Source organism: Cryptosporangium minutisporangium, assembly GCF_039536245.1.
Lineage (GTDB): Bacteria > Actinomycetota > Actinomycetes > Mycobacteriales > Cryptosporangiaceae > Cryptosporangium > Cryptosporangium minutisporangium.
On record NZ_BAAAYN010000017.1, the window covers coordinates 567,302 to 649,854 of the forward strand.

An 82,553-nucleotide genomic window follows, 5' to 3' on the forward strand; every position below is an offset into this window, starting at 1 on the left:
GGCGCCCGCCGCGACCGCGGCCCGGTAGGCGGTCAGCGCGGTCGCGTCGTTCACGAGGCTCTCACCCTGCAGCACCTGCAGATACCGCCGCGGCATGCCGAGCTCGCGCCCGACCGCGGTGGCCGCCACCGCGTCGGGTGGCGCGACGATGGCCCCGAGCGCGAAAGCCGCGGCCAGCGGCATCCCGGGAATCAGCGCCCAGGCGGCCACGGCCACCAGCACGGTGCTGAACAGCGTGTAGCCGATCGACATCAGCAGGATCGGCCGCTTGTTGAGCCGGAATCCGCGCGACGAGCTCCGCCAGGCCGCCGAGTAGAGCAGCGGCGGCAGGAACAGCGCGAGGACGATCTCCGGATTCAGCGTGTAGTCCGGGACCCCCGGCAGATACGACACACCCAGCCCGACGAGGACGAGCAGAATAGGCGGCGAAATGCGCAGTTTTCGGGCGAGTCCGGCGACGAACGCCGCCCCGATGATCAACCCGAACACCGCCACCAGATCCGCGGTCTCGAAATGCACCCGGCCTCCTTGTTCTCCGGCCTGCCGGCCGCCGCCTTTATCGTGCCAGCCGATCAACTTTCACCAGGAACAATGGGAGGCGATCAAGGAGGCAAGTTGGCAATCTGCACACATATCGCCGAGTCGAACGACACCCAGCCACGATCCACCGGCTGCGAGGAATGCCTGGAAATCGGTTGGCGTTGGGTGCATCTCCGCACCTGCCTGGAGTGCGGGCACGTGGGCTGTTGTGACTCGTCTCGCGGCAAGCACGCGACCGCGCACTTCCACGACGTGAAGCACCCCGTGGTGCAGTCCGCGGAGCCGGGCGAGAGCTGGAAATGGTGCTTCGTGGACGAAGCGCTAGCACCGTGAAAAACCTCCGTTAACGGATGCTTCGGGGGCGTTGTCGCAGGTCATGGCAGCGCCCCCCACAGCACCGGACAACAGGGCACACTAACCCGCATGCGTAGTCTTCTGCTTACTTTCCGTAGAAGAAGCAACAGCCGCCCCCCGGAACCTCAGAAACCACCGCCGCGCTCGTTACGGGTTCTGCTGCTGGTGTCGTCGTTCAACGGGCTGACCCAGCGGGTGTGGTGCGCGCTCCGCGAGCAAGGTCATACCGTGGCGGTCGAGTTCGCCCGCGACGAGGAATCGATCGCGGACGCGGCTCGGCGCGCCGACCCCCAACTGATCCTGTGCCCGTTCCTGAAAGAGCGGGTTCCGACCGAGGTCTGGCAGAAGTGGACCACGCTGATCATCCACCCGGGTCCGGTGGGTGACCGTGGCCCGTCGAGCCTCGACTGGGCGATCAGCGAGGGGAAGACCGAGTGGGGCGTGACCGCGCTCCAGGCCGTCGAAGAGATGGACGCCGGCCCGGTCTGGGCGACCCGCACCTTCCCCCTCCCGGCCGACCCGCCGACGAAGTCGAGCCTGTACAACGGACCGATCGCCGACGCCGCGATGAGCTGCGTCGAGGAAGTGCTCGCCAAGCTGGACGATCCGGACTTCCGACCCACGCCGCCCGAAGAGCTGGCGAAGATCCAGGTCCGACCCCAGATGCGCCAGGCCGATCGGGCCTTCTCCTGGTCCGAACCGGCCGAGGCGATCGTCCGCAAGATCCGCGCCGCCGACGGCACGCCGGGCGTCCGGACCGAGATCGCCGGGGTGCGCGTCTGGGCCTTCGACGCGTACGTCGGTCCGCGTCAGGCGGATCCTCCGGGCACCGTCGTCGCGTGCCGCGACGGAGCGGTGCTCGTCGCTGCCGGTACGGGCAGCGTGTGGCTCGGCCACCTCAAGAAAATTCCGGACGAAACACCGCGCGCCAAAAATGGAGTCAAGCTACCGGCGGCGCTGGTACTCGCCGACCACCTCCCCGACGGGCTGACCTCGCCCACCGCCGCCGCGCCGACCGTCGAACAGTGCGGTCCGGGCCGGGTCCACTACGTGCGCCGGGGTGAGATCGGGTACGTCGTCCTGGACTGTTACAACGGCGCGCTCGCCACCGACGGCTGCAACCAGGCCCTGCACGCGCTGCGGCACGCCATCCGGCAGGACACGCTGGCGATCGTGCTGCGCGGTGGCTCCGGGCCGTTCTGCAACGGCATCGATCTCAATCGCATCGAAGCCGCGAGCAACCCGGCCGCCGAGGCGTGGGCGAACATCACCGCGATCAACGACGTCTGCCGCGAGCTGATCACCTGCCGCAACCAGGTGACGATCGCCGCGTTCAGCGGCAGCGCCGGCGCCGGCGGTGTGATGCTCCCGTTCGGCGCCGACCTGGTCGTCGCCCGCGACGGGGTGGTGCTCAACCCGTTCTACGAGATGGGTCTCACCGGCTCCGAGCTGCACACCTACACGCTCCCCCGGCGCGTAGGCCCGGACGTGGCGAGGCGGCTCCTCACCGACGCGCTGCCGGTCAACGTGACCACCGCGCAGCGACTGGGGTTGGTGGACGAGATCGGACCACGCGACCCCGGCCCGTTCGGCAACTGGCTGCACGAGGTGGCACTGCGCTACCTCGACCGCGGCCTGCGGGAGCGGACGCTGCGGCGGAAGGCGGAGGTCCTCGACCGGGACCTCAGCGTCCGGCCACTCGACGCCTACGAGGCCCGTGAGCTGGGCGAGATGGCCCAGGACATGTTCGACGACCGGCAGGGGTTCGACGCCGCCCGCCGAGCGTTCGTGCACAAGCACGCCCCCGAGCGCACGCCCGCGCGTCTAGCCCTCCATCGAGCGCCAGGTTTCGTCCGCGGATGACGGTCCGCGGATGACGGTCCGCGGATGACGGTCCGCGGATGACGGTCCGCGGATGACGGTCCGCGGATGACGGTCCGCGGATGACGGTCCGCGGATGACGGTCCGCGGATGACGGTCCGCGGATGACGGTCCGCGGATGACGGTCCGCGGATGACGGTCCGCGGATGACGGTCCGCGGATGACGGTCCGCGGATGACGGTCCGCGGATGACGGTCCGCGGATGACGGTCCGCGGATGACGGTCCGCGGATGACGGTCCGCGGATGACGGTCCGCGGATGACGGTCCGCGGATGACGGTCCGCGGATGACGGTCCGCGGATGACGGTCCGCGGATGACGGTCCGCGGATGACGGTCCGCGGATGACGGTCCGCGGATGACGGTCCGCGGATGACGGTCCGCGGATGACGGTCCGCGGATGACGGTCCGCGGATGACGGTCCGCGGATGACGGTCCGCGGATGACGGTCCGCGGATGACGGTCCGCGGATGACGGCAAATGGACGTTATCGCAGGCAGCGATAACGTCCATTTGCCGTTGTGGCGAGGGGAACCTCTCGGGCTACAGAGTGCCGATCACGCGGGACGCTGCACCGCGGCGAGCGTTGCTTCCCAGTCGATCGCGACGGCGTTGGCGTCGGTGGGTAGCACCCGGACCGCGAGATGCGCGCCCGGGAACGCGAGCGGCACCGCGGCTGGCGGTACCGGGTTGCCGATCCGGACCTCGTAGTCTTCGGCGTCCGGCCGGGTCACGGTCAACACGAACTCGTACAGGCTTACGCCGTAAGGGCTGCGCATGCCGAGCGGGCCGCTCGCCACGATCGTTGCCTCCGCCGGTGTTCCGGTCTCCAGCAGGTCGGCCGTGCTGGGCCCAGTGGCGTGATCGGATGGCAGGTCGTCGGTGTCGTTCACGTTCTGTTCAGCGAAAGGTCCCATGGCTCGCGACCGTACAAACGTTGCCGGGGGATGTCGCCGGAACTGACGCGCACCCGTCAGTGCTTTCTGTCCCCGGAACGTCTTACTCGGGCGACTCGCGGGGAAGAACGACGATCTGCGGCGGGTCGAACCGCACCGAGACCGTGTCCCCCGGCGCCGGTGCAGTGGCCGGCGGGCAGTGCGCCTCCAGCGGCGGCGCGCCCGGGATCGTCAGCAGTACCTCGACACGATCGCCCGCGAACGTCGCCACGTCCACCGTCGCCATGACGTCGCCTGCCGCCGGTGACAGCAGCACCCCGGCGGGCCGGATCAGAAGTGAGTGCCCGGCGAACCCAGCCGGTACCGGCCCCCAGGGGGTAGCCGCCTGGCCGTCCGCGACGGCCACGTTCGCGAAGCCGAGGAATCGAGCGACGAACTCGGACGCGGGCTGCTCCCAGACCTCGCGCGGCGTACCGATCTGGGCGATCCGCCCGGCGGCCATGACCACCACCCGGTCGGCCAGCGCGAATGCCTCTCGCTGGTCGTGGGTGACCGCCAGGACGGTGGTACCGAGACGGACGAACAGGCGCCGGAGCTCCACCACCAACCGCTCCCGCAGCGCCCGGTCGAGTTGCCCCAGCGGCTCGTCGAGCATCAGGAGCCGCGGCGACGGCGCCAGCGCCCTGGCCAGTGCCACCCGCTGCTGCTCGCCGCCGGAGAGCGTGTCGATCCGGCGTGACCCCGCGTCCGGAAGACCGACGAGTTCCAGCAGCGATGCGACGTCGACCCGGGAATTACCGAAGCGGATGTTGCCGGCCACATCGTGGTGCGGGAACAGCGCGTGATCCTGGAACATCAGCCCGACGCCACGGCGGTGCGGTGGTACCCGCGTGACGTCGGCGCCGTCCAGCACCACCCGTCCGGCAGACGGTTCCTGCAGCCCGGCAACCACACGTAGCAGCGTGCTCTTGCCGCTTCCGCTCGGGCCGAGGACGGCGACGACCTCGGAATCGGCAACGTCGAGGTCGACGTCGAGCAATGCGTTCTTCGACCCGAAGCGGACCGAGACGCCGGCGACCGACAGGCTCACAGCTCTCCTCCGGCGTTGCTCGGCCGCAGCCGGTCGAGCGTGATCAGCGTCGCCGCACAGACGACCATCAAGATCGTGGCCAGCGCCATCGCCTGGCCGCTGTTGATCGCGCCGGGCCGCCCGAGCAGCTGTGAGATCGCCACCGGGATCGTGGGGCTATCGCCGCGAGCGATGAACACGGTCGCGCCGAACTCGCCGAGCGAGATCGCGAACGCGAACCCGGCGGCCGCGGCCAGCGGACGCCAGATCAGCGGCGCGTCGACGCGCCACCAGACTTGCAGCGGGGGCGCTCCGAGCACCGCGGCGGCCTCGCGCAGCCGGTCGTCGATCGCCCGCAGCACCGGCAGCACCGCACGGACGACGAACGGCACCGCCACCAGGGCTTGCGCGCAGGGCACCAGGAGAGCCGAGTCCCGCAGGTCGAGCGGGGGTTCGTCGAGCGCGATCAGGAACCCAAAACCGACGGTCACCGCCGAGGTGCCCAGCGGCAGCATCAGCAGCAGCCCGAACGGTCCGGTCAACCGCCCCGGCCGGGCGAGCACGACCGCGGCGCAGACGCCGACCACCACCGCGATGACGGTCGCCGCGACCGCGTACCGGAGCGACGTCAGCACGGTCTCCCAGGCCGGAACCGGCAGCGCGCTGGACGCGTCGGCGTGGCCCAGCGCCCGCCAGTACGTGAGGCCGTAACCGTCCGCGGTCGCGAACGACCGCTCGACCAGCACGGCCAGCGGGATCAACAGGAGCCCGACCAGTACGACGAGGTTGATGCCGACGAACGTCCACTCGCCCCAGCCGCGCGGGGGCCGGGGCGTCGGTTCCGCCAGCCGCGCCGCCCGCCGCCGTCCCGTCAACAGACCGTCGACGGCGAGCAGCACGGCGACAGCGGCGAACTGCACCAGCGAGAGCACCGCCGCGCCGGAGAGGTCGAGTTGGTAGACGGTCCGGCGGTAGATCTCGACCTCGAGCGTGGCGTACTCCGGGCCGCCGAGGATCTGCACGATGCCGAACGAGGTGAACGTGAACAGGAACACCACCGACGCGGCGGCGGCGATCGCGGGCCGGAGCGCCGGGAGCGTCACCCGCCGGAACGCAGCGAGTCGTGAGGCACCGAGGACCCGGGCGGCCTCCTCCTGACGCCGGTCGAGCTGCGCCCAGACGCCACCGACGAGCCGCACCACGACCGCGTAGTTGAAGAACACGTGCGCGGCGAGGATCGCCCAGACCGTCCGGTCCAGCTCGACGCCGAGCAGGCCGTCCGGGCCGATCAACGCCAGGAACGCCGCCCCGACCACCACGGTCGGCAGCACGAAGGGCACGATGACCAGCGCCTTGAGCAGTGCCCGGCCGGGGAGCCGGTACCGGGCCAGCATCGCGGCGCCGGGCAGCGCGATCAGCACGGTGAGAACCGTCGAGGCCACCGCCTGCCACACCGTGAACCAGAGCACGTGCCGGACACCGGGGCTCGCGAGGAGCTTCCCGGGTGAGCCCTCCCCGAAGCCGATCCCGAGCAGGGACGCGACCGGGTACGCGAAGAAGAGCGCGAGGAAGCTCAGCGGAACGAACGCCAGCACGCCTCGGCCCCACCGGACCGATGCCGGGCGCCGAAGACGCCCGGCACTCGGCACGGTCAGCGCAGGACCGCGTTCGTCCACTCGTCGATCCACGCCTCACGGTTCTTCGTGATCTGGTCGGCAGGCAGCGTCAGCGGCTTCGCCGGGAGCGCCGCGTACTTCGTGAACTCCGGCGGCAACGGCGTGTCGGTGACCGCGGGCCACACGAACATCTGCAACGGGACGTCCTTCTGGAACGTGGGCGAGAGCAGGAAGTCCAGCAGCTTCTTCCCGCCCCCCGGGTTCTCCGCACCGTCGAGCAGGCCGGCGTACTCGACCTGCCGGAAGCAGGTGTCGGTGACGACCCCGGACGGGGCGTCGGCCGGCTTCTTCTCCGCGTAGACCACCTCGGCCGGCGGGCTGGACGCGTACGAGACGACCAGCGGCCGGTCGCCCTTGCCCTGCGAGCCGACCGTGAAGCGCTGCTGGTACGCCTCCTCCCAGCCGTCGACGACGAGGGCGCCGTTCGCCTTCAGCTTCGCCCAGTAGTCCTTCCAGCCGTCCTCCCCGTAGGTGGCGACGCTGCCGAGCAGGAACGCCAGGCCGGGCGAGGACGTCGCCGGGTTCTCGACCACGAGCAGGTTCTTGTACTCGGGCTTCAGCAGGTCGGCGTAGCTCGTCGGAGGCGCCACCTTCTTGCCGGCGAACCAGGCCTTGTCGTAGTTGACGCAGACGTCGCCGAAGTCGACCGGGGTGGCCTTACCGTCCGTGCCCTGGGTGAGGGCCGAGGGCAGCGCGTCGCCGCCCTTCGCCGTGTAGGAGGTGAACACGCCTGCGTCCACGGCCCGGGACAGGAACGTGCTGTCGACGCCGAACAGGACGTCACCCTGCGGGTTGCCCTTGCTCAGCACCGCCTTGTTGACCAGCGCACCGGCGTCGCCGCTGCGTAGGACCTTGACCGTGAGGCCGCTCTGCTTCTGGAAGTCCTTCAGGACGTTCTCGCTGACCGCGAACGACTCGTGCGTGACGAGCGTGACGGTCTTCGAGTCGGATTTGCCGTCCTCCGACGACGAGCAGGCACCGAGTGCCGCTAGCAAAACTCCGACCGCCAGTAAACGTGGGGTGCGCATCCGGTTCCCTCCGGAGTCGAGCACCGGGATGAGCCGTGGGGCGTGAAGTGTCCGGCGAGCGCCGGTTCTCCCTCCGCTGGCATTACCCAGAGCAGGTTCCACGGGTCGGCGATGAACGCTTGTCGCCCTCTCAGCCCGGCTGTCCCGAGCTCCCCGGCGGGTGGCTGACCACCCGCGACGACGATCCTAACCGCGAGTGGTTGAGACGACCCCATTGCGGTCACTACCTCGGTCATGGATGGTCCACGGCTCGCCGGTGCGCTGGAGGCGTTGCGCGGCACCGTCGCGCGCGTGCACCTCGGTCTGGCGGTGGCGGACGCGGAGAGCGCGCGCCGGTCGCAGTCCGAACTCGTCGGGCAGGTGGACGATTACCTGCTTCCCCGGCTGCGCCAACTGGACGCACCGATGCTGGTCGCGGTCGGTGGCTCCACAGGAGCAGGCAAGTCGACGCTGGTGAACACGTTGGTCGGCGCCGAGGTGACGAAGGCCGGCTGGCTGCGGCCGACGACCCGCGCTCCGGTGCTCGTCTGCCACCCCGACGACGTCGGATGGTTCGAGACCGACCGCATCCTGCCCGGGCTGTCCAGAACGACCGGGCAGGCGACGCCGGAGACGTCCCGCGACAGCCACGGCGGCGAGCAGGGCATCCGGACGCTGCGGCTGGTGCCGCACCACAGCATCCCGCCGGGCCTGGCGCTGCTGGACCCGCCGGACATCGACTCGGTGGTCGCCGAGAACCGGGACCTCGCGGGTCAGTTGCTGGCCGCCGCGGACCTCTGGATCTTCGTCACCACCGCGGCCCGCTACGCCGACGCCGTGCCCTGGGATCTTCTGCACACCGCAGCCCGACGCACCACCGCACTGGCCGTGGTGCTCAACCGCGTGCCGCCCGAGGGCGTCGGGGAGATCGGCGACCACCTCCGCTCGATGCTCGCCGCCGAGAAGCTCGGCGAGGCCGAGGTGTTCGCGATCCCCGAGGTGGAGCTGGACGCCGAACGCATTCCGGATCCGCAGATCGCCCCGCTTCGCGCCTGGCTGGACGGGCTGGCCGCGGACGCCGAGGCACGCGACACCGTCATCCGCACGACGCTGACCGGCGCGCTGACCAGTCTTCACGACCGGGTCACCGTCCTGGCCGAGCACCTGGACGAGCAACTCGGGAGCGCCGACACGCTGCGTGGACAGGCCGTCGAGCGGTACAGCTCCGCGGTCGACGACGTCGACGAGGGCGTGCGAAGCGGCACCGTGTTGCGCGGCGAGGTGCTGGCCCGGTGGCAGGAGTTCGTCGGCACCGGCCAGTTCACCCGGAATCTCGAAGCCCGGATGGGGCAGCTACGCGATCGGGTCACCTCGTTCTTCACCGGACGGCCGCCGGCTGCCGAGGCCGTCGGGCAGGCGGTCGAGGGCAACCTGCACGCGCTGGTGCGGGCCGCGTCCGACCGGGCGGCCGAGCAGACCACCGAGCTCTGGCGGTCCCACCCGGCCGGCCGAACGCTGATCCGGGACGACCTCCGCCGCTCGTCGGCCGAGTTCGGCCAGCGGTTGGAGGCGGAGATCCGCGCCTGGCAGCAGCGGGTGCTCGATCTCGTCCGGGACGAGGGTGGCCACCGCCGGAGCATCGCGCGGCTGACGTCGTTCGGCGTCAACGGTGCCGGGCTGGTGCTGATGCTCGCGGTGTTCGCCCAGACCGCGGGCCTCTCCGGCCTCGAGGTCGTCGTCGCAGGTGGGACGTCCGCGGTCAGCCAGAAAGTACTCGAGGCGATCTTCGGCGACGCGGCGGTCCGGACGCTCGCGGCCCGCGCCCGGGACGACCTGCTGAGCACCGTCGAGACACTGCTCGAAGACGAATTGCAACGGTTCGACGCGCTGGTCGACGACGCCGCGCCCACCGCCGACCAGGCGGCAGCGCTGCGCGAGACGCTCGCCGAGTTCGAGGGCGCGCTGGGCTCGTACCTGCGACAGCCAGGACTGGTCCGATGACGCTGCTCACCCGATCGGCTCCGGAACCGGCGCTCGGACGCCGTCTCGCAGCGCTCGACCAGATCGTCGCGCTGGGCCCCGACCGGCTCGACCCGGAAGCGCTGCGGATCGCCGAGCGGCTGTCCGGCAAGGCGGCGCAGCGGCTCCGCCTCGGTGCCGAACACACCGTCGTGGCGCTCGCGGGCACCACGGGTAGCGGGAAGTCCTCGCTGTTCAACGCGCTCGTCGGCACCGAAATCGCGACGACGGGCATGCGCCGCCCGGTGACGTCCACGGCGCAGGCGGCGGTCTGGAGCCCGGACGGCGCGGCGCCGATGCTCGATTGGCTGGGTGTACAGCGTCGGCACCACCTGGGCGAAGAAGGTGCGGATGAACTCTCCGGCCTGGTGCTGCTCGACCTGCCGGACGTCGACTCGGTGAAGGTCGACCACCGGCTCGAGGTGGACCGGCTGGTGGAGCTCGTCGACCTCGTCGTCTGGGTGGTCGACCCGCAGAAGTACGCCGACGCCGCCCTGCACGACCACTACCTCCGCCCGCTGCAGACGCACGCCGACGTCACGGTCGTGGCGTTCAACCAGTTCGACCGGGTGCCGGCCGGTGCCCGGGACGGTGTGCTGGCGGACCTCCGCGGGCTGCTGAAGCGCGAAGGGCTGGGCAGCGTCCCGGTGCTGCCGGTCTCCGCACGAACCGGGGAAGGGCTACCGGCGCTGCGTGCGCGGCTGGTCGACGCGGTGGCCGCCCACGAGGCGTCGGTCCGCCGGTTGAGCGCCGACCTGGGTGCGCTCGCCGAGGAGCTCGCGCCGGTGTGCGGTCCGTCCGGGGCGACCGACGTCGATCGTGCCGACCGGACCGCGGTGGTCGGCGCGCTGACCGAGGCCTCCGGGGCAGACGCCGTCGCGGTCGCCGTCGCCCGTACCCACCGCAGCCGGACCCGTGCCGCCACCGGATGGCCGGTGACACGGTGGCTCGCCCGGATGCGTCCGAGCGCCGCGACGCGTCTCGGGCTGCCGGGTGCCCGACTATCCGGCACCGACGACCCGAGCGAGCTCGTCCGCACCGCACTCCCGGGCCCCTCAGCCGTGCAGCAAGCCCGAGTGGACACCGCACTCCGCAACCTCGTCGACCGCTCCGCCGCCGGCCTCCCCGACCCCTGGCCGACGGTGCTGACCCGCGCCGCCACCGGACGCCGAGACCAACTCCCCGACCTCCTCGACCGCGCGGTCGCCGGAGCCGACCTCGGCCTGGGACGCCGTCCCCGCTGGTGGGCCCTGATCCGAGTCGTCCAGAACGTGCTGGCGCTGGTCGCGCTCGCCGGGGCGCTGTGGCTGCTCGGCCTGTTCGTCCTGGACTGGTTCCGGCTGCCGGAACCGCCGATGCCGGACGTCGACGCGGGTGGCTGGGAGTTCCCGGTGCCCACCCTGATGCTGCTCGGCGGTGTCGTCGTCGGGTTGGTCCTGGGCTTTCTCAGTGCACGCCTGGGAGCCCTCGGCGCCAGGAGGCGGGCAGCGCTCGCCCGGCGTCGGATCCGGAGCCGGGTCGAGCAGGTGGCCGCCGAAGCCGTGCTCGAGCCGGTCGGAGCCGAACTCGCGGCCCGCGGTGAGCTGTGTGCGGCGATCAGTCGCCTGCGAGCGCGCCGCTGACGCCGTCGTTGCGACCGCTGACAAGCGTCGTCGCCTCCCCGGTGCCACCGTCGGACCAGCGGATCCGCGCGAGCCACCGCCCGGGCGCAGTGGTCGCCGGACCGCTCAGCCGCAGCGGGGTGCCTGCGTTCACCGAGCGCTCCGCGGCGGGTGCACCGTCCGGCACCAGGTAGGAGTCCATCCGCACCGGCAGTGGTCCGGAGCCGGGGGCCGCGATCAACCGGACGTACACGTCGTACGTACCGGCTTCTGGTGTCGACAAATCGACGTGCTCGTCCGCGGCCGGTCCACTGCTGCGGCCCACTCGCTCGCCGCGCCGGTACACCGAGAGGTCGACGTCCGTGCCGAGCGGGTGGTCCTCGGAGGAGGTGGCGAAGCGGGCCAGCGCAGCGCCCTTCGGCACGGTCACCCGGAAGTGGGCGACACGGTCGGACGCCTCGGGATCGGACGCGTCGAACCGCGACGGCTTCCCGGTCACGCGCAGGCGCGCGGTGTGGCCCACACCGGGCACCGGTCCGGCGATCCGCGCGCTGAGCCGACCGGTGAAGCCCGGGACCACGGTCACCGTCTCACCGAGCGGAACCGCCGACGGTGCCGCGACGACGACCGGTGTGACCGCGATCGGCATCCGCACCTGGTGCGCGCCGTCCGACCAGATCACGGATCCGGCCGCGAGCTGGTCGTACGGTGCCGAGACCCGATGCGCGGTCAGCGTGAACGCCGCGGTCTCGCCCGGCCGGAGCGTCAGTCGGCTGGGCCGGACCGCGACGTCCACGCCGACCGGCTCGTCCACGCGCGCGGTGTACACCGCCGTGGTCTGCCCGACGTTCGTCACGGTCCGCCGCACGGTCCGGACGCCGGCCAGCGCGCCGATCACGACCGCCGGAGTGTTCTGCGCGCTGTACGGCGCGGTGGCGGCTGCCGCCGAGTCGAAGATCAGCCCCGGCTCCAGTGCCCCCTGGACCGAGAGCGCACCCGCGCCGTACTCGGCCGGCCCGGCGATCTCGCCGCCCTGGGTACTGATCGGCGCTCCGGCCGCGTCCCGGGTCGTCGCGGACGTCAGCAGCGCGGACTTCACCGCAGCGGGTGACCACCGCGGATAGCGGCTGCGCAGCAGCGCCGCCGCGCCTGCGACCTGCGGTGTGGCCACCGACGTGCCCGACCGGAGCCCGAACGGCGAACCGGAGCGGGCCGGCGGTACCGCCGCGACGACGTCGGTGCCCGGCGCCATCAGATCGGGGGCGAGCGAATCACCGTCCGGACCGCGCGCGGAGTACTCCGCCACTTCTGGACGGGCGGCACCGACGCGGCGCATCCGCGCGGGCTCCAGCGCGGCAGTGGGGCGCTCCGACCGGAGGTAGTCCCGCAGCCGTTCGTAGGCGCGCTTGTCGACGTGCACGGTCGGGACCGGGTGCGTATCGGCGGTGAGCTCGTCGACGTTCGAGTTGGCGAGCACCATGCCGACGCCCCCGGCCCGCGCGACCTCGGCGCTCTTCTCCACCCGGCCGTTCCCACCCCGGACGCAGAGCACGATCCGTCCGCGGACCTTCGCCGGGTCGAGGGACTGCCGCCGGCACCGCTCTGCGGACGTGTCTCGAACGCCGGGTGCGGCGGCGTCGGCGGCGTCGACCAGGCCGCGGTCCGGGACGCCGGAGCCCAGGCCGGCTCCGGTCAGCCGGGTACCGTCCCCGAGTCGCACCCCGGCCACCGGACGCCGATCCCAGGTACCGGCCCCGACCGTGGTGAGCCACGGCTTGCCGTGCGCCGTGTCGGCGGCCGGTCCGCCGTTGCCTGCCGAAGCGGCGACGAACACCCCTGCTTGGGCCGCCCGGTACAGGGAAGCGGCGAGCGGGTCGTCGGCCGGCGAGCCACCGGACGCACCGTCGACCGCCACGCTCAGCACGTCGACGCCGTCGGCGACCGCCTGGTCCACCGCGGCGACCGTGTCGGACTCGGCACACGTCGCTTCGCCGTCGAGGCGCCAGCAGGCCTTGTAAGCGGCGATCCGGGCCGCGGGTGCGACCCCGGAGACGGGGCCCAGCGGCGTCGGAACGTCGTCGGCGCCTGCGGCCACCGCCGCCGTGTGCGTGCCGTGTCCGTCGGAATCGGCGGGCGAACGCGCCTCGGACGCGTCCGGCGTCTTGCCGCCGAGCCCGTTCAGGTACCAGCGGGCACCGGCGAGCGCGCCTCGGCAGCGAAAGGACCCGACGATGCGGCCGGCGTCGCACGTCCCCCGGAATCGAGGCGCCGGTGGACGCTTCCCGGTGAAACTGGGGTGGTCCGCCAAGATGCCGGAGTCCACGAACCCGATCACCGTGCCGGCACCCGCTCGGTCGGGGCCGCCCAGCGACTTCCAGGCACCGCTCGGCCCGGGCAGACCCAGGAACTCGGTGGTGCCGACCGGCTCGACGGCGTCCAGCGTGTGGACGGAGTCCCGGGTGACCGACCGGACGCCGGGGAGCCGGCGCGCGGCCGCCACCTGGTCCGGTGTGAGCGCGGCCGCGAACCCGTTGAGTGCCCAGCGGTAGGCGTAGACCGGCCGGACGCCCGGCAGCTCGGCCAGCACCGCCCGGCGCTGTCGATCCAGGTGGTCGCGGTATCGCCGGACGGCGTCGGAGTCCAGCGCGAGCCGCTGTCCGCGCCGCGGACGCGTGCCGACGAGTTCCGTTGCCCCGGTGGACCGACCGCCCGGGTACGCGGCGATCGGCTCACCCCGGAGCTGGACGACGTGCATCACCGCGAGAACGTCGGGCGCGGGCACCGGAGTGGCGACGGCGCCCGACGTCCAGGCAAGACCGAGCGCCAATCCGGCAGAGGCCGCCCCGACCGGCCGTCGCACGCCGGCCCAGGTCGCGGTGAACGCGGAGCGGTGCAGGTCCGTCGACGTCACCCCCAGGTTTGCTCAGACAATCACGAGCATACCCAAATGGGGCAAACCGACCAGTGTTAGCGAACCTCAGGCCGGTTGGTCGACCGGGACCGGAGGTGCCACGTGCACCCGCAGACCGCGGGCGACCAGCGCGTCCAGCACGTCCTTCGTCGCGTCGGAGTCGGTGATCACCGCGGTGATCGAGCTGAGGTCCGTGACCCGGTACTGCGAGACCCGGCCGAGCTTGGACGAGTCGGCCAGTACGTACCGCTCGAAGCTGCGCGCGATCATGTGACGCCGGACCGCGGCCTCCCCCTCGTGACAGCCGGTCAGACCGGCCTGCGGGTGGACACCCCCCGCACAGATCAGCGCGACGTCCGAGAATCCCCCGGCGAACACCCGCTCGGCCTCCGGGCCGGAGACCGACAAGTCGCCCTCGCGGACGTCGCCCGGCACCAGCTGCACCCGGGCGCCCGGGTGACCAGCGAGGTGCTGGGCGACGTGCCCCGAGGTGGTCAGGATCGAGCCCGCCCAGTCGGCGGGTAACGCCTTGGCCGCCTCGAGGACGGTGGTGCCCATGTCGAAGACGACCGTCTGTTGTGGCCGGAGCAGACGGACCGCATATCGGGCGATTGCACGTTTGGCCGACACCCGGGAGCCGACCCGCCGGTCCCAGTGCTCGGACCGCTTCGGCGCCCTGGTGGCTCCCCCGTACACCCGGGTGAGCTCACCACGTCGTTCCAACTCGTTCAGGTCGCGCCGAATGGTCTCGAGCGAGACGCCGAGTTGGGTTGCCAGGTCGTCCGCCCGCACCATGCCCCGCGTGCCCAGGGCGGTCACGATCTGCTGGCGGCGCTGTTCAGGGACCATCGCTCCTCGTCGGGGGAAGACGTCGGGAAACAGTGTGGACGCTGCACCAACCTCAATATTGCACAGCAGTCACACCCAAACAGCCGATCGACGATGTGCCCGAGGCTCCGGCTGCACCCAGGAGTGCACCGTGACCGGCGATGTCAGAGGGCCGTCGTGCCGCAACAGTCCTCTCTGGACAATCCTATGCCCAGAGGGAAGCAGATATGCCAGGGGGCCGGGCACCGAGTGCCCGGCCCCCTGGAAGCCACGTCAGTGCTGGTAGGTCGGTACCAGCAGGGCACGCGCCAGGGTGTGGAACGCCAGGTTGAACGAGACCACGGCGGGGGTCGCGTCCGGCGTGACGTCGAGCGCCTCGACACCCACCGCGTGCACCACGAAGTAGTAGCGGTGAACCTGGTCACCGGGCGGCGGAGCAGCGCCGCCGTAGTTCCGGGTCCCGTAGTCGTTCCGGACGTGGAACGCCCCACCCGGCAGGCTGTTGTCGTCGGCACCCGCGCCGGTCGGCAGTTCGGTGACCGAGGCGGGCAGGTTCACGGCGAGCCAGTGCCAGAACCCGGACGGCGTCGGCGCGTCCGGGTCGAAGCAGGTCACCGTGAAACTCTTCGTCTCGGCCGGGAAACCCGACCACGACAGCTGCGGTGAAACGTCCTGCCCACCGGCGTCCTTGGCCACCTGCGCCAGGTCCAGTTGGGCGTCCGCGCTCACGTCGGTGCTGGCCACCGTGAACGACGGAACCGCGGGCAGCAGCGCGTAGGGGTCGGGCGCCTGCGGACGGTCTAGCGGCATGGCTTCCTCCTCATCGATCGCTCCGGCAACCCTGCCACGCGACCGCACCACGACCCAGTCACTATGGGGTTTGTCGTCACCTAACGCGGGTACTGCCAAATCGCGTTCCCGCCGACATTTCGGAGGAGATCCCGTGCTGACCGACGTCGTCCGCCGCGTGGCGGACCCGGCGGAGAAGTTGCTCACCCAGTCCTTCCGCTTCGCGGGCTGGGTAGTCGGGCGAACGGCTGTGCCGGCGTTCAGGTTGGCCCGCTCGGCCGGTCGGCCGGTGGTCCACACGCTGGCCAAGGTCAGCCCGTCCGCCGCCGAAACGCTCTGGTCGCTGCTGCCGGGCGGCCGCCCTACGCGCGAGCCAGTGACCCCGACGCCGCCGATCCAGCCACCGAAGGCGACCAGGCCGCCGCACGTCGCCACCGTGCCGTCCGCGGCCGGTGCGCCGACTCCGGCCGCCGCCCACGCGGAAGCCGCCGCTCTCCTCTCGGAGGTGAGCCCGGACGCCGCGAAGTCCCTCACCGCGGCCGACGACCTGCCGGTGAAGAACTGGGACGGGTTGACGATCGCCGCGATCCGTCAGCGCACCCGCTCGCTCAGCGACCAGGACGTGCTCACGCTCCTGGCGTACGAGCGCGCGCACGCTGCTCGACCGGCCGTCATCCTCAACCTGGAGAACCGGCTCGCGAAGCTGCACCGCGTCAACGGAGCGACCGTCACTCAGCACTGACAAATCGCCACTTATACCGCTAGCCGCCTATAATGGCGGTTAGCGGTATTTTTGTGCTTCCCGGAGGGCGGTAGATGGGGTTGGGCCGGATCGACCGGGATGCGCTGATCGCACCGTACGACGTCATCGGTCATCCTCCGGCTCCGGACCTGAGCGCGCTCGCCGAACTGGCCGCCGAGATCGCCGTGGCGCCGACCGCCGTGATCAACCTGATGGGCGAGACCACCCAGCACTCGGTCGCCGGCTACGGACGCGACCCGGGTGTCTGCGATCGCGCCGACTCGATGTGCAACGTGGTCCTCGACGAGCCCGGTCAGGTCGTCGTCGAGGACACCCGCAGCGATCCCCGGTTCGCCGACAACCCGTTCGTCACCGGGGAGCGCGCGGCGTTCCGCTTCTACGCGGCGACCCACCTGCGTAATCCGCAGGGCTTGGTGCTCGGCACGCTGTGCGTCTTCGACGAGGAGACCCGCAGCCTCGACCACCGTCGGATCCGCGGTCTCGGCCTGCTCGCCCGCCAGGTGGACGACGCCCTCGAACTGCGTCGCCGAACATCCAAGCTGGTGGACGCCGTGGCGGAACTGGCCGAAGTCCGGGCGGAGCTGGCCCGCTCGAACGAAGCGTTGCACGCGTTCGCCGGCCAGGTCAGCCACGACCTGCGCAACCCACTGACCGCGATCAACGGGTTCCTCGAGGAGCTGCAGTACGAGGTTCCCCACGACACCCCGTCGTCCGAGTACGTGGCCAGGGCGCTGACGTCGACCCACCGGATGAGCGAGCTGATCACCGACCTGCTCGGCTTCTCCAAGCTCGGTGGCCAGCTCCGCCGCGAGCCGGTCGCGCTGCGCAACCTCGTCGAAGAGGTCCGGCACGATCTCGCTCCGGCGCTGTCCGCGGTCGGCGCCCGGATGGACGTCGGCCCGCTGCCGACCGTCCGGGTGGACCCGGCCCAGTTGCGGGCCGTGCTGCAGAACCTGATCTCCAACGCAGCGAAGTACCGGCACCCGGAGCGATCGCCGCTGATCGCGCTGCACAGCTGCCGACAGGACCACGCCTGGCGCATCGAGGTCGTGGACAACGGCATCGGCGTTCCGCGCGACCGCCGCGAGGAGGCATTCAGCCCGCTCGCCCGGGTGCACGACCCGCACGATTCCAGCGCCGAGGGCGCCGGCATCGGGCTCGCCACCGCCCGTCGGATCATCACCGCGCACGGCGGCCAGATCGGTCTGGAGGCCAGTCCGACCGGGGGCACGGTCGCCTGGTTCACACTGCCCGACCCGCTCGAGGGTGGTTCCCACGGCGCCGGTCACCGGCCCCGATCGGCTCGCGTTTCCTAGATCTACGCCGCTCGGCGCACCACCGCAGCCCGTGCCCGCTCCTGCAGCGGTGGTGACCGACGTGCGCCTCGCCTCCCCCGGCCGGTCCTACTCCGGCTCCGCCCCGCCCTCGTCGTCGTCCGGAGCCGCCCGCAGGACGACCGTGACGACGAGCCCTCCGCCGTCCCGGGCGACCGCGGTGACACGGCCGCCGTGGGTGGTCGCTATCGCGCGAACGATCGACAGACCGAGCCCTGCGCCGTTGGCGGTGACGCCTCGCTGCTCGGGCAGGCGGTGGAACGCCTCGAACAACGCGGGCAACTCGTGCGGCGGCACTGCCGGCCCCGTGTTGGCGACCTCGACTTCCACGGCGTCGTCCGCGCGCGTGCGGGTGACGAGCCGCACCCAGCCACCGTCGGTGTTGTAGCGGATGCCGTTCTCGACGAGGTTGTGCACGACGCGCTCCAGCAACTGGGCGTCCCCGACCGTGACCGCCTCGTCCAGTTCGTCCTGCAGCGTGACACCAGCGGTTCCGGCGTCCACCCCGGCCTGCGCCACCACGTGCGCGGCGACGTCGGCCAGGTCGACCCGGCGACGTTCAGTGAGCTCGTTCTCCGACGTGGCCAGCAGCAGCAGCCCGGTGATCAACCGCTCGTGCCTGGCGTTGATCTGGAGCAGGTCCTCGCCGAGACGCCGGGTGTCGGCGGACGCGGTCTTGCGTTTCATCGCCAGCTCGACCAGCGCGCGCCCCACCGTCAGCGGCGTGCGCAGTTCATGGCTGGCGTTCGCGACGAACCGCCGCTGCCCGTCGAACGATCGGTCCAGGCGTTCGAGCATCGTGTTGAACGTGCCGGCGAGCTCCCGCACCTCGTCGTCCGGGCCACGTAGCGGTATTCGCTCGTGCAGTCCGCTGCCCGCCGCGGGCGCCGACGCGATCCGCCGCGCGGTGTCGGTGACCTGGTGGAGCGGCGCCAGTACCCGGCCCGCGATGAGCCAGCCCAACGCTCCGGCGACCATGCCCACCAAGCCGAGCGCGATAGCGCCCTGGGTGAGCATCGAGGTCGTCGCCGCCTCGCGGAGCCGTCGCCGTTCCTCCTCCACCGAGCGGAGAACGTCCTCCCTGGCCACCCTCGTATCAGCGTCCGGAGGCGCGGACGGTGTCGCCGCTGTCGAGGGCGCGGCGGCCGACGTCGAGACCACCGGACTCGGGCCGGGGCCGGTGATCAGCACCTGCGTCCGCCAACTCGCCAACTGCTGGTTGAACAACGCGTAGGTGGTAGCCAGGAGCACCAGGCCGGCAACGAGGAACAGCCCGCCGTAGAGGAGCGTCAGCCGTGCCCGCAGGGTGACCCGCCGTCGAGCCGAGCCGGTCACGGGATCCGATATCCGACCGCGGTCACGGTCTCGATGATCGGCGGATCACCGAGCTTGCGACGCAACTTGAGGATCGTCAGCCGAACCGCGGGGCTGAACGGGTCGGCGTGCTCGTCCCAGACCTTCTCCAGCAGGAACTCCGCCGAGACCGGCGCACCGTTCGCCCGCAGCAACTCGGCGAGGACGCCGAACTCCTTCTTCGCCAGCGGAACGTAACTGCCGTCCCGGAACACTTTGTGCAGTGCCTGGTCCAACGTGACGCCGGCGCGGCTCAGGACCGGCGGTGCGGCCGGGCGGCTCCGTCTGCCCAGCGACTGCACGCGCGCCGCGAGTTCCGCGAACGCGAACGGCTTGACCAGGTAGTCGTCCGCGCCCAGGGTCAGCCCGGCGACCCGATCGGTGACGTCGGCGGCGGCGGTGAGCATCAGCACCCGCGCCGACGAGCCGGATTCGACGATCTGGCGGCAGACCTCGTCACCGTGGACCACGGGGAGGTTCCGGTCGAGCACGACGACGTCGTAGTCGTGCACGGCCACCCGCTCCAACGCCGCGTCGCCGTCGTTGGCGACGTCGACCGCATGGGCTTCTTCGCGGAGCCACTCCGCGATGGTGTCCGCGAGTTTGGGCTCGTCCTCGACCACCAGTACGCGCATCCGGGCCCACTCTCCGACAGCCTCGTCCAGCACCGCCACCATCGTCGCCGATCAGCGTGTTTCCTCCGCGTTGCGGCAGCACGAACGCGCCTCACCTGGGGAAACGCACAGTACACGGAGGAAACGGGACGCCGCGTTGGATCCATCACCGACCGGCCGGAATCAGAGCGGCCGGCCCGATCGAAGGAGACGACGACATGCGGCGAACTCGGCCACTGGCCCTCGTGCCGTTTCTGCTGGCGCTCGTTCTGGCCGGATGCGGATCGGCCGACGCCGACGACCAAGTGGCGTCCGCGACCAACGGCGCGACCGCCGACACCAGCGCATCGGCCACCCTCTCCCCGGACGAGATGGGCGTCAAGTTCGCGCAGTGCCTGCGGGAGAACGGCATCAACGTTGCCGACCCCGAGCCGGGCAAGGGCATCCGACTCCGGTTCGGCAAGGACACCCCCAAGGAGAAGGTCGACGCGGCGATGGAGGCCTGCCGCGAGTACAACCCGCAGGCCAACTCCACCGGAAGCCCGGAAATGGACGCCAAGAACCGGGAGTTCGCGCAGTGCATGCGGGAGCACGGCGTGGAGAAGTTCGCCGATCCCGAGCCGGGTCAGATGGGTATTCGGATCAACCCGGACATCGCCAATGATCCCGACTTCCCCGCCGCGCAGCAGGCCTGCGAGCCCGTCCTCACCGGTGGCCAGGGATGACGGTCACGGAGGTCGCGGAGCCCGCTACCGACAGCCGCCCACCACGGCGGCGCCGACGGCGGGGCGTCACCGCGCTGTTGGTCGCCGTCGGCGTGGCCTGCGCGGCGGTGGCCGTGTTGATCGTCCGGGAGACCAGCAGTTCAGCTGCCGAGTCGGCGGCGAGCGATCTACCTCCGAACACGGCGCAGGTGGCCCGGCGGACGCTTCGGGACGCCCAGACCGTGGACGGGCAGCTCGGCTACGGAACGGCCCGGACCGCGACCAGCCGCCTGGCCGGAACGCTCACCCGACTCCCGGACAGCGGGGCACAGATCAGCCGCGGGAAGGCGGTCTACATGATCGACAACGAGCCGGTCGTCCTGATGTACGGCAGCGTTCCGGCATACCGGAGCCTCACGGTCGGCGCCGAAGGACCGGACGTCGCACAGCTCGAGCGGAATCTGCGGGCACTGGGCTACTCCGGGTTCACGGTCGACGACACCTACACGTCGTCCACCGCGGAGGCGGTGACCGAGTGGCAGGACGACCTGGGGCTGGACGAGACCGGCACGGTAGAGCTCGGGCGCGTCCTGTTCGCTCCGGCGGCCGTGCGGGTGGACGGCCTGCAGGCGTCGGTCGGCGACCCGACCGGACCGGGCCGCCCGGTGCTGACCTACACCGGGACGGCGAAGGAGGTGACGGTCGAGCTGGACACCGCCGACCAGCGCCTGGCGAAGAAGGGTGCCGCGGTCACCGTCGCGCTACCCGACGGGCAGACGATCGACGGCCGCGTCGCGTCCTCGACGACCGTGATCGAACCGGGCAGCCAGCAGGGGGAGGACCCGACGACCACGGTCGAGGTCGTCGTCGCGCTGACCGACCAGCAGGCGGCGAAGGACTACGTGCTCGCTTCGGTCGACGTCACGTTCACCGCGTCCGAGCGGGCGAACGTGCTCACGGTGCCGGTCGGCGCGCTCGTGGCCCTCGCCGAGGGCGGGTTCGGTGTCGAGGTCGTCGACGGTGGGACGACGCGCTACGTCCCGGTGCGGACCGGCCTGTTCTCCGGCGGACAGGTGGAGATCTCGGGCAGCGGCATCCGTGAGGGCACCGTCGTCGGGGTGCCGAAATGATCGCGCTGACCGACGTGTCGAAGGTCTACGCCGGTGACGTGATCGCGCTGCGCGACGTGTCGCTGCGGGTCCAGCAGGGTGAGCTCGTCGGCATCGTCGGCCCGTCCGGGTCCGGCAAATCCACGATGCTCAACGTGCTCGGCACGCTCGACCGTCCGACCTCGGGAGACGTGCAGATCGACGGTCACGACGTGGCCCGGCTCCGGGACGCCGAACTGTCCGCCCTCCGAGCGCACCGGATCGGGTTCGTGTTCCAGCAGTTCCACCTCGCCGCGGGCGTCACCGCGCTGGACAACGTCGCCGATGGGCAGCTCTACGCCGGGTTGTCACCCCGGGAGCGACGCCGCCGGGCGCTGGCCGCACTCGAGCGAGTCGGTCTGGCGCACCGGCTGAGTCATCGTCCGCACGAACTGTCCGGCGGTGAGCGGCAACGGGTGGCGATCGCGCGCGCCGTGGCCGGGGATCCGCCACTGCTGCTGGCCGACGAACCGACCGGAGCCCTGGATTCCGCGTCCGGTGACGGGGTGATGCGGTTGCTGCGCGAACTCTGCGCGAGCGGCACCACCGTGGTGGTCATCACCCACGACCGGGAGATCGCCGACAGCCTGCCGCGCCAGGTGCGCATGCGGGACGGGCAGATCGTCGCCGACTCGGGCACGGAGGCACGGCAGTGACGCGGCGCCCGCAGCCGGCGCGGTTACGCCCGGGCGACGTGGTCAGGGTCGGTCTGATCGGCTTGCGCACCCGGCCGCTCAGGGCGTTCCTGTCCGCGCTGGGCATCGCGATCGGTATCGCGTCGATGGTCGCTGTCGTCGGTATCTCGTCGTCGTCGCGGGCCGAGCTCGACCGGACGCTCGACACGCTCGGCACCAACCTGCTCACCGCTTCGGCAGGCACCACGCTCGTCGGCGAGCAAGCCCAGCTGCCGGACACCGCGGAGGCGATGGTCGGCCGGATCCGGCCGGTGGACAGCGTGTCCGCGGTCGGCCGGGTCGGCGATACCAACGTGTACCGCACCGACAAGATCCCCGAGGTGCAGACGAACGGCATCGGCGTGTACGCGGCCCGCCTCGATCTGCTCGACGCCCTGGCCGCCCGGGTACGCAGCGGCACCTGGCTGAACCGGGCGACCAGCGGTTATCCCGCGACCGTGCTGGGCGCGGCGGCGGCCGAGCGGCTCGGGATCGGGCGGGCCGGGACGGACACCCGGGTGCTGCTCGGCGGGGAGTGGTTCACGGTGGTCGGGATCCTCGAGCCCGCGGCGCTCGCTCCCGAGCTCGACACCGCGGCGCTCGTCGGCTGGCAGGTCGCCGAAGCAGAACTCGGGTTCGACGGTCACCCGACCACGATCTACACCCGCTCGCAGGACAGCCAGGTGCAGGTGGTCAGCGAGGTCCTGGGCGCGACGGCCAACCCGGCAGCGCCGAACGAGGTCGAGGTGTCGCGCCCGTCCGACGCCCTGACCGCGAAGCAGGCGGCCGGCGAAGCCTTCACCCGGCTGCTGCTCGGTCTGGGGGCGGTGGCGCTGCTGGTCGGCGGGATCGGTGTCGCGAACACCATGGTCATCTCCGTCCTGGAACGCCGCGGCGAGATCGGCCTGCGGCGCTCACTCGGAGCGACCAGGGGACACATCCGGACCCAGTTCCTGACCGAGTCCCTGCTGCTCGCGGCGCTCGGCGGCGTCGGCGGCGCAGCGCTGGGAGCGATCGGGACGACCGGGTACGCGCTGTTCCAAGACTGGACCCCGGTGATTCCGGCCTGGGCGGTGCTCGGCGGTGCTGCGGCGACCCTGGTGATCGGCGGTCTCGCCGGTCTCTACCCGGCCGTACGAGCGTCCCGGCTCTCGCCCACCGAGGCACTCGCCACCCCCTGAGCCAGGTACGGCGTCGCGTCGGGCCGCCGACGCGACGCCGGCCGCGCTCACACGAGCCCGGCGTGCCGTTCGAGGAATGCTTCGACGTCGTCGGCGTCCTCGATCGGCAGCGGGTACACGACCAGCCGGTCGACGCCCAGCTCGGCGTAGCGGCGCGCGTCGTCCCTGCTCACCGGCTGGAGCGGCTGAAAGCTGATCTCCAGCCGACCCAGCCGGGCCGGCCGCTCGACCTCCGCCGCCGCATTCTCCAGACCGACGAGGTGCCGCGCCAGGTCGTCCGGGCTGTCGCCGACCCCGAGCCACCCGTGTGCGCGGGTCACCGCTCGCCGGAACGCACCCGGGCTGTGTCCGCCGACCACGATCCGAGGGCCGTCCGGCTGCGTCGGCCGCGGATGAGCGTCGATGTTCGCGAACGACACGTGACGGCCCTGGTGGGCGGGCTGCTCCTGCGTCCACAGCGCCCGCATCGCGTCCAGGTAGTCGTCGGTTCGCGACCCACGCTCGGACATCGGGACGCCGAGCGCCGCCAGCTCCGGCTCCAGGTACCCGGCGCCCACTCCGAGCAGCAGGCGTCCTCCGGACAACACGTCCAGGCTCGCGACCTGCTTCGCCAGCACCAGCGGGTTGCGCTGGGGAAGGATCACGATCGCGGTGCCGAGCTCCATCCGTTCGGTCACCGCGGCGACGTAGGACAGGTGCACCAGCGGGTCCAGCACCGGATCGGCCGGATCCATCGGTGTCATCGCCGTCCGCGGACTGGGCAGCACGACGTGCTCCCCCGCCCACCACGAGGTGTATCCGAGTTCCTCGGCGCGCCGGGCCAGCCGGACGGTCACCGCCGGACCTATCGTCGCCTTCGCGTTCAGACCGGCAACCCCGAGTTCCATGGTTTCATCCTGTGGTGGCGCTCCGCTCCGCGTCCAAGACCGGTTCTTATAGCCTCTGGTTATGGATGTCCGCGTCCAAGACCTGAGATACTTCGTCGCGGTGGCCGAGGAGCTGAGCTTCACCCGCGCCGCCACCGAGCGGCTGTTCATCTCCCAGCCGGCGTTGAGCAAACAGATCCGTCAGCTGGAGCGCACCCTGCAGACCGCGCTCTTCGAGCGCACCCGGCGGTCGGTCGCACTGACCGCGGCGGGCGCGGCACTGCTGCCGCACGCCCGCCGCATCCTCCAGCAGTGGGACGACGCTCGGCGTGCCGTCGCCGGCGCGAACGACGCGGTCCTCACCGTGGGGTTCCAGACCCGGATCAGCCGTGGCCTGCTCCCTGCCGTCACCGTCGCGATGGAGCGGTTGCTGCCCGGCCGGCAGCTCCGGTTCCGGCAGATCTCCTGGGCGGATCCGACCACCGGGCTCGGTAGCGGCGAGGTCGACGTCGCGATCGCCTGGCTACCGGCGCCGGCGGGCTACGCGTCGAAGGTCGTGACCACCGAGGAACGCTGGGTGGCGCTGCCGACCGGGCATCCGCTCGCCGACCGGACGACGATCGGATTCGACGAACTCGTCGACGAGCCGTTCGTCGCGCTGCCGACGACCGCCGGTGCGCTCCGCGACTACTGGCTGGCCAGCGAGCACCGCGCGTCGCCCGCGCGGATCGCGGCGGTCGCGGAGACACCGGACGAATCGCTGGAGGCGGTCGCATCCGGGGTCGGCGTCGTCCTGCTCTCGGCCGGGAACGCCACGATCTACCAGCGGGACGACGTGGTGTGCCGGCCGGTGACCGGTCTGCCGCCCAGTGAGCTGGCGGTCGTCTGGCGCCCGGACGACGACCGGGAGATGGTCCGGGTGTTCGTCGACGCCTGCTGTCTGTGCGGTGCCGGCCCCGCGAGGCCGGTACGTTCAGCCGGAGGGTCGACGGGGAGGACACCGACGTGACGAGAGTCCGTATCGTTACCGCAGCTCACGAGGTGGAGGTCGAGGCCACGGACGCCGACCCCGACGAGTTGGCCAGCCTCGCGCTCTGGCTGCACGAGCAGACCCGGGACCCCAAGCTGAACCGCGCGTTCGGCGTCACCCACGCCGACACCCCGCTCCAGTACTGAGCCGGTTAGCGCACCGCGGGAGACCGCAGCGCGTCACTGCCGAGTGCGGGGTATGCGCGGAGGTATGACCGGAGCGTCTCCCGGTGAGCGACGCTCGTGGTGGCGCGATCCTGTCGCTACCCGGTCGGCAGGATCGCGTCCTCTTCCCAAGATCGCCGGCTCCGTCGTTCCCGCTCCGTCCTCTCGGATCACGGGGCGACGGAGCCGGTGGGGTGCTGATCGGTTGTCTCCGCCGCTCGGTTGCGTCGTTCCCCGGCTGCCGGTGCGGTCTCGGGGCGCGCGCCGGTTAGCGCTCGACGTGACGGGCTCGGGCCCGATCAGCGGGGCATGAGCTCCAACTTCACGATCCACGGTCTGCACGGCTACGACTCCACCGACAGCGCCACGCGCCTCGGCTGGCAGGTCGCGCAGCGAGTCCAGTACATCGTCAGCCAGGTGGCGCGCCAGAAAGCCGGTGAGTCGCCGGACGACATCGCCCGGGAACTGCACACCCGGCTGCGCCGCTTGGGCGTCGTCCCCAACAAGCGGGAAGTCGATGCCTACGCGGACCAGATCTCCGCCCTACCGGGCCGCAACGCGCCGCCGACCTGACGGACCGCCGCCGACGCCCTCACCGTCCACGTCCCGGCAGCTACGCTGCCGGGCCTCGGACGCTTGGTCGAGGTTCAGCGGTCGCCGTCGGGAGACTGCGTGCGGCCCTCCTTGGCGAGCGCGCTCACCGCGTCGCCGAGCACCTGGTTGACCGCGCTCTCCATCGCCATCGCCAGCATCGCGTCCACGCTCTTGCGCGCCAGCGGGCGCAGCCGCTGCACGAGCGCGGCGGCCGCGGCCGGATCGTCGATCTCGGTCTGCTCGTCCCCGCCGCCGACGGACTCTTCCCCGACCTCACCCGGCGACAGGCTCGGCGTGATCGTGCCCTTGACCAGCGAGACGTACCGTTCGGCCACCCGCTCGATGTCGTGCATGCTGTCCTCGGCGACCTTGAGGACGACCGAGAGCGGATAACCCGCTTGGACCAGCTGCACGGCGATGTCGAGCAACTGCGGACTGGCGACGCGGAAGCGCGTGCCGTCGGGGCTCAACATCCCGGACGCGATCGCCCGGTCGAGCGTGCCGCGCTCCTCCTGCCTGCCGAAGAGCCGCTGCAACTCGCCGGCGGAGATCACGGTCTGCGGCTCTTCGCTCCACGGGCTGGTGAGCGCCGCTTCCAAGCCGAGCACGTCCGCCAGGTCACGGCCGCGCTCCCAGGCCGAGATCAGCTCACCGATGTGGGCGAGCGAGTAACCGCGGTCGAGGAGCCGGGCGATCAGGCGGAGCCGGGCCAGGTGCGCCTCGCTGTACCACCCGACGCGTCCACGCCGCACCGGCGGCGGAAGGATGCGGCGCTCTTGGTAGAGCCGGATGTTGCGCACCGGGATGCCTGACTCGCGGGCCAGGTCGTTGATCCGGTACTCGCCTGCCTGCTCGCCGTCTGGTCGGCTGGCCATGCCCGGAACTCCCCTTTCGTCCAGCGCCCGTTTGCCGTGTCACGTGCGGTACGAGAGGCGACGCCCAGCGAACTCCGCAAGAGACAGTGCGTCTGCACCGTCCGTGTCGTCTAGGAAGTATTCCACCTTCGCTTGGTGGCCAGACCGCCGCCGTGGCGGCCGAAGCCTCGGTTGAGGTCCGTTGTCCGGTTCAGACGGCTGCAGCCGACCGATCGGCCTGCGCGTACTCGGTCGACCGGTTTGCCGCCGGGTGTCCGAGCCGACCGGTGGAGCCGCCTTTAGGCGACCGCGGCCGGGGTGCCGGTGGAGCGGGCCGCGCCGTCACCGGACGGCGGACGCCGGTCGGCGAGCCAACTGGTCAGCGGACCGGGACGACCCAGGCCGTAACCCTGCCCGTAGTCGACGCCGATCTCCCGGAGGATGGCGAGCGTCTCCTCGTCCTCGACGAACTCGGCCACGGTCCGAAGGCCCATCTCGTGGCCGATCTGATTGACCGCCGCGACCATCGTTCGGTCGACGGGATCGTGCGAGATCGTACGGACGAAGCGCCCGTCGATCTTCAGGAAGTCGACCGGCAGGTTCTTCAGATAGGCGAAGGACGAGAGGCCGCTGCCGAAGTCGTCCAGCGCGAACCGGCAGCCGGTGCTGCGCAGCTCGGTGATGAACCGGCGCGCGATCCCCAGGTTCGTGATCGCGACGGTCTCGGTGATCTCGAAACAGATCAGGCTGGGCGGCACCTGGTGCTCGGCAAGCTGGGCGTGGACGAACGCCAAGAACGTCTCGTCCCCGATCGACGGCCCCGCGAGGTTGATCGTGTAGAGATCGCCGTTCGTGGGCTCGTCGGGGCGGTAGTGCGCGGCCAGCAGCGCCAGGGCCTTCGCGACGACCCGACGGTCGAGCGCCGGCAGCAGGTCGTACCGCTCGGCGGCGGGGAAGAAGATCCCCGGCGAGATCAGCGCTCCGTCCGGTTCGCTGAGCCGGACCAGGATCTCACCGATCCGGGCGATCTCGTCCGGGGCCGGTGCGGTGGGCACGATCGGCTGGTAGACCAGCACGAGCCGGTCCTCGTGCAGCGCGTCCAGCAGCGCGCCGGCCCAGATCGAGTCGCTCTGCCTGCGGTTGAGTTCGGCGTCGCCCTGGTGGTGGACGTGCACCCGGCCGCGACCGGCTTCCTTCGCCGCGTAGAGCGCGGCGTCGGCGAGTTGCAGGGCCTCCTCGACGTACTGCACCTGGCCGAACAGCGGCAGCACTCCGATGCTCGCGCCGGCCGCGAACGTCCGCTCCTCGGCCCGGAACCGGTAGTCGGCGAGCGTCGCGCAGGCCGCCTCGGCCATCGCCACCGCCTCCTCGACGGTCGGACGCTCGATGAGCAGGCCGAACTCGTCGCCGCCGAGCCGGGCCAGCGTGTCGTCGGGATCCAGCACCTCGCTGAGCATCCAGCAGACCTCGACCAGCAAGCGGTCGCCCGCCGGGTGCCCGCAGGTGTCGTTCACGATCTTGAACCGGTCCAGGTCGAGGACGCAGACGACGGTTGCGCCGGTCTCCTCCACGCGGGTGAGCGCGTCGGTGATCCGGGTCTCGAACTCGCGCCGATTCAGCGCTCCGGTCAGCGGATCGTGGCTGACCTCGTACTCCAACTGTTCGGTCAGCTGGCGCGTGGCGGACTCGGCCCGGTCGGTCAGCCGCCAGTTGGCGACGGCAGCGATGGCCGCACCGGTGACGTACGCGGCGTGGATCAGCGCGTACTTCACCGGGTCGTGCGCGGCAGCCGAGTGCCCGTAGACGTCGCTGGGCGCGAACACGCCGACGATCGCGTGTTCGAACGCCACGAACGCGATGGCCAGCAGGAACGTCAGCCAGTCCTGGTAGAGCGTGATGACGAACAGCATCACGAAGAAGTGGAAGTGGGCCTCGGTCATCCCGTTCGCGAACGAGACCACCACCGCGGAGGACGCCATGACGCCGAGCGTCGCGGCCCCCGCCCGCACCCGCTGGCCGAGGTGATCCGAGGAAGCGATGGCCGCTTGAAGGGCCAGCGGCGCCACCGACAGCAGGCACCGTCCCGGGCTGATCCCCTGGGCCAGCCCGTAGATCGGCAGCACGATGACGTGGCCGACCAGCACCAGGAGGATCGTCCGGTGACGGGACGCCCAGGTGGGGTCGCCTGGCGGACGACCCCGTGGGAGCTTCTGCCAGAAGCTGCGGCCTAGCCAGGTCAGCACAATCCTGACATCGGCGCACATCAAGGGTGTTTGAGTCGTTGTCGCTCGGGATCGGGTTCGGAGTGAGATCAGCCGCGGAACGCTGCGTGCCCGGTGAGTGCCTGACCGAGCACGAGCGTGTGCATCTCCACGGTGCCCTCGTACGTCAGCACCGACTCGAGGTTCGCCGAGTGCCGGATCACCGGGTACTCCAGCGAGATGCCGTTCGCGCCGAGGATCGTCCGTGCGGTCCGGCAGATCTCCAGCGCCTCGCGGACGTTGTTGAGCTTGCCGACGCTGACCTGCTCCGGCCGGAGGCTACCGGCGTCCTTCCGGCGGCCGAGGTGCAGCGCGAGCAACTGGCCCTTGGCCAGCTCGACGGCCATGTCGGCGAGCTTCTGCTGGGTCAGCTGGAACGCCGCGATCGGCTTGCCGAACTGCTCCCGTTCACCGGCGTACGCGAGCGCCGCCTCGAACGCCGACCGGCCGGCGCCCATCGCGCCCCAGACTATGCCGTAGCGCGCCTCGTTCAGGCAGGACAGCGGCCCTTTCAGCCCACGCACCCCGGGCAGCACGGCGTCCTCGGGCAGGCGGACGCCGTCGAGCACCAGCTCGCTGGTGACCGACGCGCGGAGCGACAGCTTGCGGGTGATCTCCGGCGCGTCGAAGCCGGGAGCGTCGGTCGGCACGACGAACCCCCGGACGCCGTCCTCGGTCTGCGCCCAGACCACCGCGACGTCGGCCACCGAGCCGTTGGTGATCCACATCTTGCGGCCGTCGAGCACCCAGTCGCTGCCGTCTTTCCGCGCCCGGGTGCGCATGCCGGCCGGGTCGGAGCCGTGGTCGGGCTCGGTCAGGCCGAAGCAGCCGATGGACTCGCCGGCAGCCATCGACGGGAGCCAACGCTCCTTCTGCTCCTCGCTGCCGTGCTTCCAGATGGCGTACATCGCCAGCGAGCCCTGCACCGACACCAACGAGCGCAGCCCCGAGTCGGCGGCTTCGAGCTCCAGGCAGGCGAGCCCGTACTCGACCGCGCTCATGCCGGCGCAGCCGTAGCCGGTCAGGTGCATGCCGAGCACGCCGAGCTCGCCGAACTCCTTGGCCAGTTCGCGGACCGGCAGGCGCCCGGTCTCGAACCACTCGGCGATGTTCGGAGCGATCACCGCCTCGCAGCGCGTCCGGACCGCGTCCCTGATCGCCTTCTCGTCCTCGGTCAGCAGGTCGTCGATGCCGATCGGATCGGACGGCTCGAATGGTGGCAACGGGCTGGTCATCACGGCTCCCGGGTGTGCGGTGCGGGGATACATGCGTACCGCAGAACACCCCGCGCTGTGCATGGAGTTGTGCCTTCTGTGGCATTCGCCGCGTCCGGTGGGACCGGTGAGAATAGTGATGTCCACAGCGAAGACTGAGTTCGAACGGCGGGTGTCCCCGCTGCGGCCAGCCGACGCCCGGCCGTCACCGGTCCGTCATCCACAGCTGTGCACAGGGGTTGTCCACAGCTGGGGATGAACTTATCCACAGCCTGTGGATTGTGTGGATAACTCAGACGTCTACAACCGTGCGGGTGGATGCGCTGCGGCGAGCGGCGTCCAGAACCGCCAACGCACGGATCGCATCCCGCGGATCGACCGGCATCGGCGCACCGGTCGTGAGCGCGGTGACCACGCCCTCGTAGAACCGCGTCCACTCGCCGGTCAACGTCCGGTAGGGGCGCACAGCGTCGCCTGCGCCGACCTTGCCCCACTCCGCCGCAGGGCGTTCGCCGAAGTTCGGTGAGCCCGGCTTCCGACCGGCTCGCAGCGCCGCTTCCTGCGGGTCCATCCCCCAGGTGACGTACGCCCCGGCGTCGCCGAGCAGGCGGAAGCGGGGTGCGAGCTGACCCGCCAGCGCGGAGGCCCACAGATGGCTGCGCGCCCCGGACGCGTGGTGCAGCGCGAGGAAGACGTCGTCCTCCACCGCTGCGCCGGAGCGCCGGGTGTCGATCTCCGCGTAGACCGAGCGCACCGGTCCGAGCAGTACCAGCGCCTGGTCGACGAGGTGAGTGCCGAGGTCGAGCAGGATGCCGCCGGCGTCGGCCGCGCTCTCCTTCCAGGCACCGGCGGCCACCGTCGGGCGCCACCGGTCGAACCGGCTCTCCAGCCGCAGCGGGTGTCCGACCGCCCCTGACGTCAGCAGCCGGCGCATCGTCCGGAAGTCACCGTCCCAGCGGCGGTTCTGGAAGACCGTGAGCGGTACCCGGGCCGCCTCCGCCTGCCTGAGCAGCCCTTTCGCCTCGGAGGCACTGCTCGCGAGCGGCTTGTCGACCACCACCGGGAGCCGGGCTTCGATCGCCGCCTTGGCGAGCGGCACGTGGGTGCCGTTCGGGGTCGCGACGACCACCATGTCGTACGACTGCCGATCGGCCCAGACGTCGCCCGGTTCGGCGAGCACGTGGGCGTCCGGAAAGTCTCGGTGCACCTGGTCGCGGCGGGTCGGGTTGGACGTGACGACCGCGGTCAACGTCAGACCGTCGACGGCCGCGATCAACGGCGCGTGGAAGTGGGCGCCGGCGGTGCCGTAACCCAGCAACGCGACCCGCAGCGCCTGGGCCCTCCGTGGCGGCTGGCCCATCAGTACTCCCGCGGCTCGCCGTCGTCGATGATCTCGACGGCGGTGCTCTGCGGGGCCAGCTTCGTCATGTTCTGGTAGTACATCGCCGGGAAGGCGGCGGCCTTCTCGTGGATCGGGATCGCGATCCGGGGTGCGACCGCGCGCAGATAGTCCACCGCCTCCCAGAGCTTCAGCCAGGGCGCCGCGGTGGGCGCCCCCAGGATCTCGACCGGCCGGTCCGGCACGGTGAGCGCGTCACCTGGGTGGAAGAAACGACCGCCGAGCAGGTAACCGACGTTGGGGATGCCCGGAAGATCCGGGTGGATCACCGCGTGGTCGGCCCCGATCGCCTCGATGCTCAGGCCCCGGTTGGTGACCTCCGCGCCGGCGGCGATCCCTTCCGCTCGGATGCCCTTCTCGGCCAGCACGGCGGCGCTGCCCTGATCGGTGTGGACGACGACGTCCGGGTTGGCGTCGAGCAGGGCGGGTAGCCGATCGAGGTCGAGGTGGTCGGGGTGCTGGTGGGTGACGAGAACGGCGGTCAGGTCACGCAGCTTCTCCCACTCCGGGGAGAAAACACCCGGGTCGATGAGGACGCGCGCGTCCGCGTCCTCGACGAGTACGCAGGCATGGCCGAACTTCTGGAACCGCATCGACACGTCCTCTCCCGGTGGGTTCCTCTACTCCTATCCCATCCGGGTCGAGCTACGCCGCGCGCTCGCGGCCAGGCGTACCGCGCGAAGTTACGCCGAATCGGCCTCCACGATCTGCGTGGAGGCCGATTCGGCGTCAACCAGCGCTGCGGCGGGGCTCAGAACGGCCAGGTGGCGTTCCGTCCGGCCTCGAGGAGCGGGATCATCCGGAACGCCGCGTCGGAGAGGCCACCGAACGTGTGCCGGTTGTCCGCGCCGGACGGGCCGTGTCCGTACCGGTAACCGGCGAGGTTCCAGGTGTAGACCGGCACGTCCGCCGGCACCGCGCTGGTCGGATCCGCACCGCGATACCCGCCCCACACCTGCTCGTCGGTCACGATCACGACCCGATCGTGCATCCGGTAGTGCTTCCGCACGGCGTCCGCCGTGTTCGTGCCGCCCAACCCGCCGAACCGCTCGAGCATCCGGAGTACCGACGTGCCGCGCGGCAGCCGCAGCTCCCGCGAGTTGGTGCCGAACTCCACCAGCGTCGCCTGCTCCGCCCGGACCGCGAGCGCGGTTCCGAACAGCGCCGCCGCGTCCGCACGGGTCAGCTCGGACCGGGCCGACAGCGGGCCGAACATCGACCCGGACCGGTCGACTAGGACCAACGTCCGGCCGGACAGCGCCGGCACGTTCGCGAGGCTGGACGCCAGCGCGCTCTCCAGGGCGTGGCCCCACCGCAGCGACGGCGCGGCCCGGTACGCGGAGAGGAATCGCATCGGCAGCTGCCGGGACTTCGCGACCTGCGCCGGATCCGCCAGCCGTGCCGCCACCGTGGCGGCGACGTCGTCCGGCACCCCGGCCTCGTCGAAGTTCCGCAGGTTACGCAGCAGCGCCATGTATCCCATCGTCGGAATCAGCGACGTCCAGGCCGCGGCGTCCAGCGGACCCTGCAGCCAGCCGGCGACCGACTCCCACGTCATGCCGGCCGCACGCAGCCGCTCCGGGTCGAGCGCCGCGCGCCGCTCGTCCAGCGGCAGTGCAGTCAGCGCCGCCCGTGCCCGCAGCACGGTCAGCTCCTCCGGGAGCGGGTTCGGCCGGTCGTGACGACGATCGATCGCGTGCCGGAACAGCGCAGCCTGCCACGCTGAATTCTTTTCGACCGGCTCCCGCCGCGGTCGCGGAACCTGCGTCGATGCCGGAGGCTGAAAAGAGTTCAGTGCGCGGGGCGACGGGTGGGTCAGCTCCAGGACGTCGCCGAACCGGAAGCCGCGGCTGTCCGCGTCGTACTTGAGCAGCGACCGCTCGTCGTACAGACGGGAAGCAGCATCGGCGATGCCGCGCTTCACCGGCTTCGGGATCGACCGGCCGTACCGGGAGGTCCAGTAGGCCAGCAGCTCGCCCGGCTCGTCGGCACGCTGGAGCACCGACGCGACGACCTGGCGGGTCATCCCCGCCTCCCGCCGCTGGATCCGCTCGGCCGCGAAGGCCGCCGCGCCCACGAGCGACGCCGAGCGCATCGCAGCCGGGCCACGGAGCCAACCGAGGAACCGGGCGGTCCAGTCCGGGTCGGCGGTGGTCGCGGCGCGAACGAGCCGCTCGTACCGGTCGTCGCGCTTCGCTCCGGTCTCGTAGAAGGTGTCCTCACCGACCATGTTCGCGACGGCCAGCAGGAAGAGCTCGGACTTGAGGTCCCGCGCGTAGCCGGGGCCACCCTCGTGGGTGAGCCCGGACGCGGTCGCCGCGCTGGTGATCGGCGAACCGGTGGCCGGCCGCACGGCACCGCGGTTGAACTTGGACATGGGTCGACCTCCGATTCGGGGGCGGAGGGAGGCGAACCACACAGCGGAGCCCGACCGAGATCAAATCGCACAAGGTACGAAGATGCTCTACCGAATTGAGCTACAACACCCGAAGGTGCAGACCGGATTCGAACCGATAACCATCCCATTATCAGTGGAAGTAACCCTGCACTGCGCACCGGACGGGCACCGCTGTGTAGTTCGCGCCTCCCGAGATCACAGTTGACCGCGGCATTGCGAGAATTGAACTCGCAGGCCCGATGTGGACCTCTTACCAGGAGAAGTAGCCGTGGTCTTCGCACCGGGAGGTGCGTGAATGAGAGTGCCTCGTCCGGACTCGGTGAGCAACTGATATTCGCCGTCAATCGACGCCGAACATCCGGCCGACGTCGACGTCCTGAGTGGTCATCGCATCGAGGACGGCCACGAGTTGACGCTCTTCGTAGCCGAAGTGCGAATCCATGATCGCCTCGACCCCGTCGAGGTGCCGGGTCAGCTCGTCGGCCGTCGCGGTTCTCGCGACGCTCTCCAGGTCAGCGAGGAGCATCGACAGCAGCTCGTGATCCTGGCGCAGGTGTTCGACGACCGGCACGAGGTCGGGATGTTCGGCCAGAATGCGCGGGAACAGCTCACCGTCCTCCGCGCGATGATGGCCGTTCAAAGCAACGCAGAACCCGATGCAGAACAGCCCGAGTTCGAGCGCGAATTCATCGCGCGGTGCATCCGCATCGATCTTCCCGCGGAGTAGGTCCATTCGCTGCCGGAGGGTGTGGTGCACATGCTGGAGTTCACGACCCCAGGCTCGTGCACGTTCGCGGTTCACCGCGCGGTCGGAGCGGTCTCCATCGTCCGAGCGTCCTTTATTTTCGGCGCCTCCATGCCTAACGCAGACCGTTACCGACACGCGACGCTGGAAAGAAGATACAACAGGCGCTCCGAGTCCGGTATGGAGATCTCGTATTGACCGGGATTCGTCAGGCTCCGCGCTGTCCGACGAGCCATTCGTCGAACGTCGTCGGCGCGATCCGCGCCTGGTCGCCGGGCAGCATCACGTTGCCGGCCATCTCGACGCCGAAGCCTGCCGACCAACTCGGCACCAGCCGCACCGAGCGGCCACGCGCCTCGTTCGTCCGCCGCGCCATGTCCACGAGATCCTGCGGCTCGGGTCCGGCGAGGTCCGGGTACCGCCCCTGCGGCGCACCCAGCGCGATCTCGACCAGCACGTCGGCGACGTCCTCGGGCGCGACCGGCTGCACGAGCAGCGGCGGGAGCGCCGCCACCCCGTCGCTCTCGGTCCAGCTCGCCACCATCGCCGCGAAGTCGTGGAACTGCGTCGCCGGCACGATCGTCCACGGCACCGGCCCGGCGCTCACCAGTCGTTCCTGTTCCCGCTTGCCGGCGTAGTGCGGGTTGCCCTCGACCCGATCGAGTCCCGCGATCGAGAGCAGCACGTGGTGCCGGACACCGGCGCGCTGCTCCGCGGCGAGCAAGTTCCGGGTGGTGGTGCCGAAGTACGCGACGGCCTCGTCCCGGTCGGTCGCCGGACCGTTCGTGACGTCGATGACTGCGTCGACGCCGACCAGCACGTCGCCCAGGCCGTCGCCGCTCAACAGGTCGACGCCGCTCGAACGACTGATCCGCACCACGTCGTGCCCCTGACGTACGAGCCCGGCGACGGTGAGGGTTCCGATGTTGCCGGTGGCACCGGCGACTGCGATCCGCATGGCGGCCTACCTCTCTCGTCCTCTCTGGTTCCGCGCCGACGTTATCTCGGATAAAACAGGTCCGCAATATCCGCGATACACTGACACCCGTGAAGCTTCCGGTGAGCACCGAGTGGGTCCTGCACTGCGCGACGACGTTGGCGCAGCTCGAGCCCGGAGCGACCGCCTCCGCAGCGCAGCTCGTCGCGTACTACGACCTCCCGGCAGCCTCACTCGCAAAGCACCTGCAGGCGCTCGTCCGGGCCGGCATCCTCTCCGCGACCCCCGGGCCGCGTGGTGGCTTCCGGCTGGCCCGTCCGGCCGCCGACATCACGCTGCTCGACATCGTGGAAGCGGTGGACGGCCCGTCGGAGCCCTACGTGTGCCGCGAGATCCGTCAGCAGGGCCGGGGCGCGCTGCCTCCCGAAGACTGCCGGAACACCTGCATCCTCGCCGCGAAGATGGCCGACGCACATCAGGCCTGGCGGCACAGCCTCGGCGGCGTCAGCCTCGCCGACGTCGTCGCCTCACTGCCCGCCACCGCACCGGCCCGTACCCGGGCGCTGCTCACGTCCGACCAGTGATCCGCAGGCGGCGGCCTATCGAGTGCATGTGCTGCACATGCCAGAGCCTCCTCATGCGCTCGGCCAGCGCAAGTGCACGTCCGCGCTGCACCTGGTGACGCCGCCGGCGTGGCCGTGCGAGCACGCGGCGCCCGACGGCTGCGCAGCGCCGGACGTATCGCCGTCGTCCTGGGAGCTGCTGCTCGGAGCCGGGCGGCTGCAATGGTCCGGAGACCACGGGAAAACCGCCCGGCTCGGCCAGAGCGTATTCGTTGCCGTCAGCGTTGCCGTCAACCTCAGGTTGGACGCGGCGGGGGTGGCGCCGGAACCAGCGTCTTCCCAGCTAGCGCGGAGGGCGTGGGATTCGAACCCACGATGAGGCTTCCGCCCCATAGCAGTTTTCAAGACTGCCGCCATCGGCCACTAGGCGAGCCCTCCTCGGCCGCGCGCAGCGACCAGGCGCAAGTCTGTCATGCGCCGACGCCGAACCGGCGGCACCTCCGCCAACTCTCCCCGCACCCCATGACACATGTCATCGCCGACCCGTGTGAGCGCCCCCGCGAGTGCTGACATCGCGCACTGCAAACCCGAGAGCACCGGCCCGAGGCTGGAGCCATGACGACATCACCCGAAAGCGCAGCTGTCGAGGTCTCGGACCTGCGCCGCCGCTACCGCGGCGGGTTCGAGGCGGTCCGCGGCGTCTCGTTCACCGTTCGACCCGGTGAACTGGTCGCACTCCTGGGGACGAACGGCGCAGGCAAGACGTCGACGATGGAGGTGATCGAAGGACTCGCGGAGCCGAGCGGTGGCAGCGTCCGGGTACTGGGCAAGGACCCGATCCGGGACCGCACGACCGTCCGCCCGCACGTCGGGATCATGTTGCAGTCCAGCGGCATGCCCGGAGACCTCACCGTGGTCGAGTCGCTCCGGCTCTGGGCCGGTACCTGCGCCACGCCCCGGCCAGTGGACGAGGCGCTCGAGATGGTCAAGCTGGCCGACCGTGCGGCGACGCCGGTCAAGCAGCTCTCCGGCGGCGAACAGCGACGGCTCGACCTCGCGCTGGCGATCCTCGGGCGCCCCCGGGTGCTGTTCCTCGACGAGCCGACCACCGGGCTGGACCCGGAGAGCCGACGCGCCACCTGGGCGCTGCTCTCGACGCTGCTCGCCGAAGGCGTGTCGATGCTGCTCACGACCCACTACCTGGAGGAGGCCGAGCGTCTCGCCGACCGCCTGGTGATCCTCCATCAAGGCTCGGTGGTCGCGGCCGGCACCCTCGCTGACGTGGTGGCTGCCCACCCGGCGGAGATCCGGTACCGCGGCCTACGACCGCCCGCATTGGTGGGCAACGAGACCGTTCGGGTGGAGGGCGACCGCGTCACGATCCGGACCCGCTCGTTGCAGGGCAGCCTCACCGCACTACTGGCCTGGGCCAGCGCGTCGCAGGTGGAGCTGGCCGAACTGGCGGCGACGCCGGCCACGTTGGAGACGGCCTTCCTGGCGCTGAGCGCCGAACGGGCGGCGGACGCCCAGCGGGACAACGAGCAGGACCAGCTTCGGGACGAGGTGACGGTGCGATGATCCGGCGGATGAGGGCGCTCGCGCGGGCAGAGATGATCCTGCTGCGGCGCAACAAGGTGATGCTGTTCAACGCAGTGCTGTTCCCGGCGGGCTTGATCGCGATGCTCGCGGCGGGACAGGACGGCTCGACGGACCGAGACGGGCAAGCGATGTTGGTCGGCTCGTTCGTGGCGACCACGCTGCTGCTCGTCGTCTACTTCAACCTGCTCTGCGCCTACGTCGCCCGTCGCGAGGAGAGGGTGCTGGTGCGGCTCCGGGCGGGCGAATGTCGGGATGGGGAGATCCTCACCGGCACCGCGATCCCGGCGGTCGTGATCGCGCTCGGACAGGTGGCGATCCTGGTTCTGGCCGGCCTCGCGGTGCTCGACCTGCCGCTACCGAAGCAGCCCCTGGTCCTGCTCACCGCGGTGGGGCTCGGCTGCCTGACGTTCGTCGGGCTGGCGCTGCTGACGACGCTGATCACCCGCAACGTGGAGGCCGCCCAGGTGACGTCCCTGCCGCTGATCGCGGTGTGCTTCATCGCGTCGGGCGTCGCCGGACAGCCGGACTTCGTCCCCGAGATGCTGCTGCGAGTGATGCCGATGACGCCGGTGGTCGAGTTGACCCAGGTCGGCTGGATGGGCTCGCTCCCGGACGAGGCCGACACCGGGGTCCTGCAGGCGATGGCGCTGCCGCTGGCGGTCGGACTCGCGTGGGCGGCAGTCGGCATCCTCGCGGCCCGGCGCTGGTTCCGTTGGCAGGCCAGGGCATGAGCGACCCGATCCCGACGCGCCCGGCCGACCTCGGTCGGGCGCGTCCCGGACCGGGTCATCGGACGCATCCCGTGCGCCTCGGGACGGCGGATGCCGGATGGGAGACTTCCACCGTGTGGACGATGCCCAAGCACTGGTGGCACCTCGCATGGGCAGGCCGCGACAACGTCGCCCGCGTGGACTACTACACCCGGGGGACGCTCTACTTCTTACAGGCGAGCGAGCTGTTCGGCGTGCTGCTCTACCTGGAAACCACCCCCGGCTCGGGAAGCGGTTGGGCGGTCGGCGTCGGGATCACCCTGGTGCTGCTCCACACAGCGCTGTGTCTGTTCACGCTGCACACCACGATCACCGCGTCGCTCCGGGATTCGGGTCCGCCGCGGCGGCTCCTCGGGGCGCTCACCGCACTCACCGTCGCGCTCGGCTTGCTCGCGCTGTTCGTCCCCAGCCTGCTGCCGCACGCCGAACCGGGACCGACCGGCCGACCGGACGTCGATCCGGCGGTGCCCACCGTCGCTGCGCTGGTCGTGTACCTGATCGCCGCGGCCAGCCCGGTGCTCCGCAGCGTCACGCTGGGCCTGCTCGCCCTCCTCACGGGCGGGTTGATCGGCCTGCTGGCCATCGGACGGGGCGTGCCGAGCGAGGAGATCGGGAAGGTCGCCACGATGACCGCGGTCGTCACGGTGTCCGCCGGCGTCACGTACAAGCTCTCGGTCTGGATCCTCCGGGTGATCGGAGATCTCGCCGAGGCGCGGCAGACCCGAGCGGCGCTGGCGGTGGCCGAGGAGCGGCTGCGGTTCTCCCGCGACCTGCACGACGTCCTGGGTAGCCAGCTCTCGGCTATCGCGGTGAAGAGCGAACTGGTGGCCGAGCTGGCTCGCCGGGGACTGCCCAGCGCGGTCGACCAAGCCGGTGAGGTACGGCAGCTCGCGCACGACGCCTTGCGCGAGGTTCGCGACGTGGTGTCCGGCTATCGCCGCGCAGATCTCGCGACCGAGCTGGAGGGTTCGGCGTCGCTACTGCGGGCAGCCGGGGTCGACTGCCGACCGACCACCGAAGGGGTCCCACTGGACCGCGCGGCCCAGGAGGCGCTGGCCTGGGTGGTGCGCGAAGCCGCGACGAACGTGCTGCGGCACAGCGAGGCGACCCGGTGCGACATCGTGCTGCGGGCGGACGCCCGGCGGGCGGTGCTCACCGTCACGAACGACGGAGTGCGGGAAGCGTCCGAGGACACCGACGACCACGGCGGCAACGGGTTGGCGGGACTGCGTGAACGGCTCGCCGCCCGGGGTGGATCGCTCCGCGTCCGCAGCCTGCCGCCGGAGAGTTTCAGTCTGGTCGCCGAGGTTCCGCTGGGAGGCGCACGATGACGATTCAGGTACTGCTCGCCGACGACGAGCACCTCGTGCGCACGGCGCTGGCCACGTTGCTCGACTTGGACGAGGATCTCGCGGTGGTGGCACAGGCGGCGACCGGGCCCGAGGCGGTTGCGATGGCGATGCTGCACGAGCCGGACGTGGCCGTGCTCGATCTGCAGATGCCGGTCCTGGACGGGATCGCCGTGGCCACCGCGCTCCACCGTGACCTCCCGAAGTGCCGGACGATCATCCTCACCAGCCACGGCCGCCCGGGCTACCTGAAGCGCGCGCTGGAGGTCGGCGTCCGCGGCTTCCTGCCGAAGACGACCTCCGGCACGGTGCTGGCGACCGTGATCCGCTCCGTCCACACTGGCGGACGCTACGTCGACCCAGAGCTCGCCGCCGACGCGATCGCCACCGGCGACAGCCCGCTCACCCCTCGGGAGGCCGACGTCCTGGAGCTGGCCGCCGGCGGCGCACCAGTCGAGGAGATCGCCCAGCGCGCATCCCTCTCCCCCGGAACCGTCCGCAACTACCTCTCGTCCGCAGCCGGAAAACTCGGTGCTGCGAATCGACATGAAGCGGTCGCCACGGCACGCCGCCTTGGCTGGATCTGATTCAGCGCATCCTGAGTGGACGGACTGAACCGATACCGTCGTCGAACCGTGTGAAGTGACGAGGGATTCGTGTTTGAAGTTCGTCCGTAAACGGCATTGATACTTCACCGGCCGCAGCCACCCCCAGCTGCCCGGCAGTGTTACCGCCCGAGATCATCGCCGTACTGGGAGCGAGGTGTTCGACGATGTCCCCTTCACATCTCACCGTTTACTACTCCGACGGGTCGGATGCTTCCTTCGATGACGTGACCTACCGCGTCTCCGACGATTACCTCTATGTCGAGCCGTCCAGCGGCGCCGCCCCCACGCCGATCGAGCTGTTCTCGGTATACAGCTGGGTAGCGCGCACCTCGCCGAAACTCACGGCGAAAGCGGCCTGAGAGCCGCTGAACCCTCTCGACCGCCGGCCGACCGAGATCGAGCGACCTCGGCAGTCGCCGGTCGAGCAAAGTTCACTCCCTGGATACGGGCCCCACCGGCGTTGCCGGTGGGGCCCGTTACTGTTTCCCGGCGCCGGTACCCTACTGGCGAGTAAACTCCGCCGCGTCGGCGACCGAGGGAGTGGGACGTGGCAGCAAAGCGGAGAGCGGTTGTGGTGGGTGCGGCGGCGACGGCCGGGGCGGTGTACCTCCTCCGTCGTCAGGCACGGAGGGACGTCAGCGCGCTCGTTGATCCGCGGCTGGACGCCATGGCGCCGGTGCCACCGCGCACGGAGCAAACCGTGCGCTCCGCGGACGGCACCGCGATCCACGTCGCCGAGTACGGGCCGGCGGACGCGCCCACCGTGGTGCTCGCCCACGGCTGGACGTGCGCGATCGACTTCTACACCAACCAGATCCGCGCGCTCTCCCGCGACCTGCACGTCGTCGCGTACGACCTACGCGGCCACGGCGCCAGCGCGGTGCCGGGCAAGGGACAGTTCACCACCGACGCGCTCGCCGACGACCTCGCCGCGGTCCTCCGCGCCACCGTGCCGAACGGCCGGAAGGCAGTCCTCGTCGGACACAGCATGGGCGCGATGAGCATCGTGGCGCTGGCCGCCAAGCATCGGGCGCTGCTGCACGAGAAGGCCGCCGCCGCGCTGCTGGCGAACACCGGCGTCACCGACCTGGTCACCGGGTCGTTGCTGCAGCCCGGTCCGGAGGGCTTACGTCGGCTCACCGCCCCGGTCGGGCGCAAGTTGCTCGCCTCGACGCTGCCACTGGGACGTCGTCCCACGGCCGCTTCGATGGTTTTGATGCGGTACATCGGTCTGGCTCCGACCGCGACGCCGGAGCAGGTCGCGTTCTGTGCCCACGTGGTCATGGAGACGCCGCGCCAGGTCCGGGGAGGTTTCGGAGCCACGCTCGGCTCGCTCGACCTGCGGACCGCGGTACCGCACCTCGATCTCCCGGCCACCGTCGTCACCGGCACGCTCGACCGGCTCACTCCGGCTCGACACGGACAGCGCCTCGCCGAGGACCTGCCGCTGGCACGGTTGGTGGAGATCGAGGGCGTCGGTCACATGACGCCGGTCGAGGCGCCGGACGTCTTGGAGCGGGAGATCAGGGCCCTCGTCGACGCCCACCTCACCGCCGCAGCCTGAGGCTCGGGCGCGCCTCCGGCCGACCGGAGGCGCGCCGGAGGTCCGGTCAGGGCTTCGGCGTGCTCACCGGCGGGGTCGTCTCCACCGGCGGGCAGGTCACCTGGACGCTGACCGGCTCGCCTTTGAATGCCTGAGGGCTGCTGACCGAGAGGCTGAACGTCAACGTGCTGGTCTCCGGCTTGGCCAGGGTGAAGCTCATCCTGCCGCTGGCGGTGCCCGGCGCCGTCGAGGTAGCGGCTGAGCCGCTCTCCGCTGGCCCGCCCGTCTGAGTGACCGTCCACGCGACCCGAGTGGGAAGCGACACCACGATCGTCACGTCGACGACTACGTCCAGTGGCGTCGAGCAGTCCTTAGGGTTCAGTGGCGACGCCGAGAGCTCGGCCGACAGGACCTTCGGAACGGGCACCACGGTGGTCTCGCCAGGGCCCGGCGTGGTTTTACCAGGGCCCGGCGTGGTCTTGTCCGGCACCGGCTTCGCGCCGGTGGTGGTCGCGGACGGTGGGCCCGGCGTCGGCTCCATGGTGGGGGCGTCGTCGAGCGTCGTATCTTGCACGGTGCCGGTGCGGGTCGCCTTCTCGGTGCGGTCTTCGCTGACGACGAGGTTAGCGATAACACCGGCACCGAGCGCCAACACGATGATCGTCAACACGCCGAGCGCGCGTTTCCACCGTTGCCCGGCCGGCGGCGACGAGGCCGGAGCCGGCGGACGGAACGTGGGCGGCTGACCGCCCGACGAACCACTCGCACCCGCGCCCGGTGCCCACGCCATCTCCCGCACCCCGGTGACCGGGATCCCCGTATGCGGTCCGGCGGCCAAAGCCTGCGCTCCCGCGTCACCGGAGAGCGGCCGCCCATACAGGGAGCCACCTGAGATCGGCGCGCCGGAAACAGGGCTCCCCGAGATCGGGCTGCCGGACACCGGGGCCCCGGAGATCGGACGACCGTAGACGGTGCCACCCGAGATCGGCGACCCACCCGACACCGGCCGAGCGGCGCCCGCGCCGGACACCGGGGCTGCGCCGGAGACCGGCCGCGGAATGTCGCCCGAGTCGCGCCGATTCTCCTCGCCCGACTGCCAGGCCAGCGGACGTAACTGCTGCGGCGCCTGGCCGGCGAACACCGCCGTGCTGTTCTCGGACGGCGGATCGCCCTGTGGCGCACCGGGGATCGGAGCGGCACCGCGGCTCAGCCGGGTAGGTACCTCGTTGTCATCGGTGTCGACCCGGCCCGGCGGCGGCGGCACGAACTCGCCCGCCTGGGTCGAGGAGTCGTCCTCCTCGTTGTCCACGATGGCCTTCAGCAGCGCACGGGCCTCCGCCCGCTCGAGCCGCTCGGCCGGGTTCTTCACCAGCAGCCCGTCGATCACCGCGGTGAGGCGCGGCCCGGCCCGCTTGGGCCGCGGGTGGGGACGGGTCGCGCTGGCGAACAGCCCGACGATCGTCTCCTTGGCGGTGAACGGCCCCACGCCCTCGGCCGCGAAGAACAGCGTCGCCCCGAGTGCGAACAAGTCACCGGCCGGCGTCGTCTCGCCGGTCATCAACCGCTCCGGCGCGATGTACCCGGGCGAGCCCAGCAGCGCGCCGGTCTTGGTGAGCGTCTCGGTGCCGAATACCGACGCGATCGAGAAGTCGGTGAGCTGCGCGACCCCGTCCGGCTGGATCAGGACGTTGTGCGGCTTCACGTCGCGATGGATCACGTCGGCCGCGTGCGCCGCGGCCAGCGCGTCCAGCAGTTGCACGCCGATCAGAGCGACGACCTTGGCCGAGAGCGGCCCGTCACCGGCGACGGCCTGGTCGAGTGACCGGCCCTCGACGAAACGCATGATGATGAACGGCCGCTCGTCGCGAATGATGACGTCGTGCACCGGGACGATGTTCGGGTGGTCGAGTCGTCCGGCACTCTGCGCTTCCAGCAGCGCACGCTTGGTCAGGCTCTCGCGCTCCTCGGCGCTCAACGTGGAGGGGAATCGGACCTCTTTGACCGCGACCGTGCGGCCGAGACGCAGATCGAAGGCGCGCCAGACCACACCCATGCCGCCCGATCCGACTACTTCGTCCAGGCGGTACCGGTCGTCGACTGTCCTCTGCTCCGCCATTCCTCCGCCATCTGTCGCTGCGCACGACGGTAGCGACACCGTGCACACTGCCCCGAGGGGGTAATCGGATACCAGACAGGGCCGCACGAAGACACTAATTCACGGGTCCGACAACGCGCCGAAGATCACCTTCCGGCCAACTCGCGTTCCGAAGAACTAGCCCACGCAAACGACGCGAATCTGGGCGGGAACCGGAGAGTATCGGGTCGGTGATTCCACGACCGCCTGGACCGCATACGTCCCGCTGCCCTGGGTGAAGTCCAGGCCGACCTGGTCGGAGCTGTCGAACGTCTGGTCCTCGTCCGCCGAACCGGCCCCGCCCGCGATCTCGCTGTCGCCGGGAGCCAGCGCGATCGTGTAGCGGACGTCGGTGGGTCCCTCGCTGACCGCCACCGAGATGTCGACCGTGAACTGCACCGGCTCGATACAGGAGCCGAGGTAGCTCGCCGGCGAAACCGAGAGTTCGGCGGCGGTCACCTGACCGATCGGCTTCGGCGACTTGCTCGGCTTGGGCTTCGCCGGCTTCGAGGCGGACGCCGACGCGGTGGGCGTCGGCGTCGGGCTGACGGTGGCCGAGGGGGACGGCGATCCGGCCGCCGGCGAGATCGGTGTGGCCCGATCGGTCACGGCCGGCGCGGCCAGCGATGCGGTCGTCGCACCGGGCCCGTCGTCGGTGCCGGCGTCCCGCTGCAGCACTGCCGCCGCGAGCAGGACGGCCGCGCAGACGGCTACGGCCAGGCCGCCGACGAGCGCCCGGAGGCGTCGGCCGCTCCGGGGGGCAACGTGCGTGGGCACCTCGCTGCGCAGCGGCGTGCTCGGCGTCGCGTCCGCCTCGGTGGTGTGCAGTTCCTCGGTCGGAGCGTCGTCCCTGGGAGCATCGGCCACGACTGAACTCTTTTCCACCTCCGGCCTTCTCCGAGGTCGAGCGTCCTCAGCAGTCGCCGGTCGAAAAGAATTCACTGACTCCGGGGCGCGGGCGACCGCGGCCAACTCGGCGCGCGTCCGGGTCAGATCCGGACGCGCGGCCGGATCCTTGTCCAGCAGTGCGTCCAGCAGCGGAGCCAGGGGCCCTGCCCGGCGCGGGGTGGGGTGCGGCGCGGTCGCGGTGGCGAGCAGCGCGGCCAGTGGGTCGGCGCGGTCGAACGGGCCGGAACCCTCCACCGCGCAGAACAGCGTCGCACCGAGGCCGAACAGGTCCGCCTCGGGGCCGGTGGAGTGACCGTTGAGCCGCTCCGGGGCGATGTAACCGGGCGATCCGAGGGCGCCACTTCCCGCGGACATCGTGCCGCGGAACGAGTCGGTGGCGATCGAGAAGTCGGTGAGGAGGACTTCACCGTCGTCGGTCAGCAGGACGTTCGACGGCTTGACGTCACGGTGGACCACACCGCCGCGATGGGCTGCGGCGAGCGCGTCCACCAGCGCGACACCGATCTCGGCCGTTCGGGCCGGGCTCAGCGGCCCGTGCATCCGCACGGTCTCCCCCAGCGACGATCCCTCGACCAATCGCATCACCAAACAGGGGAGCCCTCGGTCGGCGACGACGTCGTGCACGGCGACGATGTTCGGGTGCGAGACCCGTGCGGCGTGCCGGGCCTCCGTCATCGCCCGTCGAGTGAGCACCGTCCGCTGGTCGTCGGTGGCGGTCGTCGGGAGGTTGACCTCTTTCACCGCCACCGGACGCCGTAACCGGGTGTCGTAACCACGCCAGACCGTGCCCATCGCGCCGGTGCCGACGACGTCCTCGATCCGGTAACGCCCACCGACGAGCCGCGCCGGGCGGTCACCCGCACTCGGCGCTCGCGTTGGCTCAGTTACCTCACGCACCACTGGTCACCGTAGCCTTAATACCGGACGTAGCCCAACGCAGCGGGTTATCCGGCCCCATTCAGGGCCCTGTCCGGGTGTCCGGCACCATGAACTGGTGACGACGATCTCCGAGGGTGTTGACGCCGGTCGGCTCGAGCGGCGACTGCGGGCAGAAATCGCCGGCGACGTGGCGTTCGACGCGGGAGCACGCGCGCTCTACTCCGCCGACGCGTCCAACCACCGGCGGGTGCCGACCGGCGTCGTACTGCCGCGAAGCGTCGAGGACGTACTGGCCACGCTCGCGCTCTGCCACGAGGACGGCGTCCCGGTCACCATGCGCGGCGGCGGGACGACGATCGCCGGCAACGCAATCGGCCCCGGGGTCGTGCTCGATACGTCGCGCTACCTCAATCGCATCCTCGACGTGGACGTGCAGAACCGCACCGCGGTGGTCGAGCCCGGTTTGGTGCTCGACGTGCTGCGCCGCCGGATCGCACCGGACGGCCTGGACTTCGGCCCGGACCCGTCGACGCACAGCCGCTGCACGATCGGCGGCATGCTGGGCAACGACGCGTGCGGCTCGCACTCGATCGCCTGGGGCACGACGTCGGACAACACCGACGGTCTCGACGTCGTGCTCGCCGACGGGACCCGGTTGGCACTGGGTCCGACGAAAAAAGACGAGTGGCTCCGCAAGGCCGCCGAGCCCACCCGCGAAGGTCGCCTCTACGCCGATCTGCGCAATCTCGTGGACAGCAACCTCGCGCTGATCCGCACCACGTTCGGCCAGTTCAGCCGGCAGATCTCCGGCTACCCGCTGCACCGCCTGCTCCCGGAGCAGCACGGCCAGCTGGCCCGCGCACTGGTCGGCACCGAGGGCACGTGTGCGGTCGTGCTCGGTGCGACGCTGCACCTCAATCGGGCGCCCCGCTCGCGCGCGCTCGTCGTCCTCGGTTACGCGGACGCGATCGCCGCGGCCGCTGCCGCGCCCGCCATCATCCCGTTGAAGCCGCTCACCATCGAGGGCATCGACCAGGCATTGGTCAATGCGCTGCTGACGCGCGGCCGCAAACCCGCACCGCTGCCGACCGGTCACGCCTGGCTGCTGGTCGAGGTCGGTGGCGAGACGCCGGCCGAGGCCGCCGACGCCGCGGCGAAGCTCGCGAAGGCCGTTCCCGGCGTCCCGCGGATCGTCACCGACCCGGCCGAGATGCGCTCGTTCTGGCGCATCCGCGAGGAGGGTGCCGGCCTGGCGACCCGAATGGCCGACGGCTCCGAGGCCTGGCCCGGCTGGGAGGACTCCGCGGTTCCGCCGGAACGGCTCGCCGACTACCTGCGCGAGTTCGCCGACCTCACCGACGAGTTCGGCTACCAGGGCGTCACCTACGGCCACTTCGGCGAGGGCTGCGTCCACGTGCGACTCGACTTCGACCTGGTGTCCATCGTGGGACGCGACCGCTACCAGGCATTCCTGCACCGGGCCGCGCAACTCGTCCTCAAGCACGGCGGGTCGCCGTCCGGCGAGCACGGGGACGGCATCGCCCGCTCGGCGCTGCTGGCCGAGGTCTACAGCCCGGAAGCGGTCGCGGTGATGGGCGCGTTCAAGCGGGCGTTCGATCCCACCGGCGCGCTGAACCCCGGCGTCATCGTCGACCCGCCCGCGGTCAACGAGATGATCCGGATCGCGTACACGCCGAAGCTCCTGCCGGTGAACGGCTTCTCGTACGCCGAGGACGGCGGGGAGTTCGACCGGGCGGTGCGACGCTGCGTCGGCGTCGGCAAGTGCCGCAACGATCACACGCCCGGCGGCGTGATGTGCCCCAGCTACCAGGCGACCGGGGACGAGAAGCACTCCACCCGCGGCCGGTCGCGACTGCTGTTGGAGATGCTGCGCGGTGAGGTGATCACCGACGGGTGGCAGTCCGACGAGGTCGCCGAGGCGCTCGACGGCTGCTTCTCCTGCAAGGGCTGCCTGAGCGACTGCCCGGTCAACGTGGACATGGCCACGTACAAGGCGGAGTTCTTGTACCAGCGGTACAAGGGCAAGCTGCGGCCCGCGGTGCACTACGCGATGGGCTGGCTCCCCGTCGCGCTGCGCGGCGCCGCGCTGGCGCCGCGCGTCGCCAACGCGGTGACCGCGTTCGAACCGGCCGCGGCGTTGATGAAGAAGGTCGCCGGCATCGCCCAGGAGCGGTCGGTCCCCCGGTTCGCCACCGGCGGCACGTTCAAGCAGCGCCTCCGCCGGAGATTCGGCCGCCGCGCCGACCCGGCCGCCGCTCACCGGGCCGAGCACCCCCGCCGCACGACGCGGCGCGGCGACGGGGCGGCGGCGCCCGGCCGCAAGGAAGTGCTGCTCTGGCCGGACACCTTCACCCAGTTCTTCGATCCGCAGATCGGCGAGGCCGCGGTCGAGGTGCTCGCCGCCGCGGGGTTCGTCGTCCGGGTCCCGAAGGGCGAATTGTGCTGCGGCCTGACCTGGATCTCGACCGGTCAGCTCGACGTCGCCCGCGCGGTCGCCAAGCGGACGCTGGACGCGCTCGAACCGCACTTGGACGCTGGCATTCCGATCGTCGGGCTCGAGCCCAGCTGCCTGGCCAACTTCAAGCACGACCTGCCCGCGCTGCTGCCCGACGATCCGCGGGCGAAGAAGCTCGCCGCACTCTCGATCACGCTCGCCGGTCTCCTGGAGCGCGACGCGCCGGACTGGACGCCTCCGCTGACCGAACGCCCGGCCATCACCCAGATCCACTGTCACCAGCACGCGGTGCTCGGGGACAAGCCCGATCGGTCGCTGGCCGCACAGGCCGGCGTGGATCTCACCGTGCTGGACTCCGGATGCTGCGGCGTGGCAGGCAACTTCGGCTTCGAGGCCGGTCACTACGAGATGGCTCAGGCGGCCGGCGAACGGGTCCTGCTGCCTGCGGTGCGGGCGGCGAGTCCGGAGACGATCGTCCTCGCGGACGGATTCAGCTGCCGGACGCAGATCCGGCAGAACACCGACCGCGATGCCCACCACCTCGCCGAGGTTCTCGCCGGACGACTGCGCACGCGTGGATCGACGGCTGACGGGTAGCACCGGTGCGCGCGAGGTTCGCGCCGTACCGAACGAGGAGGGACGTCGATGTCCGGACCCGAGCAGGACACTCCCCACCAGGACCAGTGGGTGCTGCCCGACCCGGAAGGCCTCGCCGGGAGCCAGGACGTGGAAGCCGGCGATTCGGATGACTCGGACGACACCGCGGCCGGGCGCCAGGTCGAGGAGACGGTCGCCGTGCAGGAAAAGGTGGAACCGGCCGATTAGGACTGTGTTCGTCGTCACTTCCCGGTCATAACGCGACCAGCTGACCGATACCCGGCTGACACCTCGTTCCACGCGATGGCATAGTCGAGAGCGATTGCCGGCTATCGCGGAGGTTTCTCGTGCCCGGGCGTTGGGCCAGCTACGTGGCGATCGGTGACAGTTTCACCGAGGGTATGGACGACCCGTACGGAGACGGCACGTTCCGCGGCTGGGCTGACCTGGTCGCGGGATGCCTGGCCAAGGAGACCGACGGATTCCGCTACGCCAATCTGGCGGTACGCGGCCGGCTCCTGCCCGCGGTGGTGGACGCGCAGGTTCCGCTGGCCGCCGCGATGCGGCCCGACCTGGTCACGTTCTCCGCGGGTGGCAACGACGCGCTGCGTCGTCGTTTCGACCCGGTCCGGATGATCGACGCCTTCGAAGGTGCGGTCGACCGTCTGACGTCCAGCGGCGCGACGGTGACGCTGTTCACCCCAGCCGACGTGACGGTCAACTACCCGTCGGCCACCCGGTACCTCGGGCCGCGTATCGAGTTCTTCATCGGCCTCGTCCAGCGCGTGGCCAAGGAGTACGACACCCACCTGGTCGACCTGTGGTCCGACGAGGGCTTCCGCGACCGGCGGCTGTGGAGCATCGATCGGCTGCACCTCAACGCCGCCGGCCACCGACGGGTCGCGCACCACGTCCTGTCGGTGCTGGGTGTCGAGTGCGACCCGGACTGGGTAGCCGCGCTGCCCGCGGCCCGCCCCGACCGGTGGATGGCCGCCCGCCGCGCCGATCTGCAGTGGGCGCGTGTGCACCTGGCGCCCTGGATCGGACGCCGCCTGACCGGTCGGTCGAGCGGCGACACGATCACGGCGAAGCGGCCCGAACTCATCGAACTCGAGCGGCGCCAGCACTCGCCCCGCTAGTCGTCCTCGTCGCCGAGGCCCAGATCGCATTCGCCCGGTTCGTGCTCCGGCCGGGTCGGCGGCTCGAAACCGTAGCGATCGAGCAGGTCGTTGACCCGGTCGATGGCCGCATCCGGATCGGGCAGTTCGAGCAGCAGCGAGGCGAACGGCTCGTGTGAGTCGGCCCGCACCAGGTGCAGCACCAGGTCGGGCTCGATGCCCACGTCCGGGCAGTGCAGCGGCTCGTACCCGACCGCGACCCTGGCGTCCAGATCGACGACCAAGCTGGCCGGCACGTCGGTGCCGTGGATCCGGGAGAGGGCCGACCGCAGGTCGTCCCAGAGCTCCACGGCAGTCGCCCATCGCTCGTCGTCGGAAGGCGCGAACCGGAGCACGCCCGCGTCCGACGCGAACGAGACCGTCACGAGGTCTTCGCGCTCTTCCCAGGCCTCACCGTCGAGCGCCGGGCGCACGGCCGCCTCGAACGAGGCCAGCCGGTCGACGCCGGCCAGCCGCAGTTGGTCGACCAGTTGATCAATGCTCTCGACGACGGCATCCTGCCAGTCCAAGGCAGCTCGCTCGGCCGCCGCCCTGGCAGCCGTACGGCGAGCCCGCGCCTTTTCCAGCACGTCCATCCCCGCCTCCACTGACGTTGAGGTACCAGCCGGTCGGGCGCTCGCCGGGGACGACGACGACCAGCCTTACCTTGATCCTCTCACTTTCCTCCGACCAGTCCCCCCGGCGACATGGCAGACGGGCTTTATCGGGGCCCCGCCCTGCCGATAGGGACCGAAGTAGGACCCAGTTCGGGGAGGTCGGGTGGCAGCTTCATGGGTGAACGTGGGGTGTTCTGCCAACGTCGACTCGTACGTCGCCGGGGCGGAGGCCGCCCGGGCCGCGCTCTCCGCCGACGATCCCCAGCTCCTCGTCGTCTTCTTCGCGATCACCCACGATCCCGAGCAGGTCTTGGCCGGGGTTCGGTCGGTGGGCGGCGCGGTTCCGCTGATCGGCTGCCCGACGTCGGGTGAGATCGCCGGTGACTGGGCCGGCGACGGATCGGTCGTGGTCACCGCGATCGGTGGCCCCGGCGTCACCGTGCGCACGGCGGGGGTGGACGCGGCCGGATCCGCCTCGGAGGCCCTCCGGGACGCGGGAGCCCGTGCGGTGGCTCCACTCGCGGATCTGACGGGCGGCGAGCACCGGTTCGTCCTGCTGCTCACCGACGGCCAGGGTGGCAACCAGCAGGACATGCTGCGCGGCGCGTACGGGGCACTCGGCGCTGGGGTTCCGCTCGTCGGCGGGTGTGGTGCGACGACCAACATCGGCTCCACGATCACCGCTCCGCTGCTCCACGACGACCGCATGCTGTGGGGACGAGCCGTCGTCGCGGCGTCGATCGCTTCCGACAACCCGTTCGGCATCGGCGTACGGCACGGCTGGGAGCGGACCGGCGAGGCGGTCGAGGTCACGTCCAGCATCCGCAACCGCGTCCTGGAACTGGACAATCGGCCCGCGCTCGACGTCTACCTGGAGCGTCTCGGCGCACCTGCCGCGTGCTGGACCGACCAGGCCTCGTTCCAGCGGTTCTCCCTCCTCCACCCGCTCGGCATCCGGCGGCCGAGCGGCGACGAGATGCGGGTCGTCGCATGGCCGGACTACGACCAGCGGTCGATTTCCTCGGCGGCGGACGTGCCGGAGGACTGCGTCGCCTGGTTGATGCGGGGCGACCCGGACTCGCTGCTCGCCGCCGCCGATCAGGCCTGCGCGGACGCGATCGCCGGGCTGTCCGGCCGACCGCTGGCCGGACTGCTCGCGTTCGACTGCATCGGTCGCCGCCAGGCGTTCGCCGCCGACGGCGTCACCGATGTCGCCCGCCTGGCCGCGCACGCGGGCGGGGCGCCGCTCGCCGGGTTCTACAGCCACGGCGAGATCGCGCGGACGCGAGGCGTCACCGGGTTCCACAACCAGGCCCTCGTCGTCCTGGCGCTGAGCTGACGTGGGGCCGCCGACGACGTTCGACGGAGCTGGCGCCTCGGGCGGGTCCAGTTGGGCCGCGCAGCAGTTGCCGGAGTACCTCGCCGTGGTGTCGTCCCGGCCGGACGTCGGAGCGGCCGCCGGAGCCGCCGCGGAGTGGGCGGCCGAGCTGATGGAGGCCGAGGTCGGCGCGGTCGTGCTCGGCGACGCACTCGAGGCCCAGGTGGGCTTTCCCCGCGGCGCCGCACCGACGGCGACGCTGACCGCGGCCGCACGCGAGCGGCACACCACGCTCGACGTCCCTGGCCTGGGGCCGTGCCACTGCGCGTCGGTCGGTCTGGGCGCCGACACCTCCGGCTACCTGCTGGTGGCGCGGTGCGACCGGCCCTTCGGCACGGAAGAGCTCAGCCTGCTCCGCGGCATGGGCCGCATCCTCGGCCTGCAACTGCGCCAGCTCCGGACGCTCGCCAGCGAGCGGACGCTGCGCCTGGAGTACGAGCAGCGAGTGGAGGAGAACGAGGAGCTGGTGCGGTCGCTGCAGCGGCGGCAGCGGTTGCTCGAGGAGTTCGGACGAGTCCAGCGTGCGATCACCACCCGGGCACCGCTGCAGCAGATCCTCGACGCGATCACCGCCGGTGCGCACGCGTTGTTCGAGCGGGACATGGTCTCGCTGCGGCTGATCGACTCGGACGACCCCGCGTGGATGCTGCTCGCGTCGCACAGCGGGGTGCCCGTCTGGTACCGCACCGCCGCCTGGCGTCTGCCGGTGACCAGCGGTGGCATGCAGCGGGTGCTGGCGACCGGTGAGATCGTTCGGGTCGACCGGTCCGAGGCCGAGGAGCCGACGAACGACCCACAGATCTTGAACGCGATCCAGGCGGTCATGATCGCGCCGGTCAGCGAGGGCGGCGCCCGGGTCGGCTGTCTGCTGGTCGCCTCGTTCGACAAGAACCGCGACTACACCGAGTCGGACGCCGAGATGCTCCGCGGTTTCGCCGACCACGTCAGCATGGCGCTCACCGACGCCCGTGGCGTCCAGGCCCTGCACCAGGCGCACCACGACGCGCTGACCGGCCTCCCGAACCGTACGCTACTCAAGGAGCGGCTGGGTCAGGCGCTTCGGCGTGGACGGTGCGGGCTGCTCTTCGTCGACCTGGACCGGTTCAAGCTGGTCAACGACAGCCTGGGCCACGACGCGGGTGACCAGCTCCTGGTCGAGACCGCCGACCGACTCCGGAAGGCTGCCGGACCGGCGAACACGGTGGCGCGGTACGGCGGCGACGAGTTCGTCGTCCTCGTCGACCGCGTGGTGTCGGACGTCTCCGAGGTGACCGAGATCGGCGAGCGGATGCTCGCGGCGGTGCAACCACCGTTCGTACTGGCGGGGCGGGAGTGCTCGGTGGGCGCGAGCATCGGCGTGACCGTGGCCGGGGCCGCCGGCCCGTACGAGCCCCCGACCGCCGACGAGGTGCTGCGCGACGCCGACGTGGCGATGTACCGGGCCAAGCAGCAGGGGCGCGGCCGGGTCGAGGTGTTCCATCCGGAGATGCACGCGGTGTTGATGGACCGCCTGGACCTGGAGGCCGACCTCCGCCGGGCGGTGGACCAGCACGAGCTGTTCCTCGTCTACCAGCCGATCGTGGAGCTGGAGACGATGCGAGTGGTGCGCTTCGAGGCGCTCGCCCGGTGGAACCACCCGACTCGCGGCGTTCTGTCGCCGGGAACGTTCATTCCGCTGGCCGAGGAGACCGGGCTGATCGCGTCGATCGGGCGCTGGGTCATCGGCGAGGCGGTCGCGGCGGTACGACGGTGGGACGAACTGCTCCCGGGGCCGCGGCTGGGGATGAACGTGAACCTGGCCGTGTCCCACCTGCGGCTGCCCGGGGCGGTCGACGAGATCGCGGAGGCGGTTCGTGCCGCCGGGCTGACGCCGTCCCGGTTGTCGGTCGAGGTCACCGAGAACGAGCTGGTACGCGAGCACGACGAAGCGGTGGACGCGCTGTTCGCCCTACGGGAGCTGGGGGTGTCGATCGCGGTCGACGACTTCGGTACCGGGTTCTCGTCGCTGCGGTATCTCCGGCAGCTTCCGGTCGACACCGTGAAGGTGGACCGCTCGTTCCTGGTCGACGTCGACACGTCGCCGGAGGGCCTGGCGTTCGTCCGGTCGATCGTCGGGCTGGGAACGGCGCTCAGCCTGCACACGGTGGCCGAGGGCATCGAGCGCCCCACCCAACTGGCCGAGCTACGCCGGATGGGCTGCCGCTACGGCCAGGGTTTCGCGCTGGCGAAGCCGCTGGGCGAACCCGACGTCATCCCGTGGCTCTCGTCCGCGGCCCCCGCGGTGGCCGTCGGCTGAGGCATTGCGCATTCGGCGCCGCTATTGAGGCCGCAAACGTGCAACGCTGGGCGGCCCTTACGCGGGGACCGACACCCCGACGCCGCCCCGGGTCTGCCCGCCGAAGCGTTGCACCTCTGCTGCCAGGTCCAGCCGACGGATCTCGTTGCGCTTGGCCTTGATCTCATCGGTCAGCAGATCGGCCGGCACCAGCCACGACACCTCGAACTCGATGCCGTCCGGGTCCTTCGCGTAGAGCGCCTTGGTCGTCGAGTGGTCGCTCGCCCCGACCAGCGCGCCGAGCTCGGTGAGCCGTAACTCGATCCGCTGCAGCTCGGCGAGCGTGTCGACCTCCCACGCCAGGTGGTAGAGCCCGACCGTGCTCCGGCCGGCCGCGGATGCCCCCGCCTCCGCGCCGATCTGGAACAGCCCGAGGTCGTGGTCGTTCGTCGACCCTCCGGCCCGGAGGAACGCCGCTCCGGGGAACGCATCGCCGCCCTCGATGACGTCGAACCCGAGCGCCTCGCGGTAGAACGCCACGCTGCGGGCGACGTCGCGGACGTAGAGCACCGCGTGGTTCAGGCGCTGGATCGGCATGGCGACCTCCGGGGTCGATCGGATGTCACCAACGATACGCGCGTTTTGTTTAGCGTTCAACGAAGTGCCACCCCCGGGCGCGCTCGGGATAACGTCAGCGCATGTCGTCGCGTACTCCGGTGGGGGCCCGGGCCACCAAAAGCGACGCCACGGATTCGCACAGCGGCGCGATCGCGCTGCTGGTCGCCGCGATCGTGGCGGTGTTGATCGGCCGTCAGGTCCTCTCGCTCCTCATCGGCGGACGAGGCGGGGTCGCCACCTGGACCACGGTCTTCTGCGCGATCGTCGTGCAGGCCCTACCGTTCCTGCTGCTCGGCGTCGTGCTCTCCGGCGCGATCACCGCTTTTGTGCCGGCCCGGGTGTTCGCCGCGGTCCTGCCACGGCGCGCGGCGCTTGCCGTCCCGGTGGCCGGCGCGGCCGGGGCCCTGCTGCCCGGATGCGAGTGCGCTTCGGTGCCGGTGGCGGGCCGCCTGATCCAACGCGGCATCGTTCCGGCGGCCGCGCTCGCGTTCCTGCTGTCCGCCCCGGCGATCAACCCGATCGTGCTGATCTCGACCGCCGTCGCGTTCCCCGGTCAGCCGGAGATGGTGGTGGGCCGTTTCGTCGCGTCGCTGGCGACCGCGGTCGTCGTCGGCTGGATCTGGGCCCGGTTCGGCCGTCGGGAGTGGCTCGGCCGGTACATCGCGCGCCGGCTGCCGGACTCCGACGGATCTTCGTCGTCCCGATTCGAGACGTTCCGGCTGGCGGTCGCCCACGACTTCTTCGAAGCGGGCGGGTTCCTGGTGATCGGTGCGGCGGCTGCGGCGACGATGAACGTCGTCATCCCGCCGGACTGGATCACTACGGTCGCCGGTGTCCCGGTGCTCTCGATCCTCGTCCTGGCGGCGCTGGCAGTGGTCCTGTCGATCTGTTCGGAGGCCGACGCGTTCGTCGCGGCCAGCCTGACCGGCTTCCCGATGCCGGCCCAGCTCGCGTTCATGGTGGTCGGGCCGGTGGTCGACCTCAAGCTCATCGCGCTGCAGACCGGGACGTTCGGCCGGGCGTTCGCGGTCCGCTTCGCCCCGCTGACGTTCGTCGTCGCGGTCACGGCCGCGGTGATCACCGGCCTGCTGATCGGAGTGGCCTGATGCGGCGGGAAGTCCAGGCGATCGTCTTCGTCGTCCTCGGCGCGGTGCTGCTGAAGCTCGTCATCTCCGGCGAGTACCTGAATTACGTCCAGAGCCTGCTCAAGGTGCCGCTGATCGTCACCGGCGTGGTGCTGATGGCGTTCGGCGCGCTCGGGTTCGCCCGCGACTGGCGCGGCCGCGCTGTGGTCGAACGGTCCCGGCAGCGGTCGGCGGAGGCCCGCGTCCGGACTCACGGCCCCGGCGCGGTTTCCGTTCCTACCGATGCGGACGACGATCAGCAGGCGCTCTCCGAGGCGGACGTGGACGCCGAGCACGCCGACGCCGGGCACGCCGACGCCGGGGGGCACTCGCACGGCGGTGACACGCACGGCGTGGGCTGGCTCTGGGCAGTGCCGATCTTCGTCCTGGTGTTGGTACCGCCACCGGCGCTCGGGTCGTTCGCGGCGGAGCGTGGCGCGGTGACCGTGCCGAAGCCGCCCGAGTCGGTGACCTACCAGGCGCTGCGCGGCGCCGACCCGGTCCGGCTGGAGGTGCACGAGTACGCCCAGCGCGCGGTCTGGGATTCCGGCCGCACGCTGACCGGGCGGACCGTCGAGCTCAGCGGCTTCGTGGCGCCGCACAGCGGCGGCACCTGGTACCTGACCCGGATGAAGGTGAACTGCTGCGCGGCGGACGCGCGGCCCTACCAGGTGGAGATCGTCGACTCACCGACCCGGGTGGCCAGGGACGCCTGGGTGAAGGTGACCGGTACCTGGGTAGCGAGCACGTCCAGCGATCCGTGGAAAGCGGTGCCGTTGCTCAAGGCCGTCACCGTCAGCGGGATCCCGACCCCGGCTCAGCCGTACGAGTAGCGTCCCCGCTCTGCTCGGGCGCGGCCGAGGCGGGTGCGTCGGCGTCGGGGAAGGCCTGCCAGGCCGGCTCCGGAGAGGCCTCACCGATGCGCTCGGGAGCGGAACCGTCGGCTCGCCGGGTCACGGTCACCCCGCCAGCAGCGGCGCCCTCGGTGGCTTCCCCAGCGGCCGACGGGACCGGCGGGACGGTGAGCGCGACCACCGCACCGGTCAGCAGCGCGCTGCCGACGATGCCGCACCCGACCGCCGCGGTCCACGCACCCGCGACCCCGTCGATCCGCTCCGCCCCGTAGGCGGCGTCCGCGTAGAACGACTGCCAGAGCGTGACCACCCACTCCATCGCCGCGACCAGCGCCAGCGCGCCGAGCGCCAACCAGCGGAACAGCAGCCGCCCCGGCCGAGCCAGGATGGTGATCCCGGCCGCGACCAGCGCACCGACCGCGAGAGCTCCGCTGACCAGCGCGACGAACGACCACTCGCTCGGCAGCTCGGCCTCACCGTCCAGCGGTCGCACCCACGCCACCGGGACGAGCAGCACCACCACCGTGCCGACCAGCGCCAGGATCCGCGCGGTGTTGATCGCCGCAGCGGACGACCCGACCGACGCCGCGCCCGCCGGTGCCGCCCACTGATCCGTCCGGGGGCGGAACCACCGCACCAAGGCGGCTCCCAGCACCACCGTAACCGCCGCGACGACTCCGGCGGTGCCCACCCCACCGCCGAACACCTGCCCGATGATCACGCTGCGATACGCCGGATCGCGGGTCTGCGGCGGCATCGCGTCCACGTACTCCTGGTAGCGGATGTACGTCGCCAGGTAAGCCAGCAACCGCGCGGGCAGCAGAACGACGATCGCTCCGCGCAGTGACGCCAGGCCGAGCCGCGACCCGCGAAGGATGAGCACCGCGACGAGGCCGGACACCAGCGCGAACCCGAGCGAGAACCCGCCGAGTACGAACACCGTCGGCAACGCGGTGCCCGGGTCGAGATTCTCGACCGTGTCGTCACCGCTACGCAGGGCGTTGTGGAGCATCCCGATCTCGCCGAGGAAACGGTACGCGCCGAGCAGGTCGCCGAACGCTCCGATCACGAGCAGACCGGCAACGATGCGGTCAAGTCCGCGATCCGTGCGGATGAGCCGCCGCTGAAGAGCCATGCCGCATTGTTGCCGGAGTGGGACGGTGGCCACTAACGCGACCGGCCGGATGCTCGTAGGAGCATCCGGCCGGTCGGTTGGTTCACCCGCAATCAGCGGGAACGACGGTCCTCGCCGGGACGGGACGAGCGCTGCTCCGGCGTCCACCGCGGACGCCCCGCCCGGTAGCCCTCGGAGCTGCCGCGGTCGGTGCGCTCGGCGCGGTTGCCCGCGGCCCGGTTGCCCTCGGCGCGGAACTCCCCGGCACGCTGTGCCGGTCGACGGTCGCCCCGGTCGAAGCCCCGGTCGGACCCACGGTCCGACCGCTCGCCGCGCTCGGACCAGCGCGGGCCGTCCGAACGACGCGGGCCGCCACGGAAGCCACCCTCACGCCGCTCGCCCGACCCGCTCCGCGGACCACGGCGCGGGTCGCGGCCACGGTCGCGGTCGGAGCCGAACGACTCACGACGCCGGTTGCGCCGGGCCTCGGCGGCAGCCAGCTCCTCCGCGGTCGGCGGCGGCGGTGCCGGCGGCAGCGCGTCGATCAGGACGCTCGGCAGCGGCGACTCCGGCGCGATCGTCGACCGGGTCGGGTTGATGCCCGCGAGCTTCGCCAGGCGGTGCGCGGACTTCCGGCTGTAGGGCGCGACCAGCGTGGCCACTACGCCGGACGCTCCAGCCCGCGCCGTACGTCCGGCCCGGTGCAGGTACGACTTCGGGTCGGTCGGCGGGTCGTAGTGCACGACCAGCCCGACGCCGTCGACGTGCACACCGCGCGCCGCGACGTCGGTCGCGACCAGGACCGGTGCACGCCCGTTCTTGAAGTTCGAGAGCACCCGGTTGCGCTGGCCCTGCGTGCGGCCACCGTGCAGCGGCTCGGCGAAGATGCCGCGCTCGGTGAGCTGCTCGGCGAGCCGGTCCGCACCGGCCTGGGTCTTCACGAACATGATCGTGCGACCGGTCGACTTCACCAGCTCGGCGGCCACCCGCACCTTGTCCTGGTGGGTCACGTGGAGCATGTGGTGCTCCATCGTGTCGACCGACGCCGTGGACGGGGCCAGCGAGTGGGTCACCGGGTCGGTGAGGTACTCCCGGACGATCGTGTCGACGTCGTTGTCCAGCGTCGCGGAGAACAGCAGGCGCTGGCCGTCGGACCGGACCTGGTCGAGCAGTGCCCGGACGACCGGCAGGAAGCCCATGTCGGCCATCTGGTCGGCCTCGTCGATCGCGGTGATCTCGACGTCGTCGAGAACAGCGCTACCGCGCCGGATGTGGTCCTCGAGCCGGCCCGGCGTCGCGACGACGACGTGGACGCCGCGCCGCAGGTCTTCGAGCTGGCGGGACATCGCGGCGCCACCGACGACCGGACGCACCCGGACGCCGACCGCGCGGCCCAACGGAGCCAGCGCGTCGGTCACCTGGAGCGCGAGCTCCCGGGTGGGGACCAGCACCAGGCCCAGCGGACGTCCGGGACGGACCCGGGCACCGGCGAGCTTGGCCACCAGCGGCAACCCGAACGCCAGCGTTTTGCCGGAGCCGGTGGAGCCACGGCCGAGAACGTCGCGGCCGGCGAGAACCTCGGGGATCGTCGCGGCCTGGATCGGAAACGCGTTGACGAGTTCTTGCCGCTCGAGCGCGGTGACGATGGCGCGCGGAAGGCCCAGGTCAGCGAAGGAAACGGGAGTTTCGGCGGGATCCACCTCGGCGGTGTCCGCCTCGAGGTTTTCCAGGAGGAGTTCGTCATCGATGACGACGGCCTCGGGAAGGACCTCTTCGGTCGAGAAATCGGGCAGTTCAGATACAGCAGACAGCGTTGGCACAGAACGGCTTTCCGGGCGGACGACACAGCAGCCAGGGGTCATCCACCCCGGTCGGGGTAACAGGGATCGCAACGTCGAACCCACTGACCACCGGACGCACGGACCACCGGGACACGGGTTTGCGACGAAACCTCGAAGGACTCTTCGGCCAAGTTACTCGGGCCCCATGAGCTGCTCTGGGTCTCCGAGGAGGCTTGGACTTAACAAGAATACCTGGTCCCTGTGTTCCCCGACCGAGGGCGTGACCTGACGCACCCGCAACCAGGCTCTCAGGGTGGTTCAGATCACCCGGATGGCTCACCACAACCACCGATAGGCCACATCTTTCTCACAGCGGGTCGGCTGGTCTGAGTGGTTCTGGGTGCCTACCGTCTCAGGTATGGGAACAGGTGGACCCGGCCAAGTACCGGGGAACAGCCAGCTCGCCGAGGCGGGCCGTCGCATGAGAGGAACCGCGATGTACCGGCTGCACTGCCCAGAGTGCGCACGGCCCGGCGTCACGCGAACCAACCGTCGCGAGGTACAGGCGCTGGCCAACACGCACAACCAAATGCTCCACCGCGGCCGTCCGGTAGCAACCGTTCGGATGGCCGGCTGGAACCTTTTTCGGAGGGTGACCCGTCAGCACTGAGGTAGTGAGCAGCTAGTCCTGGAGCGCAGCCCCTGCGCACCGGAAGACCCCGCAAGTAGCACTCGGCCGCCGGGCCGGGCCCGAGCACGCCCCGACGACCACCCGGATGTACCCCGGGACCGGTCCCGGCGCCGTACTCGGCTCGGACCGGCTGCGCAGTACCGAACACGCAGTGTCCTTCCCCAACCGATCCGGGGGTCCCGCGCACAACGCGGGGCCCCCGTTCGGTTACTCCGGCCCTGCTCGCCCTTTTTCCGTAGGGTTTGCGCCATGCACGCGATCACGATCACTGAACCTGGCGGACCCGAGGTGCTGCGCTGGACGGAGGTTCCCGACCTCCGGCCCGGGCCGGACGAAGTCCTGATCGACGTGGTCGCCTCCGCCGTCAACCGCGCGGACCTGCTCCAGCGTCAGGGCGCCTACCCACCACCGCCGGGCGCTTCCGAGTACCCGGGACTGGAATGCTCCGGGCGGATCGCCGCCGTGGGTCCCGGCGTCGAGGGCTGGAACGTCGGCGACGAGGTCTGTGCCCTGCTCGCCGGCGGCGGATACGCCGAGCAGGTCGTGGTACCGGCCGGCCAGGTGTTGCCGGTTCCCGACGGCGTCTCGCTCGCCGAGGCGGCCGGCCTGCCGGAGGTGTACTGCACGGTCTGGTCGAACGTCTTCGCGGTCGGACGCCTGGCGCCCGGCGACACGTTCCTGGTGCACGGAGGCGCCGGCGGGATCGGCACGGCCGCGATCCAGCTGGCCGCGGCGTACGGCGCCCGGGTGTTCTGCACCGCGAGCGCGGCGAAGCACAACGTCTGTCTCGCGCTGGGCGCCGAGCGTGCCATCGATTACCGCACCGAGGACTTCGTCGAGGTGGTGAAGGAGGCCACCGACGGCCGCGGCGTCGACGTCATCCTCGACAACATGGGGGCCAAGTACCTCGACCGCAACGTGGCCGCCCTGGCCACCAGCGGACGGCTGGTCGTGATCGGCATGCAGGGCGGCGTGAAGGGTGAACTGAACCTCGCTGCGCTGCTGGCCAAGCGCGCCTCGATCACCGCCACCTCGCTGCGCGCCCGACCGGTGAGCGAGAAGACGGAGATCGTCGAGGACGTCAAGACGCACGTCTGGCCGCTACTCGGGTTCGGCAAGATCCGGCCGATCATCGACCGCGCGATCGCCCTGCAGGACGCCGCCGAAGCACACCGGGTCCTCGAGTCCGGCGAGGCCACCGGCAAGGTCCTCCTGGTCCGCTGAGCCCGCGGCGCGGCCGTCAGGCTCGGGGCGCCGGGGGAACCAGCAGACGCCAGGTGTCGGCGGCGAACTGGAGCTCGAACCCGAGACCGGTGTAGAAACGCAGCGCGTTGTGCACGTTCTCGGTGTCCACCCCGAGCCCCACCGCACTCCGCCCCCGCTGGGCGAAGACCGCGAACGCGGTCCGCAGCAGCAGCGTGGCGATGCCGGTGCCCCGGGCGGCGGCCACCGTGCCGAGATTCTGCACCCAGCCGGTCGCTTCCCGCTCGTTGTGGCCGACGAGTACCCCGACGTCGACCAGCTGGCCGGTAGCGGCGTCGACCCGGGACGCGATCCAGGTCAGCGACCAGTCCCGGTGGTCGGCGTCCATGCGCTTGCGCCACTCCGCGTAGCTCGTCGCCTCGAAGCCGAAGTGCCCGGCGAAGGTCTCCTGGACCAGGCGGTAGGCGATCTCCTCGTCCGCCGGGGACGTCACCACCCGGATCTGGACGTCGCCCGGCACCTTCGGCGGAGAGTCGACGTCGACGGAGACCGGGCGGGTGAGGACGTGGTGCCGCCGGACGTTGCGCCAGCCTCGGGCCGGCAACGCGTGCACGGCCAGCACCGAGTCCGGCGTCAGCGCCAGATGCAGGTCGGCGTCGCCTGCTCCGGGCGTCGCGGCGGCGATCTCCGCCGACCGCACGATGAGCAGATCGAGCAGATGGATGCCGGCCGGGAGCGCGTCCCGCAGCACGTAGTGGTCGACGTCCAGCCGGAGACCGGACGAGGCCGGCCAGAGGATGGCGTAGGCGACCAGCCGATCGCGGTCGAACGCGAGCCAGGAGTCGCGGGCGAGGTCGGCGGTCCGTCGCAGGTCGGCTTCGACCTCCTCCACGGCGTATCCGCCCTCGCCGGTGTCGACCAGATCGACCTCGTTGATCAGCGTCCGGATGGCGGGCGCGTCGGCGAGCACGGCCGCCCGGACGGTGAGTCCCGGTGGAAGGGAGGTCGCAGGACTGGCGTCGGAACGAATGGGCATACCCTGCACCCTCCGCTACCGACGTCCGCATGCACAATGCGATTGCGGGAGGATGGTCATATGACCGACACCCAGTCCCCGAATGAGCGCCCCGACTCCCCCGGTCAGACCATCATGGTCATGGGCCCGGACGGCTCGCCGGTCGGCGCGATGCCGGTGGAAGCCGGCAAGGAAGATCTCGACAACGATCCGTCCCGGCTGATCGAGCAACCCGGCAAGGTCATGCGGATCGGCAGCATGATCAAACAGCTCCTCGAAGAGGTCCGGGCCGCTCCGCTCGACGAGGCGAGCCGTGCCCGGCTCAAGGAGATCCACGCCCGATCGATCGCCGAGCTGGAAGACGGCCTGGCGCCCGAGCTCCGCGACGAGCTGGAGCGGCTCTCGCTCCCGTTCACCGACGACGCGACGCCGTCGGAGCCGGAGCTGCGGATCGCCCAGGCCCAGCTGGTGGGGTGGCTGGAAGGGCTGTTCCACGGCATCCAGGCCGCGCTGGTGGCTCAACAGATGGCCGCCCGTATGCAGCTGGAGCAGATGCGCGGACGCCCAGCCCTGCCGCCGGGGCTCGGCGGCATCGTGTCCGGTGACGACCGGCCGACCCCGCACGGCACCGGCCAGTACCTGTAGGCCAGCGCCGGGGTGGCGAGCCCTACCTAGCTATCGCAGCTTCGTCCAGCAGGGCGTCGAGGTAGGTCGCCACCCCATCGGCGTCGTTTCCGGTGGTCACCGTGTGCGCCACGGCGGCGGCCTCCGGGTGCGCGCCGGCCACGACGACGCCGCGCCCCGCCCAGCTGAGCATCGGGATGTCGTTGGGCATGTCGCCGAACGCGAGCACGGTGTTCGGGTCGACGCCGCAGCGGCGGGCGACCCACTCGAGTCCGGTGGCCTTCGTGACGCCCGCAGCCGAGACCTCGATCAGGCCGCGGAAGCCCGAGTGGGTGGCCGTGACGGCGCCGTCGAACACCCCTCCGCAGGTCTTCCAGAGCTCGGCGGCCTCCACCTCGGGAGCGCGGATGAGCAGCTTCTCCGCGGGCTCGCTGACGAGCACGTCGTAGGAGACCTGTTCCTCGTCGGTCCGTCCGAGGTCGTGCCGGACCGGGTAGTCGACCTCGTGCATCATCCGCGGCCCACGCTCGACCGCGAAGACCACGCCGGGGATCGCCTCCCGGACGGCGTCGGTGACCGAGCGGAGCGTCTCCGCGGAGATCGGCCAGTTCTGCAGCACCTCACCGGATGCGCCGTCCAGCACCACCGCGCCGTTGGCGCAGACCACCCGGCCCCGACGACCGGTCTGCGCGAGCACCGGGTCCATCCATCGCCACGGCCGGCCGGTGACGAACACCAACGTGATGCCGCACCGCTCGAGACGCTCGAACGTGGCCAGGGTGCGCTCCGAGACGGTCAGGTCCGATCGCAGCAAGGTTCCGTCGAGATCGGTAGCGACCAGCTTGGGCACGAACACCACTCCAGCCTTACATGCGACGACGCAACCCACCGCCTCGATGTCAGAACATGGACGAGATCCATGCTCTCTGTGGGGTTTGGGTGTCGATTTGGTGGTTAGGCTGTCCGCGTGCCGAACTACGCGACCGCTGACGCGGTGGACCGGGGCAGGTTGCTGGCCTTCCTGAGACCCCGGCACCACGGCCTGCTCGCGACCACCCGGAAAGACGGTCGACCGCAGCTGTCACCGGTCACCTGCGGTGTGGACGTCGACGGCCGCATCGTGGTGTCGACGTATCCCGACCGAGCCAAGTCGATCAACGCCCGCCGCGACACCCGCGCCAGCATCTGTGTGCTCTCCTCCGACTGGAACGGACCGTACGTCCAGGTGGACGGCGTAGCCGAGGTGCTCGACCTGCCCGAGGCGCTCGAGCCGCTCGTCGAGTACTACCGGTGCATCTCCGGCGAGCACCCGGACTGGGACGGGTACCGGACCGCCATGGAACGACAGGGGAAGTGCCTGATCCGGATCGAGATCGAGCGTTGGGGCCCGATCTCCACCGGCGGATTCCCACCGCGCCTGGCCGCTCAGTTCGGCGGCGCGAGCTGACCGAAGTCCGACAGAACCGGAGCTGACGCAGCGTCGGCTCGCTCCCCCCTGCCGCCTATCCTGTCGCCAAGCGGTAGAGGGGAGGTCGGGTGACACCTGAGGGTGCCGAATCTCGCCTCGGTGACCGTTATGTCCTCGGTGAGGTGCTGGGTCGGGGGGCGACCGGCGCCGTCTACGCCGCCCACGACACCCACCTCGATCGGCCGGTGGCGGTCAAGGTACTCGTCCAGGCCGGTGACACGCTCACGACGCCGGAGCGGTTCCAGCGCGAGGCCCGGATCACCGCCCGGCTGAACCACGCCAACATCGTCGCGGTGCACGACGTCGGGCGGGTCGGCAAGCGGGACTCCATCGACGGGGCCGTCGGGACGCCGTTCCTGGTGATGGAGCTGCTCACCGGCGGGAGCTGGAAAGAGGAGCTGAGCCGCGCCCGGCCGTCTCCGGAGCGGGTCGCCGGTGCGCTGGTCGGCGTCGCCAGGGCGTTGGCCGCCGCGCACGCGGTCGGGGTCACCCACCGCGACATCAAACCCGCGAACGTGCTGCTCACCGCCGACGGTGAAGCGAAGCTCGCCGACTTCGGCATCGCAAAATCCACCGAGGCCACCGGCCTGACCCGGCCCGGCGACATCGTGGGCACGCTCGCGTACACCGCGCCCGAGTGCCTGGAGGGGAGCCCGGCCGGGCCCGCCGCGGACGTCTGGTCGTTCGGCGTCATGCTCTACGAGAGCCTGTCCGGACGGCGGCCGTTCGAGCAGGAGACGCTCGGCGCGTTGATCACGGCGATCCAGTCCGGCCGGTACCGGTCGCTGGCGTACGACTTACCCACGCTGCCCCATGCTCTGTCCGCGACCGTGGACCGCTGTCTCGACCCCGACCCGCCTCACCGGCCGACCGCGGCCGAGCTGGCGCGGGTGCTCGGGGACACCGCGGCGCTCGCCGCGCCGCCGACCACGGTGACCCCGACGTCCGGACCGCCCCCGTTCATCCCGTCCCAATTCAGTCCCCCGGTCTCCGGCCCTCCGATTTCCGGCCCTCCGATTCCCGGCCCTCCGATTCCCGGGCCACCGATTTCCGGACCGCCGATTTCCGGACCACCGATCTCCGGACCACCGATCTCCGGACCACCGATCTCCGGACCACCGATCTCCGGACCACCGATCTCCGGACCACCGATCTCCGGACCACCGATCTCCGGGCCACCGATCTCCGGACCACCGATCTCCGGACCACCGATCTCCGGACCACCGATCTCCGGACCACCGATCTCCGGACCACCGATCTCCGGACCACCGATCTCCGGGCCACCGATCTCCGGACCACCGATCTCCGGACCACCGATCTCCGGACCACCGATCTCCGGACCACCGATCTCCGGACCACCGATCTCCGGACCACCGATCTCCGGGCCACCGATCTCCGGACCACCGATCTCCGGACCACCGATCTCCGGACCACCGATCTCCGGGCCACCGTCGGGGTGGCGTTCGGGTGGCCGACCGCCGGCACCGCCGACGACGGGACGACTGCTCTCCGCGCCCGGCAGCCCGGTACCGATCCCCAGCCGGTACGCCTCCGGCGCCAGGTCCGCGTCCGCCGCGGCCGCACCGCCGCCTTCGAGCAGCCCACCGTTACCGATTCCCTCACCGGACGCCGCGGGCAAGCGCCGCCGCTGGCTGATCCCGGTCGCGGGTTTCGTCGTCCTCACGCTCCTGGTCGGCGGCGTCGTCGCCGGTCGTGGCCTGCTCGACTCGGTCGTCGGCTGCACCGGTGAGCTCCCGCTCGTCGTCGCCTCGTCGCCCGAGAAAGCCGGCGTCGTCGGTGCGCTCGCCGACCGGTACAACAGCGACCCGGCCGAGGTCGACGGCCGGTGCGTCGACGTCCGGATCGTCACCGTGAAGTCCGGCGAGGCCGTCGAGGCGCTGACCAAGGGCTGGCCCACCACGGACTACGGAGTGCGCCCGGACGTCTGGTCGCCGGCGTCGAGCGTCTGGGTGGGGTTGGTCGGGCAGCACGTGGGCGCGATCGGCGCACCGGCGAAGGCCCCGAGCCTGGCCCGGTCGCCGCTGGTGATCGCCGCCCCCGTGGCGACCGCGAAGGCACTCGGCTGGCCGGCGAAGGCACCCAGCTGGCAGGACATCGCCCGGTACGCCGGGAACGACGCGGCCTGGAAAGCGGCGAGCAACTCGTCGACGCCGTTCTTGTTCGCGCGAACCAATCCCCTGGTCTCCACGTCAGGACTGCACGCGACGCTCGCCGCCTACCTCGCCGCACCCGGCCGCACCGGCGACGTGGAAGCCGACCTGAAGCGCAACAGCGTCCGGCTGTTCCTCCGGACGCTGGAGCGGTCGACCGACCGCTACGGCGACACCACGCTGACGTTCCTCGACACGCTGCGCCAGCAGGAGGAGCAGACCGAGTCGTCGTCGGTGTCCGCGCTCGCGGTCGAGGAGCAGACCGTCTGGGCCTACAACCAGGGCGAGCCGATGAGCGCGGGCAGCAGCCACCTGCCGGCGCCGAAGCAGAAGCTGGTCGCGATGCACCCCCGCGACGGAACACTCGTCTCCGACCACCCGTACGTGGCCGTCGACAGCGTCATCGACGCGCCCTGGGTGACCACCGCGAAGCGCACGGCCGCCGACGACTTCCTCGACTTCCTGCTCGACGAGGACCAACAGGCTGTGTTCCGCGCCGCCGGGTTCCGGGACAGCAACGACCAGCTCGACCCTCGCGTCGTCGAAGCCTCCTCCGGCCTGGTCAGCGAGAAGGCCGCCACGACCTTCCCGTCGCCCCAGCCCGCCGCGGTGGCGGCCCTGCTCGCCGCGTGGCGCAACCTGAACCGCCCGGCGAACGTCCTGGTCGTGATGGACACGTCCGGGTCGATGAAGGAGAAGGTCGAGGGCACCAACTCCACCCGCCTCCAGCTGGCGACGCGGGCCGCCAGCGCGTCGCTGTCCTACTTCGGTACGAACGACGCCGTCGGGCTCTGGGAGTTCTCCACCCACCTGTCCGGATCGGTCGACCACCGACAACTCGTCCCGATCAGCGCCAAGGACGAGGAGGCGCTGACCCGGGCTCTGAGGAACCTGCAGCCGCAGAACGACACCGGTCTCTACGACACCGCCCGGAACGCGGTGAACGCAGTGCGCGCGCAGGCCGACGCCGATGGAATCAACGCGGTGGTGCTGCTCACCGACGGCGACAACCAGGACCCCGGCAGCGTCAGCCCGGCGGCGCTGCTGGCCGGACTCCGCCCCCGGGCGGGGCAGCCGGCCGTCCGGGTCTACCCGATCGCGTTCGGCGACGACCTCAGCGAAGCCGGCAAGGGCGTGCTGAATCAGATCGCCCGTACGACCGGTGGTCGCTACTACCAGTCCAACGACCCTCGCGACATCGAGTCCGTCCTCGGCGACGTGATGTCGAACTTCTAGAGCAGCGCCGCGAGGTAGTGGGCGACGCCGTCCTCGTCGTTGGATCGAGTGACCTCGTCGGCCACCGCCTTCAACTCCGGGTGCGCGTTCGCCACCGCGACGCCACGACCCGACCAGGCGAGCATCGGGACGTCGTTGGGCATGTCCCCGAACGCGAGCACGTCGACCGCACTCACCCCGACCGTGTCGCAAACCACCGCGAGCCCGGCAGCCTTCGTCACGCCGGTCGGGCAGATTTCCAGGAACCCGAGCCCGGCGTAGGTGACCTCGCCGACCGCCGCGGGCACGACGGCGCGCGCCACCGCGAAGAACTCGTCGACGTCGAGGCCGGGCTTGGCGACGAACACCTTCAGCAGCTCACCGGCGAACATCGTCTCCCGATCCGCGGGCTCCCACGGCTCCGGGAACGGCCACTCGAACGACGGATCACCGTGCAGCGGCGCGTGGTCGGCCTCGCCGGCCTCCACCGTGACAAGCACCGGACCGACCCGGTCCTCGATCATCTGCACCGCCTGGGCGGCGACGGCGCCGGCGATCCGCGTCGCCTTGAGCACGCCGCCGGTGTTGAGGTCGAGCACGAACCCGCCCTGCGCGCACACCAGGTACCGGGAGACGTCGACGGCCGCCGCCGACAGGGTGCGGAGCCGGGGTCCACGTCCGGTCACGCCCACGACCTCGACACCGGCGTCCCGCACCCGACGCAGCACGTCGTGGGTGTAGGCCGAGACAGTCCCGTCGGAGCGGATGAGCGTGCCGTCCAGGTCAGTCGCCACCAGCGCGGGCAAAACGGGCACCTTGCTCCCATCGACCGCTTCGACGTCGGCGCTTAGGGAAACCACCGGCTGAGAGCGGTGGCGCAGCCGTCCATCTCCACCGGGTCGGTGACCTCGTCCGCGGCCTCCTGGACGATCTCCAGCGCCTGCCCCATCGCGATCGCCCAGCCGGCCCACTTGAACAGCTCGATGTCGTTCGTGCCGTCCCCGATCGCCAGCACGTCGGCCGGATCGACGCCGAGGTCGTCGCAGACCATGGCGGTGCCGGTTGCCTTCGAGACACCCGGCGCCTGGACGTCGAGCCAGGCGCTGTAACCCAGGTCCCAGCTGTACTGCTCCGGGTCGAGCACCTCGGCGGCCGCCGCACCCATCCGCGTCGTGTCCCACCCGGGTGCGACGCACACCATCCGGACGACCGGCTCGGAGACCAGCGTCGCCAGATCGACGACCTCTTCGCGACCGACCGTGAACTCGCGGTGGAAGCCGTCGGTGGTCACGAAGCCCCACGGATCACGCTCGGCCGCGAACACCGCTTCGGGAATGCGCGCCGCCAGCGCGGTCGCCGCCGCCGTCACGTCGACCGGCACCCGGTGGGTGATCTCGCCCGCTTCCGCGTCGTAGACCACCGCACCGTTCGTGCACACCAGCTCGACGCCGCGGATGCCGAGCGCGACCGCCGTATCGACCGCGTCCGGCACGGCCCGGCCGGTGGCCACGACGACCGGCACACCGGCGTCGATCACCCGGCCGACCGCAGCGGCCACCGCGAGGCTCGGCCGGGTACCGGCCCGCCCGTACGGCACGACGGTGCCGTCCAGGTCGAGCGCGACGAGCTTGGGACGCCAGGCGGGATCGGGTCGTCTCACGAGGCGAGCACGTCCCGGCCTCCGAGAAACGGCCGAAGTGCTTCCGGAACCTTCACCGACCCGTCCGGCTGCTGGTGGTTCTCGAGGATCGCGACGATCCACCGGGTGGTGGCCAGCGTGCCGTTGAGCGTCGCCACCGGCTCGGGCTTCCCGCTGGGGCCCCGGTGCCGGATGTTGAGCCGACGGGCCTGGAAGTCGGTGCAGTTCGACGTCGACGTCAGTTCGAGGTACCGGTTCTGGCTGGGCAGCCAGGCCTCGCAGTCGAACTTGCGGGCGGCCGACGAGCCCAGGTCTCCGGCGGCGACGTCGATGACCCGGTAGGGGACCTCCACCTTGGCCAACATCTCCTCCTCCCACGCGAGCAGGCGCAGGTGTTCCTCGCGCGACTGCTCGAGCGTGGTGTACGAGAACATCTCGACCTTGTCGAACTGGTGGACACGGATGATCCCGCGGGTGTCCTTCCCGTAGGAGCCGGCTTCCCGCCGGTAACACGTCGACCAACCGGCGTACCGCTTCGGACCGTTCGACAGGTCGATGATCTCGTCGGCGTGGTACCCGGCGAGTGCGACCTCGCTGGTACCGACCAGGTAGAGGTCGTCGGCCTCCAGCCGGTAGATCTCGTCGGCGTGCGCGCCGAGGAAGCCGGTGCCGCCCATGATCTCGGGCTTGACCAGCGTCGGCGTGATCATCGGCGTGAAGCCGTACTCGACCGCCTGGGCGATCGCCATGTTGAGCAGAGCGAGTTCCAGCAGCGCGCCGACGCCGGTGAGGAAGAAGAACCGCGATCCGCCGACCTTGCTGCCGCGCTCCATGTCGATCGCGCCGAGCTTCTCGCCGATCGCGAGGTGGTCGAGCGGGTTCTCCAGCCCGGGGATCGTGCCGACCTCGCGCAGCACGACGTAGTCGTCCTCGCCACCGACCGGCACGCCCTCCTCGACGACGTTCGGCACCGCGAGGTGGGCTTCGCGCAGCGCTGCGTCCGCCGCGGACTGATCGGCCTCCGCGGCCTTCACGGTCGCGGCGAGTTCCTTGGCGGCGGCGACCAGCGCCGGACGCTCGTCCTTGCTCGCCGCCTTGACCTTGTTCGAGACCGCCTTCTGCTCGCCACGGAGCGCGTCGGCCTTGGCCACCGCGGCCCGCCGCCGCTCGTCGGCACCGAGCAGCTCGTCCACCAGAGACTCGGACTCTCCGCGGGCACGTTGGCTGGCGCGGACGATGTCCGGGTTGTCCCTGAGCAAGCGAAGATCGATCACCCCGCCAGCCTACAAGCGACCCCTGCTTGCGCTCTCCTCCATAACCGGCGACCGCTCGCCGCCACCCGGCGACGTCACAACCGGCCGGCGGAGTCGTTCACCGGAGCGACGTCGAGGGTGACGGTCAGCGAGCCGTCCGCGAACCGGCGGTGGGTCGGCAGGCCGAGCCCGGAGAGCAGGCGCAGCATCGGCACGTTGTCCGGCCGGACCAGCGCGTGCACCTGCGTGCACTCGGCGTCCACCGCGGCAGCGAGCAGGCGCCGGGTCACGGCCGTGCCGAGCCCGCGCGACTGCCAGGCGTCCTCCACCAGCAGTCCGAGCTCCGCGGGCGTTGCGTCGTCGGCGCCGCACCACATCAGGTTGCCCAGCGCCACGATCCGTCCGTCGAGCGCCTCACCCACCAGCGCGACGCCGAGCCGCGGGTTGACCAGGCGGCTCAGCTGTCGACGGGTCAGCCGGGACACACCGGAGTTGTACCGGCGGAACCGGGCCTCGTCCGAGCAGCGTGCGTGCATGTCGACGATCGCGTCCAGGTCGGCGATCCCGGCGCGGCGCCAGCGGACGGCGTCGCTGTCGGCGGGCGCTTCGAGCAGCGTGGCGAGTTCGGCCAGCGCGCGGGCCCGCGCGGTCTCCGAGGGTGTGAGCCGGGCGTCCATCCGGGCGACGCGCAGCTGGCCGCCGCGGGGATCACGGAGCCGCAGATCGCTGGCGGACTCGTGGCCGGGCAGTGTCCCAGCGGGCGACCACTCGACCGCACTGCCGTCGAGCAGGTCGGAGAGGGCCAGCGGCAGGCTCTCCGGATCGCGCACCAGCCGGGCCGCCAGCTGCAGGGCCCGCGTCGGCGGATCGGCCAACCCGTGCACGTCCGCCGGGCGTACCACCGCCCGCCGTCCCCCGCCGGCCGCGACCGCAGCCGCGATGTCCTCGGCCGTGAGGTCCGCCGGTGCGTCCGCGACGAAGTCGTCGACCGCGCCCGCGACGACCGGGTGGACCTGCACCGACAGGATGTTCACCGAGAGATCGGCGAGGCTCCCGGCGAGCATGGCCAGCCGACCCGGCTCGTCGTCCACGACCGTACGGATCTGCCAGAGCGTCATGTAAATCCCCCATCGAGTCATCAGCTGTCCCGGGTTACGGCGGCGGAGCCGGTGACGGGACCAATCCTCGGCGGGCTGGATTACGGGATCGTTCCAGCAGGGTGACCGCAGGCAGAAAACGAAGAATGTCCGAGTGCGTTCAATCACAATCCTGCCGGTGAACGCAGTTCGCGTACCATGGCAGAACGTGCAGTTCCTCCAGGCCTCCGGCGGCCCGACCACGCCGACAGCTGATCTGACCTACAACGACGTCTTCATGGTTCCGGCCCGGTCCGACGTCAGGTCCCGCCTCGACGTCGACCTCCGCACCGTCGACGGAGTAGGCACCACCATTCCGCTCGTCGTCGCGAACATGACCGCGATCGCCGGACGCCGAATGGCCGAAACCACGGCCCGCCGTGGCGGTCTGACGATCATCCCCCAGGACATCCCCCTCGACGTCGTCGCGAGCGTCGTGGAGTGGGTGAAGCAGCGGCACGTCGTCTACGAGACCCCGGTGACGCTGAGCCCACACCACACCGTCGGTGACGCGCTCGCGCTCATCCACAAGCGGGCCCACGAGGCGGCGATCGTCGTCCAGGGTGATCGCCCAGTGGGGGTGGTGACCCCCGCCGACTGCGGAAGCGTCGACCGGTTCACGCAGGTCGAAGAGGTGATGAGCAGCGAACTGCTGACGATCACCGAGGGCACGCCGATGGACAAGGCGTACGGGACGCTGCACGACGCCCGCCGCAAGCTCGCCCCAGTGGTGGACGGCGACGGCCACCTGGTCGGTGTGGTGACCCGCACCGGATCGCTCCGCAGCACGCTCTACACCCCGGCGCTCGACGCCGACGGCAGGCTGCGGATCGGCACCGCGATCGGCATCAACGGCGACGTGGCAGGCAAAGCGAAAGCGCTGCTGGAGGCCGGAACGGACGTCCTCGTAGTGGACACCGCACACGGCCACCAGGAGAAGATGCTCGCCGCCGTCCGCGCGGTCCGATCGATCGACCCGTCGGTGCCGGTGGTGGCGGGCAACGTCGTCACCGCGGCCGGCGTTCGAGACTTGGTGGACGCCGGCGCCGACATCGTCAAGGTGGGCGTCGGCCCCGGCGCGATGTGCACGACCCGGATGATGACCGGCGTCGGAAGGCCCCAGTTNCCGGCGTTCGAGACTTGGTGGACGCCGGCGCCGACATCGTCAAGGTGGGCGTCGGCCCCGGCGCGATGTGCACGACCCGGATGATGACCGGCGTCGGAAGGCCCCAGTTCAGCGCGGTCCTGGAGTGCGCAGCGGAAGCACGGAAGCACGGCAAGCACGTCTGGGCCGACGGCGGTGTGCGCCACCCTCGCGACATCGCGCTCGCGCTCGCCGCCGGTGCCGCCAACGTCATGGTCGGGTCCTGGCTGGCCGGTACCTACGAGAGCGCCGCCGATCTGCAGCAGGACGGCGACGGCCGGCTCTACAAGGTGTCGTTCGGCATGGCCTCCTCGCGCGCGGTCCGGCACCGCACCCGCACCGAGTCGGCGTTCGACCGTGCCCGCAAGGCCCTGTTCGAAGAGGGCATCAGCTCCGGGAAGATGTACATCGACCCCGAGCGGCCCGGCGTCGAGGACGTCATCGACCAGATCGTCGCGGGCCTCCGGTCGGCCTGCACCTACGCGGGCGCCGCGTCGCTGGAGGAGCTGCACGAGAAGGCCGTGGTCGGCATCCAGTCGTCCGCCGGGTACGACGAGGGCCGCCCGCTACGCACCAGCTGGTAGGAATTCCGCCAGCAGTTTGTCGGTCAACGCCCGCAGGTACTCGCGTGCCCCGGGGTCGTACGCGGTCGGGTCCGCCTCGGCCTCGTGCTGCCCGTTGAAGAAGCGACCCGAGACGTCAGCGCGCCCGACCAGCCGAGCGGTCGCCGCGACGCCGTCCTCCAAGGAGGTCAAAGGCCGGATCCCGGCCTCGGCGACCATCCCGGTCGGCATGTACGTGCCGGGATGGATCGCGTTGACGGTGACGCCCGGCGGCACGGTCGCCGCCAGGTCGATCGTCCACATGATCTGGGCCAGTTTGCTCTGCGCGTAGGCGCGGCCGCCGTCGTACGAGCGCTCCAGCAGCGGATCGGTCGGGTCGAGCGGTGCCTGCCCCAGCGAAGCGACGTTGACGATGCGCGAGAGGCCGGGCAGCAGGGACGACGTCAGCACCACTCCGGCCAGGTAGTTGACCGCGAACCGGCGCTCGATGCCGTCGGCCGAGACCTGGCGCCCCCGCCCGGGCGGCCCGCTGCCGATACCGGCGTTGTTGACCAGCACGTCCAGTCCCGGGAAGCGGCGGCGTACCTCCGCACCCAGCGTCACCACCGCACGAAGGTCGCTCAGGTCCGCAGCGACCGTCTCGACTCGACCCGGCAGGTCGGCCGCGGCCGCCGCGGCCTTCGCCGACGTCCGCCCGTGCAGCACCACGATGGCCCCGTCCGCAGCCAGCCGCCGAGCCAGCGCCAGGCCGTGTCCGTTGGTCGCTCCGGTGATCAGGACAGTCAGCTCCGCCATACTTCGACCCTATGCCTGTCGAAGATCTGGTCGCCGCAGTCCGCACCGGCCTCGCGGCGGTGGCCGACCCGTCCAAGGCGCCCGGCATGCAGGCCTACATGAAGTCGACGATGCCGTTCCTCGGCGTCCAGAAGACGCCGCGGGCCGCGGTCACCAAGTCCGTGTTCACCGAACACCCGCTGCCCGACCGGGCGTCCTGGGAAGCCGCGGTCCGCGAGCTCTGGCACGGCGCCACCTACCGCGAGGAGCGGTACGCCGCGATCGCCCTCACCGGCGCCAAGGCCTACCGCGTCCACCAGGACGCCGACACGCTTCCCCTCTACCGCGAGCTGATCGTCGACGGCGCCTGGTGGGACTACGTCGACGAGCTCGCGAGCAACCGGGTCGGTCCGATCCTGCGCGCCGATCGGGCCACCGTCACACCCCTGATCCGCGCCTGGAGCACCGACGCCGACCGGTGGCTGCGCCGCACCGCGATCCTGTCCCAGCTCATGTTCAAGGCCGACACGGATCTGGGGTTGCTCGTCGACGTGATCGAGCCGAACCTCGACGACCGCGACTTCTTCCTGCGCAAAGCGATCGGCTGGGCTCTGCGCCAGTACGCGTGGACCGATCCGGACTGGGTCCGCGCCTACGTCGCCGCGCACGAGGATCAGCTTTCCCCGCTCTCCCGCCGCGAGGCGTTGAAGAATATCTAGCATGGACGTCACCGAGGGCGCTCTCCTGTGGAGCCCGAACGACCAGGTCAAAGTCGGCGCCCGCATCACTGCGTACCAGCGCTGGCTGGGCCGGGACGGCGACTACGACGACCTCTGGCGATGGTCCGTCGACGACCTCGAGGGCTTCTGGAACTCGATCTGGACCTACTTCGACGTCCTCGGCACCCGCGCCGACGGTCCGGTGGTGACCGGCGGGGAGATGCCGGACGTCCACTGGTTCGCCGGCAGCACGATCAACTACGCCCGCAACGCGCTCCGGCACGCACGAACCCAGCCCGACCGCGTCGCTCTGCTTGCCGCTGACGAGTCCGGCAATCGCCGCCCGATCACCTACCGCGAACTGGCTCGCGAGGTGGCCCGGGTCTCCGCCGGCCTGCGCGCCCTCGGCGTCGGCCGGGGTGACCGGGTCGCCGCCTACCTCCCGAACGTTCCGGAGGCCGTGATCGGGTTCCTCGCCACCGCGAGCCTCGGCGCGATCTGGTCGTCGTGCTCACCCGATTTCGGGGTCTCCGCGGTCGTCGACCGCTTCGCGCAGATCGAACCCGTGGTGCTCCTCGCCGTCGACGGCTACCGCTACAACGGCCGGTCCTTCGACCGGCGCGACGCGGTCACGTCGATCGCTGCTGCCCTGCCGAACCTCCGCGCAGTAGTGCAGGTTCAATCCGATGACTACGCCGTCCGAGGCACCGCCGCAGTTCACCCAACCACCGTCACGTGGGCTTCACTCGGCGCCGACACCGACCTCCAGGAGCCGGAGTACACCGACGTCCCGTTCGAGCACCCGCTCTGGGTGCTCTACTCGTCCGGCACCACCGGCCTGCCCAAACCGATCGTCCAGGGCCACGGCGGCATCGTCCTGGAGCACCTCAAAGAGCTCTCCTTGCACGTCGACGTCGGCCCGGACGACGTCCTGTTCTGGTTCACCACCACCGGCTGGATGATGTGGAACCTGCTGGTCGGCGGGCTCCTCGTCGGCTCGACCGTCGTGCTCTACGACGGCAGCCCTGCGCACCCCGACCCACTTGCGCTCTGGCGCGTGGCGGCGGAGGCCGGGATCACCCACTTCGGGGTGAGCGCGGCGTTCCTCACCGCGGGCGCCAAGCAGGACCTCCGCCCCGCCGAGGAGTTCGACCTGTCGGCGCTGCGCTTCGTCGGCTCGACCGGGTCGCCGCTCCCGCCGGAGGGCTTCGCCTGGGTGTACGAGCGGGTGGGCGCCGATGTGCTGCTCGGATCGATCTCCGGCGGCACCGACGTGTGCACGGCGTTCCTCGGCTCGGTGCCGCTGCTGCCGGTGCACGCGGGGGTGCTGCCGTGCCGGCACCTCGGCGCGAAGGTGGAGGCGTACGACCCAGCGGTGCCGGACCCGCCTTTCCGGCCACTGATCGACGAGGTCGGCGAGCTCGTCGTCACGGCGCCGATGCCGTCGATGCCGGTGATGTTCTGGAACGACCCCGACCGGTCCCGGTACCGGGAGGCGTACTTCGACGTCTTCCCCGGCGTCTGGCGGCACGGCGACTGGGTGCGGATCCGCCCCGACGGTGGTGCGGTGGTGTACGGACGGTCCGACTCGACGCTCAACCGGGGCGGCGTGCGGATGGGAACGGCCGACTTCTACCGGGTGGTCGAGGGCTTCGGTGAGATCGCCGACTCGCTGGTCGTCGACACCGGCCACCTCGGCGCCGAGGGCCGGCTGCTGCTCTTCGTGGTGCCCGCTGCCGGGGAGACGCTCGACGATGCCGTGATCAGCCGGTTGCGCTCGACGCTGCGCTCGGAGTTGTCGCCCCGCCACGTTCCGGACGAGATCCGGGTGGTCCGCGGCGTCCCCCGGACATTGTCCGGCAAGAAGCTCGAGGTACCGGTGCGGCGAATTCTGCTCGGCGCGGACCCCGACCAGGTGGCCAACCGCGGAGCCCTGGTCGACCCGGACGTGCTCGACGAGTACCGCCCTTAGGCTGGTGCCCGTGGTCGAGATGAGCCGGGAGCGCTTCGAGGAACTCGTCGGCGACGCGCTGGACGCGATCCCGGCGGAGTTGCTCGACCGGATGAGCAACGTGGTCGTCCTGGTCGAGGACGACGCCCCGGAGCCGGGCTTGCTCGGTCTGTACGAGGGCCATGCGTTGACCGACCGCGGCTGGGATTACGCCGGTGTGCTCCCGGATCGGATCACGATCTACCGCAACCCCACGTTGCGGATCTGCGACACCGAAGAAGAGGTGGTCGACGAGGTCGCGATCACGGTCGTCCACGAGATCGCCCACCATTTCGGCATTCCGGACGAGCGGCTGCACGAACTGGGCTGGGCCTGAGGAACTCCTGTGTCCTGCCGCTGCCCTGGTGGCTGACGGGTTCTACTCTGAAGCCACGGTCAGTGGAGGGAAAACCATGCGCTCTGAATTGTTCGCCGCCTCGAACATGGAGCAGGAGTCCGCACAGCCGGGCCTGCGTCTGCAGAATTCGAAGCTTCTCAAGGTGGAGCTGCGCGGCGAAGTCTTCGCCCGGGTCGGTTCCATGGTCGCGTACCAGGGGAACGTGCAGTTCCAGGCCCAGGGGTCCGGCGGGGTGAGCAAGTTCCTGAAGCAGAAGCTCACCGGCGAAGGCGTGCCGCTGATGAAGTGCGTCGGCCAGGGCGACGTCTTCCTCGCGGACGCCGCTTCCGACATCTACCTGATCGACCTCGAGGGCCCGCACGACGGTTTGACGATCAACGGTGCGAACGTGCTCGCGTTCGAACCCACGCTGCAGTGGGACATCAAGATGGTCCAGGGCGCCGGCATGTTCTCCGCGCAGGGCGCGTTCAACACGGTCTTCTCCGGCCAGGGTCGGATCGCGGTGACGTGCAAGGGCACGCCGGTCGTCCTCCGGGTCGACCAGCCGACCTACGCGGACCCCCAGGCGGCGGTGTGCTGGTCGGCGTCGCTGCAGACCGGGTACCACCGCGCCGACCAGCTCGGCCTCGGGACGCTGCTCGGTCGCACGACCGGTGAGGCGTTCACGATGAGCTTCGCCGGTCAGGGCTTCGTCGTCGTGCAGCCGTCCGAGCAGCCGGCCGGTTTCGGCGCCGGCGGCGGTGGCCAGCAGCAGCAGGGCGGCCTGGGCAGTCTGTTCAGCTGAGCCGACCGCTCACCCCGAACGACAGCGGGCCGCGACCTCTCCGGAGGCCGCGGCCCGAGTCGTTCGTCGGTGTCAGTTCGGCGCGCAGTTCCCGCAGCGGCGCCACTCCACCTGGTCCGCTGCCGCCACCGCGTCACGACCGGCGTCGTCGAGGAGGCAGCAGGTGAGGCACGGCTGGCCGTAGGCGGGCAGTGTGTAGGCGTAGCAGCAGGTACGTCGCAGCAGCAGCGGACGCCATCCGTGGCCTTCGTCCAGCTCCGCGATCTCCACCAGGGCGTCGACGCCGGCGGGCAGTATCGAGAGCAGCTGACGCACGGTGTCGGCGCGGTCCGGGAGCAGCGCCGGGTCGGCCGTCGCGGCGGGGTAGCCCATCGACTGCGCCACGGTCCCCCACAGCGGTCGCGGGCCTCCGCCGCGGAGCGAGCGGAACGCCTCGACCGCGGGCAGCAGGTGGTTCTCGACCAACGTCCGCCGAAGGACGTCGAGCAACGCCTGGTCGGACTCCACGACCGAGACACCGGACTCACCGGCGATCGGGTCGTCCGGCAGCACGGTGTAATGCAGCGAGAGGAATTCCAGCGTCGGTTCGCCGCCCGGTTCGGCGGAGACGGACACCCGACTCGGCGAGACGTCGACCACGCGGCGCTCGGTGACCCAACGGCCGACGGCGACCTCGATCAATGCCCAGGTGTAGGCCTTGAACGCCAGTGCCGACGCGACCGGGAACCGCGAGCTGCCGTGCTGCTCGCCGTAGCGCGCGATCCAACTCCGGAGCGCGGGGGGATCCGCGAGCAGCTTCACCGCGGGTCGGGGCGCGACCGAGGGCGGCAGCGTCATCGCGCGACCCCCGCATCGAAGCACCCTCTGGACCTAGTCATGAGGTTAGGTTAGCCTAACCGCACCAGAGAAGGAACATCTGGGGTACGAGGGGAGCCGTACCTAGTTTGTCACCTTTGGTACGCCCGGCCGGGTGACTCAGCCCCGCCCGGCCGGGCGGATTTCTCGGTCGACGCCCCTAGAAGCCTGGCTGGAGCCCGCCCCAACTGCGGCAAGCCCAACGCCCGTCTTCCTCATCGAGCACAATATGCCCGGTATTCGGTAAATGATGCGTCAGGGCCCACGTAGGCTCGATGTGGGCGAGTCGAGACACGGCTAAGCGCGTCGCCGCCCCGTGGGTGACCACGACGGCGGTACCAACGTCCAGGCCCAACACCACCTCGTCGAGCGCTCCTAACCAGCGTTCCAGTACCTCGGCACCGGATTCTCCGCCGCCGGGGCAACGGACCTCCAGCTCGGCCCGGACCAGCCAGGACGCATAAACGTCGTCGAACGCCTCGTGCGCCTCGGCGTCCCGCCGGTCGTGGAGATCACCGAGGTACGACTCCCGGAAGCCGTCGTGCACCTGTACCGGGAGATCTCGGGACACCGCGAGCGGCTCCGCCGTCTGACGGGCACGGAGCATCGTCGACGACCACACGGCTCGTACGTCTTCGTCGGCCAGCGTGGCCACGAGCTTCTCAGCCTGCTCCACTCCCTGTGCGGTGAGCGCGGGCCCGGGAACGGTGCAGTGCAAGCTTCCGACGGCGTTGGCTTCGCTCTGTGCGTGCCGGACGATGATCAGCCTACGCAACGCCGGAATCACACCTCACCGGCGCGGACGCGTTCCAGCCACGCCGCAGCGTCGGCGAAGTCGTCGTCCGACGGCTCCGCGCGTCCGTCACCCTCGTGGTCGGCGCCGGCTCTGGGGTAGGACCCGAGGAAACGCACGTCCGCGCAGACTCGCCGCAGGCCCATCAGCGCCTCGCCGACCCGGGCGTCCTCGATGTGGCCGTCGCAGTCGAGGAAGAAGCAATATCTGCCCATCCGCTCCTTCGTCGGACGCGACTCGATCCGGGTCAGGTTGATCCCGCGCACGGCGAACTCGGTCAGCACCTCCAGGAGAGCTCCGGTGCGGTCGTGCGCGATGAAAGCGACCAGCGATGTCACGTCAGCGCCGGTGGGCGCCGGCGGACGACCCGGGCGAGTGACCAGGACGAAGCGGGTAACGGCCGACGCGTTGTCCGCGACGTTGACGGCCAGCTCAGCCAGCTGGTGACGCTGCCCGGCCACCGGCGCGCAGACCGCACCGTCCCAGTCACCCCGGAGGACACCTTCGGCGGCGTCCGCGGTCGACGGCGAAGCAACGAGCTCGGCGCCCGGGACGTTCTCCCGCAACCACCCCTGGCACTGAGCGAGCCCGTGGGGGTGGGACGCGACGGTCTTCAGCGACCCGATGTCGGCACCGGGAGCGGCGTACAGGTTGAAGGTGACCGGAAGCAGGACCTCGCGGTTGATCATCAGCAGATCCCCGCGGACCAGCCCGTCGAGGGTGGGGGGCACCGCGCCCTCGACCGAGTTCTCCAGCGGAACCAGAGCGGCATCCGCTCTCCCGTCCCGCACCGCCCCGAGCGCCTCGGGCACCGTCACCATCGGAAGAAGCTCAGCGTCGGCTGCGCCGGGGACCAGACGCAACGCTTGCTCGGCGAACGTGCCGGCGGGTCCCAGGTACGCGTAACGAGTGAGCACACCAGACATGCCCGGAGCCTATCCGGCCGGGCGCGCCGTCCGAGACGACATTTCCGGCTTGCCGGGCCGGGTCAGCCCAGGCGGGTCAGACCCGGTGGAAGAACGTCAGCGAGCCCAGTACCGCCCCACCGACGCGGAGCGGCGTCGCGATCGCGTCGAGCGTCCACGTGTTCGCGCCGGACCGGATCCGCATGAGACCCCGGGCCAGCGCACCGGTCGACAAGGCGAAGAGCGGGGGGATGCGCTCCACCTCGTCGGGGCGGAGGCGCATCCGCGCGGCACTGAAGTCGATGAGGTCGATGACGTCCTCGAGTAGTCCGCGCCCGACGAGACCGTCGCGACGCGTCGAGACGCCCAGGGCGGTATGGCAGTTCGAGGAGGCCGCCAAGACGACGCCGTCCCGGTCGAGTAGTAGGCAAGGCTCCTCGGCCTCACCGACCGCTTGCAGCCATGCTTCCAACGGCCGGGCGCCACCGACGAGTCGTAACGTCGGGACGACATCCGGAGCTACCTCGGTGGAGGCAACGGACATGTCGATGTGGGCCATGTGGGCGTGAGCCCTCCTCCCGACGGACCGCCGGCCGACGCGCCGCGGGCACACGCCCGGGCGGTATCGACCGGATCACAGCTGTGGGCGGAACTACCCGTCTGCCGTCCGAGGAAGCCGGTGGGTTCGACTCGCTGCGGATTCGATGTCCGTGTATCTCCATACGCCCACCACCAGAGTAGACGCCATCACAGCATGCGTGCAGAGGAGCGACAAAGAGTGGCGTCGCACTGGAGGGCCGTCTCGCCCAGTGGGACGGACTCGTCACATCCTGCGCACTAGTCACTCTGGAACTCATGAGTTTGAGCTCGCGTCCCAGTCTCGGACGACTGGATCGATTGCGGAATCCGCGAAATAGGGCCACATCGGCCAAAGAATTCTTGAACCCCGTTCAAGAATTACGACCTGGTGGACCCGGTGACCGACTAGTCCTCACCTCACGGCCCCGTGGAGCCCCGCCGAACGGAGGATGAGCGAGGTTTCCGTCGCCACCGTCAGGAGTAGGCCGGCGCTCCGGATTGGGTCCGGAAACGGCGAAGAGCCGTCA

The 82,553-nt window shown here is 70.9% G+C and carries 71 protein-coding genes, 2 tRNA genes, 5 pseudogenes and 1 riboswitch; of the genes and pseudogenes, 40 read left to right on the forward strand and 38 right to left on the reverse strand.

The window, feature by feature from the left end:
- Positions 1-495 (reverse strand): annotated as a pseudogene (locus ABEB28_RS14405) (cation:proton antiporter domain-containing protein); the annotation flags it as partial.
- 96 nt (positions 496-591) lie between these two features.
- On the opposite strand from ABEB28_RS14405, the gene ABEB28_RS14410 reads away from it, so the two are divergent.
- Both ABEB28_RS14410 and ABEB28_RS14415 read left to right on the forward strand, forming a co-directional pair.
- A complete protein-coding gene (locus ABEB28_RS14410; RefSeq protein ID WP_345728652.1) occupies positions 592-873 on the forward strand; it encodes a UBP-type zinc finger domain-containing protein in 282 nt (93 codons plus the stop codon).
- A gap of 249 nt (positions 874-1,122) precedes the next feature.
- A complete protein-coding gene (locus tag ABEB28_RS14415) occupies positions 1,123-2,757 on the forward strand; it encodes an enoyl-CoA hydratase-related protein (protein WP_345728554.1) in 1,635 nt (544 codons plus the stop codon).
- 573 nt (positions 2,758-3,330) lie between these two features.
- Here the strand turns inward: ABEB28_RS14415 and ABEB28_RS14420 are convergent.
- The 4 genes from ABEB28_RS14420 to ABEB28_RS14435 all read right to left on the reverse strand — a co-directional run bounded on the left by ABEB28_RS14420 (position 3,331) and on the right by ABEB28_RS14435 (position 7,442).
- Positions 3,331-3,690: a hypothetical protein gene (locus ABEB28_RS14420; protein ID WP_345728555.1), complete on the reverse strand. Its 360-nt coding sequence runs from the start codon at positions 3,688-3,690 to the stop codon at positions 3,331-3,333.
- 82 nt (positions 3,691-3,772) lie between these two features.
- Positions 3,773-4,759 (reverse strand): ABC transporter ATP-binding protein, encoded by a 987-nt coding sequence (locus ABEB28_RS14425; protein ID WP_345728556.1) that lies wholly within the window; start codon positions 4,757-4,759, stop codon positions 3,773-3,775.
- Entirely contained in the window at positions 4,756-6,414 is a 1,659-nt protein-coding gene (locus ABEB28_RS14430) for an ABC transporter permease (RefSeq protein ID WP_376980896.1), read from the reverse strand. Before ABEB28_RS14430 ends, ABEB28_RS14425 begins: the two co-directional genes overlap by 4 nt.
- The gene (locus ABEB28_RS14435) at positions 6,390-7,442 is read right to left on the reverse strand and encodes a thiamine ABC transporter substrate-binding protein (RefSeq protein WP_345728557.1); all 1,053 of its coding nucleotides are present in this window, start codon (positions 7,440-7,442) and stop codon (positions 6,390-6,392) included. Before ABEB28_RS14435 ends, ABEB28_RS14430 begins: the two co-directional genes overlap by 25 nt.
- Positions 7,443-7,509: 67 nt before the next feature.
- A riboswitch (TPP riboswitch) is annotated at positions 7,510-7,599 on the reverse strand.
- Positions 7,600-7,676: 77 nt separating this feature from the next.
- Here ABEB28_RS14435 and ABEB28_RS14440 point away from each other — a divergent pair.
- Positions 7,677-9,422, forward strand: coding sequence for a dynamin family protein (locus tag ABEB28_RS14440; RefSeq protein WP_345728558.1), 1,746 nt, complete (start codon positions 7,677-7,679; stop codon positions 9,420-9,422).
- On the forward strand, positions 9,419-11,062 hold the full coding sequence (locus ABEB28_RS14445; protein ID WP_345728559.1) for a GTPase: 1,644 nt from the start codon (positions 9,419-9,421) through the stop codon (positions 11,060-11,062). The genes ABEB28_RS14440 and ABEB28_RS14445 overlap by 4 nt, the downstream gene beginning before the upstream one ends.
- On the opposite strand, the gene ABEB28_RS14450 is transcribed toward ABEB28_RS14445, so the two are convergent.
- From ABEB28_RS14450 to ABEB28_RS14460, 3 genes are all read right to left on the reverse strand, one after another.
- On the reverse strand, positions 11,037-13,952 hold the full coding sequence (locus ABEB28_RS14450; RefSeq protein WP_345728560.1) for a S8 family serine peptidase: 2,916 nt from the start codon (positions 13,950-13,952) through the stop codon (positions 11,037-11,039). The two genes, ABEB28_RS14445 and ABEB28_RS14450, sit on opposite strands and share 26 nt — an antisense overlap.
- 66 nt (positions 13,953-14,018) lie before the next feature.
- The gene (locus ABEB28_RS14455; RefSeq protein ID WP_345728561.1) at positions 14,019-14,801 is read right to left on the reverse strand and encodes a DeoR/GlpR family DNA-binding transcription regulator; all 783 of its coding nucleotides are present in this window, start codon (positions 14,799-14,801) and stop codon (positions 14,019-14,021) included.
- 252 nt (positions 14,802-15,053) lie between these two features.
- Positions 15,054-15,590 (reverse strand): YbhB/YbcL family Raf kinase inhibitor-like protein, encoded by a 537-nt coding sequence (locus ABEB28_RS14460; RefSeq protein ID WP_345728562.1) that lies wholly within the window; start codon positions 15,588-15,590, stop codon positions 15,054-15,056.
- Between the two features lie 133 nt (positions 15,591-15,723).
- Between ABEB28_RS14460 and ABEB28_RS14465 the strand changes: the two genes are divergently transcribed.
- Both ABEB28_RS14465 and ABEB28_RS14470 read left to right on the forward strand, forming a co-directional pair.
- Positions 15,724-16,311, forward strand: coding sequence for a hypothetical protein (locus ABEB28_RS14465; protein WP_345728563.1), 588 nt, complete (start codon positions 15,724-15,726; stop codon positions 16,309-16,311).
- Between the two features lie 74 nt (positions 16,312-16,385).
- Positions 16,386-17,648 carry a sensor histidine kinase gene (locus tag ABEB28_RS14470; RefSeq protein WP_345728564.1) on the forward strand — a complete coding sequence of 421 codons (1,263 nt, stop codon included), beginning with the start codon at positions 16,386-16,388 and terminating at the stop codon, positions 17,646-17,648.
- A gap of 87 nt (positions 17,649-17,735) precedes the next feature.
- Here the strand turns inward: ABEB28_RS14470 and ABEB28_RS14475 are convergent, their stop codons facing one another.
- Together ABEB28_RS14475 and ABEB28_RS14480 are read right to left on the reverse strand one after the other, a co-directional pair.
- Positions 17,736-19,001 carry a sensor histidine kinase gene (locus ABEB28_RS14475; RefSeq protein WP_345728565.1) on the reverse strand — a complete coding sequence of 422 codons (1,266 nt, stop codon included), beginning with the start codon at positions 18,999-19,001 and terminating at the stop codon, positions 17,736-17,738.
- Entirely contained in the window at positions 18,998-19,654 is a 657-nt protein-coding gene (locus ABEB28_RS14480; protein ID WP_345728654.1) for a response regulator transcription factor, read from the reverse strand. The genes ABEB28_RS14475 and ABEB28_RS14480 overlap by 4 nt, the downstream gene beginning before the upstream one ends.
- A 197-nt stretch (positions 19,655-19,851) precedes the next feature.
- Here ABEB28_RS14480 and ABEB28_RS14485 point away from each other — a divergent pair, with 197 nt between their 5' ends.
- From ABEB28_RS14485 to ABEB28_RS14500, 4 genes are read left to right on the forward strand one after another with little or no spacing between them, the layout of a single operon-like run.
- Positions 19,852-20,358, forward strand: a complete 507-nt coding sequence (locus tag ABEB28_RS14485; protein ID WP_345728566.1) for a hypothetical protein — start codon at positions 19,852-19,854, stop codon at positions 20,356-20,358.
- Complete coding sequence (locus tag ABEB28_RS14490; RefSeq protein WP_345728567.1) at positions 20,355-21,467, forward strand: peptidoglycan-binding protein; 1,113 nt, start codon at positions 20,355-20,357, stop codon at positions 21,465-21,467. The genes ABEB28_RS14485 and ABEB28_RS14490 overlap by 4 nt, the downstream gene beginning before the upstream one ends.
- Complete coding sequence (locus tag ABEB28_RS14495; protein WP_345728568.1) at positions 21,464-22,141, forward strand: ABC transporter ATP-binding protein; 678 nt, start codon at positions 21,464-21,466, stop codon at positions 22,139-22,141. Before ABEB28_RS14490 ends, ABEB28_RS14495 begins: the two co-directional genes overlap by 4 nt.
- A complete protein-coding gene (locus ABEB28_RS14500) occupies positions 22,138-23,340 on the forward strand; it encodes an ABC transporter permease (protein WP_345728569.1) in 1,203 nt (400 codons plus the stop codon). The genes ABEB28_RS14495 and ABEB28_RS14500 overlap by 4 nt, the downstream gene beginning before the upstream one ends.
- Positions 23,341-23,387: 47 nt before the next feature.
- Here the strand turns inward: ABEB28_RS14500 and ABEB28_RS14505 are convergent, their stop codons facing one another.
- On the reverse strand, positions 23,388-24,227 hold the full coding sequence (locus ABEB28_RS14505) for an LLM class F420-dependent oxidoreductase (RefSeq protein ID WP_345728570.1): 840 nt from the start codon (positions 24,225-24,227) through the stop codon (positions 23,388-23,390).
- A gap of 61 nt (positions 24,228-24,288) precedes the next feature.
- On the opposite strand from ABEB28_RS14505, the gene ABEB28_RS14510 reads away from it, so the two are divergent.
- The 3 genes from ABEB28_RS14510 to ABEB28_RS14520 all read left to right on the forward strand — a co-directional run bounded on the left by ABEB28_RS14510 (position 24,289) and on the right by ABEB28_RS14520 (position 25,973).
- The gene (locus ABEB28_RS14510) at positions 24,289-25,215 is read left to right on the forward strand and encodes a LysR family transcriptional regulator (protein WP_345728571.1); all 927 of its coding nucleotides are present in this window, start codon (positions 24,289-24,291) and stop codon (positions 25,213-25,215) included.
- Complete coding sequence (locus ABEB28_RS14515; protein ID WP_345728572.1) at positions 25,212-25,382, forward strand: hypothetical protein; 171 nt, start codon at positions 25,212-25,214, stop codon at positions 25,380-25,382. Before ABEB28_RS14510 ends, ABEB28_RS14515 begins: the two co-directional genes overlap by 4 nt.
- Positions 25,383-25,709: 327 nt before the next feature.
- A complete protein-coding gene (locus ABEB28_RS14520) occupies positions 25,710-25,973 on the forward strand; it encodes a hypothetical protein (RefSeq protein WP_345728573.1) in 264 nt (87 codons plus the stop codon).
- Positions 25,974-26,047: 74 nt separating this feature from the next.
- Here the strand turns inward: ABEB28_RS14520 and ABEB28_RS14525 are convergent, their stop codons facing one another.
- The 9 genes from ABEB28_RS14525 to ABEB28_RS14565 form a co-directional block, all read right to left on the reverse strand.
- Positions 26,048-26,869: a MerR family transcriptional regulator gene (locus ABEB28_RS14525; protein ID WP_345728574.1), complete on the reverse strand. Its 822-nt coding sequence runs from the start codon at positions 26,867-26,869 to the stop codon at positions 26,048-26,050.
- Positions 26,870-27,147: 278 nt separating this feature from the next.
- Positions 27,148-29,091, reverse strand: a complete 1,944-nt coding sequence (locus ABEB28_RS14530; protein WP_345728575.1) for a putative bifunctional diguanylate cyclase/phosphodiesterase — start codon at positions 29,089-29,091, stop codon at positions 27,148-27,150.
- A 68-nt stretch (positions 29,092-29,159) separates the two neighbouring features.
- Entirely contained in the window at positions 29,160-30,344 is a 1,185-nt protein-coding gene (locus ABEB28_RS14535) for an acyl-CoA dehydrogenase family protein (RefSeq protein WP_345728576.1), read from the reverse strand.
- Between the two features lie 271 nt (positions 30,345-30,615).
- The gene (locus ABEB28_RS14540) at positions 30,616-31,683 is read right to left on the reverse strand and encodes a Gfo/Idh/MocA family protein (protein ID WP_345728577.1); all 1,068 of its coding nucleotides are present in this window, start codon (positions 31,681-31,683) and stop codon (positions 30,616-30,618) included.
- On the reverse strand, positions 31,683-32,315 hold the full coding sequence (locus ABEB28_RS14545) for an MBL fold metallo-hydrolase (RefSeq protein ID WP_345728578.1): 633 nt from the start codon (positions 32,313-32,315) through the stop codon (positions 31,683-31,685). The genes ABEB28_RS14540 and ABEB28_RS14545 overlap by 1 nt, the downstream gene beginning before the upstream one ends.
- A 158-nt stretch (positions 32,316-32,473) precedes the next feature.
- On the reverse strand, positions 32,474-34,099 hold the full coding sequence (locus tag ABEB28_RS14550) for a TROVE domain-containing protein (RefSeq protein ID WP_345728579.1): 1,626 nt from the start codon (positions 34,097-34,099) through the stop codon (positions 32,474-32,476).
- Between the two features lie 113 nt (positions 34,100-34,212).
- Positions 34,213-34,279: transfer RNA gene (locus ABEB28_RS14555), tRNA-OTHER, on the reverse strand.
- 181 nt (positions 34,280-34,460) lie between these two features.
- The gene (locus ABEB28_RS14560; protein ID WP_345728580.1) at positions 34,461-35,003 is read right to left on the reverse strand and encodes a hemerythrin domain-containing protein; all 543 of its coding nucleotides are present in this window, start codon (positions 35,001-35,003) and stop codon (positions 34,461-34,463) included.
- Positions 35,004-35,073: 70 nt separating this feature from the next.
- A complete protein-coding gene (locus ABEB28_RS14565; RefSeq protein ID WP_345728581.1) occupies positions 35,074-35,823 on the reverse strand; it encodes an SDR family oxidoreductase in 750 nt (249 codons plus the stop codon).
- Between the two features lie 89 nt (positions 35,824-35,912).
- Here ABEB28_RS14565 and ABEB28_RS14570 point away from each other — a divergent pair, with 89 nt between their 5' ends.
- Complete coding sequence (locus ABEB28_RS14570; protein WP_345728582.1) at positions 35,913-36,386, forward strand: RrF2 family transcriptional regulator; 474 nt, start codon at positions 35,913-35,915, stop codon at positions 36,384-36,386.
- Positions 36,387-36,714: 328 nt separating this feature from the next.
- Here the strand turns inward: ABEB28_RS14570 and ABEB28_RS14575 are convergent.
- Positions 36,715-36,803, reverse strand: a tRNA-Ser gene (locus tag ABEB28_RS14575).
- Positions 36,804-36,980: 177 nt separating this feature from the next.
- Here ABEB28_RS14575 and ABEB28_RS14580 point away from each other — a divergent pair.
- The 6 genes from ABEB28_RS14580 (at position 36,981) to ABEB28_RS14605 (ending at position 42,255) form a co-directional block, all read left to right on the forward strand.
- A complete protein-coding gene (locus tag ABEB28_RS14580; RefSeq protein ID WP_345728583.1) occupies positions 36,981-37,943 on the forward strand; it encodes an ABC transporter ATP-binding protein in 963 nt (320 codons plus the stop codon).
- Between the two features lie 8 nt (positions 37,944-37,951).
- A complete protein-coding gene (locus ABEB28_RS14585) occupies positions 37,952-38,695 on the forward strand; it encodes an ABC transporter permease (protein WP_345728584.1) in 744 nt (247 codons plus the stop codon).
- Between the two features lie 122 nt (positions 38,696-38,817).
- Positions 38,818-40,065 (forward strand): sensor histidine kinase, encoded by a 1,248-nt coding sequence (locus ABEB28_RS14590; protein WP_345728585.1) that lies wholly within the window; start codon positions 38,818-38,820, stop codon positions 40,063-40,065.
- A complete protein-coding gene (locus ABEB28_RS14595; protein ID WP_345728586.1) occupies positions 40,062-40,670 on the forward strand; it encodes a response regulator in 609 nt (202 codons plus the stop codon). The genes ABEB28_RS14590 and ABEB28_RS14595 overlap by 4 nt, the downstream gene beginning before the upstream one ends.
- Before the next feature lie 185 nt (positions 40,671-40,855).
- On the forward strand, positions 40,856-41,050 hold the full coding sequence (locus tag ABEB28_RS14600; RefSeq protein WP_345728587.1) for a hypothetical protein: 195 nt from the start codon (positions 40,856-40,858) through the stop codon (positions 41,048-41,050).
- 341 nt (positions 41,051-41,391) lie between these two features.
- The gene (locus tag ABEB28_RS14605; RefSeq protein WP_345728588.1) at positions 41,392-42,255 is read left to right on the forward strand and encodes an alpha/beta fold hydrolase; all 864 of its coding nucleotides are present in this window, start codon (positions 41,392-41,394) and stop codon (positions 42,253-42,255) included.
- A gap of 46 nt (positions 42,256-42,301) precedes the next feature.
- Here ABEB28_RS14605 and ABEB28_RS14610 read toward each other — a convergent pair whose 3' ends face one another.
- Both ABEB28_RS14610 and ABEB28_RS14615 read right to left on the reverse strand, forming a co-directional pair.
- Positions 42,302-44,350 (reverse strand): protein kinase domain-containing protein, encoded by a 2,049-nt coding sequence (locus ABEB28_RS14610; RefSeq protein WP_345728589.1) that lies wholly within the window; start codon positions 44,348-44,350, stop codon positions 42,302-42,304.
- A 156-nt stretch (positions 44,351-44,506) separates the two neighbouring features.
- The gene (locus tag ABEB28_RS14615) at positions 44,507-46,174 is read right to left on the reverse strand and encodes a serine/threonine-protein kinase (protein ID WP_345728590.1); all 1,668 of its coding nucleotides are present in this window, start codon (positions 46,172-46,174) and stop codon (positions 44,507-44,509) included.
- Between the two features lie 97 nt (positions 46,175-46,271).
- Here ABEB28_RS14615 and ABEB28_RS14620 point away from each other — a divergent pair, with 97 nt between their 5' ends.
- The 3 genes from ABEB28_RS14620 to ABEB28_RS14630 all read left to right on the forward strand — a co-directional run bounded on the left by ABEB28_RS14620 (position 46,272) and on the right by ABEB28_RS14630 (position 50,368).
- Positions 46,272-49,229 carry an FAD-binding and (Fe-S)-binding domain-containing protein gene (locus ABEB28_RS14620; RefSeq protein WP_345728591.1) on the forward strand — a complete coding sequence of 986 codons (2,958 nt, stop codon included), beginning with the start codon at positions 46,272-46,274 and terminating at the stop codon, positions 49,227-49,229.
- Between the two features lie 48 nt (positions 49,230-49,277).
- Entirely contained in the window at positions 49,278-49,457 is a 180-nt protein-coding gene (locus ABEB28_RS14625) for a hypothetical protein (protein ID WP_345728592.1), read from the forward strand.
- 119 nt (positions 49,458-49,576) lie between these two features.
- Positions 49,577-50,368: an SGNH/GDSL hydrolase family protein gene (locus ABEB28_RS14630; protein ID WP_345728593.1), complete on the forward strand. Its 792-nt coding sequence runs from the start codon at positions 49,577-49,579 to the stop codon at positions 50,366-50,368.
- On the opposite strand, the gene ABEB28_RS14635 is transcribed toward ABEB28_RS14630, so the two are convergent.
- Positions 50,365-50,982: a hypothetical protein gene (locus tag ABEB28_RS14635; protein WP_345728594.1), complete on the reverse strand. Its 618-nt coding sequence runs from the start codon at positions 50,980-50,982 to the stop codon at positions 50,365-50,367. The genes ABEB28_RS14630 and ABEB28_RS14635 overlap by 4 nt on opposite strands.
- A gap of 184 nt (positions 50,983-51,166) precedes the next feature.
- Here ABEB28_RS14635 and ABEB28_RS14640 point away from each other — a divergent pair, with 184 nt between their 5' ends.
- Together ABEB28_RS14640 and ABEB28_RS14645 are read left to right on the forward strand one after the other, a co-directional pair.
- On the forward strand, positions 51,167-52,342 hold the full coding sequence (locus ABEB28_RS14640; RefSeq protein ID WP_345728595.1) for an FIST signal transduction protein: 1,176 nt from the start codon (positions 51,167-51,169) through the stop codon (positions 52,340-52,342).
- A 1-nt stretch (position 52,343) separates the two neighbouring features.
- Positions 52,344-54,677: a putative bifunctional diguanylate cyclase/phosphodiesterase gene (locus ABEB28_RS14645; RefSeq protein WP_345728596.1), complete on the forward strand. Its 2,334-nt coding sequence runs from the start codon at positions 52,344-52,346 to the stop codon at positions 54,675-54,677.
- A gap of 57 nt (positions 54,678-54,734) precedes the next feature.
- On the opposite strand, the gene ABEB28_RS14650 is transcribed toward ABEB28_RS14645, so the two are convergent.
- A complete protein-coding gene (locus ABEB28_RS14650; RefSeq protein ID WP_345728597.1) occupies positions 54,735-55,253 on the reverse strand; it encodes a VOC family protein in 519 nt (172 codons plus the stop codon).
- Positions 55,254-55,354: 101 nt separating this feature from the next.
- Between ABEB28_RS14650 and ABEB28_RS14655 the strand changes: the two genes are divergently transcribed.
- Together ABEB28_RS14655 and ABEB28_RS14660 are read left to right on the forward strand one after the other, a co-directional pair.
- The gene (locus tag ABEB28_RS14655; RefSeq protein WP_345728598.1) at positions 55,355-56,380 is read left to right on the forward strand and encodes a permease; all 1,026 of its coding nucleotides are present in this window, start codon (positions 55,355-55,357) and stop codon (positions 56,378-56,380) included.
- Positions 56,380-57,231 carry a TIGR03943 family putative permease subunit gene (locus ABEB28_RS14660; RefSeq protein ID WP_345728599.1) on the forward strand — a complete coding sequence of 284 codons (852 nt, stop codon included), beginning with the start codon at positions 56,380-56,382 and terminating at the stop codon, positions 57,229-57,231. Before ABEB28_RS14655 ends, ABEB28_RS14660 begins: the two co-directional genes overlap by 1 nt.
- Here ABEB28_RS14660 and ABEB28_RS14665 read toward each other — a convergent pair.
- Both ABEB28_RS14665 and ABEB28_RS14670 read right to left on the reverse strand, forming a co-directional pair.
- Positions 57,194-58,387: a hypothetical protein gene (locus ABEB28_RS14665; RefSeq protein ID WP_345728600.1), complete on the reverse strand. Its 1,194-nt coding sequence runs from the start codon at positions 58,385-58,387 to the stop codon at positions 57,194-57,196. The two genes, ABEB28_RS14660 and ABEB28_RS14665, sit on opposite strands and share 38 nt — an antisense overlap.
- Before the next feature lie 92 nt (positions 58,388-58,479).
- Positions 58,480-60,186: a DEAD/DEAH box helicase gene (locus ABEB28_RS14670; protein ID WP_345728601.1), complete on the reverse strand. Its 1,707-nt coding sequence runs from the start codon at positions 60,184-60,186 to the stop codon at positions 58,480-58,482.
- Between the two features lie 901 nt (positions 60,187-61,087).
- Between ABEB28_RS14670 and ABEB28_RS14675 the strand changes: the two genes are divergently transcribed.
- Positions 61,088-62,062, forward strand: a complete 975-nt coding sequence (locus ABEB28_RS14675) for an NAD(P)H-quinone oxidoreductase (RefSeq protein ID WP_345728602.1) — start codon at positions 61,088-61,090, stop codon at positions 62,060-62,062.
- Between the two features lie 16 nt (positions 62,063-62,078).
- Here ABEB28_RS14675 and ABEB28_RS14680 read toward each other — a convergent pair whose 3' ends face one another.
- Positions 62,079-63,077 (reverse strand): GNAT family N-acetyltransferase, encoded by a 999-nt coding sequence (locus tag ABEB28_RS14680; protein ID WP_345728603.1) that lies wholly within the window; start codon positions 63,075-63,077, stop codon positions 62,079-62,081.
- 60 nt (positions 63,078-63,137) lie between these two features.
- On the opposite strand from ABEB28_RS14680, the gene ABEB28_RS14685 reads away from it, so the two are divergent.
- Positions 63,138-63,701 carry a bacterial proteasome activator family protein gene (locus ABEB28_RS14685; protein ID WP_345728604.1) on the forward strand — a complete coding sequence of 188 codons (564 nt, stop codon included), beginning with the start codon at positions 63,138-63,140 and terminating at the stop codon, positions 63,699-63,701.
- 22 nt (positions 63,702-63,723) lie between these two features.
- Here the strand turns inward: ABEB28_RS14685 and ABEB28_RS14690 are convergent, their stop codons facing one another.
- Entirely contained in the window at positions 63,724-64,536 is an 813-nt protein-coding gene (locus ABEB28_RS14690) for an HAD family hydrolase (RefSeq protein WP_345728605.1), read from the reverse strand.
- A 111-nt stretch (positions 64,537-64,647) separates the two neighbouring features.
- Here ABEB28_RS14690 and ABEB28_RS14695 point away from each other — a divergent pair, with 111 nt between their 5' ends.
- From ABEB28_RS14695 to ABEB28_RS43130, 5 genes and pseudogenes are all read left to right on the forward strand, one after another.
- Positions 64,648-65,127 carry a PPOX class F420-dependent oxidoreductase gene (locus ABEB28_RS14695; RefSeq protein ID WP_345728606.1) on the forward strand — a complete coding sequence of 160 codons (480 nt, stop codon included), beginning with the start codon at positions 64,648-64,650 and terminating at the stop codon, positions 65,125-65,127.
- A gap of 89 nt (positions 65,128-65,216) precedes the next feature.
- A pseudogene (locus tag ABEB28_RS43115) lies at positions 65,217-66,029 on the forward strand (serine/threonine-protein kinase); the annotation flags it as partial.
- A 92-nt stretch (positions 66,030-66,121) separates the two neighbouring features.
- Positions 66,122-66,898 carry a pentapeptide repeat-containing protein gene (locus ABEB28_RS43120; protein WP_425558950.1) on the forward strand — a complete coding sequence of 259 codons (777 nt, stop codon included), beginning with the start codon at positions 66,122-66,124 and terminating at the stop codon, positions 66,896-66,898.
- 19 nt (positions 66,899-66,917) lie between these two features.
- Positions 66,918-67,817, forward strand: a pseudogene (locus ABEB28_RS43125) (substrate-binding domain-containing protein); the annotation flags it as partial.
- 168 nt (positions 67,818-67,985) lie between these two features.
- Positions 67,986-68,555, forward strand: coding sequence for a VWA domain-containing protein (locus tag ABEB28_RS43130; protein WP_425558951.1), 570 nt, complete (start codon positions 67,986-67,988; stop codon positions 68,553-68,555).
- Here ABEB28_RS43130 and ABEB28_RS14705 read toward each other — a convergent pair.
- From ABEB28_RS14705 to ABEB28_RS14720, 4 genes are all read right to left on the reverse strand, one after another.
- The gene (locus tag ABEB28_RS14705) at positions 68,552-69,349 is read right to left on the reverse strand and encodes a Cof-type HAD-IIB family hydrolase (RefSeq protein ID WP_345728608.1); all 798 of its coding nucleotides are present in this window, start codon (positions 69,347-69,349) and stop codon (positions 68,552-68,554) included. The genes ABEB28_RS43130 and ABEB28_RS14705 overlap by 4 nt on opposite strands.
- Before the next feature lie 32 nt (positions 69,350-69,381).
- Entirely contained in the window at positions 69,382-70,194 is an 813-nt protein-coding gene (locus ABEB28_RS14710) for an HAD family hydrolase (RefSeq protein ID WP_345728609.1), read from the reverse strand.
- On the reverse strand, positions 70,191-71,447 hold the full coding sequence (serS, locus tag ABEB28_RS14715; RefSeq protein WP_345728610.1) for a serine--tRNA ligase: 1,257 nt from the start codon (positions 71,445-71,447) through the stop codon (positions 70,191-70,193). The genes ABEB28_RS14710 and serS overlap by 4 nt, the downstream gene beginning before the upstream one ends.
- A 74-nt stretch (positions 71,448-71,521) precedes the next feature.
- On the reverse strand, positions 71,522-72,544 hold the full coding sequence (locus ABEB28_RS14720) for a GNAT family N-acetyltransferase (protein ID WP_345728611.1): 1,023 nt from the start codon (positions 72,542-72,544) through the stop codon (positions 71,522-71,524).
- A 187-nt stretch (positions 72,545-72,731) separates the two neighbouring features.
- Here ABEB28_RS14720 and ABEB28_RS43135 point away from each other — a divergent pair.
- Together ABEB28_RS43135 and ABEB28_RS43140 are read left to right on the forward strand one after the other, a co-directional pair.
- Positions 72,732-73,673: pseudogene (locus tag ABEB28_RS43135) on the forward strand (IMP dehydrogenase); the annotation flags it as partial.
- Positions 73,674-73,690: 17 nt separating this feature from the next.
- A pseudogene (locus ABEB28_RS43140) lies at positions 73,691-74,290 on the forward strand (IMP dehydrogenase); the annotation flags it as partial.
- Here ABEB28_RS43140 and ABEB28_RS14730 read toward each other — a convergent pair.
- Complete coding sequence (locus tag ABEB28_RS14730) at positions 74,273-75,064, reverse strand: SDR family NAD(P)-dependent oxidoreductase (protein WP_345728612.1); 792 nt, start codon at positions 75,062-75,064, stop codon at positions 74,273-74,275. The pseudogene ABEB28_RS43140 and the gene ABEB28_RS14730 sit on opposite strands and share 18 nt — an antisense overlap.
- Positions 75,065-75,075: 11 nt before the next feature.
- Here ABEB28_RS14730 and ABEB28_RS14735 point away from each other — a divergent pair, with 11 nt between their 5' ends.
- From ABEB28_RS14735 to ABEB28_RS14750, 4 genes are all read left to right on the forward strand, one after another.
- Positions 75,076-75,762 carry a DNA alkylation repair protein gene (locus ABEB28_RS14735; RefSeq protein WP_345728613.1) on the forward strand — a complete coding sequence of 229 codons (687 nt, stop codon included), beginning with the start codon at positions 75,076-75,078 and terminating at the stop codon, positions 75,760-75,762.
- A 1-nt stretch (position 75,763) separates the two neighbouring features.
- Positions 75,764-77,734 carry an acetoacetate--CoA ligase gene (locus tag ABEB28_RS14740; RefSeq protein ID WP_345728614.1) on the forward strand — a complete coding sequence of 657 codons (1,971 nt, stop codon included), beginning with the start codon at positions 75,764-75,766 and terminating at the stop codon, positions 77,732-77,734.
- Positions 77,735-77,753: 19 nt separating this feature from the next.
- A complete protein-coding gene (locus ABEB28_RS14745; protein WP_345728655.1) occupies positions 77,754-78,089 on the forward strand; it encodes a metallopeptidase family protein in 336 nt (111 codons plus the stop codon).
- Between the two features lie 76 nt (positions 78,090-78,165).
- Entirely contained in the window at positions 78,166-78,894 is a 729-nt protein-coding gene (locus tag ABEB28_RS14750; protein WP_345728615.1) for an AIM24 family protein, read from the forward strand.
- Between the two features lie 72 nt (positions 78,895-78,966).
- Here ABEB28_RS14750 and ABEB28_RS14755 read toward each other — a convergent pair whose 3' ends face one another.
- The 4 genes from ABEB28_RS14755 to ABEB28_RS14770 all read right to left on the reverse strand — a co-directional run bounded on the left by ABEB28_RS14755 (position 78,967) and on the right by ABEB28_RS14770 (position 82,006).
- Positions 78,967-79,731, reverse strand: a complete 765-nt coding sequence (locus tag ABEB28_RS14755; protein ID WP_345728616.1) for a hypothetical protein — start codon at positions 79,729-79,731, stop codon at positions 78,967-78,969.
- 178 nt (positions 79,732-79,909) lie between these two features.
- Positions 79,910-80,524, reverse strand: coding sequence for a histidine phosphatase family protein (locus ABEB28_RS14760; protein WP_345728617.1), 615 nt, complete (start codon positions 80,522-80,524; stop codon positions 79,910-79,912).
- Positions 80,525-80,532: 8 nt separating this feature from the next.
- Positions 80,533-81,468, reverse strand: coding sequence for a prephenate dehydratase (gene pheA, locus ABEB28_RS14765; protein ID WP_345728618.1), 936 nt, complete (start codon positions 81,466-81,468; stop codon positions 80,533-80,535).
- 76 nt (positions 81,469-81,544) lie between these two features.
- Positions 81,545-82,006, reverse strand: coding sequence for a hypothetical protein (locus tag ABEB28_RS14770; protein ID WP_345728619.1), 462 nt, complete (start codon positions 82,004-82,006; stop codon positions 81,545-81,547).
- Positions 82,007-82,553 lie beyond the last annotated feature (547 nt).

What these genes read in the sequence shown, in the direction of transcription:
- ABEB28_RS14610 (WP_345728589.1), bottom strand. Translation starts at nt 44,350, where the DNA reads ATGGCGGAGCAGAGGACAGTCGACGACCGGTACCGCCTGGACGAAGTA.
- ABEB28_RS14770 (WP_345728619.1), bottom strand. Translation starts at nt 82,006, where the DNA reads ATGGCCCACATCGACATGTCCGTTGCCTCCACCGAGGTAGCTCCGGAT.
- ABEB28_RS14460 (WP_345728562.1), bottom strand. Translation starts at nt 15,590, where the DNA reads ATGCCGCTAGACCGTCCGCAGGCGCCCGACCCCTACGCGCTGCTGCCC.
- pheA (WP_345728618.1), bottom strand. Translation starts at nt 81,468, where the DNA reads ATGTCTGGTGTGCTCACTCGTTACGCGTACCTGGGACCCGCCGGCACG.
- ABEB28_RS14440 (WP_345728558.1), top strand. Translation starts at nt 7,677, where the DNA reads ATGGATGGTCCACGGCTCGCCGGTGCGCTGGAGGCGTTGCGCGGCACC.
- ABEB28_RS14590 (WP_345728585.1), top strand. Translation starts at nt 38,818, where the DNA reads ATGCCCAAGCACTGGTGGCACCTCGCATGGGCAGGCCGCGACAACGTC.
- ABEB28_RS14565 (WP_345728581.1), bottom strand. Translation starts at nt 35,823, where the DNA reads ATGCGGATCGCAGTCGCCGGTGCCACCGGCAACATCGGAACCCTCACC.
- ABEB28_RS14520 (WP_345728573.1), top strand. Translation starts at nt 25,710, where the DNA reads ATGAGCTCCAACTTCACGATCCACGGTCTGCACGGCTACGACTCCACC.
- ABEB28_RS14455 (WP_345728561.1), bottom strand. Translation starts at nt 14,801, where the DNA reads ATGGTCCCTGAACAGCGCCGCCAGCAGATCGTGACCGCCCTGGGCACG.
- ABEB28_RS14720 (WP_345728611.1), bottom strand. Translation starts at nt 72,544, where the DNA reads ATGACGCTCTGGCAGATCCGTACGGTCGTGGACGACGAGCCGGGTCGG.
- ABEB28_RS14410 (WP_345728652.1), top strand. Translation starts at nt 592, where the DNA reads ATGGGAGGCGATCAAGGAGGCAAGTTGGCAATCTGCACACATATCGCC.
- ABEB28_RS14435 (WP_345728557.1), bottom strand. Translation starts at nt 7,442, where the DNA reads ATGCGCACCCCACGTTTACTGGCGGTCGGAGTTTTGCTAGCGGCACTC.
- ABEB28_RS14580 (WP_345728583.1), top strand. Translation starts at nt 36,981, where the DNA reads ATGACGACATCACCCGAAAGCGCAGCTGTCGAGGTCTCGGACCTGCGC.
- ABEB28_RS14635 (WP_345728594.1), bottom strand. Translation starts at nt 50,982, where the DNA reads ATGGACGTGCTGGAAAAGGCGCGGGCTCGCCGTACGGCTGCCAGGGCG.
- ABEB28_RS14660 (WP_345728599.1), top strand. Translation starts at nt 56,380, where the DNA reads ATGCGGCGGGAAGTCCAGGCGATCGTCTTCGTCGTCCTCGGCGCGGTG.
- ABEB28_RS14680 (WP_345728603.1), bottom strand. Translation starts at nt 63,077, where the DNA reads ATGCCCATTCGTTCCGACGCCAGTCCTGCGACCTCCCTTCCACCGGGA.
- ABEB28_RS14525 (WP_345728574.1), bottom strand. Translation starts at nt 26,869, where the DNA reads ATGGCCAGCCGACCAGACGGCGAGCAGGCAGGCGAGTACCGGATCAAC.
- ABEB28_RS14675 (WP_345728602.1), top strand. Translation starts at nt 61,088, where the DNA reads ATGCACGCGATCACGATCACTGAACCTGGCGGACCCGAGGTGCTGCGC.
- ABEB28_RS14480 (WP_345728654.1), bottom strand. Translation starts at nt 19,654, where the DNA reads ATGCGCGTACTGGTGGTCGAGGACGAGCCCAAACTCGCGGACACCATC.
- ABEB28_RS14685 (WP_345728604.1), top strand. Translation starts at nt 63,138, where the DNA reads ATGACCGACACCCAGTCCCCGAATGAGCGCCCCGACTCCCCCGGTCAG.
- ABEB28_RS14600 (WP_345728587.1), top strand. Translation starts at nt 40,856, where the DNA reads ATGTCCCCTTCACATCTCACCGTTTACTACTCCGACGGGTCGGATGCT.
- ABEB28_RS14650 (WP_345728597.1), bottom strand. Translation starts at nt 55,253, where the DNA reads ATGCCGATCCAGCGCCTGAACCACGCGGTGCTCTACGTCCGCGACGTC.
- ABEB28_RS14550 (WP_345728579.1), bottom strand. Translation starts at nt 34,099, where the DNA reads ATGTCCAAGTTCAACCGCGGTGCCGTGCGGCCGGCCACCGGTTCGCCG.
- ABEB28_RS14750 (WP_345728615.1), top strand. Translation starts at nt 78,166, where the DNA reads ATGCGCTCTGAATTGTTCGCCGCCTCGAACATGGAGCAGGAGTCCGCA.
- ABEB28_RS14665 (WP_345728600.1), bottom strand. Translation starts at nt 58,387, where the DNA reads ATGGCTCTTCAGCGGCGGCTCATCCGCACGGATCGCGGACTTGACCGC.
- ABEB28_RS14745 (WP_345728655.1), top strand. Translation starts at nt 77,754, where the DNA reads ATGAGCCGGGAGCGCTTCGAGGAACTCGTCGGCGACGCGCTGGACGCG.
- ABEB28_RS14730 (WP_345728612.1), bottom strand. Translation starts at nt 75,064, where the DNA reads ATGGCGGAGCTGACTGTCCTGATCACCGGAGCGACCAACGGACACGGC.
- ABEB28_RS14445 (WP_345728559.1), top strand. Translation starts at nt 9,419, where the DNA reads ATGACGCTGCTCACCCGATCGGCTCCGGAACCGGCGCTCGGACGCCGT.
- ABEB28_RS14595 (WP_345728586.1), top strand. Translation starts at nt 40,062, where the DNA reads ATGACGATTCAGGTACTGCTCGCCGACGACGAGCACCTCGTGCGCACG.
- ABEB28_RS14535 (WP_345728576.1), bottom strand. Translation starts at nt 30,344, where the DNA reads ATGACCAGCCCGTTGCCACCATTCGAGCCGTCCGATCCGATCGGCATC.
- ABEB28_RS14735 (WP_345728613.1), top strand. Translation starts at nt 75,076, where the DNA reads ATGCCTGTCGAAGATCTGGTCGCCGCAGTCCGCACCGGCCTCGCGGCG.
- ABEB28_RS14655 (WP_345728598.1), top strand. Translation starts at nt 55,355, where the DNA reads ATGTCGTCGCGTACTCCGGTGGGGGCCCGGGCCACCAAAAGCGACGCC.
- ABEB28_RS14485 (WP_345728566.1), top strand. Translation starts at nt 19,852, where the DNA reads ATGCGGCGAACTCGGCCACTGGCCCTCGTGCCGTTTCTGCTGGCGCTC.
- ABEB28_RS14740 (WP_345728614.1), top strand. Translation starts at nt 75,764, where the DNA reads ATGGACGTCACCGAGGGCGCTCTCCTGTGGAGCCCGAACGACCAGGTC.
- ABEB28_RS14585 (WP_345728584.1), top strand. Translation starts at nt 37,952, where the DNA reads ATGAGGGCGCTCGCGCGGGCAGAGATGATCCTGCTGCGGCGCAACAAG.
- ABEB28_RS14545 (WP_345728578.1), bottom strand. Translation starts at nt 32,315, where the DNA reads ATGCGGTTCCAGAAGTTCGGCCATGCCTGCGTACTCGTCGAGGACGCG.
- ABEB28_RS14625 (WP_345728592.1), top strand. Translation starts at nt 49,278, where the DNA reads ATGTCCGGACCCGAGCAGGACACTCCCCACCAGGACCAGTGGGTGCTG.
- ABEB28_RS14510 (WP_345728571.1), top strand. Translation starts at nt 24,289, where the DNA reads ATGGATGTCCGCGTCCAAGACCTGAGATACTTCGTCGCGGTGGCCGAG.
- ABEB28_RS14755 (WP_345728616.1), bottom strand. Translation starts at nt 79,731, where the DNA reads ATGACGCTGCCGCCCTCGGTCGCGCCCCGACCCGCGGTGAAGCTGCTC.
- ABEB28_RS14420 (WP_345728555.1), bottom strand. Translation starts at nt 3,690, where the DNA reads ATGGGACCTTTCGCTGAACAGAACGTGAACGACACCGACGACCTGCCA.
- ABEB28_RS14495 (WP_345728568.1), top strand. Translation starts at nt 21,464, where the DNA reads ATGATCGCGCTGACCGACGTGTCGAAGGTCTACGCCGGTGACGTGATC.
- ABEB28_RS14540 (WP_345728577.1), bottom strand. Translation starts at nt 31,683, where the DNA reads ATGGGCCAGCCGCCACGGAGGGCCCAGGCGCTGCGGGTCGCGTTGCTG.
- ABEB28_RS14505 (WP_345728570.1), bottom strand. Translation starts at nt 24,227, where the DNA reads ATGGAACTCGGGGTTGCCGGTCTGAACGCGAAGGCGACGATAGGTCCG.
- ABEB28_RS14470 (WP_345728564.1), top strand. Translation starts at nt 16,386, where the DNA reads ATGGGGTTGGGCCGGATCGACCGGGATGCGCTGATCGCACCGTACGAC.
- ABEB28_RS14490 (WP_345728567.1), top strand. Translation starts at nt 20,355, where the DNA reads ATGACGGTCACGGAGGTCGCGGAGCCCGCTACCGACAGCCGCCCACCA.